Raw genomic sequence first — 115,343 nt, 5'->3', positions numbered from 1 at the left:
GTTCCCATGCTTCTATTAAAGTAGAGGGTAATAATGTTGCTATTTGTCCAGTTTTGATTCCTCTGCCAGCACACATATCGAGAATGGAACCTTCTTTCCACAAACGGCGTACCATTTCAGCAACGAGCATAGACGATTCACTCTGCACTGTAACTGTTCCCTCGTTAAAACCTGGGATCTCCGGAGGAAAGGCAAAGGAAGCCGTTCTTACAGAATAGTCGACCAACGGAGAAGGCCAACCGTATATGCGATTTTTTTTCAGGTTCTCCAAAAGATCGGGGATATTTGTCTGAGGCAAAACCCTTAAAGAGGCATAAGGGCGTACACGAAACAGATTAATCAGTTTAGAGGCTTCACCCTGACCGAAAGCATCTTTCCATTGGTAAGCAACCCAAAGAGGGATTCCCCCAAAGAGAGCTTTATCTTGAAAAGAAGTGCTCCTGTGAATTTCTTCCATGACTATATGTCCACGCTCTTCCACTCTATGAAGAACAGCATTAACTATACGAGACTCGTTCTGTTGGCCTTTTCTTTTTACTTCGTCAACCAAGGCACTTACAAGCACCTGAGGAGAAAAATGTTTCAATTCTAAAATCCCCGCTGTACCGACAACCAGAGCGTGACGTGTCGGCCAAGAAAGAGAATCGAAAGGATGGCGTAAAAAAGTTTCACTGATTTTTCTCCAAAGTGTTTGACGTCGAAGAACTGCATAGATAAGGGTTGAAGCTAATATTCTATCGCCTTCCGTCATATGATTTGACACGCGACGAAGAGATTCGCTAGCAAATCGCCCTTTTGAAACGTCTGTTAATACATGTAAAGCTGCTTCTATTCCTCTCATGAAAAAAGAACCTCCGGTTCAAGCACTTGGGATTTTTGTCGCGTTCGAATAAAAAGCTGCGTCGGGCCATATACATACATCCCGCCCAAGCTCTTATGAGCAGATCGTACCTCTATACCCGCTATTTCAAGACTTCGAACGTTAGAATCTGTAGTAATATATCGTTGAGCAAGTGAGCTTGTCATTGGCCCCAATATATGAGCAATGAACAAAGCTATTACAACATTTAGCACACTCAAAGATCCTGTAGATAAAAGCAATAGGATGAACAACAGAGAAGAGAGTGTATTGACAACAACAACTGTCGTGCCACACCGAGGATGAATCGCCAACGACGACTCCCCACGTTTCATTCGCTCAAGAGCCTCCTGGGCAGCATAGAGAGCTACTGAGGGTTCTACCAACCCTTTCAAAGAAAAGCCATCTTCATATGACATTCCTTCAATATTGCACCGTCCCAAAGACTCTTCAAGAACATGTATTGCCCCGTGCTCTAAAGCGTGATTTTTCCGCACTTTTTTATTAAATAACACTCGAAAAAGCTGTGTAGGACCAACAATAAGCCACATAAAAGAACTCGCGGCAAAGCCTAACGGTAAAAGGATGAGGAAAAAAACAACAAAAAAGAGTAATGCAACCAACCCTGCCCACGGAGCAATAAAAAACATGAGTAGTAAAAGTAAAAAAGGCATAAAAACCATCCTCTTATTAAAATAAAAAGTGAGGCAGCATTATCGCCACCCCACCATCATATCGCACCTTTTGCAGGGACGAAAGCCACTAATCGCGATTACCAAACATTCCACGAAGAAGTAAGAGACGGGCTAATTGTGCAAAAGCCATGACGGCTGCGGCGACATATGTTAAGGCTGCGGCGTTTAAAACAGCCTTTGCTCCACCAACTTCGTCGGAACCAAGAATTCCCGTATCACCGAGAAGCTTCAGGGCTCTCGAACTTGCGTCGAATTCCACCGGAAGAGTAACGAGATGGAATATTATTACTCCCACAAAGAGGAGAATACCCACGTCCATAAGAAGCGGTCCTCTAAAAAGCAACCCCAAGAAGAAAAGTGGGAAAGCCAGTGACGAACCAATTCCAACTACTGGGACTACAGCATTACGAAACTTCAAAGGAGCATAATTTTTCTGATGCTGCACTGCATGTCCAACTTCGTGAGCGGCAACACCTATAGCAGCAATACTCGTGCTGTTATAGACTCCTTCCGATAAGTGTAATGTTTTATCTCGAGGATCGTAATGATCCGTAAGTTGTCCCGCTACCCTTTGAATGGGCACATTGTACATTCCAAACTGATCAAGGAGTGCTCGAGCCGCCTGAGCTCCCGTTACTCCCTTTCTTGAAAGAACACGGCTATATTCCGAATAGGCTGTTTTAACCTTCATCTGAGCCCAAAAGGCCAGAATTACTGCTGGAATCAGCAAAACAAAAGTAGGATCGAAAAACAACGGAAACACGCCATCACCTCCAACACTATGGCATTTTAGTTTATTTTATAGAAATATTATTTTTATACATCCGTATTTTACACGGTTGGAGGATAAAGAGCAATATTGGTCAAATTACTTAGAGTAATAATTGGCTATTGAAGAAACAATATATCTTTGCTCCTCTTCCGTCAGCTCTGGGAAAATAGGTAACGCAAGACATTCATGGCTTAACTTTTCTGCAATAGGGAAATCCCCTTCTTTATAATTCAACGAGCCGAAACACTGTTGAAGATGAAGGCAAAGCGGATAGTATACACGCGTCGTTATTCCCTTCGTTGCGAGATAAGAAGAAACGCCATCACGATCAGAAACTCTCGGAACATACTGATGATAAATATGATAATTTCCTTCTAATTCTTCTGGAGCATCTACTTTATCGAGAAGGTCATATTCAGCAAAAAGCGTCTTATACCGATCTGCAACAAGACGTCGTTCCTCGTTCCATTCATCCAAATGATGCAGTTTAACTCTTAAAACAGCTGCTTGTATAGCATCAAGACGGCTGTTAAGTCCCACCTCTTCGTGTATATATGTTGTTCCTGCCCCGTGTACTCTGAGTTTTTTCAGACGTTCAGCCAGTTCTCCATCCGAACTTACAACCATGCCACCGTCTCCATATCCTCCCAAGTTTTTAGTGGGGAAGAATGAATAACAACCTATAGTCCCCCAAGCGCCAGCTCGTCTTATTCCCCCATTGGCCTTTCTCCAAGCTCCAAAAGCTTGAGCAGCATCCTCTATTACAGCAATTCCCTTTCCTTTCAATTCTTCCTCTATCTCTTCAAGAGGAACCATTTGTCCAAAAAGATGAACCGGGATAAGGGCTTTTGTCTTAGACGTAATTTTCTCGCGAACCTGATTGAGGTCAAGATTATAGGTTCGCGGATCTATATCTACAAAAACAGGGACAGCTCCAAGTCGAGTTATACAGCTTACTGTAGCAAAAAAGGAATAAGGGGTCGTTATTACTTCATCCCCTTCTTTTATATCTAAAGCCATAAGAGCAAGATAGAGGGCATCACTTCCCGACGCACAACCAATAGCAGTTGCCCCCTCAAGATAACTGGAGACTTCATCTTCGAAATTCTTCACAGCAGGGCCAAGAATAAAGTATTGGCTCTCCAAAACTTCATTTATGGCTTCTCGCACCTCATCTTTAATACGAGCATAATTTCTAGTAAGATCAAGTGTTGGTATTTTCATTTCCATATTATATTTCCTCCTCAAATACAAACTTATAAAAGGCATTATGACAAAAAAGACCCTTCTCTGCTATATATCTTCACATGATCCCATGTATTTTTGGCAAAAAAAAGAGGCTGGATTGCTCCAGCCTTTCTCATCTTAAAAATATTGAAGTAAAGTTTTACTCTTCTCTTGCTCTTCGTAAACCTTCAATAGCATCTTGAAGATGGGCTCTTAAAAGTTTTACACATTTTTCAGAATCGTGATGACGAAGCGCCACTAAAATTTCTCTATGAGCATCAATGCTGGGCATCGTCTCAAGCTGATAAAATGGATCATAAAATACTACATAAGCATTTGTGCGAGCCAAAATATTTTCTACATATTCGGATAAAACTTTATTACCGCTTGCGTCGGCAATAGCTTTATGGAAGGCTTCATTGACCTCAAGATACTTTTCAAGGTCTTTTTCTTCTATGGCTCGACCCTCTTCTATCATCGCCTCTTCCAGGCGGCGAAGATGTCTGTCTCCAATCCTCTCAGCAGCAAGCTTGATTGCTAAAGTCTCCAACTGGTCTCGTACCAAAAAGGTATCCTCTATCTCTCGCGCTGTAGGTGCAGCAAGACGAGCTCCACTATTAGGGATAATAATAACCAGACCCTCGCTCGCTAATCTTCGTAGCGCCTCGCGGACAGGAGTACGGCTGACCCCCATCTGAACAGCAATATTCACCTCCGGAAGTCTCTGCCCTGGTTTTAACTGCTTTGTTATGATTTTGTGACGTAATTCCTGATAGGCATAGTCAGCAGAGGTTGTATATAATCTCGCTTCTCGCATTTAAAAATTCCTCCTTGATTCAAGTAAACAATTTTAATTGTATAAGAGTCTGTCTTTTGCATAAATAACTTTAACATACGTCATACGGCTCTACAAGATGTAAAAATGGTAAAATACGCTAAAAATAAAAAAATAACTGAATTGATCTCATTATACAGCATACCTAATAACGCATACAATAGGAGGTCTCCCATGAGACAATGTGTATTGTTACTCTCTTTTGCAACTATTATTTGTTATGGATATGCCCTTGCCGGGCTTGGAGGTTTTTTTCTTGGAAAAGGAAACGTCTTATACATCGGTCTCGGACTGCCAGGAGGTACAGTATGTGGCATTTTAGCCATATGGCTGTGGAAAAAGTATTTACATGCCCTTCAAGAAGAAAATGACCTCTATAAAAACGCTCACAAATAGACTGAAGGACGTAAAAAAGAACCCCATGCATCATAGAGACATTGAACAACACAGTTCATATGTTCACTCGAAACACCGCAAACAGACAAGCGGACAGCTTCGACTCGTTTCTCATCTAAAGAAAAAACATTTCCAGGAGTTACGAGAACTCCGTGGTGGCAGGCTTTTTGTGCTGCATCCCACCCATCAAGACCTGGCAAATGAAGCCAGAGATAAATTCCTCCGTCAGGTATCGTAAAAAAAGATGCCGGTAGTATCGCCGATAAAGCGGAACCTAAAGCTTTCATTCGAGATTCCATAATACCCCGAGCCGATTCGAGGGCTGATTCAAGCCCTTTATTTTCTATAAATTTCTGCACTATAAACTGATCAAGCGAGGATACAGGCCCCCATTTACTTGCTTGGAGAGAAAGAAAAACTTCCATCAATCGATCTGGAATAAGAGCATATCCCAATCTCAATCCAGGAAACAAGACCTGACTGAAAGACCCAAGATAGAGTACTCTCTCAGAATTTTCCATAGCCTTGAGAGCCGAGACACTTGCCTCACCATAACGTAATTCCCCGTAAGCATCATCTTCCAATATCCAAAATCCATTTTGGGAACTCGCCTGCAAAATCATCTGCCGAACTGCAACAGAAATGGTCTTTCCCGTAGGGTTTTGAAAACTGGGAACCAAATATAACACATCAGATCCAGACAGGCATTCATACCACGTTTCAGTTATTTCTTCAAGAGGCGGCAGCACTTCAATACATACCCCTTCAGAACGAGCAATCATTACAGCGTCAGGGTAGGTCAATTTTTCCACCCACATTTTTCGTATACCAATATTTTTTAGGGCTTCAATAGAAAGAGCCAAACCGTGGCGTCCCCCTGCAGTGACAAAAACATCTTTCCAAGATGCAGGGATTCCCCTTGATGCGCTGTGTTCAACTAAAACTTGTCTAAGAGAGTTAAGTCCAGCATGTGGTGCTTCACATAAAGCATTATGTCCCCAAAAAGCAAGAACATCCCGTGCAATACGTGATAAGTCTAAAGAAGGAATAAGATCTGCAGAAGGTCGAACTGTATCTAGATTCCAATATGTATCGGTTTCTTCTTCTATGCTCTCTTTCTCTATCACTTTTGGGGTGACATATGTTCCACTTCTCCCACGCTCTATAACATAGCCATAGTCAGATAAAAGCGAGTACGCCTCTGTGACTGTAACCCTTCCGACACCAAGATCTTTAGCTAATTTTCTAGACCCCGGCAATTTCAAACCTGCCGGTAAGGCTCCTTTTTCTATCATTTTTTTAAGATGAAAAGCTATTTGCCGATATAAAGGAGTTTCAGATTCGTGATCAAGAGGAATTTCGATCATTATATTTACCCCTTTTAAAAAATGTATTTATTTCAACAAAACATTATAGCTAATTAAAATGCGAAATTGTTACGTTGCAAAAAAAGAACATTCAACAGATACTATCAAGAGATATGATCAATTACATAAATACGGAGTGAGATAAAATGAAATATGAGAAAAATTCATATTTTTCCCATGACGTGTCAAAAGATGTTTCTTTAAAAGATACAGATTTATTGTACCGTCAACTTTTTTACAGAATTTTTGACCCGCTCGCTTTATATAAAGTTAACTACGACGCGAAAGGAAAGGCAACCAGCGTTGTTTTTCTCGATATCAACCCTGCATATGAACGTGTAATGGGGGTCAAAAGACAAAATATTATCGGGCGGTCTTTTAGCGAAGTCTGGGGGGCTTCAGAAAAGGAATGGCACGATATAGTTTTACAAGTTGCAAAAACAGGAAAATCAACTCATTACGAAGGACTTAGTCCAGCGACAGGAAAGTATCTTCATGCTTTGGCGTTCAGCCCACTGGAACGTCAAGTAGCTGTGATCTTCCTTGATCTAACAGAATGGAAACGCTCAGAAGATGCCTTGCAACGAAGTGAAGCACGACTTATAGAGTACAGGGAAGAACTTAGAAACCTGGCAGCACAACTTTCGCTAACAGAAGAAGCTACGCGCCGCAAATTTGCAACAGACCTTCATGACCGTGTGGGGTATTCTTTGGCAACTATTATGCATCGCCTTGAAAAGTTAAGCAAAGAAGCTCCCAGTGAATCTTTTAAAAAAGAGATAGAAAATACAATGGGAATGCTCAGTGATGTTATTCAGGATACTAGAGCAATGACTTTCGAGATAAGTTCCCCTATTCTCTATGAAGTAGGTCTTGAGGCCGCCCTGGAATCTCTCACCGAACAACTTCTACGTCCGCGAAACATTACTTATGATTTTAAGCAAAACGGCATTCCAAGCCATACAATAGATAAGAATATCAGTATCTTACTCTATCAAATGACTCGTGAACTTCTCATAAATGTAATCAAGCACTCAGAAGCAAGTCATGTATCAGTACGTGTCTATCGGGGACAAAAAAGAGTGCGAGTTGTTGTCGAAGATAACGGAAAAGGGTTTAAAAAACAAAACGAACCACACTGGGGGAAATGGTCTGGCTATGGCCTTTTTAGTATTCGCGAGAGGCTTCACACTATAGACGGTTCAATTCAAATCATCTCTGAACCTGAAAAAGGAACAACCATTTCTCTTGTTGCACCAACACATATGGAGATTCGTAAGGGGGCATTCGCATGAATAAGAAAATACGCATCCTTCTCGCCGACGATCATAAAATTTTTCTCGATGGACTGAAAGATTTACTCATAAAAGAAGAAAATTTCAGCGTCATTGCCATTGCTGAAAATGGCCTGGAAGTTTTGGAGCTTATCCCCCAAAGCCAACCCGATATTATCATCATGGATGTGACAATGCCAGGCCTCAACGGTATCGAAGCAACACGTATAATATCGAAAAAGTACCCTAATATAAAGATTATTGCACTATCTATGCACTCAGATAAACGAATTATTTCAGAAATTTTAAGTGCAGGTGCACGAGGCTATATCTTAAAGGAGTGCAGCATTTCAGAGTTCGTACAAGGCATTAAGACTGTTATGGAAGAAAATGTCTACCTTACTCCTAAAGTTTCAACTATACTGCTTGAAGATTATTTACGTCTTCGCAATGAAGCCTTCCACCCACAAGAAAATAAGCTTTCTCCTCGGGAAGCAGAAGTTTTGAAGCTCTTAGTAGAAGGCAAAAATACGAAAAAAATTGCTTCTGAATTATCTATTAGTAAAAACACTGTCGACACTCACAGAAGAAATATTATGGATAAACTTGGTTGTGCAAACATGGCGGAACTTACCCGATACGCTCTCCGAGAGGGACTTGTCGACTTAGACGAAGACCTATAGTGTTTTTTGTGAATAGGAAATCATACTTTTACTTATAGCGTCTAACACCTTCTTCTTTTTATACTTAGCCTGCGAAAACAAAAAAATAGTTTGTTTTCGTCTTCGCAAGTGAAAACGAAAACAAGTTCAAAGAAGGCGGAAGGAGGTGTAACTATGGCTCCATTTGAAGGCAAAAAGTTTGTACTTCTTGGTGAAAGAGACGGTATAGCCGGTCCTGTTATGGAAACAATTCTCAAATCCATAGGATGTGAGGTTGTTTTTTCTGTAACTGAATGCTTCGTTTGAACCGCAGCAGGTGCAATGGATTTGCAAAATCAACAGCGAGTTAAAGATGCCGCAGATAAATTTGGTCCAGAAAACGTAGTCGTTGTTCTTGGAAGTTCCGATGCAGAAGGCGCTGAAATTTACGCTGAAACTGTTACCGCTGGAGATCCTACATTTGCAGGTCCATTAGCAGGAGTCCCGTTGGGACTCGCAGTTTTTCACATTTTTGATCCCCTATTTAAAGACAAAATTGATCAGGCTGTATGGGAAGAACAGCTTGGCATGATGGAAATGGTACTGGACGTCGATGCTCTCGTCGAAGCTGTTAAAGGCATGCGAGAAGAACATAGCCAGTATCCTTTATAGGTCTGTTGTGTTCCGGCAACAGATCTTTTGTTGCTGGAACTTTACGGCTCGATAAGAGCTACTCCCAAAAGTGAAAGGAAGCGTGACTCGATGAAACTCGAGATCGGAAAGTTTTTTGTGAAAGATATCGTTTTCGGAGACGAAACAACTTACAACAACGGTATTCTCACTATAAATAAAGAAGAAGCGTTGCAAGTCGTTATGGAAGACAGCCACATGACCGAAGCCGATCTTCATATCGTCCGTCCAGGAGATGAAGTTCGTCTTGTACCTGTAAAAGATGCCTTTGAGATGCGTTGCAAAGTCTCTGGAAGTGAAGGAGTTTACCCTGGTTGCACATCTCCTGTTGCTCCAGTAGGTTTTGGTCGCACGCATGCCTTGGCTGGTTGTTCTCTCCTTGTTGTAGGAAAGCACTGGGGCTCATTCCAGGATGGCCTTATCGATATGAGCGGTCCCGCACAGAGAAATACCATTTACGGTTTGATGCCTAACCTCGTTCTCGTTGGTGACACAGATGAAGAGTTCGAGCGTCGCGAGCAGCAGAAGAAAAACAAAGCTCTTCGCTGGGCTGGTATGAGACTCTCTGCGTATGTCGGCCGCTGTGTAAAAGATATGACACCTGAAAGCATTGAAACATGGGATCTTGAACCAGTTAACAGAAGAACTTCCGAAGTACAGCAATTACCTTCAGTTGTGTACGTAGCTCAGCCTCAAACGCAGATGGAAGCCATGGGATACAACACTCTTGTTTACGGTTGGGATGGAAACCATATGCTCCCCACCTTTATGCATCCCAATGAAATTTTAGACGGAGCTGTCGTCTCTGGAAGTTTCATGCCTGTATCATCAAAAATCTCTACCTATGAATGGGTTAACAATCCAACAGTTAAGCGTCTTATGAAGGAACATGGAAAAACTATCAACTTCCTAGGCGTCATTATGTCAAACCTTAATGTTGTTATGGAAGAAAAAATTCGTTCAGCCAATATGGTAGCACGTATGGCATTAAACCTTGGTGCTGATGGGGCAATCGTAGCTGAAGAAGGATATGGAAACCCCGACGTAGACTATATTCAGACAATAGTTGAGCTTGAAAACGTCGGGATAAAAACAGTCGGACTCTCCAACGAGTGTACAGGTCGAGATGGAGCCTCTCAGCCCCTCGTTGCCCTTGATGAAAAGGCTACAGCCCTCGTATCATCAGGAAACGTTTCTCAGATTCATGAACTTCCTCCGATGAAAACAGTTCTCGGAGAACTTGAATCTCTTGCACGTGACGGACTTTCTGGTGGATGGGAAGGATGCGTTCGAGAAGACGGGTCCATAATCATGGAGAATAACGCTATGTTCTGCGCTGATCATATCAGTGGATTCTCCGTAAAAACCTGTGCAGACTTCTAGGAGAGGTGAATTCCTGATGAAAAAAGCTATCCATTATATAAATCAGTTTTTTGGACAAATAGGCGGCGAAGACAAGGCTGATTTTGAACCTGTTATTCATGAAGGAACAGTAGGTCCCAGCCTGTTATTAGATCAGAGCATGAAAGAAGTTTCAGTAACTCATACAGTGATCTGCGGAGATAACTTCATGGCATCTCACCCAGAAGAAGCTGTTTCCAGAATTCTCAGCATGCTTGAAGGCCTTGAATTTGACATGTTTATAGCTGGTCCAGCATTCCTTGCTGGTCGTTATGGAACAGCCTGCGGAACAATATGCAAAGCTGTACAGGAAAAATTCAACGTGCCCGTATTCAGTTCCATGAATGTTGAGAACCCTGGAGTAGAAATGTTTAAAGGACATCTTTATATCTTTGAAGGTGGACGAAGAGCGACCTACATGAAACAGGATATAGAAAAGCTTGCCTCTTTTGCAGATAAAATTGCAAAGGGTGAAAAGATTCTTCCTGCTTCTATAGAGGGCTATTTCCCCCGTGGAATACGTCACGAAGTCTTCCTTGAAGATTTAGGCCTTGAGCCTAAGATGGCAGCGGATAGAGCTGTCGACATGCTCGTCAAAAAACTTACAGGGCAAGAGTTTATAACAGAACTTCCTATTCCAAAGCAGGATCGAGTAGACATTGCTCCTGCCGTAGCAGATCTTCGAAAGGTTAAAATTGCTCTCGTTACTTCTGGCGGTATCGTTCCTCGAGAGAACCCTGATCATATTCAGTCTTGCTCTGCAACAAAATGGGGCGAATATGATGTTTCCAAGCTTGATAGACTACCTGCCCCAGAATATAAAACCATACATGCCGGGTATGACCCTGAGCAGGCAGATAAAAATCCTAACGTAGTTGTTCCCCTTGATGCTATTCGCGCATATCAAAAAGAAGGTCGTATAGGTGAAGTCGATGATTACTTCTATACAACTGTAGGGACAGGAACAACACAGGGTGAAGCTGCACGTATGGGTAAAGAAATAGCAGAAAAGCTCAAAGAAAGAGGCGTAAGTGCTGTTATTCTGACATCCACCTGAGGAACCTGTACTCGTTGCGGGTCAACGATGGCAAAAGAAATTGAAAGAGCAGGTCTTCCAGTCGTAGTTATGTGTAACCTCGTAAATATTGCTAAAACTGTTGGAGTCAACCGTATCGTTCCTACAGTTTCGGTTCCTTATCCTCTCGGCAATCCAGCTCTTCTTCCTGAAGATGAGTGGAAGCTACGATATCATCGAGTAGGAGTGGCACTGGGCGCTCTCGAAACTGATATTTCTGATCAGACTGTATTTCCAGTTAAAATCTAGCTTCTAATAACAATGAGGAGGGCAATAAACTCGCCCCCCTCATTGTATATAAAATGGCAGAGAGGTGTCGTGAAATGAATAACGAATCAAAAAACAATTCTGTCTACATTATTTCTATGATATTTACTTTAATCATTGTTGCCTGGGGACTTTTTTCTCCGTCAACTTTTGATTCTGCAGCTAAAGGACTTTTCAACTTCCTCATTCAAGATTTTGGATGGGGATACATGTTGGCTATGAGCATTTTCGTAGTTTTCCCCATCTGCCTTGCTTGCAGCCGTTTTGGAAAATTAAAATTAGGACCAGATGATTCTAAACCTGAATTCAGTACAATTTCGTGGTTCGCTATGCTTTTTTCCGCAGGAATGGGTATTGGCCTTGTATTTTATGGTGTAGGTGAACCTGTCTTTCACTTTCTCAATCCTCCTTTCGGAGCAGAACCAGGCTCAGTAAAAGCAGCAACTGATGCCATGAGGATTTCTTTTTTCCACTGGGGTCTTCACCCATGGGCCAACTATAGCGTTATCGCTCTTCCTCTGGCCTATTTCCAATTTAGAAAGAATGCACCAGGACTCATCAGCAGTCTCTTCCTTCCCGTTTTGGGAGAAGAGGGTGTTCGGGGCCCTATTGGTAAAGCCATAGATATTCTCGCAATTTTCGCTACAGTAGCAGGTATTGCCACATCGTTAGGTCTTGGCGTACTCCAAATTAATAGTGGTTTAAAATATCTCTTCGGCATTCCCCAAACGATTATGGTTCAGTTTATCATTATTCTCGTTTTAGGAATTTTATACACGGGTTCCGCCATATCTGGACTGGAAAAGGGTATTAAGCTTATATCTAATCTCAATCTTTTCATTGCCTGTTTGCTTGCGGTAAGCCTCTTCTTGCTCGGACCAACTATTGCCATTATAGAATCTCTCTTAACTGGTATAGGCGAATATCTCGCTAATGTTATTCCAGAAAGCTTTGTTATGGCACCATATGGTGGCGGCTATAAAGAGTGGATGGGTGGTTGGACACTCTTCTACTGGGCATGGTGGATAGCCTGGGCTCCTTTTGTAGGCTCCTTCATAGCTCGCATATCAAAAGGAAGAACGATCCGTGAATTTGTAACAGGTGTTCTCATAGTGCCAGCTCTCGGAAGTTTTACATGGTTTGCCATTTTTGGCACGTCCGGACTTCACTTGGAATTAAGTGGAATAGCTCAAATTGCATCAAAGGTCAGTGCGGATATTTCCACTGGAGTTTTTGAAATGTACAGCCATTACCCTCTTGGAATGGTTATGTCGATTATTATGGTCGTCCTCATTTCTACTTTCTTTATTACATCTGCAAACTCAGCAACATTTGTACTTTCAATGTACTCTACCCGAGGAAACCTCAATCCTCCCAAATCGAAAATGGGAATTTGGGGAGTTCTTCAGGCAGCTCTTGCCTTTGTTCTTCTTATGACTGGAGGTTTGAAAGCGCTACAAATAGCGTCTATAGCTGCAGCCGCTCCTTTTGCCATCATCATGGTTCTTGCCTGTTACTCTCTTGTTAAGGCATTAAAGAAGGATGAAGAAGAAAAAAAAATAGTGCAGATTTAAAGTTTGATTCCCCCCCGAAAAAGAAACGGGTCCTTTCAAAGGGCCCGTTTCTTTATATACTCTTCTCTTTCTAGATACTTCGTATAACTGAATGTGCAACGTGAGGAAAAAGGTCATAAACCATTTCATATTTTTCATGTACATTCCTCAATGCTTCAAGGCTTAAAATCCATACGTCAAGTGGACGAGCCGGACCGATAAGGCTTTCTCCCATAGGATCAAGAATTTTATGCAAGGATAAGGCTTCCTCTTCAGTATCAACTATCCAAATAATCCAATTCAGAGAATCCTGGTCAGCAGAATCCAGATCTACATATCCGGGGATGTACATGCGACGTTGATTAAGAAGAAAAAGGTGAACCTTTCCTATTGTTTCAATATAAGAATCGACATGTTCAAAAGGTTTCGGTGCCTGGAAGCAAAAAAATTTATCTGCATTGACAAGGCCTAACACGTCATTCGGATGTTTAGGATAGTGCATATAATAAGCAAAATCGTAACGCCCCAATAGAAGAAGATCGACATAGAAAAAACTGCTCGGCACATTATTAAGTTTATGCCATTCTTTAATTTCTTCTAGTGTGCGAGGAGTCTTTTCTCTCGCCTTGACACCAGAGAGAGAAAAGTCTTCCTTCATCTTTTTAACAAGAGGGTGAGAATCGTATGTCCAGACAATATGTGATGATTCGTTCACGAAAAAATCCTTACCTGAAAGAGCTGGGGAATATTCAAGGTGAAGGCCCAAATGATAATCTTTCGCCCCCCACCGCGCAACAAAACTACGATCAAGCAAGCTCTGAAATGTTGTACGCCATAAAAAATACTTTTGTGCGGCTTCATCTAAAGATTCCTCTACCGGCACAGTTTCGCAAAACCATTGAGAGGAAAGAGTTTTAAAAACATCAATTCCTTTTGCAGATAAAAAATAACGATCAGTATTTTTATCCAAAAGCCCCTCTACATGGAGGCGACCAAGGCTTTCAGGGTCTTCTCCTGCTAAAAAAACGCTCTCTTCATTCCAACAAGGATGAAGATGATCAAAAAGTAACAGGACCATTTCGTCACTCATACCCTATCAACTCCTTCTTCTCTCTTTTTCCAAAATGCCTTTCCTCATGTATTATTATGCAAGAAAACGATTGTTTATTAAAGGAGATTAGGATATGAACTTTTCAATTGGGCAAAAAGCAGATCTTCTTATTTTCGATGTAGATGGAGTTCTCATCGATACATCTCTTTCATACCCATTTGTCGCTCAAGATAGCGTACATTGGGTCTGGAAAAATATTCTTAATCATTCCATTGACAGTAACGGTTTCACAATGGATCACTTTTACGCAGCAAAACAACACCCTTCTTTTAATGACGATTACGACATTGCATGGGTTTTTTTATGTATAACGCTGACAAAAGAAAGAGAGAATCTTGCCGATTCCGCCCCTACTCTTTTAGAGTGGAAACAACTTTTGAAAACATGCAAAGGAAGTAACGTTAAGGAATGGGTTGAAAAAAGTTTCGGAGAAAGAGTTTCTCGTCTCATGGTTCGCAGGATCTGTGAAGAATTCTATTATGGGAAAGAAGAGATGCAGACAATTACGGGAGAAAAATGCCTCTTTGTAACTTCATCTCAAGGGTACTGGAAGAGAGAAACACCAATGCTCAACTATCATTGGAAAGAATTACCCCTGCCATCTGCTATTTATACAGGCAGGCCGGAAGGCGAAATGAAGTTGGCCCTTTCATTATTAGGATGGGAGGATTTTCCCAAAGACCGCATTATAACGCCAGAATCTGGCATCACAAAACCTTCCCCCAAAGGGTTAGAAAAGCTCTGCTCCCTTTTTAAAGCTTCGTATCCTCTTTATTTTGGTGATGCAGAAAGTGACAGAAGAAGTTTTCAAGCTTTTGGAAAGGGAGCGTTTATAGCTATTGGTAATACTCTTTCTGATCATGATTTGAGATTTGAAACTACATCTCAAGCACTTGCTTCTCTCTTTGATTCGTCAAAACAGTTTTGAGACGAGAAGCCATAGCTGCCATATCTTCAGAGTAACATCCTGTCAGAACTTCTTGAAGACTGACAATGGATGTTCCGCGTTTTTGAACAGCCATACCGGCTGCCATATTCGCAAAAAGGCATGCTTCTTCTATGGGGAATTGTCCGCCAATAGTAAGGGAAAGCGCAGCTGCTACAGTATCACCAGCGCCAGATACATCGTAGACTTCCATTGAAAGAGCAGGTAAATGAAAGGTTTTATCCACACCAGCATAGGTCATTCCGTCACTTCCCTGAGTAATAAGGATACCTTCAAGAGATAAAGCCTGTCTCAGTTCCTGAGCTCCCTGCTCTACATCTTCCTGATGTAAAAGGTCCCGACCTACGAGTCGGCCTGCCTCAGAAAGATTGGGAGTCATGAGTGACGCTCCCATAAAACGATGGATATGAGGAGGTTTGGGATCAACTATAACCGGTATATGGCGGGATTGCCCCCACGATATAAGTTTTCTCGCCAAGGTGGACGTTATTGCCCCTTTTGCATAGTCTGAAAGAACAAGTACTGTAGGTAACGGGGATATGTTATCAAGGGAGGTCAAAATGCCTTCTTCTTCTTTTCGTGTCAACGAAACCTTACGTTCCCGATCAATCCGAACAACTTGCTGATTAAGAGCTAATACTCGCGTCTTTACTATTGTCGGAACTTCTGTTCTTTTCAAAGAGCACTCTACGTTAACACCCTTTTCCTTCACAACATCTAAAAGGATACTTCCCGCATGGTCAGCTCCGACAGGACAAACTAGTGTTGCCTTCCCTCCAAGTGCAACTATATTCGAAGCTACATTCGCAGCTCCTCCTGCTCTGTACTCGTCATTTCCCACTACAACGACAGGAACAGGAGCTTCTGGGGAGAGACGAGAAGCCCCTCCCCAAATATAATGATCAAGCATAGCATCGCCAATAACAACTACATGTACATTCCGCAAAAGTTCTGATAAAAAATCAAATGACTCCATTTATTATCCTTCTCTCAGTTTTCTCCTCAAAACTTTTCCTAAACTGTTACGAGGAAAATCTTCTACAAACTCATAAAGACGAGGAACCTTGTAATGGGCAAGCTGTTTTCTGCAATATGCCATCAACTCTTTTGTCGTAACAGCAGGATCGTCTCGTATAATAAACGCCTTAACAATCTGACCGCTTATAGAGTGAGGAATACCTACTACAGCCGACTCCTTTATGCCGGGATAGTTATTCAGAATTTCTTCAACTTCCTGAGGGTAAACATTGAATCCTCCTACGATGATAATATCGCTTACTCTATCAATAATAGTTATATACCCTTCATCATCAATACGGACTAAATCTCCTGTATTAAACCAACCCTCGTGAAATTTCTGAGACGTATTTTCAGGATCTCTGAAATATTCTCTAACTACTGAATTCCCCTTCAACCAGAGAATGCCCTCTTTTCCTTCTGAGATAACATTGTTATTTTCATCCCGCAATTCATATTCAAAACCTGGCAATAGTGTTCCTACCGTACCTATTTTTCGCCTCGTAACATCGGGATTTACAGCAACCACAGGAGAACATTCCGTTAATCCGTAGCCCTCCATAACATTAACCCCGAAATATTCTTTAACGCGAGCATCAAGAGCCACTGGGAAACGGTCCCCACCACTCACTATCGTAGAAACATGTTTAGGCACGTTACCATTCGTTCGTACTGCTGCAGCTACTAATAAAGCAATCATAGCCGGTACAGCAACTATGAAATTAACTTTCGCAGCAGAAATAGCCTTTAATGTTCTATCTGGAGGCATAAAAGATGGAACAATCGCTTGACGTGCACCTTTTAAAAGAGGCAAAAGTCCGCTTGTTGAATATCCTAGAGTGTGGAAATTAGGTAAAGCATTGAGCAGTACGCATTCGTCAGCTTCAAAAGCAGAAAAATGAAGAGCTGCCGCTTCCACATTGCTGTAAATATTCTCGTGACTCAAAGGAACCGCTTTGGGTAAACCTGTTGTACCTGAAGTATAAAATAAGACAGCTACATCATCATTGGAGGGAGTCTGACACACTCCCTTAAAAGAAGGCATTTGTCCATCTATATTTGCAGGAATCACTGGAATTTGCGTCTTTTGCAAGGTTTCCATATCCAAAGGAATAGAATCTGGTACAACAATAACGAAGGGTTCTGCATGCTTTATGCTCCGTTTAAGAGATTGCGGCCCTGCTAACATATTCAGGGGAACAATTGCTCCCCCCAGATGCCAGCATGCGACGGAAAGAGCCAAGAGAAGGGGACAATTAGGAAGCAATGTTACAATTCTCTGGCCAGAACTAAAACCTGATTCTGTGAGAATTTTTTCAACAGATGACGTAATATCATAAAAACGTTTTCTACTCCACCATTCGTCTTTCCACCATATATAATCTCTGACCGGAGCTTCGAGGCAAAGATTACCAACAACATCACTCAAATTTTTCCCCATTTAATAAAGCCTCCCCCTATACCCGGTTGTATGTGTGTTTAACGTTTTCTTAATGTAAGCCAGTGAACAACAGCTTCTATGCAACTCCAAAGCTCAAGTACAACGTGGGAGACAGCCCCATACCCTATTTCCCACCCTGTTTGAGACGTCTCTTTTAATGATTCTGCATCAATACAACTCCATAACCCCTTCTCCAAGGAATCTTGGGATGATATAGATAGATAAGGAACAGAATATCCCCTTGCTTTTCCTCCTCTATCAAAGAAAATTCCTCGAGTAAAGGCATTGATATGATATTTTAAAGACTCTCTCTGGGACATATTAAAATTATACTTGCTTTCAAAATCGAAAAGTGAGAGACCTTCATAAGAACGATCTTGAGAAAGAGCAAAGCGACTGCCAAAAAGAGGAGCCGCTCCACCATTGACAAATATTGGTTTTCGGGAAAGGAAAAGATTTTTTAGCACATTCGATTTTTCTTTAGAACCTATTAACATCTCGGCAGCAAGAAACCCCATACCATGCGGGATGTAAAGAGCATCTGCATTATGAAGCTTCTTTTCGTCTAGCTCTGAAAATTTCTCCACGGAGCATCCCAAATACGAAAAAAGCTGAGTTGCGTTATCGCCATTGAGGCAAAAAGCCGGGTGATCATAAATACCCACTGTTAAAGAAGGCAACTGTCGTCGATTTGAATCACTCACTGCCTCAAACTTCTCATCAATTCTCGACAATGTTGCAAAAGTAGCCCATTCCACTTGGTCAACAAGAGCTATAAGTTGGGCTGCTGCTGTCTTTAAAGACAATGCAACCTGTCTTCCCCTGTCTTCAAGCAAAAGGTGTAACAAAGAAACACTCTCTCGCTCCAGATATTTAGGAATATAGCCAAGGCCAATTAAAGGCGTTTTTCTTCCCTGTTCAATCTCTAAAAGCTGATACTCTCTGGGATTAAAGACAGACATATATAAAATAGCCAAGATAGAAGCACCGCCACCTGCTATGCCATTGCATTGAGAGACAATGTGTTCAACTGATCGGGCAGTAAGAGTCGCAGATGTATCTCCGTAAAGGACAGGAACAATTCCACATCCTAAAGCTCTTGCAATTTCAAGAGTATCAGACGATACTGTCAACGTATCTTCACGTTGACGTTCTCCGAGTGGCGCAACAATGAAATTGATTGCATCTTTTTGAGCAGCATGTTGAAAAAGGATTTTTAACGTTTTTTGGCTACCACAAAGAAAGGGATCAATAACTGTAACAGGTTGTGAGCATACAAGTTGTAAAATCTGGATGAGTTCTTCGTCTGGCTCGGAAACGAAGATACGAACAGGATATCCCATTTGCTGCATTGCACTGATTATTAAAACTGCAGGAGGGATAAAACCCGTTCTTCTTTCATCCGCAATTATAAGTCGGGGAATATCCAAAGAAAACGCTCCTTTTTACAGATATGTGACTTAGTGTATCATATAAGTCACTCGTAATATACATGACAAGACGGAGGTTGGTCTAGATGTCCGAATCATGGATTTATATCAAAGATCTGGTCAAACATGAAGGCCAAAAGGTTACCGTAAAGGGATGGATGTACAACAAACGAAGTTCTGGGAAAATACACTTCCTTCAACTTCGAGATGGTACAGGAACAGTTCAAGGCGTTATGGTAAAAAAAGAAGTATCAGAAGAAGCTTTCGAAGATGCCAAACGGCTCTGGCTTGAAGCATCTGTGGAAGTCGAAGGCATTGTTCGGCTTGATGAACGGGCGCCATCCGGGGTGGAATTGACTGTCACAGCTTTACATGTTATTCAAAACCCCACTGAAGAATACCCGTTAGGGAAAAAGGATCATGGCATCGATTTTCTTCTCGATCACCGACATCTCTGGTTACGCAGCAGCCGCCAGCAAGCTATTATGAAAATACGGGAACGAGTTATTTGGGCAGCAAGAGAATACTTGCACAATGAGGGTTTTATGCTCATAGACAGCCCTATTTTAACCGGTTCTATAGGAGAAGGTGCATCAGGGCTTTTCGAGCTTGATTATTTCGAGGATACAAAAGCCTATCTTGCACAAACTGGACAGCTTTATGCAGAAGCAGCAGCTGCTGCTTTTGGAAAAGTCTATTGTTTTGGCCCTACATTCAGAGCTGAAAAATCCAAAACCAGACGGCATCTAACAGAGTTCTGGATGCTCGAACCAGAAGTTGCCTACTATGATCACGAAAAGAACATAGAACTTCAAGAGAATTTAGTCTCTTACATCGTGGAACAAGTGCTTCTCCATTGCAGGAAAGAACTTGAATCTATTGACCGCGATATAACGAAACTGGAAAAGGTAAAAGCTCCTTTTTATAGGATAACCTATGACAAAGCCATGGAAATGCTTCACGAACTCGGAAGTTCTACTCCCTATGGAGATGACTTTGGAAATGAAGATGAGACAATTCTTACTCAACAATTTGATAAACCTATCTTCGTAGAATGCTATCCCAAAAAAGTCAAAGCATTTTACATGAAAGAGCATCCTGAAAATCCAGATTTAGTATTGTGTGACGACTTGCTTGCACCTGAAGGATACGGAGAAATCATCGGAGGTTCTCAGCGAGAAGATGATCTAGAACGGCTTCTCGCCAGAATTCATGAAGAAGGTTTACAAGAAGAATCTTATGACTGGTATCTTGACCTGCGAAAATATGGAACCTTCGTCCATAGCGGCTTTGGAATGGGTATAGAGCGCGTTATAGCCTGGATTTGCGGTCTTGACCATATTCGGGAAGCTATTCCCTGGCCCAGAACTATTTATAGGATAAAACCATAATAATGTAATTATTATTTTATTATCAACGTAGAAAGGAGGCAGGAGGGCAATGTCATATCAAGAATTTGATCCCATTCCTGTTTATAGGCATTATAAAAGACTTATAGGCACAGGTAAGGTGGGAGGTAAGGCCAAAGGGTTAGCCTTTGCTCATACCATCATAACAGGCAGCACCTTCGAATCCTTTGTGGATCTGCCTCCTATAAACTACGTGATAACAACAGACATTTTTCAAGAATTTGTCGAGGATAATTTGATTAAAAAAATTCTTGCTGACGCAATTGATGCCGCTCCTGAAAGTAGTGAGGAAGACGGTGCTGAATATATCTTTGCCGTTGTTTCAGAAGCTTTTCGAAACGGAAAGGTCAGAGAGTCTTTCAAAAAAAACCTAATTAGTGTAATAGAAGAGATTGGAGACATTCCTCTGGCTATTCGTTCAAGCTCTCTTCTCGAAGACTCAAAAAAACTCTCTTTTGCAGGTAAGTACGGAACTCGTTTTTCTGCCAATACAGGGTCTATAGAAGAACGTTACGAAAAAATTGAGCTGGCTATACGGGAAGTTTGGGCGTCTCTTTACAATCCCGCTGCACGGGCATACAGGAAAAAACATGGTTTCTGCGACGAAAATGAAGCAATGGCCGTGATTATTCAACCCGTGATGGGAAAGCCTCACGGGAACATGTTTTATCCCGAAATAGCAGGAACTGTCTTTTCTAAAGTGTATAGAAGACCATCTACTCGCATAAAAAAAGATGATGGTATTATGCGCTATTGTTTCGGTATGGGAACTCGAACAGTAGACAGGGCAAAAGCATGTCAGGTTTTCTTGTCTCACCCCTCTCTGCGCCCTCAGGGGAACCAACCAGAAGATATTGCACAAACGAGCCAGATTGAATTTGACTTTGTTGACCGTAACAGAGGTGAATTTACAACAGCAAACGTAGGAGATCATCTTTCTTTTATTTTAAAAGAACATCCTATGGCTTCATCCTTTATAGAAATTTACTGTGATAATCTTCTATATTGGGCAGGATCAAGTCTTGGAAGAAAAGATGGATTACCTCTTTTTACATTTTCATCCTTTCCTCAAAGACATCCTAAATTTTTCTCTCGCATGAAGGATCTCGCTCACTTTTTGGAAGAATCTATGGGAATGCCTGTCGATTTCGAGTTTACCTACGACACAGCAAGTGAGCAATTGTTCATTGTACAGTTGCGTCCTTTAGCAGCCTATGAAGAAATGGCAAAAGTACGCATTCCAGAGGTCAGAGAAGATCAGATCATACTTAGAGGGAACAGAATGGTCAGCAATGGCCGTCTTGAACATATAAAACATATTGTATATGTAGACCCATATTTATATGGCAAAGATGACACTTTTTATCAAGTTGCCCGGGAAATAGGGCGAATTAATGAAAAACTCGCCGGAACTAACTATATTTTGGTGGGTCCTGGTCGATGGGGAAGTTCAAACCCCAAATTGGGAACACCAGTACGTTACAACGAAATCTGTAATTGCGGCTGTCTCATAGAAGTCGGAATCACAGAAAAAAACTATACACCTGAACTCTCTTATGGAACTCATTTCTTTTTAGATCTCGATAACGATGGAATTCTTTATTTACCTGTTTTTTCCGGTTTCAAAGACAACATCTTTAATCATGAATGGTTTAACACTGCTCCATACGAACAAAAGAGACACCCTGCTGTTCGATTTTACACTGGAGATTTTTCTGTTTTTTTGGATGGTGACAAGGAAAAGGGCGTTATCATAGTAAATGAATAAACCATAAAAAAAGGAGCGGCTAAAAACCGCTCCTTTCTCTGTACATAATTAAAACCTAAAGGAAAATACCTCTCATACGAACAGCATCTGCAACTCTCTGAATCGCTGCCATAAAGGCTGCGCGACGCATTCTTACGTTCTTCTCCTGAGAATAGTCCCAGACTTTCGCAAAGTTGCCCTTCATAATGCTGATCAGACGCTCGTTGTACTCTTCGATGCTCCAGAAATATCCACCAAGATCCTGAGCCCACTCAAAGTAAGATCCGATAACGCCACCGGAGTTGGCAAGGAAGTCAGGAACAATCATTACGCCTTTTTCATCAAGAATTGCGTCTCCTCCTGGAGTGAGAGGGCCGTTAGCTGCTTCAACAATATATTTTGCCTTTACTTTATCTGCGTTCTTTTCATTGATAACGCCCTCAAGAGCGGCTGGGATAAAGAGATCGACATCAAGGAAAAGAATATCGGTAAGACCCATCTTCTCAAGGCCAGGCTGCTCGTAACCTTCAAGAAGTCTCTTTGGATGAACGTTCTGTACATAGTTCATAGCCTTATCGATATCAATACCATCTTTACAATAGTATGTTCCTGTAATATCGCTGATACCAACTACTTTTCCGCCGGCATCCTGCAAGGTCTTGGCTGCGTAGGTTCCAACATTACCAAAGCCCTGAATTGCAAAAGTAGCGCCTTTTACGTCTTTTTTCAAAGCCTTGAAAAGCTCAAGAGCACATGTAGCAACACCGTAACCTGTTGCTGCTGTACGGCCCTTTGAACCCCACATGCCTATGGGTTTACCTGTAAAAATCGCAGGCTCAAGACGGCCTCTCATTTTGCTGATGGTATCCATGAACCATACCATCTCGGGACCACCTGTGTTCACGTCTGGAGCAGGAACGTCTGTCCATGCACCAACCATGGGCTCTATACGAGCAGCATATGTTCTTGCCACACGCTCTTTCTCTCGTTTTGACATTTCGAGAGGATCGCAGCAAACTCCCCCCTTGCCGCCGCCGTAAGGAATACCAGCCAAGGAACATTTCCAGGTCATCATCATTCCAAGAGCTTCACATTCATCAAGGCAAACTTCCGGATGGAAACGGACTCCGCCCTTGGATGGCCCTATAGCCGAGGAGTGCTGTACACGATAGCCTTCAAAAACTTTGACTGTACCGTCATCCATCTCCACTGGAATAGAAACCGCTAATTTCCTTTCGGAATGACTTAAAATTTCGATAAGTCCATCTTCAAGACCCATCTCTTCAGCTGCTGCATAAAAGTTGTTCAGAGCTGTGTCAAGGAGCACATTAGAGGACGTACGCTTAACCACGGACATCTAACAAACACCTCCTGATATGCTGACGGCTCACGCCGCTAGTCGTGTTCCATTGAATGGAGCACTTTGTTGATAATGATATCACGAATTTTACATACCAACCAATAAAATACGCACTTTTCCTGCAAATAATCCTTAATACCTAAAAAAGGACTTCCAATCTGAAAAAAGTATAAATTATACTGTATTCTTTATTCAATCCTTTACATCAAAGAAGGGACTGTCCTTTTGAACAGTCCCTTCTTAATAGTTTATATTGTATCTCTTTTTAATGGCAGCTGCAACTACCACATCCCGAGCCTCGACTTGAGAGGGCAGAAACAACAACTAAATTTGCTGCCCACAAAAAGCCCTTCAAATCTATTACTACCTCGTCATTCTGAAAAGACATGAAATCAGGAATCCAAAGAGTTACACCATCTACATTGTATGAAGAATATCCTTCTTTTGCAGGTGGTTGTCCATTCTCAACGAGAACGGCTCGAACAGCGGCTCATCCTCCGCCTATATTTCTCTCAATAAGAAATCCTTCTCCCATTTTTGACAGTCGTTCAAAAGCCTTGTCAGAAACCGATATTTTTAAATCTCTCATTCGCTACACACCTCCATACCCCTTGTCTGTATGTATTATACCCCCTTGCAGTATTTCTGCCAACCCTTAATTTGCAAAAACTTATAAAAAAGGTTGTCAGGCTCCGCAGGAAATACTCTTCCCTCTAAATACTCAAGAGGTGCTTTCATATTATGAAAGGAAATGGACCAAGCATGAAGAAGAGGGTGACTCAGGTGGATTCGCCTATACCATTCTTTATTGACAGCAGACGCTCCATATTTGACATCGCCAACGACAGGGTAATTCAAAGAGGCCAAATGCACTCGTATTTGGTGAGAACGTCCCGTCAATAAATGCACCTTTAGAAGAGAATATTTGTCATCTCCTGCTATCTTCTCAAAATGGGTGTGAGCCACCTGCCCCGAAGGATCAACTTTTACAATATTTTTATCCCTATCTTTAAGCAAGGGCAATGTAATATCTCCTTCCTGAGGCGTTTTTCCATATACTGCAACTAAATATGTTTTTCGTACATCATCATCCCTAAAAGCTCTTTGAAGCTCCCTCACTGCCTGCCCATGAAGAGCCACTACAACAAGACCAGTTGTATTCCGATCAAGACGATGTACGGCACAGGCACGAAAATCTTCTTCGGGAGGCACTTCTGCCCAAACCTGCTCAATAAGACTCTCTTCTCCACTTTCGTCAGGTTGAACAAGAAGGCCAGCTCTTTTGTTAAGAACCATAAGAAATTGATCTTTATAAACAACAGCAAGGGGAATTCTTCTCTCTGTTGTCTTTTTCTTTTCATTTTTTTGCATTGCGAAACTATGATTATGTTCTTCTGGCCTCTCCCAAGGGACATAAACAGATTGTCCCTCCTCCAAACGGACAGAGCACGCAACCTTTTTCCCATCTACTCGAACAAGCCCTTTTCTAATTCCCTTCATCATTGCTCCAAGGGGAAGAGTTGGCCACAATGTTCGAATGACTTTATCCAACCTTCTTCCGTCATGATGCTCGGAAACAGTAAAGGTATAAGACATTTAATTTTGCTCCCATTTCCAGAAACGCCGCTGAGCAGAGTAGTTCCATTCAGATATCTCTTTGCCATCGTCAATCTGATCAACAGCATCACGCCAACAATAGAGCTTAAAGTCAAGTTCATCTGCGGCTGACACAATCATCGCCTCTGGAGTGGCAGGAACGACTGGAGATCCGAATTCTTTGCTTCCATGGTGACTTACGATGATATGACCTAAAGCTGATGCATATTTATCTTCGAGGCCAAACTCTTCTACGAGGCGAGAAAGACGATGATACCCCAAAACAATGTGATCTATAACTGTTCCCTCTACCGTCATTTCTGGAGCAGGAGAGAGTTTATACGAATCGACTTTACCAATATCGTGAAGGAGAGCTCCTGCTACAACAAGATCTCGATTCGCCCCGTACCCTGATTTGCTACTGGCATCAGCCATGGAACAAGCCAACCGCGCAACACCAAGTGTATGCTCTAGCAATCCGGAAACATAGGCGTGGTGGTGAGAAACAGCCGCTGGCCAATCCTTAAACTGTTCCCAGAAAATACCGCTAAAAACAAATTTTAAGAAGTCGTGAACTGGAGATGCACAACTATCAATAAGAGACCCAAATTCAGCTTCCATCTCATCTAAAGGGAACGGTGACCTTTGCACAAAAGAATGAGGCGGATATTGATTTTGATCTACATAATAAATAGCATTGAAGTTGTATTGTAGCTGCCCCCGGAATTCGGAAACTTGCCCCAGCACTCCAATAGTCTGACCTGAGAGATCAGATACTTCTTCCCATTCCAGGGGATCTATTGTTTTCTGAGGATCCGTTCTCCGATCCCACCACTGAGCATTGCCCCATATTTTCCCTTCGATAACTCCGTCGCTATCCATAAGAGAAAGTTCCCAATATGTTTTGTTATTTTTGTCCTTTTTAGAAATCAGTTTGCTAACAACACCGAGACAATAAAATTTATTGTCTTTTTGTAGTTTTTTAATCAAACTAGTACTCAAATATCCTGATTCAGCCACGATAACACTTCCAATCTTCTATGCACCATATTTATTAAGCTTCAAACCGTGAGCCATCATAAGGCCAATAAGTTTATCTCCCTGCATACGTCCCAACGTCCCTGCTGAGCAGGCTTTCTCTCCAAATTCTACAGCATTGCAACGTCGTGCAAAGGGGCTCCACAACAAAAGAGGAACTTCATGCCAAGAGTGACCAGAAAGAAGGGAAGGCGTGCTGTGATCGCCAGTAATAGCTAACACATCTGGTTTCAAATCAAGAATTTTGGGCAAGAGACGGTCCACTTCTTCTATAATTTTTACCTTTTCAGCAAAGTTACCATCTTCTCCACGGCTGTCTGTATATTTTACATGAACATAAAAATACGAGTAATCTTTCCAGTAGTTCCCAACAGCGTCAAATAACTGTTCCAGCGTCTCTCCGGCATTTCCGATTTCCATGCCAACCAAGCGTGCAAGCCCTCTATACATAGGATATGTTGCCAACGCCATAGGTTTTATTTTATAAAGCTCCTTCAATGACGGAATGTGAGGGGCAGAAGAAAATCCTCTCAACAAACAACCATTGGCAGGATTCTCATCCTTCAAAACTTCCCATACTTTTCTAATAAAAGCATTTATAATTTTTTCCGTACGAAGAGCTTTTTCATTACGTGCTTCTGCCCAGCGCATAGGGAGCCCTTCTTTTTGTGGATCAGCGTCATTTACTTCCTCAGAAAGGTTTTCTCCTGAAAAGACAACGACGAAACGGTGCTCTCTACCTGGATAAAATGTTACTTTCACATTTTCTATACTCTTTATTTCCTTCTGAAGCTTTTCAACAACTCGGGCACTCTCCTCTGAAGGAATCCTCCCCGCCCGTCTATCAAGAATAACGCCATCAGCATCGACCGTGCAGAAATTTCCCCGAGCGCAAATGTCCCCAGCCCCAACATGGGCTCCTACTCCAAGAGCTTCGAGAATTCCTCTGCCAATAGACCATGTCAATGGGTCATATCCAAAAAGAGAAAGATGCCCCGGCCCGCTTCCTGGAGTAATGCCTACATCAACCATAGAAAGAAGCCCTAGCTCGGATTCCGCGGCAAGACGATCCATCAAAGGAGTTTTTGCTTTTTCAAGCTCCGTCAAACCATCTTCCCCAGGAAGTCCGCCAAGACCGTCCATAACAAGTAAAACCATCTTTTTTTCGTTCTCAATCGCTAATGATTGCAATAAATCCATACGGGAAATCATGCCTACACCTCCAAAACATTGCATTATATATCCTTCGGCTCTATTTTTCTTTACTGTATTCTATGCTTTGAGAATGAGTTAACGTTTTCACTCTCTTATGCTATCATTCAAAAGAGGTTCTGCTTCAAATTATACGTATAAGGGGGACGTTGTTACATGAGGTTTTCTAACAGAATCACCGCTATGCAGTCTTCTCCTATCAGAAGGCTCATTCCATACGCAGATGAGGCAAAAGCAAAAGGGAAAAAAGTGTACCATTTGAATATCGGACAGCCGGATATCAAGACTCCTCCCTCTTTCCTCCAGGCTATTAAAGATTTTGCACAGGATGTTATCGCCTACTCCACTTCTCAGGGCAGCAATGAACTTCGAGATGCCATGAGAAAATATTACGAAAGCTATGACATCCACTTCGAAAGAGATCACATTCTCGTAACAAACGGCGGAAGCGAAGCCATTATGTTTTCTATTATGGCTACATGCGACCCTGGTGATGAAATTCTTATTCCCGAACCTTTCTACGCTAATTACAACGCCTTTTCAAGATGCGTTAACGTCAATATTGTCCCAATCACTACAAAAGCTGAAGAAGGATTCCACCTTCCTCCGCAGGAAAAAATCGAAGCGGTCATTACTCCCAAGACACGATGCATTCTCATTTCCAACCCCGGTAACCCCACAGGTGCCATCTACACAATAGAAGAAATGAAGATGCTAGCCGACATTGCCAAGAAACACGACCTGTATATCATAGCTGACGAAGTCTATAGAGAGTTCGTCTATGACGGACTTAAATATACAAGTTTTGGCAATCTTCCTGACATGGAAGATAGAGTTATTATCGTTGATTCCGTGTCAAAACGCTATAGTGCATGTGGAGCTCGCATCGGTTGTATAGCTTCGAAAAACGAAGCTCTTATGAAAGAAATTCTCAAGCTTTGCCAGGGTCGTCTTTGTGTTCCTACAATTGAGCAGGTAGGAGCTACTGCCCTGTATAGCACCCCCGTTTCATATCTTGAAGATGTAAATAAAGAGTATCAGTCACGCAGAGACACTCTTTACAATGCACTGAAAGAAATACCCGGTGTCATTTGCGAACAGCCTAAAGGCGCTTTCTACGTTGTAGTCAAAATGCCCGTTGACGATGCCGAAAAGTTTGTCATCTGGATGCTTCAGAATTATGACATCAACGGAGAGACAATGATGGCTGCTCCAGCTGAAGGCTTCTACGGCACTCCAGGCCTGGGCAAAAACGAAGCTCGCCTTGCCTACGTACTCAACAATGAAGATCTTGTAAAAGCCATGAAAATTCTTAAAGGTGCTCTTGAAGCCTACCCAGGACGTGTAGAGCCTGTATCAGCTCAGTAAAAATCGGTAATTAAAAGACTAATAGAAACTTCTTTAAGGCCCTTTCCGGAAGATTCACCGGGAAGGGCCTTTGTGGTAGCATATACTCTGGTTGATTTTTTAGAAGGGAGCGCTTTTGAATGCCACTACGAGTCAAAGAAGCTCTATCGAAAGATGTGGGAAGGTGTATTGCACGAATAGACCCAGAAGATATTAAAAGATATGGACTGTCTGAAGGTCAAATCATAGAAATTGCAGGCAAAAGAAAGACTCCAGCCAGAGTATTGGCTTGCGATTCTGGCGATATGGGACAAAAAACGATACAAATCGATGGAATAACCCGAGAAAACGCTCGCGTAGGTCTCGACGAAAAGATTTCTATACGGAAGACTGACCATCACTTTGCGGGCAGCATTACTCTCCGCCCTCTGACGTCTACCCCTCTTCTCGAAAAAGAACGGGATTCCGTCTATCTTAGTTCTCTTCTTGAAGGTCTGCCTGTTGTAGAAGGAGATCGCATACGAACCAACCTTTACGGTACGAGGACATGTGATTTTCTTGTTGTTGACACTACGCCTAAGAATATTGTTCTTATCAGCAGTGCTACCTATATAAACGTTGAAAAACAAATGACAAAAGAACAAAAAGCTACACGTATCTCTTATGAAGACATCGGCGGTCTTGGGCCTCAAATACAGCGCGTTCGAGAAATGATTGAGCTTCCCCTGCGTTTTCCTCAAGTTTTTGACAGACTCGGCGTTCAACCACCCAAAGGAGTACTTTTATATGGCCCGCCAGGAACAGGTAAAACTGTTATTGCCAGAGCTGTAGCAAACGAAACAGATGTATATTTCACTCATATTTCAGGGCCTGAAATTATAGGAAAATTTTATGGAGAAAGCGAAGAGCGCCTTCGTAATGTCTTTGATGAAGCACAGGCACATGCTCCAGCTATTATTTTTATAGATGAAATAGATGCAATTGCTCCCAAACGAGAAGAAATGGGCGGGGAAAAGCAGGTGGAACGACGTGTCGTTGCGCAACTTCTCGCTCTGATGGACGGACTTGAATCTAGAGGACAAGTTATCGTTATAGGTGCCACCAATATTCCCAACACTTTAGATCCAGCACTTCGTCGTCCCGGACGATTCGACAGGGAAATTTCTGTTCCTATTCCCGACCGCAATGGACGTTTTGAAATTTTACAAATTCATACACGGGGAATGCCGTTGGCAGAAGACGTTGATTTAATGCGTCTCGCCGAAATTACCCACGGTTTCGTAGGTGCAGATATTGAAGCATTGGCCAAAGAAGCAGCCATGTCTTCCCTTAGACGTATTCTTCCCAGTATCGATTATGAAAAAGCCGATATTCCTTACGATGAACTCCTTTCAATGAATGTCTCTATGGGGAATTTTCTTGACGCATTGAAAGAGGTCGAACCATCTGCAATACGCGAAGTATTTGTTGAGGTACCTGACGTAACATGGAATGATATTGGAGGACTTGAATCAATAAAGCAAGAGCTTATAGAAGCTGTTCAATGGCCTCTTGAACACAGTAATGTTTATGAAAAATTTGGAATAACTCCACCACAAGGTATCTTGTTATACGGACCTTCCGGAACAGGAAAGACGTTGCTTGTTCGCGCATTGGCACACGAAAGCGGCGTTAACTTCATTCCTGTAAAAGGTCCTGCCCTTATGTCTAAATATGTTGGAGAAAGTGAAAGAGCCATTCGTGAAGTCTTCAAAAAAGCTAAGCAAGCTTCTCCTTCTATTCTTTATTTCGACGAAATAGAATCCCTCGTTCCTATTCGTGGACGAGATAGTGGATCTGGGGCCAGCTTCACAGAGCGTGTCATAAGTCAGTTTCTCGCAGAAATGAGTGGAATTGAAGAGCTTAAGGGAGTGACAGTCCTGGCAACAACCAACAGAATAGATCTTATTGATCCCGCTCTTCTGAGCAGCGGTCGATTTGATGTTGTTCTTGAACTTCCCATGCCTGATGCAAAAGCTCGACTTGAGATTTTCCAGATACATTTGCAGAAAAAGCCTCTAGCGGAAGACATTCATATCGAAGATCTGGTCTCTGTCACAGAAGGTCGAAGCGGTGGCGATATAGATTTTATATGTCGAAAAGCATCAGCTCTCGCTATTCGAGACTATCTTAAAAATGGGAAAAGCGATATTCCTCGTATTGAGAAAGAACATTTTGAAACAGCCTTATCCTTTTTAAAAAGCAATCTTCAAAAAGGATAAAAATCCATACTATACTAAAAAAGTAAGAGGGATCTTTCGTTAACGAAAGATCCCTCTTACTTTTTAAAAACACAGTTAAGCATATATGATCCGAAAGCCCTAATAAAGCATGCGATAAATAAAGAGATTTCCCATTACCTTCCGCACATAATTCCTCGTTTCATTATAGGGAATATCTTCCATCCATTCATCGAAAGGACGTTCCTCACCCTCTTTAATCCAACGTCCTACTGCACCACTTCCAGCATTATAGGCCGCAACAGCCCACTCCAAGCGACGGAAACGCTTCTGAAGTCTTGCCAAATGAGAGGCACCGAGCAGAATATTTGTATTTGGATTCCATAAATCAGCGTTTTCCATACCAATAAGACGAGCTTCTTCCTTCCCTGTCGCAGGCATAAGTTGCATCAGACCTATGGCGCCAACCCAACTATTTACTTCTGCATCAAAAGCACTCTCCTGGCGCATTACAGACCAAATGAGGTTTGCTTCAACACCAAATCGGGTTGTAGCCTGCTGCACAAACCCCCCAAAGGGACGTGGGTATAAAAAGCGAATCCCCTCTTTGGGCAAGGGCTGAAATTTTAAAAACAAAGACATTAAGGAAGAAGCCGCACTATAGGCCCCTGGTTCATCTTCGAGCCATTTGGAAAGCACTGCGGCTCGATAAAGTGCCGCTGGACTTCCTTCCCGTAGGAGTCTTAATCTCGCATAAAAAATGAATCCCCAATCTTCGAGAATATCCGGTCTTTTTTGCAGCTCCTCGGGTGTGTCTGAAGTAAAAGATGGCCCTCCTGGCGAAGCTAAAAAGCTATAGATCGAAAGAGGATATTCTGAGAGTAGTGTATGAAATACCTCTTCTGCTTTTTCTTTTCTTTCCAATTTTTCATACCCTCTGGCCGTCCAATATAAGAGACGTTCTCTCCAAATTCCGCTACTCTGTGAAAGAAGTTTTTCCCATATGCCGAGAGCCTCGCTTATCTGTCCTTTTTTCCAGGCACGCCAGGCATCATCCCAAAGGATAGATTGAGCGCCTTCCGAAGTAGAATACTTCTCTATAAGTTCTCGCTTAAAGAGTTCCTTTTTCTCTTCCTCCACAAGCGTATAAAGAGAATATAGAGCCCTGGCTCGAACAGTCTCATTTCCCTCTCTGACTATATGTTCCAAAGCAGAAAGAGATTTCTCTTTTTCGTTTCGACCGGCAAGTATTCCAATACGACGCACAGAAGACTCTGCATAGCCTTTACCATGTAACGCCAGCCACTCCCAAAGATCTAGCGCCTCTTCATACTGTTCAAGTCGATAAAGAGAAACAGCCCTGTAATAACGAGATTTAAGTCCTTCCTTTGAATTCAGCGGAACAGCCAAAAAGAGAGGAATAGCCTGAGAGTAGTTTCCATTAAGATAGGCACCATATCCCAACGCGTTGGAAATCGGGGCACTAAATGGTTTTTTACTCTTTTGCAAAACAGCTAAAGCCCGTTTATTCATCGGCTCGAATTGCAACAATTGCAGCGCATACGCCATATTATCTCCAGAAGTTTCAAGCAGTTCGCCTAACGTTTGTGTAGTTTGAGATCGATTGGAAGCTTTTTGAAGCATTATTTCTAGCCAATGCCGGTGAAGAGCCGGGTCCGAAGAGAGTCGAGCAAGAGCATAAGCCACATAATAACTTAACTCTTCAGGGGCCTTGGGTAAAAGAATTTCTGCCGCTTCATATGCCTTTTGTTTCTCGCCGGTTCTTTCATATGCAAGAAGAGTCATCATATCTCTATAAGGAGAGATCAAAGATGGAAGTTGTTCATCATCCATAGATTCCATAAGGGAAAGAGCCTCTCCCCAGCGACCTTGTAGCCAGAGAGCATTTGCAGCCAAAGACTGCTCTTTTGAAGAGAGAGAAGAACCTTCTTTTAGAAGAAGCATGTCTACTGTCTCCCAATCTCTGTTCAAAAAAGCCTCTTCCATAGAGAGCGCATTTGGCAAAGCTGAACTATGAGCTACTCCTTCTCCTATGAAGACAAAAAGAAACACTATCACCAGAACATGAAGTTTTTTTATCATCCATATCACTCCTTCTTCCGCTCTGGGTCGTGGTTTCCCATTATAGATGATGAACGAACTTCTATCGAAGTAATTTTACTTATTTCATACCTTTACTTTTTCCTGGCAATAGCCGCCGAAGCAACAGCAGCTGCTGTTTCAAGGGAATGGAGACACACTATAGATCCGTCGAGCGCTGCTTTACGAATTTTTGCACCATCCGTCAAAGGCTCTATGAATAAGCCAGGAATATTGACAATCAACTGCCACCGACCGTTCCGCACTCCTTCAAAAAGGGAATCATCTTTTTTAATGGGGTTCACTGGCAAGCCCCATCGTTTCAAAAGTGTAGCTGTTCCAGGAGTAGCATCTATATCCCATCCTAACGCTGATAACATGGAAGCTACAGGATAGACTCTGTCTTTAACATCATCACGAACGGAGAAAAGGACTCGACCCTTTTCTGGTATGGAAAGATCAGCACCTTGTAATGCATCGAAAAGAGCATCTGAAACCGTATCGGCTACGCCTAAAGATTCTCCTGTGGATTGCATCTGTGGGCCAAGTCGTGAATCTATTCCCGGAAGTTTTTCGGTGGAAAAGACTGGGGCTTTAACACCAAAAGGCCCTGTATAAAGATATAGGCCTGTCCCCCATGAAGAGTTTACAAGTCGTTCTCCCAAAGCAACTCCCACGGATAAGTCAACCAAAGGAATACCTGTTAATTTGCTGCCAATAGGTACAGTTCTGCTGGCACGCGGATTTGCTTCAATAACGTAAAGAGTTCCTGAGGAAAGCACAAATTGGATATTGAGCAAGCCATGTACGTCAAGGGCTTCTGAAAGTTTTCTGGTTATATCAACTATTTCTTGTCGCTGTCGCTGATTCAAAGAGATATCGGGAAAGATGCTGATTGAATCTCCCGAGTGTATTCCGGCAGGATCAAGATGTTCAAAGATACCAGGAATCAAAATGTCTTTCCCGTCGCAAACGGCATCAACCTCAAATTCTTTGCCCGGAAGGAATCTATCGATCATGACAGACTGATCGGGTTCCGCTGAAAAGGCCATCTCCAAAATTTTTACACAATCTTCAAATCGTGTTGCTACATGCATGGCAACGCCACCTATAACAAAGCTTGGCCGCACCATAAGAGGAAAACCAAGTTTTTCTATTAAAGCAATTCCTTCTTCCAAAGATGTAACAGCATCGCCTTCAGGATAGTGAATTTTAAGCTGGCGAAGGAGTTTGGCAAAGGCTCCCCTATCTTCGGCCATATTAATTGAATTGAAAGACGTACCAATAATAGGAGCTCCCTGAGAAGCTAAAATTTGTCCTAAACGCAGAGACGTCTGACCACCATAAGAAGCCAGAATTCCTTCCGCTCCCTCTTGGGATAAGATATGATCCACATCTTCTTCGGTAAGGGGTTCAAGATAGAGAGCATCGGAGATATCGTAATCGGTACTCACTGTTTCAGGATTATTGTTGATCATAACGGCTCGAATTCCTCGACGGCGAAGTGCTTCTACAGCTTTCACGCAGCAATAGTCAAACTCCACTCCCTGAGCTATACGGATAGCACCTGAACCAAGAACGGCAATTGTTCGTTCTGACGCCTCTTTGTGCTGAACCTCTGCCTGATCGTAATATCCAAAGTAGTATCCAGATTCTGCCGGCTCATCTGTGGCACAACCATCTATTTCCCTATAAATCATATTTATTTTCTGACGGTTTTCTTCTTCTCTTATTTCTTTTATCGAGTGCTTCGTTAAAGCGGCAATAACGCGGTCAGAAAAGCCTAGCTTTTTGGCTTCTGCCAAAATGGAAAGACCTTCGTCTCTCAACTTTTTCTCCATTGCTACAATATGACTCATAATTTCTATAAAATAAGGAACAAAAGCGCTTCGCTGTGCAATCTCAGAAACAGAAAAACCTTTTCGCAATAAGTCGAACATGGCAGGGATTCTCTGAGATGTTGGAGTTGTAACGTGGTCCCAGAGATCTTCATTCGCCAATTCTTTCAGATCATCACCAAAAAGCTGGTCTCGACCATCAATAGAACGGAAGGCCTTGAGAAGAGCCTGAGGAAGGGTTTTCCCTACAGCGACTACCTCTCCTGTAGCTTTCATTTTCGTTCCAAGTTCCATATTGGCTGTTGGGAAGGCATCAAATGGCCAACGAGGTAACTTGAGAACTATATAGTCAAGGTCAGGTTCAACCATGGCATTTCCATTGCCCGTCATTGGGTTGGGAATTTCTGGCAAGGTCTTCCCTAATGCTATTTTCGCCGCAATACGAGCAATGGGGTATCCTGTAGCCTTACTTGCCAGAGCACTGGAACGGCTGGCACGAGGATTGACTTCTATTACGGCATATTCTTCACCATCGGGGGAGAGAGCAAACTGAACGTTACAAGCCCCTTCAACTTCAAGGCTTTCCACTATATCAAGAGCAGCTTTTTTTAATCTTAGCCACTGATCGTCCGTCAATGTTAAAACGGGAGAAACAACAACTGAATCACCGGTATGAACTCCCATGGGGTCAATATTTTCCATACCGCAAACACAAATTTTATTACCAGCTTCATCTCTGATAACTTCCGCTTCTATTTCATGCCATCCCTCTAAATATCTTTCGAGGAGTACCCTATGAACAGGGGATGCACGTAATCCTTCTTCAAGGCGCTCACTTAGTTCCTTCATGGTGTAAGCAACACCACCGCCCGTTCCACCCAATGTATAATCTGGACGAATAATCAAAGGGAATGACGTCTCTTCGGCAAAAACTACTCCCTCATCAATAGAAGAAACGTAAACGCTCTCGATGATGGGCTGCTCTGTTTTTATCATGAGCTCTCTAAAAGCCTGTCGCCCTTCTGCCTCACGTATTGACGTAACGGAGGTTCCCAAAACTTTGGTACCATATTTTTGCCAAATTCCACGTTCTTCACATTCTACACATAGATTCAAACCAGTTTGCCCTCCCAGAGTTGCTATAACTCCATCGGGAGAATGAACCTGAAGAATCTGTTCTACTGTTTCCACTGTAAGAGGTTTGATGTACACATAATCTGCAAGTTCAACATCTGTCTGTATTGTTGCAGGGTTACTATTGAGCAATATAACTTCGCATCCCTCTTCTTTTAATGCTCTACATGCCTGGCTTCCAGAATAATCAAACTCTGCTGCTTGTCCAATACGAATGGGGCCCGAACCTAAAATAAGAACCTTCTTATACATAATAAAAGCCTCACTTTCAATGAATATAAAAAAAAGGCCTCAAAGCCTAACGCTTTGAAGCCTTATTTCCAAAAAAGAAAACACCAATTCCTTCTCCCATTATATTTTCTTTATTTGTCGAAAGAAGAACATCAGGTTTTTTGTATACAAACATTTTATCATCCTCGGAATATAAAGTAAAGGTCAATAGAATCTGATCCGAAGAGGTTTTATACCACGTAACGTTATTTTCGTCAATTCCTTAATATAAAAAATCTACAATTTTACCTATTGGAGAGCAGAACTATTCTATGATAGCATTGAAAAATAGAGAAAGAAGGTGAGAATATGAAAAAACACCTTACAGTAACCACTGTGTTGATAACCGTTGTGCTTTGCCTGTTTGCAGAAGCTGCCCAGGCTGCGCTCTCCCCGCAACAGCTTGAGCGAGCATGGAAACGAATTTCAGAGGCTGCTGGCATAGAGACAACGTCGATAACAATAGAAGATAAAAAGGAGCCTAATGCATGGGTTCGCTTTTCAGGAAGCGATCACGCTGTTTATGTCACGACTGGCTTATTAAAAATTCTCAATAAGGAAGACGAAATAGCCGGTATACTTGGTCATGAAACAGGACATATACAGCTTAACCACTATGGAAGCACTATAGGTAGAAATTTGCTATGGGCTCTCCTCTTTAAAAATGTTAAGGGAGATCGCAACTCTGAGCTTTTGGCAAGTCTCGGAGTCGGCCTAGCAGAATCTGGTTTCAGCAGGGAACAGGAAGTTGAAGCCGACGATTACGGAATTAAACTTTCCGTAAAGGCTGGCTATAGCGCTTGGGGGCTCGTCAATGCTCTTGAAAAAATGAGAGATGCCGGATATGAAACATCTCCAAGCGGCTTCAACTCACACCCACCAACAGAACGTCGCTTACAACATATACGTGCTACGGCACGAACATATAGTCAGCAATAGGCTCTCTCTGTATACTTTATCCTTTCTTCTAAAAGCATTTATTTTCTTTTTTCAATGCTATAATTGTCGTGTACTGTCTTGTTTTTTCTTATTTATATCAATGTAGTCTACAATTTACTGCCTTTTACTTCATCGTTTTCAGAATTGATGTATTTTATTAAAAGCTGATGGGGAGGCGATATGCGTGAGTAAGGTTTGGGAAGGGAATTTTAGCTACAATGCTAAGAATGTCAGGCCTTCACCAATAAGAGAAATGCTGGCTGTTATTAAACAACCGGGAATGATTTCTTTTGCCGGTGGCATGCCTGCACCAGAAGTATTTCCTGTGGATGAATTTTACGAAGGGGTACATATTCTTAAAGAGGATGGGAAAAATATTCTTCAGTATGGAACAACAGAAGGATACCCTCCTTTAAAAGAATTCCTTGCCGAGTGGACAGCCCCTCGTATGGGGAAAGTTGCAACCCTAGAAGAAATGTTGATCACTACAGGATCACAGCAAGCTTTAGACCTTTTCTCGTGGGCAATGATCGATAGAGGTGATTATGTCATCACCGAAGATCCCACGTATCTTGCAGCTCTCACCACTTTTTATAACCATGGAGCTAAGTTTTTAGGAGTCCCTATGGACAAAGATGGTATGCAGGTTGATCTTCTTCCTGAAATCATCGAAAAAGCTCGTAAAGAGGGTAAAAACGTAAAGTTTATCTATACCATCGTCAACTTCCAAAACCCAGGCGGCGCTACAATGACCTTAGAACGGCGCAAAAAACTTGTTGAGATTTCACACAAATATTCTATTCCAATTTTTGAAGACGACCCTTATGGCTATGTTCGCTATGATGGAGAACATTTGCCGTCTATCTTCTCTCTTGACGATAATGATGGCGTTATTTACGCTGGTTCATTTTCGAAGATTCTTTCTCCTGGAAGCCGCATAGGATGGGTTACCGGATCTAAAGAAATCATCAGAAAGATGACTGTGTTCAAACAGGCTACTGACTTGTGCACCAGTACCATCACACAAGCTCTTGTCGCTGAATATTGCCGTAACGGATATCTTGATAAACATCTTCCTGTCATAATTGATAACTACCGCGTAAAACGTGACGCTATGCAAGAAAGCTTTAAACGCCATCTGGAACCACTTGGCGTAACATGGGTTAAACCTGAAGGCGGGTTCTTCTACTGGCTGCACTTCCCTGAGGTCAATACCAAGGATCTTTTCAATAAAGCTATTGAAAAGAAAGTTGCATTTGTCATTGGTGAACCCTTCTGTACTAATCCTGGTAGCGGAGCTCACAATGCTCGACTTTGCTACACTTTCCCGACGCCGGAAGTCACAGAGGAAGGGGTCAAACGTTTGGCAGAAGCCATACAAGAACTTGCACAAACCGTTACCGCATAGATATTCCAGGGGCCTTTTCAAAAGGCCCCTTATTCTATAAGGGAGGGAAATCAGAACTAGTGAATACCTATTGGGATGCTTTGTATAGTCATTCAGCATTACAAATCAAACCTTCTCCCATTAGAGATATTTTCCACGTTATACGCAAACCAGGCATGATTTCTTTTGCAGGAGGTATGCCTGATCCTGACATCTTTCCTATTGAGCAATTCTACGAAGCAACCTCAATCATCAAAAGAGAAGGACGAGATATTCTTCAATATGGCATTACGGAGGGGTACCCTCCACTTAAAGAATTTCTAATAGAATGGCTGAAACCACGACTTGGGCACAAGGTAGAGATGGATGAGATGCTTATAACCTCAGGGTCTATTCAGGCAGCAGATCTTCTTACCCTCTCTACAATAGACAAGGACGATTATGTTATTACTGAGGAACCTACATTCTTGGGCACAACCATTGATATGTATAACCACGGAGCGCGTTTTATCTGCGTTCCATGTGACTCCGAAGGCATGCAAGTAGAGCAACTTCCAGAGCTTATAGAAAAAGCTCGTTCTGAAGGCAAAAAAATAAAGTATATCTACACTATCCCTAACTTCAACAATCCCTCTGGCGCCACTATGAGCCTTCTGAGGAGAAAAAAACTTATTTCTATAGCCAATCAGTACGGCATTGCTATTTTGGAAGATGACCCTTATGGATATATTCGATTTGAAGGAGAGCATTTACCTTCACTCTTCTCTCTTGATACATCAGGACTCGTTATTTATGCAGGATCTTTTTCCAAAATTTTAGCGCCTGGAACCAGAGTAGCCTGGTGTTGTGGAAATAAAGATATTATAAGAAAAATGGCTGTTTTCAAGCAGGGAGTCGATACGTGTACAAGTGTTGTAGCCCAGGCCTTAGTTTACGAATATTGTCGCCTAGGTCACCTTGATAACTTTCTACCACGCATAGTCGAGCATTACCGTCAAAAACGAAATCATATGAAAGATGCTCTTCAATTTCATATTCCCCAAAAAACTGCTTCTTACAACATTCCATCAGGTGGTTTTTTCTTTTGGGTAAAAACTCCTGACATTTTGGCAGAGGATCTTTTTGAAAAAGCTCTCGAAAAAAATGTAGCCTTTGTTAAAGGAGCGCCCTTTTTCCCCAATGGAGGTGGAGAACATCATTTTAGGCTTTGTTATACTTTTGCATCGCCTGAAATGATTGATGAAGGAATTCGACGACTAGCAGAATCGATGGAAGAGCTTCTTTAAATTTGTTTTATTCAATTCAAGGGCCGCTTTCCAGAAGCGGTCCTTTTTGTTATAAGATACTGGCATGGAGAAACAAATATAAACCCGAAGATGGGGAGGAGACATTCATGTCAGAAGAAACAATAGCTGCTATATCTACAGCCTGGGGAGAAGCAGGAATTGCAATTATAAGACTTTCAGGACCAGCTTCCCGGCAATTGGCTGACGAAGTGGTTCAAGGAGTCCGCCCATTAGCAGAAACCTCTCCTCGTTTTTTGCGAAATGGTTTTTTGCTTGATGAAAATAAAGAACCAATTGATCAGGTTCTTTTTTCATGGTTTAAAGCTCCTAAAAGCTACACCGGTGAAGATATGGTCGAGATATCCACCCATGGAGGAACATTAGTCGCTCAAAAATGTCTTGAACGACTTATCAGCAAGGGAGCCGTTTTGGCAGAACCAGGGGAATTTACAAAACGAGCCTTCCTAAACGGGAAAATTGACCTTTCTCAGGCAGAGGCAGTATTAGGAATAATACGATCAAAAAGTGAAGAAGCCCTTCGCGCCGCCACTCGTACGTTACGGGGAGAACTTTCCAGCTTTGCTCGTGATATTTACAACGAAATTATGGAAATTTCTGCATCTATAGAAGTCGGCCTTGATTTTCCTGAAGAAGATATTCCCTATATGGATAGCAGTGACGTTGAAGCATCTTTATCCACTCTCAAACAAAGTCTTGAAGATTTGCTTGATCGTTGCAATACGGGATTCCTTCTTCGTGAAGGTATCAGAGTAGCTCTTGTTGGCCGCCCAAATGTGGGGAAATCATCTCTGCTTAACGCATTACTTAAAGAATCACGGGCTATCGTTACTTCTGTACCAGGAACAACGCGAGATGTAATAGAAGAAGTGCTTACATATCGCGGAATACCTATTCGTCTTATTGACACTGCCGGAATTGATGCCCCTTCTGATGAAATTGAAGCTATAGGCATTGCCCGAGCTGAAAAAGCTATGGCAGAAGCTGATATTCGTGTCTGGGTAATAGATGGGAGTGAACCCTTCACACCTGCAGATCTAGCTTTCATTCCTAAACTATCATCAACAAACCATATAGTTGCAATCAATAAGTCAGATCTTCCACTCGTCATAAGTGAGGAAATGGTGAGCGGCCTTTTACCCCAAAGCCTGATTTGCAATATTTCAGCAGAAAAAAGAGAAGGCATAGAGACATTAAAAGATACCATTGTGGCAAATATTGCTGGTGGAGGAACGCTAACTTCCGGTTTAAATGCTTCATCTCGACAAGTTGAGGAAATTAGACGAGCTATTCAATCATTAGCTCAAGGCGTAACAGCTCTTGAACAAGGTCTTGGGCAAGATATTGTAGCAACCTGTTTATACGACGCGCGAGGATGTATGGAGCGTCTTCTAGGGCTTTCCATTGATGATGCTTTGCTTGATACAATTTTCAGCCAATTTTGCGTAGGCAAATAACAAGAATATGAGGAGGCCTAAAAATGGAAAAAAGCGCAGATAGTGCATATCCTATTCACGAACTCATCCGAAACAGATGGAGTCCGCGATCCTTCACAGACATGATGCCAAGTCAAAGCCAACTTCTTTCCCTTTTTGAAGCAGCACGTTGGGCTCCTTCATGTTATAACGATCAACCGTGGTTTTTTATTGTCGCCACAAAAGAAAACCCAAAGGAATACGAAAAAATGCTATCCTGTCTTGTTGAGCAAAACAGGATATGGGCTCGACAAGCACCTGTACTCGTTATATCTGTGGCAAGAATAACATTCTCTCTTAACGGCAAACCCAACGCTCATGCATTTCATGACCTTGGAATGTCCATACAAAACATTGCCCTTCAGGCAACAGGAATGGGATTGGCGATACATCCGATGGCCGGTTTTTCAAAAAAGTGTACTCGGGAAACGTATAACATTCCCGAGGGATACGATCCTGTAACAGCTCTTGCCATAGGATTTCCAGGAGATCCGAACACTCTTCCCGCTGCTCTTAGAGAAAAGGAAATGGAGCCACGACAAAGAAAAAGTCTAAAAGATTTTATTTTCGCTTGCACATGGGGCGAAAACTTTATATCAGAATAGAGCATAAAAAAAGGGGGAGCAAAGTTATTTAGCTCCTCCTTTTTTATAACTATATAACAGTCTTTTTAAACGCTACTATCTTTTCTGAATCCACTGCGAAACATCTGATCCGAGGGCAGGGATACTAAGAAGATCCCCCGACTGTCGTGTCAGCTTGAATTTCTTTTCGATCTTCTTGATAACGTTTTTTTGTTCATCCATGATTTCTACATGAATCTGATGAGATTTTCCGATGACAAAAACAACGTCTCGTCCGCCAGCTTTCAATAGAACTGGCTTTTTAGATGTGCTCACATCCACATTGACCCAAGCATAGGGCTGTAGTTCCTGCCCATCAATCGTAATAGCCTTATTATCTACAAGTAAGTTATATCCTTTTCCTGCGTTATAAAGAAATACGGAAATAATCACAAAAAATATGATTATCCCCACATTAACCGCTGATCGTCTCATATCTTATGCCTCCTGTCTATGCCTTGTCAGGCATTCCCACGTAAGGCTCGCCGCGCTCTATCTTTATCTTGCTGACGACGCCACGCATGCAAAACAAGAGCTATGGCTATAATTCCATACGAGACAAAGACTCTGAAGTATTCTCCTAATTGCGCCTGTCCAATGAGATATTTCCCTGCCATAGGAGAAACAACAAACATAAGGTGGAAAAGGATAACACCTATAAACACATTGGGAATAGTCGCTTTAGTAACACTGGCGCCACCAACGAGAAGAGCAGCTATAGCAAACATCCCTGCCTGCTCGTGACTATTATATGTATTCATAGTACCAATGTTCTGCAAGAAAATAATCTGGCCGTAGCATGCGAGTACCGTTGAAATTACGATAGAAATAATACGAGTTCTTTCTACCGGAATACCTGCTGCTTCGGCTACATCCATATCTTGTCCCACAGCTCGCATATCTTGCCCTAACTTTGTCTTGCGGAACCATACGACAAAGACGCAAAAAGCAGCGATAACAAGAAATGTCGCAATAGGAATAGCTACGCCACCAATTGAAAGAGGAATAAGGTTATCGAGACATTTTCTGATATTCTCAAGGTTCGTTACATTTCGAATACCAAAACCTCTCGATAAAACAAGATCTGGACTCTTTATCGGAAATACACTTCCAAAACCATAAAGAACGATAAGCTGATATACACCATTCATAAAGAAGCCCAATATAAAGGATGTAACCATCTCCCGCCCTTTGGCTCTGTTCAAGATAACTCCGCACATCCAGCCTAACAAGACAGCAAGAGGAGTAGAGATGATCATTGCCAGAACCATTCCAGGAATACCAACAATGTTCCAGTCAGTAATGAGAATAAGCCCGATCTCTCCTGCCATTGCTCCCAGCACCATTCCAAAATTAAGGCCCATTCCTGCCATGATAGGGATAAGCAGGGAAAGGACAAGGAAAGAGTCTCGCGCCAGACGAACAAGCATTTCCTGTACTAGATACTGAGTCGAAAAGCGAGAAATAGGGATAGCCACTGCGCTTAGCGCCAAAAAGATAATTGGCACCGCGTTACTAACAAAGAAATGGGATAAATTATCCTGAAAAGACGATTTTTTAGTCATCATGATTTCACTTTCACCACCCTCGTGAGAGCATACAGAATCATACCGTTAGAAACGATGATTCGTATAACTTCTGACATGTCAGTCTCAATGAGACTATTGATAACGGATGGAGTCATTGTCAGGATTCCCTGAAAGAGAATCGTACCAATAACAACATTGAGTATAGACGCTTTATTTACTGATGCGCCCCCGATGAGGATAGCTGCTACTGCAGGGAAAGCCATATAAAAAGGCCCCATATACAGCTGTATGAATCCGAAACTCTGCTCGTACATTATGATACCTATAGCACCAAGAACTGTTGACAAAACAACGGAGAGAGTTCTCATTCTATCGACATTTACTCCTGCTGCTTTTGCATATTCAGGATTCGACCCCACTGTCGTCATAGCCGTGCCTATTTTTGTCTTCATAAACATCCACATTGCAAAGCAAAGAAAAGCGAAGAAGAGCATCATCCCTGTGGGACAATAAAAGAAATCGCCTATATTAAAGGCCAAAATGTCACTAATAGCCCTACTCCAGTACCCATCTACCGAAATAGTCGTACGTAAGCCTGCTCCGGCATATCCCCAAACCATATTAGGACTTTTGTACGGAAGAACCAGCCACATAATGCACATAAAAGCAACAGAGGAAAAGCCTACATAGGTAGCAATCATCATTTCGCCACCTTTTACTCTGTTTAGAAGCTGGCCGTACAACCATCCTAGAACAATCGCTATGGGAGTAGCGATGAGCATGGCTGTAAAAATCCCGGGAAGACCTGTTACTCCTAATTCAATACTAGTTACCGCGCCAAGCAAGCCGGCGATAATACCCAAAGGCAAACCGAAGTTAAGACCACATCCTGCCTGTATCATAGGTACCATAGCAAGGACCATGACTCCGTTCATGCCAAAACGAACGAGAGTATCGCTAATTGAAGTGTCTACCCGAACCCTAACAAAGGGGGCCATGACAAAAAGTCCGAGAAGAAAAAGGGCTATAATAACCCTTGGCCAGCCGGCTTTTTCAATAAAACTGCGTATGTTGTTCATCATACACCCACCTTCTCCACACCATTTTTAATTTCACCAAGCATAAGAAGTCCAAACTCAGTTGATGGGCATGTAGCAGGACGTGTGCCACCGATTCTGCCTTCATTGACAATAGCTATCTGGTCACAAATAGACCGTAATTCTTCAAGTTCTGAAGAGATCATGACGATTGTTGTGCCTCTCTTCTGGTTGTATTCTCTCAATGTATCGAGTACAACTCTCTTTGCTCCCACGTCAATACCTCGTGTAGGTTCTGAAACAAAGAGTAATTTAGGGTGAAGCGCAAAGGCTTTCGCCAGACAAACCTTCTGCTGGTTACCACCTGAGAGCTCCTGCACGCGCTGATGCTCACCTGTGCACTTGATTTCAAGAGCCTCGATATACTTTTGTGTAGCTTCTCTTATGGCTTCTTCATCACGAATTTTAAACAAACCGCCAAAAACTGGTTTCAAAAATCTACTTTGCATCTGAAGGGTTGTAAAAATAATGTTCCATGAAATGGGCTCTTCTAGTAGTAAACCAACACCACGACGATCCTCGGAAACAGACGCAATTCCCATAGAGAGAGGGGAACGAGGATCATTTAAAACAACTTCTTTTCCATCAAAAACAACACTGCCGCCTGAAGGGTACATTCCCATTATGCCATTAGCAATTCCAAGTTTACCTTGACCCGCCAATCCCCCGATACCAAATATTTCTCCCTCTTTTACTGAAAAAGAAACATCTCGCACCGTTTCACCTGGCATATCTACCCAAAGGTGCTCTACTTTGAGAATGTCTTTAGCAAATGATCTTACTGTTTCTTCCCTAGCAAAAGCAGACTCAATATTCCGTCCCACCATATGAGTGGCTATTTCCATTACGTTTGTTTGTGCCGGAGTCGTTTCATGAACAACTTGTCCATCACGTAAAACAACAATCTTATCGCACACATCAATGATTTCATGTAATCGGTGAGATATAAAGATGATGGCAATTCCCATAGCTGCTAATTTTCGCATGGAAGCCAAAAGTATCTCTGCTTCTGATTCTGTCAACACCGCCGTAGGCTCATCAAGGACAAGAAGTTGGGTCTTTTCTTTATCAATTTCCCTTGCTATCTCGGTAAATTGTTTGTGTCCTACAGGCATTTCTGAAACGAGAGTATCAGAGTCAATAACAACGTTAAGTTTCTCTATTGCAGTTTTTCCACGAAGTTCCATTTCATCTGTGTTAAGAGTGCGAAGACGATCGCCAAAAGATTCTACGAGGACGTTATATTGTGTAGGCTCTCTGTTCAATACAATATTTTCTGCAGCGGTAAAACCAGGGATCAAAGAGAACTCCTGGTGCACCATTCCGATACCAGCATCCAGAGCATCAAGAGGATTCTTAAACTGAGCTTCCTCCCCATTAATGAAGAATTTACCTTCATACCCTCCAGTTTCCTGGATTACAGACATTCCGAAAAGGATATTCATTAATGTAGATTTCCCCGCACCATTTTCTCCAACAAGCCCGAGAATCTGGCCTTTCTCGAGGGTAAAGCTCACATCCTTCAAGACTCTGTTGCCAAAATACGCCTTGCCTATCTTTTCCATCTTTAATAAGGGCTCAGATAAAGCCATTGTTGTCACCTCTCCACTTCCAAGCCTTGGAAAAATTCTCCTGGAAAATTAGGAGCAGAAATAAAGGGGAGGAAAGGATTTTCCTCCCCTAAGAAAAGGCTCGTTTTTAGGTCGCTATTTCTATGGGGCCTATTTGACTATTTAATAGAGAAATACTTTTCAGGAACCGTAACATCGGTCATGCCAAGGTAGCCAAGGCCAAATATATAGGTATCCTGATAAACGAGAACGTGATTCTTCTTGACAACGCCAGTAGCGATATCTGTGTAGAGACTTCCGTTCCATTTTGCGCCAGGCGTATATTTTCCGTAGCATTCAAAGAGAGCATCAGAATCTTCGAGTTCAACAGACCCTTCAACAACCCGTTTGGCAAATTCGCCAAGAGCTGCTGTTGTGGTGTAACCATAAGAGTAGGCCCATGTTCCCATTCTCTTGGATCCGCCCTTAGCAGCAACTGCTTCTTCTACTCTCTTAAGTATTGCAGGCCAATCGCCTTTAACGTCAGAGAGTTCTATCCCCAAAGCTCCGGGATATCCCATAAGAGGAGAAGGAAGGTCTGCTTCTACAAAATATCCACCCTCTTCAGCAATACGCTTCAGCAATGGCTCTGTATGAGCGTCATTCGTACAGAAGAATGCTGTGTCTTTACCATACTTTTCAAGCCAGGCAGGAACTTTCTCAAGAATAAACTGCTGAGCTCCGGCAACTCCCACGTCACTTGTTGGGTCTGGAGCTGTTTCAAAATGGAATCCCATACCCAGATCCTGACATGCAACTTCCATAATGTTTCTACGGCGAGAAAGAAGTTCGTAGCTCATATGTCTCGGGAAGGAAATGTGAACAAATTCCTTGGCACCCATTTTCTGGGCAGCCGCTACGATCAGATAACCACGGGCGATATTATCGCAGTTAATTACAAGATCAGCAGCAGACTCGATAACACCTGGGTCCTCATGAGCTTCTCCGGCAAAGAGAAGGATGTCAGGGCGTTTTTCCCGAACTCTTCTGAAAGCCTCGGTTGTTCCCGGAATAGCCTGGTTAACGATAATGGCTTTCATCATGGGATCATCGGCCAAACCAGCTATCTGAGCAATAGTGGTTTCCATTTCAACCATGAAATTATCCGGATAAGTAATATGCTGAATCATTCCGCCGTCACTTACACTGCCGTACTCTTCAATAAGCCGTTCTGCACCACGAAGGTCATCTTCAGATTGAGAAACGGTACCGGTGCAAATACCAATATGGAAAGCCGCTTTTTCCACTGAAGTTTCAGCCGGCTTCTCCGCCGGGGCTTCAGCTGTTTTCTCAGCTGGCTGCTCAGCCTGCTGTTGAGGAGCTGGAGCCTGTTCCTGGGGTTTGTTCCCCACCATCATCCAACCACCAAGTGCTACTAAAATAACGATAACTAAAATGACAAGTTTCTGTTTCTTCATTACCCTACCCCCCACCTATAGTATAGATCTATACACATGATTGAAGAGTCTACTATAGTATTTTATTGTCAAAGCATAGAAAAGACAAGAGAATTGTTATTTTAACTATTTATTTCTTTACCAAAGTAAACAAATTTAAGAAAAAATAAACGGGAGGACACTTTTGTCCTCCCGTGGGAAAGGGGAATATATTTTTAATGGCACGGCCAGGCCATTCATAAAGAACCAATCCTCTACCTTATAGTTATATAACCTCTGCTAAACCTGCCATAAATACGACGCACAGAAAGGCTATTCCGGCACAGGCTGACAGAACAAATCTGTCATTCATGGTTATTGCCTCCTTAGTAACAAGTTGTCTTTTTTATTGCTTAGTTATATTATACACAAGAAAGACACGAAGACATGAGACAAATGAACAGTTATTATGTATTATAAACATATATATTTGTGCTTTTGAACAATATTTTTCCACAACAAACTAAAAGGAGCAGCTACCAATGCTTGATAAAATTGCGCAAAAAATAGCATCTTCTACAGCAGAACTCATTAACATCGACATTATCATTACAAACGAAAAAGGAATTATTATTGGAGCCAGCGATCCTAGCCGAAAAGGAAGTCTTCACAAACCCTCTCTTGATGTTATAAGAACGGGAATAAATTCAATACAGGAAGAAAATGAAACGTTACTTCTAGACGGAATAAGACCAGGAGTCACTTTACCTATAGAATTCGCAGGAAAAAGAATTGGAACAATAGCTCTTGCTGGGATGCCCTCAAAAGTTACCCAATTTGGTTTGCTTGTAAAAAAACACACAGAACTTATTTTGAGTGAAAAAATGTTTTCTGAAGCTTTTTTTCTTCGAAGTCGGGCTATACAAACTCTTATGGAACAAATTGCCGCTTTCGACCCTGAAAAAGATGATGAAACATCACTTTTTGTTTCCGCTCGCGGATTAGGTTTTGAACTTCAAATTCCTCGGATTGCTATTGCGGCAGAACTGCTCTATTCTCGAGCGACCGACGACGAAATTGGCGTTGGTTCTACTCCATATACACAAATGGATGTTCTGATGGCTATACGAACAGCTTTTAACAGACCACAGGATATTTCAACAATGATTGATCCCGACCGTTACGAAATACTTCGAGCGGCAAATGCTTTGCTCAACGAGAAACAAGTGGTGGAAAGAACGCGAAAGGAATGTGAAACGTTACAAAATCTTTTAAACGAAAAAGGATTGGAAATTGTTATCGGCATAGGAACTCTTGCTCACGATACATCAAGACTTCCTGCTTCACATCGAGATGCATGGAAAGCTGTCACTATTGGCAAAAATATTTATCAAAAACCAGGAATCTACTCTATTAACGAAATGATGTTGGAAGATCTTCTGACAACTGCCAGCCGAGATGTTGCTGAACGTTTTAGGGCATCTCATCTGACCCCTCTGAAAAAAGCCTCTGATGGTGAAGAACTTATACACACCTTCAGAGTTTGGTGTGAGCATCGTTTCAGCCCCAGTGCTGCGGCCCGCACGCTCAATATTCATAAAAATACCCTAAACTATCGAATCAATAAAATCGAATCCATATGTGGACTTGACTCTCAAAATTTCAAAGAGATACTTTCTCTCTATACAGCCATTCTCATCAATGAACTTTTCAATAGGAGTGACCATCAATTTTTCTTGTGATAATTGACAATTCCTACACCCACTAAAACTAGCAATCCTCCCAAAAGACTGGAAAAAAGAAGGGGTTCTCCAAGAAATAACCATGCAACTGATACTGCAACTATAGGATTGAGATAAAGAAAAACGCCGACTTCTGACGCGGGAAGAGCCTTGAGGGCATCGTACCAAAATACATAAGCGACAGCAGAACAAAGAACGCCCAAAAAGGCCACACTTCCCCATCCTGCAACATCAAGATAGGAAATATCGTGTAAACCATGAACAAATAAAGGTATAGAACAAAAAATCCACCCAGAGGCAATAACAAAAAACATGGACAAAGCAGGTGGAAGAGTTTGCACAGTTTTTCTCGATAGAACTGAAAAAAGCGCCCATGTAAAAGCTGAGCAAACAACAAGTAATTCTCCGAAATTATAGTTAGCCTTCGTAAAAAAGTGTATATTCCCCTTCGAAAGAATCACCAAAACCCCAAAAGCAGCTAAGATAATTCCATAAGATTGTCTCTTTGTAATTCTTTCCTTAAGAAAAAAACTACCAAGTAAAGCAATAAGAATGGGAGTCCCGGCAATAATCAATCCAGAAATCCCTGCAGCAGCCGTTCGAAGTCCAGCAGACTGTATATAGCTATGTAAAAAGACTCCCAAAAAACCTAAGCCACACAGTTCAACAAGCTGACGTGTCGGAAGATGTATAAATGATTTTTTAATGTAAAGGATGCCACCTAAGACAAAAGTCCCGATTCCGAAACGAAGCCACAACAAGGTTGTTGGCGATATTTGTGATACCGCAACTTTGATGGCAGTAAAGGAACCGCCCCAAAAAAGTACAGCCAGAAGGGCTTCTATTCGAGCTCGTACATTAGGATTACATGTCACCATAGGCACCTTCGATAAGCAAGTTTATTTTTTGAGCGAAACGATTATCCAATTCCTGACGGTAAGAAAAAATTCCTCTCACGTACCTTTCACTCTTCCCACCATAGTACCTTGATAAAGCACGGATAATATCACCTTCTGAAGAGTTTAAATAACACGAAAAAATATATGTTCCTACCATAATGTTATTTTTGGGTTTCATCATATCTGAAAGAGTTTTTATATGGGAGAAGGCTTTCGCTATATTTTGTTTATGAACACGCCAGTTGATCTGCATCAAACCATAAGCGACTCTAGAACGAGCGCTGTGTCGGGCTTTTGACTCTTTTATAATAATGGCAGCGATAATAAAGGGATCGACACCAAATTGACTTCCTGCTTCTAATACATAGTGTGCATAATTTTCTGCACGATCTACTTCGAGATTTTTATTTTTTTCTCTAAAAAATTCGGCAATGGCTTCTTTTCGTACTTGAGTCTCCATCTCTTTTTGTTGCCGCTTCTCTTCTATTTCTTTTTCTTTGCTGAGTTCTTTATCTCTCTCTTGTTGTGCGTACATCTCCGAGGGAAGAGTTAAACACTGCCCCTCTGCCCAAACTGGAGAAGACAAGAAAAATCCTACGAAAAGAAGTGAAATGATAAGTGAAATGTTCTTGACATTTATTTTTGAAGTCAAACTACTCATTACCTGAGCCCCTTCCCTTTAGCATACATTTTATTAAAAAGATCGTCTGGCAAAAAAAGCCCTCCTGTAAGCCAGGCTATGTGCGTTCCTTCTGCTGGAATTTCTGGTGTAACCAACGGCCCTTTTATACTCGCAGCTCCAGAAGGTTCTATTCTTTTCTCTTCCGTATCATAAAGAAGGGCGAGAAGACGATAAAGTTCTTTATCTTCTATTGTATAGATTCCTTCTATCAAATTTCTTTCAAGCTTCATTACTAGTTTAGAGGGAGAACCAACAGCCAGACCATCAGCTTCAGTTACTCCATCAATACCACAATCTGAAACTCGAATAGAATCATCATTCTTAAGCATTCCAAGAAGCATACAGGGAGCATGAGTCGGCTCCACAAAATAGCAACGTACAGCATCGCCAAAAAGATGCTTCAACCCAAAAGCTATTCCACCTGGCGCGCCCCCAACACCACACGGTAAATAAACCTGAAGAGGGTGAAGATCGTCTACGACAATTCCATATTTCTTAAGCTGTTTTTCAAGTCGAAAAGCCGCTACAGCATATCCTAAGAAGAGATCCACCGAGTTTTCATCATCTACAAAGTAAGCTCTAGGATCTTTTGCGCACTCTTTTCTCCCTTCTTCCACGGCTTTCGAGTAATCGTCATCATATTCCTTGACTATAACTCCATGATTCCTCAAAAAGGACTTCTTCCATTCTTTCGCATCTCGAGACATATGCACTGTTACCTGAAAGCCAAGGGTGGCCGAAATAATTCCAATGCTCATTCCAAGATTCCCTGTCGAACCAACCGCCACTTTATATTGAGAAAAAAAGTGACGGAATCGTGGTTCATAAAAAACAGAATAATCGTCATCAGGAGAAAGTAATTTTTCTTCCAGAGCTAACTCTTCCGCATGTTTCAACACTTCATAAATGCCGCCCCGTGCCTTTATTGAACCAGCAACTTGAAGTTCACTATCGCACTTAACAAAAAATCGGCCATTTATTTTATGCTTGTAAAGAGTCTCCATCGCTTCTTTAAGATTGGGGGTTTCACACAGGGGAGATTCGATTATGCCATCTTCCGTTTCTGGAAAGGCTTTTTTTAAGAATGGAGCAAACCGTTGTAAACGATCGCCTGCATCCTTTATTTGCATAAATGAAATGGGAAGCGTTTCAAGAAGTTTTACTGCGTCCTCTTTTTGATTGTTAACCCATGATACAGGCTCCATTTTCAAGACACGCTGAAGCACAGTATTCGTCTTCTCCATAAAATCAACACCTCTTTTTCTTTGGAAAGAGTGTCGCCATAAAGTTTAATTAACAATAGGAGGTATTCTAATAGAATATTGAATCTTCATCAACCGCTATTATACCGAAGTCCTTCTATGAAGAATGGTGTAAATAGGTGGAATAGCAAAAAGTGCTAGTGTCCCCCCCGCTATAAGACCTCCTATAACCACTATGGCCATGGGAGCTCGATACGGTCCGCCTGCACCTAGCCCGAGCGCTAATGGAATCATGGCAATAATGGATGTTAAATCAGCCATAATAATAGGACGTAATCTGACAAGACAGGCCTGACGGATAGCCTCGCGGGGTGCAAGACCTCCTTTTCTGCTTTTTTCTGCATAGTCAATAATAACGATTGCATTATTAACAACAAGTCCCACAAGCATAACGACACCAAGCAAGCCGTAAAGGGAGACAGCCGTTCTTGTAAAATATAAGAAGGGTATAACTCCAATAGCTGAGAGAGGAAGAGTAATCATAATAACGAAGGCATAGAGATATGATTCAAGAATAGCAGCAATCATTAAAAATGTGAGAATTATAGCCATGCCAAAAGCAACGTATAGATAATAAAAGTTTTCTTGAATATCCTCCACTTCTCCTGCAAAAGAAAAGCGATAGCCAGTGGGCAAAGAAATTTCGTGGATTTTATCTTGTATTTCTTCAAAAGCACTTCCAACGCTACGTCCATTTACATCAGCTTCAATAGTTATGGCACGTATCCGATCAGATCGAAGAATACTCGTCGGACCAACACCATAGGTAAATTCAGCTAAAGAAGAAAGGGGGACAAAACCTGAAGGTGTAGCAATAGGGAATTCTTCAATTTTATTAAGAGAAGATCTACGCTGGAAATCAAGAAGTGAGACAATATCATACTCTTTCCCTTCAACTCTGAACACACCTGCTTTTTTCCCGGTAATATAGTTTCGAACCGTCTCTGTAACATCCCGAACAGAAATTCCTAAAAGCCCGAGCTTCCATGGTATCGGAAGAATTTGAAATTCAGGACGCCCCAACCGCCAATTCGTATCGACATCCACAACGCCTTGAGTCTGGCGCATCTTTTCCATAACTTGACCGGCAATTTTATTCAATTCACCTATATTTTCGCCTGAAATGAGAATCTGTATAGGTTTACCAGGTGATCCCCCTCCACTTACGGAGGCACTTATGCTTGCTGTAACATCTGGTATAACTGCAAAATATTCACGAAGACGTTCTGCTAATTCAAAGGAAGAAGGTCGCTTCGGATCGTCGGTCAAAACCACTTTGAGCCTGCTTCTATTCACGCCAACTTCTGAACGACTGCCGCCAACGGCAATTTCTATAGCCTTCACTCCCGACAAAGAACGAACGTATTTTTCAACTTTTTCTGTAACTTCCTCTGTATAGGCAAGGGATGAAGCAGATGGAAGTTCAAGAGATATTTCCATCAAACCTCTATCCACTCGCGGAATAAATTCAACACCTAAAAAAGGAACTAAAAAAAGCGAAGCCAAAAATGCAAGTGCAAAAAGGCCAAGAGTCAGATAGTTATGGTCAAGAGCTTTATCAACAAGAACATCGTGAGCTTTATCAAATTTAGAATAAAGCCAAGACCACCATGCTGTCGCCTTTCGACTGAAGTCAGATGGTTCAGTACCATAGGGCACTCTGGCAGCAACCATGGGTGTCAATGTCATAGCAACCCATAGAGAAAAAATAGTAGCAAAAACAATAGTGAGGGCAAAATCCTGTAAAAATTGTCCAGCTATCCCTTTCATAAAAGCTACTGGGATAAATACCCCTAAATTTGTAGCCGTAGTGGAAAAAACAGAAAGAGCAATATCTGCCGTTCCTTTCTCTGATGCTACAAATGCTTCCTCTCCCAAGTCTCTGAATCTGTAAATATTTTCAAGAACCAAAATAGAATTATTAACGAGAATTCCAACGGAAATAGCTAAACCAAGAGTACTCATCATATTCATAGTTATATCTGAAATATACATAGGAATAAATGTTGAGATAACAGCTGTAGGCATGGCAGCCGCCACAACGAAAGTCAGGGAAAAACGCTGCAAAAATAGAAAAAGGACGAGGCCTGTCAAAAGAATTCCAATTAGCATATCTCGGAAAACATTGCGTATCGCCTCTCGTATAAAGGTGGAGATATCATCAGTAATGGTAACTTCAAATCCTGTCGGCAAAAAGGGGATAATATCTTCCAATTCTGATCTGATCCTATCGCTAACCTCAACAACGTTACTCCCGGGAGTAGCTATGCAATCGATAAGTATGGCTTCTTTTCCCTCATATTTGGCATATCCTCGTGGTTCTTCTGTCGTATCAACAATCTGTCCTACGTCTCCAAGACGAATAGAGGTGGTTCCTTCAAGAGAGATTCTGATATCTTCGAGTTCATCCGGATCCTTCACTTCTCCTAACACACGAACGGAACGTTCTTTTCTACCCTGAATAATATGTCCAGAGGGATCGTTAACGTTATTCGCATTCAGAACCTGAATAATTTTCTCTGGGGATATTTTATATTGATAGAGTTTTACAGGATCTAGGTACACGTGAATTTCGCGCTGTAATCCACCAAGAATTTCAGCACTGGCAACTCCCTGTATCTGTGTCAATCTGCGCTGAACCTTATCTTCTACAATGTCATAAGCATATTCAGGAGGAAGATTTGACGAAATGGCAATGGTCATGAAGGGAAAGGCATTGATATCGAATTTTTCAGTAACAGGATCTTCCGAATCATCTGGCAGTGTGGCGCTTATAGCTTTGACACGGTTAGAAATATCCATAGTTGCTTCTGAAATATTCACGTTATACTCAAATTCAACAACAACAAAAGAAACACCTTCCAAGGAATAACTACGAATACGCTTCACTCCTTCGACCTTGGAAACCGCATCTTCAATAGGCTTACTCACCAAAAGTTCAATTTCAGAAGGGCCTGCTCCACTATAAGCCGTCATAACAGAGACAACGGGGATATCCACATCGGGAACGAGGGCTACACCAATATTAAAATAGCTATAGAGACCAAGAACAACTGCCAGTAAGACTGTTACGCTAGTAAAAACGGGACGTTCTATAAAGACTCTCAAGAATTTCATGGAGACACCTCTTCAAGAATGGGAGCCCCATCATAAACTTGATCTACACCTCGCCTGACTAAAATTTCTCCTTCTTCAAGCTCGCTTCTTACTTCTAAAAGACCATCTTGTGCACGACCTGGAACAATCTTCCTCTTAAATGCCTGATTCTCCTTAATTATAAAAACATAGACCTCATTACGTTCTCTCCTCAATAAATCATCTGGGATAACTATTGTATTCTTCCTCGAATCTAAACGTATCTGGATTTCCACAAACGTTCCGGGATAAAGATTAACCGGCCGCTCAAGAGAGATTACGGTTTTATACATACCTGTTTCAGACTGCGCTTCAGGATCAATTCTCTTAACAAATCCACGAGTTATGGTATTTCTGCATAAAATACGGCAGGGACTACCTACATCAAGAGTAACTGCATCGGAAGAAGCCAACATAACCTCTACTTCAAGCTTGTTTAAATCTGCTAAGCGAAAAAGTTCTATTCCCGGCTCTGCGACCTCTCCGACATCTATATCTTTAGAAATAACGACCCCTTCCATTGAAGACCGTATAGCTGTTCTGTGCATTGTTGTCTGAGCTTCCTGTAATCGAGCCCTCCTTTCATTAAGAAGAGCCAAAGCTTGCTCAACTTCCTTTTTTGAAATTCCACCAGCATCATAAAGACGCTTTTTTCGCTCTAAATCACGTTTTGCATTTTGAAAGTCTGTTAATTGAGATGCCAGTTCCGTCGTTTGAGTAATCTTTTCAAGCTCGCAAAGCACTTGACCAGCAGAAACTTTATCCCCCACATCTACATAGACCGCAGATACAAATTCTCGAACATAGGCAGTTATTGATTGCTCTGATACAGATCGAATTTTTCCGTAATATGTTTTCCAATAATCCCAATAGGAACGCTCAACAACATACGATGTAACTGGAATAGCCTGTATGCCAGCTACCGTTTTAATCTCTTCAGAATCTAGCTTTTTATTGTTTTTTTTATACGTGATCATAATCAATACAGAGAAAATTAATATGATAAGAAACAACATAAAACGTTTATTTGTCTTCATCATAGACACCTTTTCTAACTTTCTTTGTCTGGTCCGCTTTCAGGATGACTATACCCTCCAGCAACTCTTTTTAATTCCGCTAAGGATTTATACACATCCCGAATGGCTGCCAAATATTCCGTCTGGACTCTCTGGTTCTCTACTTGAGCACGTAAAAGATCAAGTTGATTGCCCATTCCCTCTTGGTACATCAACCTTGTAATAGCCAACTCTCGGGTACTCTGATCCAATTGCTGTTTTCTGCTTTTTTCCAAAGCTAGCGATTTTTCCCAATCATTTTGAGCTTCTACCACTTCTTGATATATAGAGGTTTCTTTAGCTTGTATATTGTAATGAGTCGATTGTATTAACTCTTCATATTGCTTCTGTTGCAATTTCGATTTTTGTCCATCAATAATAGGCACTGTCATTACTAACGAGAGACGGATATCACCTTCCAAAGACTCTTTTTGCTCGCTATCGGTAAGGGCTACATATCCTAAACTAGCTTCAAGCATTGGAGAAAGTCCTTTGGCTGCAAGAATGCGCGAGAGTTCCAGTTGTCTTAACGTCAAATTGAGTATGTTCAAATCATCTCTGTTGGCTAAAATTAGTTCAATAGTTGATGAATTTACAGATAGAACAGACGAGGTTGATATGCTCAACGAAGAAAGGGCTGTTTCTGGAATCATATTCAAATGTTGATTTGTCGCAAGAACATTCATGGAGGTCAAAGCATTTTGGAAAAAAGCTTCAGCTTCAGTCAAAAAGCTCCGGCTTTCTTCTACTTGTGTAGATGCTCTAATAACATCAAGTTCTGGAACCATTCCCTGCTTATATTTTTCTTGAGCTACTTTTAATAGTTCAAGTCTCTCATAAAGAATATTTTTTTGTAACTCTACATTTTCTTTAGCCCACGCAGCTTCCCAAAAGGCCTTTTCGGCCTGCGCAAGAATTTTATTTTTTTCATCTTTATATTGGAAAATAGATTTCTCATATTCAATAAGATAGTATTCTTCTTCAGGAAGATATTTTCCAGCAATATCTATTTTTTGAAGTACGTTTAAAGATAATGTCTGTTCATTTTTATTGCTTCCAGTAAAAACGATATTCTCTGTTTGAAGATTTATGGCAAGCCTCTGATGGGCAACTAAGGACTGAACTTCTGAGAATTTAGCTTTTGCTTGTTTCACAAGAGCTAAAAGAGTAGGATTCTGAGTATCCACTATTCTGAGATACTCCTCTCTATTTATGAGAGTAGAAGATAGAACAGGATTCGGCTGTAAAAAAAGACATAGGCATAAAAACGACAAAAGAAATATACATTTCCATCCTTTATTTTTCACTTTCATCTCCTCTTTATAAAACTCTAATTTTAAAAGTATAATATTCTAACAATTTCATTACTGTCAAGTCGCAGAGAGGTCTGGAAAGTAAACAAACTATAATAAGACTATTTTTGAATTTAGTTGACAAAGTTCAAAACTTCTGCATAATAGGAGAACACAAGAACGGGTATTTTAGATAGTGGCCCCCTCTTGAGGGTGGCCACTTTTTTATGCCCAATGAGAAACAGGAGGCATTTTTGTATTCATGAAACAAAACAACTTTGAGCAATACGAACTTCGGCCAGAACTTCTTAAAGCCCTTTCAGAGAGAGGTTTTTCTTCTCCAACCCCAGTGCAGGACCGAGTTCTTTCTGAAAATATCTGGGAGAAAGATGTTCTTGTCAGAGCAGAAACAGGTTCTGGTAAAACATTGGCGTTTCTTCTCCCTTTACTACAGAGAGTTACCCCTGGTGATAGAAAATCAAAAACGTTAATACTCTCACCTACCCGAGAGCTCTCTCAACAAATATGGAAAGAAGCCGATTGGCTCGGGAGATATCTTAATATCTCTACAGCATCTCTCGTCGGTGGAATGGACATGTCAAGGCAAATTCGTTCTCTGCGAGATGGTTCTTGCGTAGTAACGGGAACGCCTGGACGAGTTTTAGACCATATCAGAAGAGGAACTCTCGACACGTCAGGAATAGAGACTGTTGTTCTTGATGAAGGAGACCATATGCTTGATCTCGGCTTCAAAGAGGAACTAGAAGCCATTCTTGATAGTTTTCCAGATCGAAAGCAAATATGGCTTTTTTCTGCAACTATGCCTGCAGAAATCAAGAACCTTACAAAAAGATACCTTACAACTCCTCTCTTTATCGCTTTGAATAAAGAGGGCGAGGCCAATGAGGACATTGTTCATGAAGTATACCTGGTGCCATCTCGCCACAAAGAAGAAGGGCTTGTCAATACCCTTTTGTGGGAAAAACCAACGAGGGGAATTCTTTTCTGCCATACACGTGCGGAAACAGTAGAACTGGCACGAAAACTTCATGATGAGAATTTTCAGGCTGTCTGCCTTCATGGTGAAATGAGCCAGAGGGAAAGAAATATGGCTCTTTCTCAATTTAGAAGTGGACGTGTTCCTCTTCTTGTTGCTACAAACGTAGCTGCTCGAGGGCTGGATATTCAGGGAGTTTCTCACGTTATTCAGATGGGCTTGCCCGATAACAGAGAAACATTTGTACATAGAAGCGGAAGAACAGGACGAGCTGGTCATGAAGGACGAGATCTACTTGTACTTTCTCCCAAAGAAGCCGCAGCCTTCAAGAGTATGGTACGAACTTCGAATATCTCCATAACATGGAAAAATGTTCCCGACCCCAAGGATATCCGTAAGAAACAACGTATTCTTTATGAAGAAAAAATTTTTGCTGCTGAACATTATGAAACACAGGAGAATCTCGAGTGGGCAGACTCTCTTCTCGAGTGTCACGAAAGTCGTGCTCTAGCTTCGCGGCTACTTGGCCTTCTTTTTTCTCGTAAAAATGCTGGCTATGAACTCTCAGCAGACCTTGATCAAGAAATGAAACAAGGACGGACATCTAGAAGAAACAGGAAAAAAGAAAGCTTTGGCTCTGGTCACTCTCATAAAACCGTCATACGAATAGAGAGAGGCACTGATCACGGTTGGGATGTAGGGAAAATATTAAGAGTCATATGCTCAACTTTGAACATTAATAAGTCCGGAGTTGGCGCTATTCGCCTTAAAAATGATCATGCCCATGTAGAACTGTTACCAGCAGCAGAAAAAGACTTTGAACGATTGGGAAATCGCCTTATCGAGCGAGGTTTACTTGCCGAAGAAAAGAAACCACAACGTAAATCCAGTGAGAAATGGGGACATAAGGCCCCAAGACAACGTAAAAAACGATAGGAACATTAAATATAAAAGAGAGGAGCCTAGGCTCCTCTCTTTATTTTGACTAATGTCTATTTCAACGAATGTAAAGTATGATCGTAATTACATTTTCTGAACGTTAGCAGCCTGGGGCCCCTTATCCCCCTGAGTAACGTCAAAAGACACTCTCTGATTTTCACTTAGGGTCTTGAATCCGTCACCCATAATTGCACTATAATGCACGAAAACATCTTTACCCTCATCTGTTGTTATAAAACCGTAACCCTTGCTATCGTTAAACCATTTCACTGTGCCCTGAGCCATAAAAATGAATCCTCCTAATGCAGAATATAGAGCCGTTTATACACATTAATACGGCCATTAAACGATACCTGATCGAGTAAATACTGTCAAGCAATATTTAAGGTTTTATCATCCTGCACAATTCTTTTCATAAATATTTATACATTTTGTCTCGGGAATAAAAAATATACAAATAAAACTTAAGACTACCGCAACAAAACATGGAAGCAATGCCCGTTGGAAAAGGGGAATACTATCAAGAATACCAGCGTAACGATCAAGAATTTTCCCAATGAGTGTCGTAAAAAGCCCTATAGATAAAAAACAACCTGTATTCATTAAGGATATGGCAATACCTGTAAAGCGTGAGGGAGCCAACTCACGCGCAAGAGCCCATGACATTACATACGCAGTAGTTGACACCCCCATCACGAAATAGAGGGGTTTTAACAACCAAATCGGCGGATGTCCTCCATTATAGAAAACTAAAATACCCCATGTTGCAATGTTTAAAGAAACGAGCAAAAACATAGGCCATCTTCTTCGCCCCACTTTATCTGAAAACCAACCTGAAAAGAGGCTGCCAAGCATTAATCCCACCAATATAATTGCTATATACGAAGAAGCCACAGATGTAGGAAGAGCATAGACAGATTCCATAAAGGCAACGCCCCAAGCGCTGGTAAAAGAGAGACTTGCTCCCTGATTTAATGCGAAGAAGAGGATCACAGGCCATAAACGCCGAACTCGAAGAACCTGTTTAAACCCTTCTTTTAGGCTCTCTTTCTTCTCTATCTCTTTTTTTAGAACATCACTATTTGATATATCAACTTCGTTAATGGGAGGGAATCCCAAATCTTGAGGAGTATTACGAATTAAGAGATAGCATGCAACAGCTAAAAAGATGGAAAATATGCCTATTGCCAAAAAGGTGTTTCTCCATGTAAGAAGAGCAACAGCCCAGGCAAGAGGTGTTTGAGCCAAGAGGCCCCCTCCATTACCAATAAGAGACGTCATGCCAGAAACCGTAGCAAATTCACGTTCCCTAAACCATTTTGATTGTACCTTCAGTATAGATACAAAAACTGTGGCTACGCCTATTCCGACAAAAAAACGGCCTGAAAAAAGAACAAAAGTGGTAGGGGCAGACCCAAAAAGAAGAGCTCCTATTCCAGCTATAAAAATACCAACAGAAACTGTGATCCTTGCTCCCAGAGAATCAACTAAAAGACCAACAGGAATTTGCATAATCATATATGCATAAAAATAGAGAGAAGCTAATGTACCAAAAGCTGCGCCGCTCAAACCAAAGGAATCTACAAGATCACTGCGAACAACTCCTGCTGCAAGACGATGGAAAAAAACAACCATGTAGGCTAGAACCATAATTCCCCAAACAACCCAGCGATAATGTAATCCTTTGCTCATTCCACCCTTACTTTGCATTACAAATCCCTCCGATAAACGGTCAACTCTCTACAATCATCAGAAAATAGTATCATAGCATACACAAGAGGACTCTTCTTCTTTTATGTTTACATGGTATAATTCCTGCCGCAGAATAGGGATAAAAGGTGAGAAGAATGATTCAATTAATAAATATTACGCATTTCTTTGGGGAACAACAACTCTATAGCAATCTTAACTGGGCCATCAATATGGGCAGTAAAGTTGGGCTCGTAGGAAATAACGGAAGTGGGAAAACAACCCTTCTTAAAATCTTAATGGGGCTGATTGAGCCCAAAGAAGGAAATATAACCTTTCCCAGAAATTCGCGTATCGGATATCTTCCGCAAGATCTGGTAGAGATAGAAAATATCCCCCTTCTCAACTATCTGAAAAAACAGGCTGGAATAGATTCTTTGGAAAAAGAGCTCCGAATCATTGAAGAAAACGTTGCTCAAACAGCTCAAAACCAAGGGGAAGGATACAAAACTCTTTTAAAAAGACACGATCTTCTCGTTCACCAATATGAGCAACTGGGTGGATATGAATTTACGGCAATGGCACAAAAAGTACTGAAGGGGCTTGGTTTCGCAGAAGAAGATGGACAACGATATACAGGGGAGTTTTCTGGAGGATGGAAAATGCGAATCTCTCTGGCTGCCATTCTGCTCTCTTCCCCTAACGTTCTTCTTCTTGATGAACCTACGAACCATCTTGACACTGAAAGTATGGAATGGCTTGAAGACTGGCTCTCTCATTTTAGCGGAACGCTTATAACGATCTCACATGATAGACATTTTCTTGATAAAATCTGTTCTTCAATCGCAGAACTCTCTCATGAAAACATTACTGTATATAAAGGGAATTTTACATGGTATCTGGAAGAAAAAGCACGACGAGAAGAGGAGCTAGAACGAATAGCTCGCAAACAACGCTCTGAAATAGAGAAAGAAATGGCTTTTATAGAACGTTTTCGCTATAAAGCCACAAAGGCAACTCAAGTCCAAAGCAGAATAAAGAGACTTGAAAAGATGAATATTGTTGAAATCGATGACTCTCAAAAAGTTATTGGCATTCATTTTCCTCAATCTCCCCGTAGCGGGCATGAAGTTCTATCTGTAAAAGACGTGCAAAAGGATTACGGGAATCACACCGTTTTTCAACACATCTCCTTTACTGTTCATCGCGGGGAAAAAATTGCCCTTGTTGGTGTCAATGGCGCGGGGAAATCCACTCTATCTCGCCTTATTAGCTTGTCGGAACAACCTACATACGGAGAAGTATCTCTTGGTTACAATGTAAAAATGGGGTTCTTTTCTCAGGAAAGTGCTAAAAACCTAACCTATTCCCGTACAATCTGGGAAGAAATTTCACATACAGGATATCTTGGAACAGATATGGAAAAAAGAAGCCTTCTCGGGGCCTTCCTTTTTTCTGGGGATGATATATATAAATCTATCTCCGTTCTTTCCGGTGGCGAGAAATCGCGAGTAGCTCTGTTGAAACTTCTTTTAGAAGAAACCAATCTTCTTATCCTAGACGAACCTACAAACCATCTCGATATGCAAACTCGTGATGTTTTTCAACAAGCACTAACTGAATATGGAGGGACTGTCATTATCGTCTCTCACGACAGGTATTTTCTTGATAATCTTGTAACGAGAGTTATAGAAATTCGAGATGGGGAAATATTTGATTACCCCGGAAATTATTCATATTTCATAGAAAAAAGAGCTGAACGGCTTAACCAGCAAAAAGATATAGAAGCTAGCAAAGAAAAAGAAAACGTATCAAGCAAAAATGACGAAAAAGAAAGAAAACGCAAAGAAGCAGAACAAAGAAATCTGCTTTACAGGGAGAAGCAAAAAATCATGAAACATCTTTCTCCTCTTGAAGAAAAAATTGAGAAGACAGAAGAAGAAAAACAAGAGATTGAATCAATGCTCTGCGACCCCACTTTCTTGGAAAATTCTCAGGAAGTGCAAAAAATCATGGTTCGATATAACGAAATTAATGCTTTGTTGAGTCAATATATGAAAGAATGGGAAAGTCTTATGGAACAGATAGACTTCGTTGAAAAAGAAGTGATGCAAGAGACTTCATCATGAAAAAAGTTCAGGATCCTTTCAAAAGATTTGCTCATTTTTACGATTTTTTCATGATCGTCACAGGCCTTTATAAAACTAAACATATTTTAAAATTAGCCCCACTCAAGGCTAATCAACGCATTCTTGACATAGGAGGAGGAACCGGTTATCTGGCTCGCAAGCTCCTTGGAGAACAGCGAGAAATACATGTTATAGACACGAGTCCAGATATGATCCGTTATTTAGACGATTCCCCTGTAATAACTACTATTGGTGACGGCAAATCTACTCCATATAAAGATAACTATTTTCATGGAATAATCCTCTCTGACGCATATCATCATATAGAACAACAAGACGCTCTTCTTGAAGAAATTGACCGTATTCTCTCTCCTGATGGATTTTTACTCATTTACGAATTTAACAAAAGCTCTCTTCTTGCCACAATGATAGGCTGGCTTGAAGAAAAATTCATCTCTCCTGTTTTTTACGTTACTCCCCAAAAACTAAAAGAAAAAGTCTCTCAACGAAATTATATTTTGCAAAAAGAAATTAACAAAGGATATTGGTTTATCCATCTCTATCAAAAAAAGAATCTATTAATGATAAAATGACTTTAGGTCTATTTTATTTAATTCCTTAGGAGGGTATACAATGAGGCGAAACTCTCTTCTGTGCTTGCTTTCCATTATCCTCATATTTCATTCCGCTCCTCTTTGGGGGCAAGAAATATCAGCGCTGACTACAGGTCAACGTCTTCAACATCATTTCATTAAAGAACTTGATCCCGAAAAGATGACTATTGTTTTTGATGAAGAACCCAACGAAAATGGGTATATTCGTGATATGTACATGGATATACAGGGGGCTATTATTGGTGGAGTTCGTATCAAAAGTCTTTCGCTTAGAGCCATGGGAGTACAACTCTCCCCCATAACTACATGGGGCGAAGAAGGCCCTCAAGTTAACTATATTATGAATATCCATGCTAAAGGTGTCATCTGTGAAGATGACATAAACAGAAACTTACTCCAAAAAGAATTTGGAGATGATGATCATTGGCATAATATACAATTAGATATTAGTCCCGATGGAATTTATGCTAAGGGATATTACCTTGTTCGTCTGCTTCTGAAACTCGACATCCTTATAGAAATTGAAAGCCGCCTAAAAATAGTAAACCAACAACAAATCTGGCTTGACGATTATAAAGTTCGGGTCAATCGAGTCGATGTTCCTGATTTTGTTACAGAAAAAGCTGTATCACAAATTCAACCTCTTCTAGATTTAAGCAAATTTGTTTTTCCGTTAAAGCTTACTTCTATAGCGTATGATGACACGTCTATTACGCTTTCCAGTGCAAAAGAACCTGAACCTTTTGACGGCATTATTTACCGTTATGAAAAAGAATCATTAAAACCAATTATGTGTTCAGCACCAGAGAGACACTGAAGAAAATAATAGATAGCGCCCCACAAGCCATTGGCCTCATTTCTGAGAAGATACACAGGGATCTGACCCAAAAGCTGGCTGTGTGAAAAGGAAAAATTAAACTCTTTTCTAAACATATTGTTATCTATGATCCACGGGTTGGAAATGGCTATGCCTCCTGTAATGAAAAGTCCTCTTGTGGGCAAAGTGTAGAGACATAAATCTCTGCATGCCCGCGCATAAAACGAAGAGAAAAGCATTGTAGTAAGTGAAGAACCGACAGTATTCGAAACAACTTCTGGCGGAGAAAGGTAGCGCCCCGTTAAAAATTCATGTAAAAGAGAAAGTCCCTTTCCAGAAACAACAATCTCTTTCGTTATATATGAAAGAGAAAGTCTTTTTTTTAAAAAAGACTCATATGAATGTTCTTCTTGAAGAAAAGAAAACGTCGAATGTCCTCCTTCTGATGGAAGGGGAATATATTTTTGAGAAGGTAAAGGAATTGCTGCACCATGCCCTAATCCAGTTCCTGCGCCAATGGCCGCAAGAACTCCGCCAGGATCAGGTTTCCCTTTCTGAATAATAATGCAATCCTCCTCTTTAAGAGCAAGACAACCGTATACTTGAGCAATAAAATCGTTAACGACATAAAAAGAAGTTTTGTTATATTGCTGCCGAAGGGCCCGTATAGGAACGGACCATGAAACATTTGTTAAAACAACGTCATTTTTACTGTTTACCGGACCAGGCAGCGCAAGAACACCACTCGATACACTGTCAAAAGAAAAGCTGGAATCTTCACTAGCAATCTCTTCCAAAATCTCAAAAAAAGATGCATACTCCTTTGTCTTTTTTTGTATTATTTTTTCGAGAGAAAGTTTCCCTTTCAATATGGAAAAAAGGGCAAAACGACTTGATGTTCCTCCAATATCAGCTGCTAATATCAGCATTATTTGCCTCCTCAGTTCGAAAAAAGACGAGCCAAGAAAATCTGAAGCCACGCAATACACGCTATAAAAAGGAGAATGAAACAAAGTCGCATTATTTTTTCTTTCATTCAAAATCTCCTTATTCTTTTTTTGAGGCAATTTCTTCTACAAAACCTTTGAGACTATTCAAAGTAAAGTATCGTTCTCGTGCCTGCTCTCCTGCTGTCAAAGATGAAAAAGATTTTAAGTTGCTATCTTTTTCTAATATTATATCCATTAATTCTTCGAGTGTTCCAGACTCTTTTTCAAGTATGCTTTTCCACAACCTCAACTGCGCTAACGCTCTAGAAAGAAACACTTCTGAATGCCGAACATATCCATAGTGTGCATAACATAAAAGAGACGATGCTCTTTCCATCAATTTCATAACAGAGCCTTCAGCTTTATCAAAGAAAAATCGAGGGGGCGTTGCAGGTCTCAAGTAGAAGTTTACTCCCTCTGCATCACCAATATATGTGCCCGCTGCCTCTCCAACAAAAAGCAAAGGAGCTTCCTCTTCAATATCATAAAAAATTGACTGGTGGTGAGGTGCATGGCCAGGCGTCATCATAAATGATATACCTTCTATCTGTTCCGGATCTATAAAAGCATCTGCAGGAACAGGCCTCATCCGTCCATAGGTCTCAGCCATTTCTCGCAATGTCTCTCTACTTGCTCTTTCAAGCCTGGAAGGATCTATAAGGTGCTTAATCCCATTGGAAGGAGCAACAATCTTTGCATCTGGGAAGGTTGCTAAGAAATCTCCCATTCCTCCTGCGTGATCCATATGAATATGAGTAAGTAATACATAATCTATGGTAGAAATACCGAGTTTTTCAAGTGAATCATAAAGCTGAGGCAAAGTTGACGTAGGACCTGGATCTACTAAAAGGATTCTCTTTCTTTTAGTGTCTCTGATTAGCCAGGTCGAAAGGAAATTTTCAAAGCCAGGGCGTGGCAAAGGCAAGTCGATAAGATGTAAAGAGCCACTAGAAAAGGTGGCTACGAGATGGAATAACGATTTTTTACAAAGTGTATGAACGTTCAACATTATTTTTCCCTCCATGGTCTATCTTTTTAAAGAAAAATCATGTATCTTCTTATACTTGATGTTTTAGGTTACTAGTGTAAGAAGAGTCTGACGAAGCTGTCAAGAATAACACTTTCTTTTCTTGTACAAAAAGCATCAAACCGTTACCATAAGTACAGATAAACTAAAATATTTATTGGAGGTGCTGCAGTGGAAACATCCCATCACTACGAATTTGATCTCTCACGATTTATGACGAGAGAACGATTCGAACGTATTAAGGAATTTGCGGCTGATAAAGAAACGCCGTGCCTTGTCGTTGACCTTGATGTCATCGAAAATCAATACGATTCTCTACAAAAAGGCATGCCTTTTGCAAAAATTTATTATGCCGTCAAAGCCAATCCGCTCGATGACGTGGTGAAACTGCTCGTAAAAAAGGGCAGCTGTTTTGATATCGCATCAGTCTATGAACTCAATCAAGTTCTAGCTCTGGGAGCTACACCAGATCGTGTAAGCTACGGCAACACGATAAAAAAAGCTAAAGATATTGCTTATGCCTATGAAAAGGGCGTTCGACTTTTCGCAACAGATTCGGAAAACGATCTTTACAAACTTTCGAAATATGCCCCTGGCTCGAAAGTTTTCTTCCGAATTCTTACTGATGGAAGTGGGGCAGACTGGCCACTTTCCAGAAAATTTGGGGCTCATCCCGACACAATTTACAAACTTATACTTATGGCCAAAGACCTCGGGCTTGATCCGTACGGAGTCTCTTTTCACGTAGGCTCTCAACAACGCGATATAGGACAATGGGATCACGCTATTTCTACATGCAAGTATCTTTTTGACTCGGCAGCAGAAAAAGGTATCCATCTCCAGATGATAAATCTCGGAGGAGGATTTCCTTCCCGTTATATTGACCCTACAGTGGGGCCGGATGTATATGGAACTGAAATCACACGATTCCTGAAAGAAGACTTTGGAGAAAATCTTCCTGACATTATTCTTGAGCCTGGACGTTATATGGCAGGTGACGCTGGTGTTTTAATCTCTGAAGTTGTTCTTATTTCAAGGAAATCAGAATTTAACCAGTACCGATGGGTCTATCTCGATGCAGGAAAATTTGGGGGACTTATCGAAACACTTGATGAATCAATAAAATACCCCATTTATGTTGAAAAGAAGGGGCTTGCACAAGACGTTATCATTGCAGGTCCTACATGTGACAGTATGGACATTCTCTATGAACAGTACAAGTACGAATTGCCATTAACTCTTGAGGAAGGGGACCGAATATACGTATTATCTACTGGAGCTTACACACAAAGTTATTCTTCTGTGTATTTTAATGGATTCCCCCCTCTATCGGCATATATTTTGCCACGAGAAAAATAAGTCAAAGGAGATGAGAAATATTGGAACGTCGAGCTAAAAGATTCAACGAGCTCTGGGTTACAGAGGAACAAACCCCCAATATGAAGCTCAGTCTTCGTATTAATCAAGTTCTTGTCAATAAGAAATCTGAGTATCAGGATATTACTCTCGTTGAGACTATGGAATACGGCCGCATGCTTATTCTTGATGGTGCAATACAAATTGCCGAACGAGATGAGTTTTGTTACTCGGAAATGATGGCACACACTGTTCTCTGCGCTCATCCAGACCCCAAACGAGTACTTATTGTTGGTGGAGGTGATGGCGGAGTTCTGCGAGAGGTATTACGTCATAAAAATGTCGAAAAAGCAACAATGATCGACATTGATAAAGACGTCATTGATGCAGCGAAAAAATATCTCCCGACACTGAGTTGTGCTATGGACGACCCAAGGGCAGATGTTCGAAGCATGGATGCTTTGGCCTATATTCGTTCAGTTTCTAACGAATTTGACGTAGCCATAGTTGATAGTACGGACCCAGTTGAATTCGCCGCAGGACTCTTTGAAGCTAATTTCTATGAAGATGTAAAGAATGCTCTGAAAGAAGACGGCATGATGTTAGCTCAGACCGAATCTCCTTTTTCCGATGCTAATGTTATGACAGGAGCTTACACGGAGATGAAAAAAGTCTACCCAGTCGTTTCTGTTTGTTGGGGAGCTATGCCCACTTACCCCACTGGGATGTGGACATATACTATAGGTTCTAAAAAACTAGATCCGTCTGTTCCCCGAAGCGCTATTCCAGAAGGAACGAAATATTATACAGAAGATATACATAGGTCCGCTTTTACATTGCCACCCTTCTTGAAAAATCTTCTCGATAACGCGTAAATAATGAATAAAGAAGCCCTCACTTTTGACAATGAAAAGTGAGGGCTTTTCCATTTCTGCTTCGTTATAAACTAAAAAGCAATGACACCGATCGTGTTCAAGAAAATGATGATAAGAAGTGCAGGTGAAACATAACGAACAACGAAAGAGAAAAAGGAAATATATGACTCGTTACATAATGTTCCATGATTGGATAATTCGTACTGAATATCGTCTTTCTTTATAAAGTAACCAACAAAAACAGCTATTAAAAAACCTCCGAGCGGCATAATTATATTAGCGGAAAGGTGATCATAAAAATCAAAGAACCCATCTCCAAAGAATTTAATGCCACCTAAAAGGCTGGAACTATCAACAGACAGAGTTGCTGTGATTCCAACAAGACCGATAAAAAGGCAATTGAGAAATGTTGCTTTCTTCCTTGACACATTAAACTCTTCAGACCAAAAAGCAACGGGGACTTCCATCAAAGAAAGCAACGCTGTCGTTGCTGCAAAAGATGTGAGCAAAAAGAAAGCCGCAAGAAGCAGTGTTCCCAAAGGCATTTTGGAAAAGACCAAAGGAATGGTCATGAAAAGCAAACCAGGCCCCGCTGTGGGCTCCATGCCAAAAGAAAAGACTGTTGGGAATATGGCCAATCCGGCTAACATCGAAACAAGAGTATCAGAAAGAGCAACTTTCCCGGCCGTTTTAAACATGTGAACATCTTCTGTGAAGTATGAACCATACGTAATCATAATTCCCATAGCAAGAGATAGTTTGAAGAAAGCAAGTCCTAAAGCACTTAACATAACTGCTGGTGTAATTTTCGAAAAGTCTACATGGAATAAGAAATGAATACCCTGGCCTGCTCCAGGTAATGTAAGAGCTCTAATATCACAAATAATGATGAGGATGAAGAGTAGAGGCATGAGTGTTTTGGTAATTCGTTCAATTCCAGCTCGAACACCCATGGAAATACCTGTGCCCACAACACAAAGGACTATAACCTGCCAAAAAATCGGCGAAAGCACTTCTTTGGAGAAGAAAGACTGACCTGCTGTCCCAACTCCAATAACCTGACCGAAAAGCTCCTCTGCACTACTTGCTGTTACTGCAGCAAAAGCCCCCGTAAATGCCTTAAAGCAGTAAAAGTAAACCCACCCCGCAACACATGTATAGTAAAACATAATAAGATATGCGGATAAGACCCCCATAAAACCGATACCCTTCCATGGAGTTCCAGGTTTTAACGTCTCAAAAGCACCAATAGCATTTCGACGAGTACGACGACCTATATACCATTCACAGAGTAAAACAGGTATCCCTACAAACAAAATACATATAAAATAAACGAATAAAAAAGCCCCTCCACCATTTGAACCAGTCAAATATGGAAATTTCCAGATATTACCTAACCCTACAGCAGAACCTAAAGCTGCAAAAAAAACAGCTAACCCAGACGAAAAACCTTCTCTGGGTTTTGACGAACTTTCCACTATGAACCACTCCCTTTATATGATAATGTCTGACAAAACGCTAATAGCAATGTCTCCAAGAGTTAAAGTCATGTATACTGCGTACTCGGGAGAGAATTAAATTGTATTGAATTTTAAGATAGTTGGACTTTGGAGTCAACCGCTGAATTGTTTTGCTTTTGACAATACCTAAGATATTCATCATACTTTTATGATAACTTTATATTTTAGAGGTGACGTAGTATGGAAATAATGAGAGCCGGCGGCCCAATTATGTGGATTATATTTTTCCTCTCTATTATTGCTCTTGCTGTTTTTGTAGAACGACTTTTCTTTTTCCGGCGATCATCGACTGATCCCGAAAAACTTGAACTTTCTCTTTGTAAGGCTCTCTATGAAAATAATGCAGAACAGGCCACTAAAATTGTGCGCTCAGGAGATTCGTCTCTTCATCGTCTCTTTATAGCAGCCGTAACACACTGGCAAGTAGATACGGAAGCTTTTAAACTTTTGCTCGAACAGCAAATAAGAAGAGAACTCTTTCGATGGCTTAAAGGTCTCTCTCTTCTGGCAACGATTTCACGAGTAGCACCACTACTGGGATTACTGGGGACTGTTCTTGGCATGGTTCAAATCTTTCGAGACTTGCCCCAAGCAAATCAGGCTCCCATGATCGCTCTTTCAGGAGGAATTTGGCAAGCACTTTTAACGACTGTTGCGGGATTAAGTATCGCTGTACCTACTGTGTTAGCCTACACCTACCTTTCTGCAAAAATTGACGACCAGGAAGAGACCCTTTATCGCGGCGCTGACTTTTTGATTCGCGAAAAGCTAATGGGAACAACTGATCCGTCTTTATATAAACAAGGTGAGTAATCATGGCATTACGCCCAACAAGAAAACATTTGCCAGAAATAGACATTACACCACTAATTGATATCTTATTTATCTTGATCATTTTTTTTGTTTTGACCACCTCTTTTGGTCAAAGTCAGCTGCAAGTGCAACTTCCAGAAGGGAAAGCCGATGCCTTGCGATCAGAAGAAGCTATATATGTTACTCTTCAAATAGATGGATCTCTCCTTTGGGATAAGATTCCAGTATCAGAAGAAGAGCTTGCAATCAAAATAATGGAAGCGGAAAAAAGTAACACGCTTGTACTGCTTGCTGCAGACCGAAACGTTCCTTATGGAAAAGTTGCCACTCTCTTAAGCCGCCTTCACGAAAAGGGACTTGGGCAAATATCTCTTGCTCTTCAGGAGGAATAAGACATGAAACACTTTAGGCGTCCTTTTCTTTTAAGCCTTATCTTTCATGTCTTTATATTGCTATGTCTTTCTACACTACCCCACGAAGCAAAAACTAAGATCGCTGCTCCCAAAGTAATGACTCTTCGTCTTGTCTCTCTTTCCTCTGAGGGAAAAGGCGCATCAGCTTCATCTCCTGTTCCACAAAAAGAAAAGGGTGAAAACGCACAAACAGAAAAGAAAAAAGAGGTTCCAGTCACAAAGAAAAAAGATACCACACCGAAAAAAAAAGAGGCACCTGAACCTAAAACTTTCTCTAAAACCCGCAAAAATAACAACGTATTGACCGAAGACAAGCAAAGTACGCAAGAAGGGAACATGCAGAGTGCCAATATATCAACAAAATCTTCAACAACTTCTTTTAGTGAGCTATCCGGCGGAAACTCTGGACATGCTAGAAAACAAGCAAATACACTTTTCGATGTTTCTTCCCTTGTGGTGAAAAGGAAGGTTCACCCCCAATATCCTCTTTTAAGCCGTCGCAAAGGAGAAGAGGGGAAAATTATCTGCATAGCAGACGTTGAGAATGGGAAAGTTGTAGCGGTAAACACTGAACAAAGCAGCGGTTTTAATCGGTTGGACCGTGCCGCCACTCAGGCCCTTAAAGCATGGCTTTTTGAAGAGAGTTTTACAGGAAAAGTTAGAGTACCTATATCATTTTCTCTTAAGGAATAATGATTAAAAAGAACGAGATAAAGCAAAAAGCACGTCTTCAATAGAAGGAGCTATGATCTTCTCCCCTGAAGGGAAAGTAATCGACCAATGAATAGAATTTGATGAAACTTCAATTTCTATTAAGGTACAGCTCCCTTGACTTACAGAAACGAGAGTATATCCCTTCCTCTGCAAAGCTCTGCTTGTCCAAAAACTAGGAATGGTATCTCCTTCAACACAGACCCTAGCCCCCAAGTTCTCTTTGAGTTTCCACTCTCCTGTATCTTCTGAAAAATGGATTGTATCGGTAGAAAAAACCTCTCCGATCACACCAGAAAGAGCCAAATCTTCCGGCGTTCCTACAACAAAGGAGCCACTCGGATTCATTACCCACAGGCGATCTGCAAAACGCAAGGCCAAATCTATATCATGCAACGACATGAGAACCCCCTTACGTTTTTCCCAAGCGTATTGACGTAAGAGAGAGAGAAGCTCTACTTTCCGAGGTAAATCGAGAAAAGCCGTCGGTTCATCAAGCAGTAAAATTGGTGTGTCCTGGGCAAGGGCTCGGGCAATGAGCACCCGCTGACTTTCACCATCACTCAGCTCGGAAAAATCTCGTTCCATCAGATGTTGAACCTTAACATCTGAAAGTGCCTGAAGAACAGTTTTCTTGTCACTCTCTTGAAGCTCTCCTCTCCAATTTGTATAGGGGTAACGCCCTAAAGATGCAAGCTCAAAAACGGTAAAGCCCTGTACAAAAGGTCGGCCAGACAAAACAAAACTTAATGTTTGTGCTCGCTTGATAGGAGTAAGAGTCGAAATCTCAGTTTCCATCGCTTTACTCTTTCCTGCAAGAGGTTTTTGAGTTCCAGCAAGAGTTTTTAGGAGTGTTGTTTTACCAGCTCCATTTGGACCGACAAGACAGACAAGCTCTCCTTCATAAAGAGTCGCAGAAAGGTTCTGGGCTACAATTCGCCTTTTTCCACCTTTTCCATATCCTATAGAAAGATTCTCTGCAGAAAGAAGAAACGATTTTTGCTTCATGATACATTTCCTCCACGGCGACTTCGAAGCACTATCCATATCACTACGGGAGCCCCTACAAGAGACGTAACTGCATTAAGAGGCAAGACCATCGCGCTTCCTGGCATATGAGCTACAAAATCAGCTGTAAGGGCGAGAACGCCACCTGATAAAGCACATGCTGGAATTAAAATACGGTGGTCTCCTGTCTTCAAAGCTTGGCGACATAAATGAGGAACAGCAACCCCGAGGAAAGCGACAGGACCGCAAAAAGCAGTAACACTTCCAGCCAAAAGAGACGTTATTACAATTAAAGCCAGGCGTACTCTATATACAGAAACTCCCATAGTAGAGGCATACGCTTCCCCTAAAAGGAGGGCATTAAGCTGTTTGGCAAAGAAAAGCATGGCACAAAATCCGACACATGCTGCCGGGACAAGAAATAAAAGCTGACGCCAACTTACAGAAGAGAAGCTGCCAAAACTCCAAACTATAAATTGTTGAATTCGTTCTGGAGAACTAAAGTGAATTAAAACGTTCACAAAAGCGCTCACTCCATACCCAATCATAAGTCCCAGTATCAAAAGGGTTGTATTGTTTTTTACTTTGCCCGCCACTCCCATCATCACAATAAGAACGACAGTGCTTCCCAGCCACGAGGAAGTTGCGAGTCCTAAACTTGCCAAACTTCCCGCTAAAAGCGTTGCCAAGGCAACGCCTAGACTGGCACCTGCGTTAATGCCCAAAACAAAAGGCCCTGCGAGAGGATTTTGAAAAAGAGTCTGCATTCCAAGACCGGCAACAGAAAGAGCTCCTCCAGCTACTAATGATGTGCAAATTCGGGGCAGACGCAACTCAAAAAGAATTATTTTCCACCCATTTTCCACTCCTCCACCCCCCAAAAGTACGCGAATGACATCTCGTAGGGGGATGGATACAGATCCTAAGGAAAGAGAGAGAATAGCAACAATACAACCTGTAAAGAAGACACTTAAAAAAAAGATAGAAACAAAAGACGAACGCTTCATGGGAAAGAACGCTCCTCTAAATGGCGATAAAAATAGAGGCTATGAGTTGGTAAAAGATCTGGATGGAAAATAGAAATTAGATCTTTTAGAATTAAATCGGGGCGCATTATACCTTGTTGGTAGTAGTCATTTGCTCCTTCAGATGTAACTCGTGCATTATTGTTATATACCCTTTCTTCTTTAAAAGGGCGAAATATCGTATAACGAGAATCTTCATTCTCGCCTTCGGCAAGACTTTGCCATGTAGAAGTATTTATCCAGAAATTGCTATTCAGAGCACTCTCCACCACCTTTTCAAAATCGATAGGAACACTTCCTCTCTTCTCGACTTCAGACCAAAGATAGCATGCTCCAGCATCTCGAATAAGATGAGCCGGCCAGCTTTGACCTCCAGAAACATACCACGTTCCACCTATGGCTGCATTAACCATGACAGTCGGCCTATCAGAACTCTGGTTTGCAAGGGATTTTAACGATATATAACTCTCGGCAATTTCTGAGAAGAAAGATTGAGCTTCTTTTTCTTTTCCCAGAAAAAGAGAGACAAATTTAATCCACTCTGCCACCCCAAGAGGTGTTTCTTCCAAATAATCAGAAGCAATAACAATCGGTATTCCTAATTTTCTCAAGCGATCAACCGATTCTTTTTCTGCTGCTGTATATGTATAGATAAAAACAACGTCAGGCTGAAGAGCTAAAAGTTTTTCTATATCAAGACGCAAACCAGATCCTGCATCTGACGCCACATCAGGAAGATCCATATTTCGTATTTTCTCTGAATAAACATAACGTTTACCACCGACAGCAACAAGAGCTTCTTGAGGGGCAAGCTTTTCTATAAAGGGGAGCATCGTCATTGATGCAGTAACAATTCGCTCTACTGGAATTTTTATAACGTGTAGATTCTTATACTCTAAGGGAATCGGCTTATCGCGATCTATCAATAGATACGATTCAGGTTCAACAGAATCTCCCCAGGGACGATATACAGTAACAACATAATAACCATTACCTTCTTCTACATTAAAACCACGTGCATAATCTAATTCAACTTGAGAAAACTCTGCACACGACACAGTAGCGCAAGAAAATAAAAGCAATACCACTATGAACAACAATTGTTTTATAGTTTTTATCATATTTTTTTCACCATATACCCCTTTAAAGAGAGAAAGAAAAGCAATTTTTAGAATTTAGTGAGGCTCAAAACTCTTGACTGAACATCAATTATCGCTATGATAACTCATAAAATCAAATAATAAAGATCGTTTTTTGATGTTGGGAATCTGGTGAAAGACCAGAACGGCCCCGCCACTGTAACAGGGACAATCTCGCTATAGCCACTGGGAAGACTGGGAAGGCGCGAGAAAGGATGAACTGGAGTCAGGAGACCGATTAAAAAACGATACATATCATTATCATGCGAGGGCGTGATGTGGTAACTGTCTTTGTCGCCCTATTTGTAGTGGCGAGGAGTGGTTATCGTATCGATCGTGCTCCTCGCCACTTATTTTTTATCTTTATTAGGGGGGACTACAGTGATTCACAATAGGAAACTCATAGTATGGTGCATGGTTATGTTGCTTGTCTCTTTCGCAACAGCAGCAGGAGCGGAACAAGTCTATACTGTTCCCGAAGAGACAGTTACTGGAAGTCGTTTGGCAACGAGTCTGGAAGAGGTTCCAGCTCCGACATATGTTATTACCCAAGAGCAAATTGAAAGAAGCGGATCTAGAGATTTAGCAACCATTCTTGAACAAAACGTTCCTGGGATGTATGTAAAACAAAAATCAGGTTTTTCCAATTCCTCACAAGTTACTATTAGAGGTTATGTAACAGAAATTCTAGTGCTCGTAGATGGTGTTCCATATTACAGATCTTCTCACGCAGCTGGAGCTGCCTCAGTAGATTTCCGAAACTTTCCCATTACAAACATAGAGAGAATAGAAGTTGTAAAGGGTGCTGGTTCTGCCATCTATGGTTCTATGGCTGCAGGTGGCGTTATTAATATTATTACTAAAAAAGCCACTCAGGGTGGAACAATAGAGGGGGAAATCGGCTCCAATGACTGGAGAAGATATTATGTTCGTGGAGAAGGTAGTGGAGAAGGTCTTAACGCCGGCATCTGGTACTCTCATAAAGAGGAAGGAGCACATCGCCTTCTAAAAGATACTTTCTCTAACAAAGATTTTAACGCTCTCAAATATAAAGAAGATGCCTACGGTCTCAATCTTTCTGGAAAAAACTGGTTCTTTAAAAGTGAAATAGGCGAATATAAAAATGACTATGAAACACCAGGTTGGCTAACCCCAATCGAAATGAACAAAGAAAAAGGAGAGTACCAACGACACACATTTCGTTTCAACGGAGACAGTTACTATATTTTAATGGGCTATGATGATCAAAAATATTTTATACTGCAAAATGATGACAATTATTACAAAGATCGTGCCTTTACAACTGAATTTGCAAAACGAAGCCAATGGGGATCAACCTTAGCTTCTTGGGGGCTTTATTTCAGACGAGAGGAATCAACCTTCCGTTCTTCCTCTTTTGATCCAGAAGTTGATCAAAAGCGAACAAACTATGCTCCTTTCGTAGAACTCTCCCGTCCGATAGGGGATATTATCGGAACACTTGGTCTCCGCTATGAAATCTGGAGACAAGATGATGCCGAAAATTATAATGAATTTATGCCCAAGCTAACCTTTCAATATCCTCTTGACAACGGAAGTATGTGGTATATAGCTGCAGGACGTTTCTTCGCCATGCCAAGTATCTACGAGCTGCATGCTCAGGGGCCATGGGGAACAGTTGGCAACCCCAATCTCAAACCAGAAAAAGGATGGAATTATGATTTAGGAATAAAGGGATCAGACGCAACGGGAAACTGGAATGTTGGTCTATTTTATTCAGACATGGAAGATAAAATCATCTGGCGTAATAATACCTATGAAAATGTCGACCAATTTAAGTCATATGGTTTGGAAATCATGAGACAATGGAACATCGCCCGTAATTGGACTTGGGGCCTTAGCGGGACATGGATGAAAGCACAAGAAAAGAAAAGTAATGAATGGGTCAACAGTTATGGCTTCCCTGAATGGCTCTTTAAAACTTCCATTGAACATCATTCTGGTTCCTGGACATCTGGACTCGCTCTTTCTTATTTGGCAAATAGAAATGGTTATTCTTCTAGTGACGATTATTTCCAGACAGATATTTTTACGGAATGGAAATCTGGAGATCATACAGTTCGCTTAAGCTGCTATAACTTGTTTGATAAAGAATTTATCTATAGCTCTAGCACCTGGGACTACTACGGACCCGAACGAAGCATCTACCTTACATGGAGATATAGTTTTTAGGTCGGCTATAATAAGTAATTTGAAGGAAGCAAAAGGGACGGTTTGAAAACCGTCCCTTTTTTCCTACATATCTTCACTAGTGAAAAATTTATGCCCGTTCGATAAAGATAGGGTCTCCATTCTTCACCTTTTTTAATTCCTGAATATCTCCTTTGACCTTTCCTATAACCGTTACTGCACTAGCAGGTCGAATCTCATCTCCCTGACTTGCAGGTGTAGGCCCCAGAAAGATGCAAAAAGCGCTTCCTGTAGGCCAAAAAGCAAGATCTCCCGCTTCAACTACTTCTTTTCCGTCCTCTAAATCTGCAATAAGGGGAATTGTAAAATAAATTTCTTCTCCCCATGTATTAGCTCTACTTTTTATTGGCAATATTTTTGAGATACGAGAAGCAGTCTTTGTGTTATTGAGTGTTGCATCGATTTCAATTTCTCCTGAGCGTATTCTTATGTCCATTACTCATCGGCTCCTTCCATCTTCCATTTCTTCTTTACTCGTTCCTTCTATTAGAGGTACGAATCGGCAATAATCATACCGAGTATCAATCCAACCTTCTTTTGCTTTCAACAAAACGACTAAACGTTGAATACCAACGTCAACACTTAATGGAACAACAATACGTCCTCCAGATGAAAGTTGCTCTCTCCAAGTTTCTTCAATTACATCTGCAGCTGCAGTAACAATAATGCCATCGTAAGGAGCCTCTTTCTCGTAGCCTTCCCTACCATCAGCAGTAATAACATTAATATCGTAGCCAGAATTACATAACACATTTCTTGCCTTTTGCGCAAGAGAGGAAATGCGTTCTATAGAAAAAACTATGGCTCCCATCTCTGCTAGTACGGCAGCTTGATACCCCGAGCCTGTTCCTATCTCCAAAATTTTCATTCCAGGTTCAACACAAAGGAGCTCCGTCATCCTCGCTACCATATATGGCTGCGAGATTGTTTGATTTTCTCCAATAGGGAGAGGTGCGTCAATATATGCCAAAGCTTGATTTTCAAAAGAAACAAACAGATGTCGTGGAACATTTGCCATCGCTTTCAAAACCCGAACATCTCGTATTCCTCTGCTCTCGATTTGCGTCTTTACCATTAACGAAGCAAACTGTTTCCAACTATCGGATTCCATCGCTATAACACCTCCTCCATCTCTGCAAAAGCCTTATAATAAACAATGCAAAATGTTACACTTTCAGCCAGGAGGATAATTACCATGTATGAAGAATCATTACATATACGTTTTTTCGAAGTAGACGGCCATAGTATGCTTAAAATAGGGCCTATCTTTAACTACCTTCAGGATATGGCAGATAAAGATGCCTCTCGAATGGAGATGTCGATTCCTCAGCTCATGGAAAAAGGGTATACATGGGTTCTTCATCGTTATCATCTCTCTATGATCCGATATCCCAAACTTGATGAAGCTCTCTCAATCAGGACATGGCATTCCCCATACAAAAATCTTTATTCCCTTCGAGCCTTTGAAATGACAACTTCTTTCGGCGAGGTTTTAGCAAAAGCAACAACCTCTTGGATAATTATAAATTATTCTACAAAACGTCCTATGCGGCTAGACCGTCATGTAACATCCCAATATTATAAAGAAATTATTCCTTTTGAATTTGATTTTTCTTCCTTGTCTCCTTTAGAAAGAATAGACCTTGAAGATATTTACCCCGTTCGAATTAGAGACTTGGACATTAATAATCATGTGAATAACGCCGTTTATGTCGAATGGGCAGCAGAAACCGTTCCAACAAATATATTACAATCAATGCGTCCTTCTGAAATTGATGTCATTTTTAAGGAACAGCTTACATACGGCGAAAAGGCTGTTGTTCAGACACAAAAGGAAAAAACCGCATCTAACGTTTTCGATCACGTAATTTTAAGGGAGTCTGATGCCCGCGAAATAACGCGGATTCGTACGTCATGGAAAAATATGCCACTATAAAAAAAGAACTACTCTTTTGGTTTCAGTATAATAAACGAGATTTGCCTTGGCGTAAAACATATGCTCCTTACGACGTCTGGATTTCTGAGATAATGTTGCAACAAACTCAAATGGATCGCGTTGTTCCCTTTTTCAACCGCTGGATAGAATATTTTCCTAATCTCGAAGCTCTTTCAAAAGCAACAGAAGAAGAAGTTCTAAAATGCTGGGAAGGGCTTGGTTATTATTCTCGTGCTCGAAATATATTGAAAGCGGCCAAAGAACTACGAACTATGGGCTTTGAAACAGTACCACCCTATGAAGAGATACTGAAAAAGCTTCCTGGTATCGGGCCATACACTTCTGGAGCTATTTTAAGTATCGCCTATAATTTGCCATATACTGCTGTCGATGGGAATGTACGTAGAGTTTTTTCTCGACTATTCAATATAGAGAGCGCTATCTCAAAAAACAGCAGCCTTCAAAAAATTGAAAATTTTGCAAAAGACATGCTTGCCAAAGACACACCTCGTGATTTTAATCAAGCCCTTATGGAATTGGGAGCACTTATCTGCATACCCAAATTTCCACGTTGCAATGAATGTCCTCTTCAAAAAGTATGTAAAGCTTTTCAAGAAGGGGTACAGCATGAACGTCCCGTACAAAAAAAACGAGTTCGTATTGAAAAAAAGCAAGCGACTGCTGAAGTTCTTTATTATAACGGCAGTATATTAATTCGACAAAGAGACGCAAATGGACCGTGGGCAAGCTTGTGGGAACTGCCATGGAGTTTTAACTCCGAAAACACATCAAAAGATGAACTTTTGATAACTGAAATAAATAACATTATCAATCATAAACTCTTAAAATTTAAGGAGATTGGTTCCGTAAATCATACAATAATGAATACACGTATTGACTTGTGCGGATACTTCGTTATTCTGCCCCACTATATTCATCTCGATTATCCTTACTTATGGGTTTCTTTACAAAATCTTCAAAAATACACCTTTCAAGCTGGAAGCCGAAAACTCTTGAACTTATTTTTATCAGAAAAAGATATCATCCCCCGAATCGAGGGATGATATCTTTCGAAAAAATTTTTAATCTTTGGCTAAATATCTATTGAAAAATTTTTTTGATCAAAAAAGATCTTCTCTCCATTTTCAAAACGAACTTTAGGCCCCTTTAAATGCTCCCCCTTAGCTCCAACTTGCTTCCTTATCTGCTCATTCTGCCAAGACGGTCTGAAGAAAGCACGCAATATCCCTGCCCAAGATACATTTTTCTCTCCTTTTGGCAGGCGTATCTGGACAAAAAAATGATGCTTATTAACATGTACTTTTATATCTTTTTTATTCCCTGGTTTACCATCAAATCCCGGGAAATGAAGCGCTAAATGTAACATGGCTCCTTCTGGAAGATCAACATCTCCTCGAATATGGAGTTTATGACCTTTGATCGCTATTTCTCGAATTTCAAAAATCGAAAAATCTGCTGCATTTCCTACCGTCGCTATACCTAAAACAAACACGGCTAACAATGCAAGGCATGTTATGATTTTCTTTTTCATGGCACTCTCCTCCTCTTACTCTACGCTCCTACTTGATTACGCCCCCTCTTTTTTGCTTTATAGAGAGCCGTATCGGAAGCAAATATAATCTCATCCACTCCTGATATTTTATCGTACTCTGCCACGCCTAAACTAGCAGAAAGCAAAATTTCCTTCTCTCCGAAGGTGGTTTTTACAATATTTTTTCGAACTCGCTCTGCAATTTTCAAAGCTTCTCCAAGTGCTACGCCTGGAAGAACTATTAAAAATTCTTCTCCTCCATAACGGCCAACTACATCATACTTACGCAGCTGGTCTTGTATCCGCAACGCCGTTTCTCTAAGTACATCATCCCCCGCGAGATGACCATATGTATCATTAACTTGCTTAAAGTGATCGACATCTAATATTGCCACACTCAAAGCACGGTTTTCACGCCTTGAACGAGCCATTTCATGATCAAGACGTTCAAATATTGCACGTCGATTTAAAAGCCCAGTAAGTGGATCGTGATCTGCGTAAAAACGAAGAGCCTCCTGTAAATCGACAATTCTCTTTCCTACACCAACACGCAAACGAAGTTCTTGGGCATCAAATGGCTTTGTAATATAGTCATCAGCTCCTGCCTCAAGCCCCGCCAAGATGTTCTCTTTCTCATCTCGAACAGTAAGCATTATGACATATGTATACGTAGAGTGCTTTTTCTCCTCTTCAAGCACCCTTAGCTTTTTACAAATATCCGGCCCTTCTAAGCCTGACATCATCCAATCTACAACAGCAAGTTTAGGAGCGTTTTCCTCGCGTAAAATATGCCAAGCTTCTTCGCCATTAGAAGCTGTTATAACATCGTACCCCCACTTCTCTAAAAGAGATTTGAGCATAAATCGTGATGTTACATCATCTTCCGCCACTAAAACTTTCATAGCTCCTCCTCATTTGAGTAAATAATCAGGCTCCTCTGTACCTTTCATAAAAATAAGTATCGCCTGATCCACTTCTAACCAGTTTTTTTTCACATCTTCCATAGAAAGGGATAACGCCTCATTTTTTTCTAATCTTTCAGCTTCATATGCAATTTCATCTGCACCTACATTAAGAGCGGCACCTCGCAACGTGTGAGCAACTCGAGAAATTTGCTGGCAATCTTCCTTATCTATAGCTTCTTTCAAAGACTTTTGAAGAGATGGAAGGTCTCTTCTGAACGACTTTATTATTTCAACTAACAAATTCTGGTCATTTGCTAGCCGTTCAAGTAACCTTTCTTTATGAAAAACAATCTTATCCTTTTGTCTCAAGTTTTTTCTCAAAACAGAGGATAACTCATGAAGCATTACTGGTTTAGTAAGATACCCGTCCATAAGCCCATCACGTAGGCAACGCTCTCTTTCACTTGCCTGCGCATTAGCAGTCATCGCTATTATAGGAATTTTTCTATATGTCCCATCATCAAACCCCATTCGTATTCTCTGAGTTGTCTCTATGCCATCCATTTCTGGCATTTGAATATCCATAAGTATTAAATCGTACGTTTTTTGGGAAAGAGCCTCAAGTGCTTCTTTTCCACTTTCTACTGCATCTGCATCACAGCCGATTTTATTTAAAAAACCAACTGCAACTCTTCTGTTTGTTTCTGAATCCTCTACGACTAGAATTTTAAACCGCTTGTCTAGCGGTTGCATCGGTAATACTTCGTCCGTAAAATGCTCCTCTTCTGTTACAAATTCGACACTTCCATCTTCGACCTGCTCAAAAGGTATAGTAAACCAAAATACAGAGCCTTTTCCCACCCGGCTCTCTACTCCGATCTCTCCTCCCATAAGCTCAATTAACTCTTTAGCAATTGCAAGCCCCAATCCCGTTCCTCCATATTTTCTGCTTGTAGAAGCATCAATCTGAGTAAAGGAATGGAATAGCTTGGAAAATTGATTCTCTGGGATGCCAACGCCGGTATCTTCTATTCTGAAAGCAAGCTTATTTGTAAATCCATTGTCTTCTGGCAAAGAAATACTAAGGGCAATATATCCTTTATGGGTAAATTTCAAAGCGTTACTGAGTAAGTTTGAAAGAACTTGACGAATACGACTCGGATCTCCTACACATATAGGAGGCACATCCTTATCTATAGACAAACGAAGATCGATACATTTTTGTTCCATAAGAGGCTGAATTCCCTTTAAGCTCTCTTTTACAAGTCTATTAACGCTGAAAGGAACTCGCTCCATCTCTATTTTTCCAGCCTCTATTTTCGAAAAATCAAGAATATCATTTATAAGATGAAGTAAACTCTCTGCTTCCTTAAAGATAATACGTGTCATTTCTTGAGGCTCTTCAGCAAGATTTGAATCAAGTAAAAGACGTGCCATGCCAAGAATCGCATTCATTGGGGTTCGAATTTCGTGACTTACATTTGCTAAAAAACGGTCTTTAGCGTGAACTGCCAATTCCAATTGCTGTTCAGACTGTTCCAGCTTAGCAACTTTTTGTTTAAGTTCTTCATTTAAATTTTGAATCAACCGATAATACTCAGCATCACGCAAGATACTTGCAGTGGAATTCAACGCTACCGTTAAGAACGCATATGATATATCTAAAATTTGAGATGGATCCTCATCAAGAATTCCAATCAATAAGCCTAAAGAACGCCCTTGGCTCATGATCGTATGAAGCAATATATGTTCTTCATTTTGAGATGACGAAAGTATTATGGGCCTGTTTCTGTCAATAGTCCATGCTATTGTATGATCTTCTATCAAAACCTCTTTTTCTCGCTCTATAAAGGGTAAAAATCTATCTGGATCACAATAATAACAAGGAAAATCGAGACCATCTTCTGAAAAAAGATAAAAAGCCACTCCCTTAATTCGAATAAAAGAACGAACTCGAGCTGCAGTCTGTTCAAGAATAGTTTTAATATCAATAGAACGACTTAATCCCGATGTAAAACCAGCAGAACTAACAGCAGCCTCAAGCACCTGCTGAACAGTGTTTCTTTCACTGGTAAGATCATTTATCTTCTTCTCTAAAGCTTTTATTTTGTCGTAGGGTGTCATTATTATTCCTTTCGTTTCCTTTACGCCACCAAAAATATTTTCATAATTTCTGCTATTTGTCTCTCTCCTTGTACGAGAATGCTTTCAAGAGATCCTTGCGAAAGTTCTAGTTGCTCCCACACGTCATGAGAAGGCGCAGGAACAACAAAGTTACCGCTTGTCCCAAGGCGAACTGCATTAGCCAAAACATCCGCAACACAAATGATAGAAGCCTCCTCTATATTCTCTGCTTCAAGAGGACGGTGATGACTTCCTACCAGTACACGTATAGGTTCTGGGATATTCCATTGTTGAAGCAACATTCGCCCTAAATCGGCATGGTCAAAGCCAAGATATTTCCTCTCTGTTTCCAGAAGAGGTATTTTTTTCGCCCTGGCCTCCCTTATGGCAAATGTCATATGTTGCGGCAGTTTTGTATACAAAACAACGCGTCCTATATCATGCAATAATCCTGCTAGAAAAAAACGCTCTTCAGATGGCACACGCTTCATATAAGCCAATAATCTAGAGAAAATTCCACACATTATAGAGTGCTTCCAAAAAGACTTCATATCAACAAGATCAGCTGGAATATGTTTAAAAACACTCATGGTAGAGATAGCAAGAGCAAGAGTGGTAAGTTCATTGGTTCCTACAATGGCAACAGCCCGAGAAACAGATTGAATCGGAGAAGGGAAACCATAAAAAGAGCTGTTCACCAGCCGTAAAAGTCGAACTGTCAGACTGGGATCTGTACCAACAACTTTAGCTATATGAATTGCCGAACTTACAGGAGAGTTAAGAACATCTCTAATTTTAAAATAGATATCGGGAAGAGAAAAAAGCCGAACCTGGCTTGTTAGTAATTCTTGTAGAGAAGGGCGAGACAAACTTAAATTATCGAAATCAAGGATAACTACTTCTGTCTTTTTTCCATATTCTTTTTCATACTCAGATGGGAAATCAAGTAAAGTAGATTCTCTGGACACACGTAAGTCAAAAAGCTCTCTCATCTCTGGTGTCCATAAATCTTCTTCAGGAAAATATGAACGGACTTCAAGCTCTGCCCTCTGTTGTTTTTCTTCTTCTACAACTCGCTTCAGAATAATTTCCTGATCGTCTACCCCATTGATATCTGCTTCGTTAACACCCCATATTTTAAACATCTTAATGTATTTAGCTCGGAGAACCGTCCCTTGACCAAGAATAAAACGACCGTTAGGAGCATATACATCATCTTTGAGAACCATTCCCTCTTCGAGATTACCAATACTCACGATCCCCATAAAAAAACGCTCCTTTTCTCATTCTCTTCAATTAATATTATACAACACGTCGATTAGAACGTTGAATTTTCCTCCATTGTCTAACATTATCGACTGTAAACATCACTAAAGCAATCCATACACAGATAAAAGTAATGAACTGAGGCATAGTAAAAGGTTCTTTGTAAATGAAATACCCCAACAAAAACGATAGTGTGGGAGGTAAATATTGCATAATCCCCAAGAAGCTCAAAGGCAAACGACGCGCACCATAGGCAAAGCCAATAAGAGGTAAAGACGTTATAACGCCAGTCCCTATAAGCCATATATTCTGCATTGAAGTTTGACCTGCAAGAAAGGGAACATCAGAAAGATACACAAAAAGATAAAATGAAGCTGGCAGAATTAAAAACAAGGTTTCTATAAAAAGCCCTACCAAAGATTCCACTTCTGCTATTTTGCGTATTAAGCCATAAAAACCGAAGGTAAAGGCAAGACTCAAAGCAGCAAGAGGAACTACACCGATATGAATAATTTGATAGAGAATGGCAGCTGTTGCAAGAAAAATTGCCATCCATTGAAGACTCCCCAGTTTTTCTTTAAGGAAAATTACTCCTAGAAATACGCTCACAAGAGGATTAACGTAATACCCCAAACTTGCTTCAATCACTCTATCAGAATTAACGGCCCAAATATAAACAAACCAATTTGCTCCAATCGTGAGTCCGCTTATCATAAGTAGCAAAATAAGTTTGGGAGATTTAAAGGTCTTGCGAACAGCCCCCCATTTCTTCTGCATTGTGATTATAAGCATAACAAAAAGAAGAGACCAGATAATACGATGACACAAAATCTGCAGGGGTGCCAAACCTTCCAACTGTTTCCAATAAATAGGGAGCAATCCCCAAGATACAAGGGCTGCAAGTGCAGCTAAAAATCCCCGTTCAAAATCTATACGTCCCATTCTATATTCACTCCCTGAACAGATATTATCTCTCATCACTTAGTTTTATCTGCTATACTCTCTTTGCAATGGAAGACTATAGCAGACTTTTACATAATCTTCACGACAAAACTATTTTAGGAATTAATCCTCCAGTATTCGACTTTGCTTATTTCGATTTTTGGGCAAAGCCGCTGGGGCTTTTGTATATTTTGGAAACCCTCCGCAGACAAGATAATTCAGTCTACCTCATTGACTGTATTTACGAAGGCCGTCAAACACCTAAAACATACGGCAGATACAAACCTCTGCGAAAACAGGTAAAGAAACCACTTCCTTATGCTCATATACCGAGAAAATACTACCATTTTGGCATGACAAAAGAAGCTTTTATTCAGAGATTATCTCAAATCCCCACCCCTGATTTTATCTTTCTCACATCAGGAATGACATATTGGTATCCAGGAATTCAATGGTGCTTGAAACACATAAAAGAGATATTTCCACATTCCCCTGTAATACTTGGAGGTATATACGCCCAGCTTTGTTCTGAACACGCGCACTCTCTTGGAGCAGATGGAGTTCAAACAAAACCACTCCATATTGAATGTTCTTATCCAGCCCTCGACCTATATGACAAGCCTGAATACGGAGTCCTTATGACATCGTGGGGCTGCCCATTACAGTGTAAATATTGCGCATCGAAAATACTCTGGCCCAAGTACTATCAACGACCGGCAGAAGAGATTATACAGGAGATTTCTTATCAGGAAAGAATTCCTTCTGTTCATGATATGGCTTTTTACGACGATGCTCTTCTCATTAACAAAGAAGCTCATTTTTATCCGTTATGCAATGCCTTACAACATCATTTTCCTAACCTCCGTTTTCACACACCCAATGGGCTACACGTAAGAGAAATTGACGAAAAATGCGCAAAAATATTATTTGATACGGGATTTAAAACTATACGCTTAAGTCTAGAAAGCACTGACCCTGTTATACAAAAAGCTAGTTCAGGGAAAGTTTCAGAGCATCAATACGTCAAAGCTGTAGAAAACCTACTCAGGGCAGGATATACTCATGAAGATATTGAAACATATATTCTCATAGGTTTACCTGGACAACATTTTGAAAGTGTTAAAAAAGCCATAGATTTTGTACATTCCTTTGGGGCTGTTGCTAAAACGGCGGAATTCTCTCCTATTCCTGGAACAGCAATGTTCGAGATCAGCGCCAAAGAGCATCCTGAATTACAAGACGAACCTCTTTATCAAAATAATACAGCCTACTGCGGATACATTTCTAAGGATATAACTCCAGAGGAGCTTCAAATATTAAAGGACATGGCCCATCGAACACCTCTAGAGAAAAAATAAGAAAGAAGGTGAAATTATGGGAAAAGTTATTGCAGAACTGGTAGTCGTTCCCTTGGGAACAGGAACCCCCAGCGTAAGTCATTATGTTGCTGATGTGGAAAAGGTTCTTGCTACATTTAACTTAAAACGCCTTTTGACGCCGATGGGAACTATTCTTGAAGGAGACCTTGATGAGGTACTCAAAGCCGTACGAGCTGTACATGAAATTCCTTTCAAAAATGGGGCATTACGAGTCTCTACATCATTAAAAATAGATGAACGTCGGGACAAAGAACTCACTATGGAAGGTAAAATACAATCAGTAGAAGAAAAGTTAAAATAATCTCCCAAAAGGCAGAGGGAACATGGCTATACCCCCTGCTTTTTGCAGAAAGAGAGGAGAACACATTGTTCAAATTCGTCAAGAAAAAAGAACCCTTGCAGCACATACGTTATGGCCCATACGTAGGAATGTGCATTTACTGCTTCCTGTTCATTGCTTTTGCTTTTATCACAACTTCCCCCAGCGACATATTCAAAGGCTTGCTTGCTATCATTCAAGATCCAGACTACCTCATAAGTGACTACATCGGTGTAGGGGGAATAGGCGCTGCCTTTTTTAACAGCGGTCTATTGACTTTATTCATGGTCGTTCTTCTTTTCTTGTCAGGCACCCAAATAACCGGAATTTCTATTGCTGCACTACTTACTGTATCAGGTTTTGCCCTATTCGGGAAAAACATACTGAATGTATGGCCAATATTGGCAGGGGTGTACCTTTTCTCAAAACATCAAAAGGAACCCTTCTCCAGATATATTTACATAGCGCTTTTTGGAACAGCCTTGGCTCCCCTCGTGAGCCTTCTCTTATTTGGAGACTTGTTCTCAGCATTACCTATTCGTCTTATTGCAAGTATCTTAATAGGACTCTCCATAGGCATTATTCTCCCTCCTCTTTCCACAGCCTTTCTACGTTTTCACCAGGGGTACAACCTCTATAACGTAGGTTTTGTGGCAGGTGCTCTCGGAACAGTATATGTTTCTATTTTGCGCTCATATGGTCTTTTAGTTGAATCCCGAATTATATGGACTACTGGCAACAATCTTCTTTTTGGCAGCTTTCTCATCATACTTTTTTCAACGCTTATTATCTTTTCTTTCTTCTTACCCCGATGGAACAGAATAAAGTGGATTATGGGGTATAGTGGAAGAGCAGTTTCAGATTTTGTAATCCTAGAAGGATGGGGCTCCGCTCTTTTTAATATGGGCCTTATGGGGATAATAACAACTTTCTACATTATTGCTATCAGGGGAAATCTTAACGGCCCCACTATTGGGGGGATTCTTACAGTTGTAGGTTTTAGCGCTTTTGGGAAACACCCACGAAATACAATTCCCGTGCTTGCCGGAATTATTTTGGGTGCAGCAACGAAACATTGGAGCCTTGCTGAACCAGCTATACAACTTGCAGCTCTCTTTGGCACTACTCTTGCACCTATAAGCGGTGAATTCGGATGGAAATACGGACTTCTTGCCGGTTTTGTTCATTCATCTGTCGTTTTAAATGTCGGTATACTCCATTCTGGATTTAACCTTTACAATAATGGCTTTTCAGGTGGACTAGTTGCCGCTGTGCTACTTCCATTAATCGAAACCTTTGCCGGAGGTGAAAATAAAAATGAAACATGAACGGATACGAGTGACGAAGATGGCAGGGGAACTGATTAACGATTTTCTTACCTTCCTAAAATGTGAAAAGATTCAACTGGATATTCAAGAAGATCCGGATGCTTTCAGAATTCACATTACAGGAACATATCGTTACCTGCCAGATGAACGACTTGAGCGAGTAAAAAACTTGCTTTGCCAACCTCGGAACTACGAACTTGAGGAAATGTACTGGAGTCTATCAGGAGAGAGCGATACAGATGCTGAACTTCATCTTGTAGGAATTATGACAGATGAGGTAACAATTGAAAGAGACGTAGAAAACAGGCTTTTATCAATAAACTTGGTAAGAAAGAAATAGAGCGGTAAAAACCGCTCTATTTCCATACTGTGAAGGTTGGTTTGGGCAAGAAATCATATGACTCTGATAGCTTATACCCAACCATTCCCATGGTTCTCACTATTTCTTCAAGCGGCGTAACGTGTTCAAACAAGTTTACAAAACCCAATTCTTTTGATGAAACATGATCAATAATAACAACCACTCCATATGGTGATATCTGGTAAGTCAAATCCATGATTTCCTCCTAAAACAGTTACCACATTACTCAACGCTCTCTTCCTTGCTTGCCTTTCTACAAAATTTAAATATTTTCTATTCGTATCAACTGCATACACTCTGCCATCTTCACCAACATTTGACTAGATTTGTATACTTGACTCTATTATCGATAATCTATAATATGATTAAATCAGAATATTTAAACAGGAGGTGTCTCTATGAGCAACGTATGGAATTCACAAGTAAGGTTTCGGCTAGTTCAATTCTATCTATTGGTATTGTTTGCTCTTCCTCTCTTATTCTGCAGTAAAACGGCTTATGCCACCTACCCAACGACAGAAAATCCAACACCTAATCTCAATCGAATAATAAAATCTGGCGTTCTTAAAGTAGGTACAATTCCAGACTACATCCCTTTTCAAATGGTACACAAAGATGGAGAGCTTTTTGGTTACAATATTGAACTCATGAAAAACATTGCTCAAGAACTAGGCGTAAAGTTAGAAATAAAGCAACCTGCATTCAACATGCTTATTCCCTCACTGCAAAATGGTGATATTGATATGCTTATTATGGGAATGGCGATTACCCCCAAAAGAGCCCTGGCCGTAGACTTTACTATTCCTTATTTCCATACCGGATACTGTTTATTGGCAAATATGAAACATAAAAACGAACTTCAATCTATAGCTGATTTCAATCAAAAGGACATCATTCTTGGCGCTATGATGGGAACTCCTACCGTCGAAAAAGCTCAGAAAGCGTGTCCCAACGCAATAGTAAAAGAGTTTAATCATCTAGGGACAGCTTTCATGGCTCTTTTAGCAGAGCAAATAGATGGCGTATTTGCCGACGAAGCCCTAGCAATGTATTTTTCTCTACTCCAGCCAGAAAAAACCTATCCCATCTACGAAAAACTTACAAATAACGGACATGGAATCGCCATTAAACAGGGACAACCAGACTTGCTTTTATGGCTGAACACATACTTACGTAATTATATGGATTCACCTGAATATAAAGAAAACTACGATAAATGGTTTACCAACCATTGGTGGTGGGAAGAATTATCCCCGTCCCTTAAAGGGCAATAATCGCAGGCCTCTTTCATGGTAAAACACTCTCTTTTAAGAGTAGAAAATATCTATAAATCCTTTGGGAAAGAAAGAGTTCTCAATGGAGTATCCTTCTCTCTTCAACAAGGAGAAATACTCTGCCTTGTCGGCCCCAGTGGCTGTGGAAAAAGCACTCTTCTGCGATGTATCAACGGCCTTGAAAAATGTGATACTGGGCAAATATATCTCTCTGGAGCTCCTCTCTGTGGAGTAAGCAGTGAAAAAACACGACATATTCGCGAAAAAATTGGCGTCGTGTTTCAGCATTTTAACCTCTTTTCCCATCTCAATATTATTGACAATATCGCTCTAGGACCTCTCAAGGTAAAGAAAGAATCGGAAAAAGAAGCATATACTCGTGCCAAAAAACTGCTTCAGTCTGTAGGGTTGGGTGAAAAGACAGAAGCGTATCCTTCAGAACTCTCTGGAGGGCAACAGCAACGTGTTGCTATAGCGAGAGCTCTTGCCATGGAGCCACAACTGCTTCTCTTCGATGAACCTACCTCAGCTCTTGATCCGGAAATGATCTGCGATGTGCTTGACGTTATCAAAAATATCGCAAAAAAGGGAGCAACGATGATCATTGTGACGCACGAAATGGCCTTTGCCAGACAAATCGCCCATCGAATGATCTTCCTCGAAAATGGAAAAATTTTAGCGGATTCCTCCCCTGCTCATTTCTTTGGAAATAACAGCCACACCAGAATCCAATGTTTTTTAAAAAGATTGCCAGACCATCACGATTTTTTTATTAATCATTATGAAAAAAAAGAAGGGAGTGAGAAGGATGACATTTAATTTCACCGCCGTGCTGGCATATAGAGAACTCTTTTTTCTTGGATTGAAAAATACAATCCTTATTTCTTTAACGGCAATGATTTTCGCTCTTATTATAGGAACAATAGCTGCATTTTGCAGAATAAGCCATCTTCGTATTCCTCGATATCTGGCTATCTTCTATATCGAAATCATAAGGAATACACCAATCCTTATTCAAGTTTATTTTATGTACTTCGGAATAGGACAGCTTATTCGATATAAAACCATATTTTGGCCATCTGTAGCTATTCTTGCTTTTTTTTCAGGTTCATTTGTCGCCGAAATAATACGATCTGGAATTAATGCAATTCCAAACGGACAAAAAGACGCGGCATTCTCCATTGGCATGAGTTCTATACAGGTAGCAAGATATGTAGTTTTTCCCCAGGCCTTAAGACGTGTTTTACCTGCCTTGGCTGGGCAATTGATCACCTTAATCAAAACATCATCTCTCGTATCTCTTCTTGCTTTGGAAGATCTCACATACGTTGCTCAACGGGTAAGTATGATGACATTTAGGGTATTGGAATCGTACATCATTGTAGCGGTGTTTTATTTCATCATAACTTCCACCCTTTCTCAGGGAATAGGCTTGCTTGAAAGGAAACTAGCGAGAAGTTCTAAATTGTGAGCATTTTCAAAAAGTATGAGCAAGGAGGAAACTACGATGCCAGCAAAGCCTGTTACGTATAAAGATTACGTAAAAGAGTTTCTAATGGGGAAAATATATGAAGGCAAATATAAACCTGGAGAGAAGATTACTGTCGTAGGGATTGCACAAGAACTTGACGTCAGCCAATCTGTTGTACGCGAAGCTTTGGCCGAATTAAAAGTGAAAAAAGTAATCGAATCCATACCATATAAAGAAACATATATTCGCAACCTATCTAAAGAGGAAGTACGAGACGCTATTCAAGTTCGCACAGAAATGGAAGAACTCGCTTTCAAATGGATTTTAGAGAACCAAACAAATCTCTCTCTACTTGTTAAAGATCTAGAAGAAATTTTAAAAGAAATGAGGAAATCATCATCAGATACAAATAGCAATACATACCGTGAAAACGACATCTCCTTTCATAGAAGAATATTTATAGAAGCACAAAGCCCAACAATGCTCTTCATATGGGATTTACTAGGTGACATTGGGTGGATATATTTGGGCCTTTATACATCTCAGACATTTCGACAAAAAATGGGGGAAAAGGAATTTAGCGTGATATGTGATATATACCACGATATTATCGAATCTATCGAGAAGAGAGATCTTCCTAGATTCTCTTCTCTGCTAAGAAACACAAAACTGCGCGTTTAAAAGGAGAAAGCAAATGACAAAGTCTCAAGCCAAGTCACGAGAATATATTGACTGCCACATGCATCTATGGAGTCCATATCTTGAGTCGTGTTATCCCCAAAATGTCAAAAGCGCATTAGAGAAACTTATGAGGGAAAAGATAACACCACAAATAGAACTAGTTCCAGACAACAAACAAGAGAAGCAAGAATATGAGAAGCCAAAAGATGGAAACGCCAAAACACTTGTACACGCTCTGGATCAGGCAAAATTTGCCAAAGGGGTTGCATTCTCAGGAGCATATTTTTGGGGTAGTCCGCTGCTTCCGCGAACAAACTTAGTGCATCGCGTGCAAGAAGAAAACAACTATGCTGCTTCTCAAGGAATCTTAGCCAAAGGTAGACTAATAGTTGTAGCGAGTATAAACCCGCTACTTGACTTTGCTCTTCAAGAGGTGGATCGATGCGCCTTAGAGCTACATATGAAAGGCTTAAAAGTACACTTCAATGTGGCACAAATCGAGGTAAAAAACGCAAAACATCGCCAAAGGCTAAAAGACCTCTTTCAAAAAGCTGCCACGCATAATATGCCTGTCGCTATTCACTACCATGCTTTAAACAAATCATACGACATAGAGAGCTTTTCCCTCTTTATGGACGATGTTATACTCCCCATCAGCAATCTGAAAGTCCAATTTGCTCACGTTCTTGGAACAGGCGGTTTCCCAAAAATGACACAGCGTATTATGCAAAAGCTTAAAGAGTACTGTGATCGAAATGCTGAACTTAAGCACAGAATATGGGTTGATATTTCAGGATCCATTATCGATGAGCCGACAGCTAAAGAATATGAAGGTTTTTTTACACGATCCACAAAGGAAGAGATACAAAACTTAGCCAAAACTCTTCGGGCTTTCGGCCTAAAAAACGTCTTGTTTGGAAGTGATTATGGCGGATCTGCCACTCTTCAACCTAAACCACACAGTGAACTTATGTGTAAAGAACTCGGTTTCAACAATGAAGAACTAGAAGAAATATTTTCTAATGAGGGACCTTGGTAAAACCTGTTGACTCCTTGCTTAAAACACCTATACTGGCGGAATGTTTTGCTTTAACATAAGCAAAATCGCAGGAGGAAAAACGTACATGAATCGTCTTATAAAAGACTACGGAGCATATCTACCCATGTTAAGTGCTACATTGCTATGGGCTGGAGCATATATCTGCGGTAAATTAGGTGTTGATGAATTCATACCTTTACATCTGCTTTTTTTCCGCTTTCTTATAGCTTCTATTTTTATTTTTATCGTCATTGCTTTGCGAAAAAAACAAGAATGGAAAATATCAGTACACGACATCCCCGTATTATTTATACTTGGTTTTACAGGCGTTTTTGCAAATAACCTTTTCTTTTTTCTTGCGTTACTCTACACATCAGTAACAAATGCTGCGATTATTTTTGCCACAACGCCGTTCATGACAGCTATTCTGGCTTTTATCTTTCTTAAAGAACCTTTAGGACTTAAAAATATATGTGCTCTGATAATAGCTCTTTCGGGGGTCATCTTTCTTATTACAAACGGAGACATACACGCTCTGCTTCATATGAACTTCAACATTGGAGATCTTTATGAGGTTGGAGCTTCTTTTGCCCTGGCCGTTTTTACAATCATAAGTAGGAAGGTCGCCAATAATTATGCTCCAATAACTATGGTGGGCTACGAAAATCTCTTTTCTCTCATTATCACCATTCCGCTTTTGTTAATAACTGGTGCTCTTGACCTTCAAGTTACCCCCACATATAAGGGATGGCTCTCCATTCTGTATCTTGGAGTATTCGCATCTGCTCTAGGTTATATTTTCCAGCAAATCTCCATAAAAAGCATAGGGGCAAGTAAATCTGCTGCTTTCTTAAATCTAACTCCTTTTCTTTCTGTTCTACTTGGAATGATCTTCTTGGGAGAAAGTCTCTCCACTGTGAAAATTATCAGCGGGATGTTGATTTTAGCTGGAATATATCTCAACTCTTATTCAAATCGTCAGGCTGTTCCTTGCGTCGAAAAGTGTCATAATAACTAGATGCATAGAGAAATAAGCAACAGGAGGAATTTTAAATGTCAGGAAATATACGAAAAGATATAACTCCGGGCCTTCGAGTTAAAATCGTTCAAAAGCCTCATCAAAGAACGGGGCAGTTAACTGAAGGTATTGTTAAAGATATACTTACAAAAAGCCCGACGCATCCCCACGGGATAAAGGTTCGCCTAGAAAGTGGCATTGTAGGAAGAGTTCAAGAGATATTGGGATAGCTATCCTCATATTTTAAGCATTTCTTAAGTTCTACTCGCTATTCTACTTTTACGAACAAAAACGTAAAAGTAATGGAGAGATTTTCATTATGATAAAAGAAGAAATGCCTAATGCTCGCTTCGAAAAAATATTGTTACTTCTTATTTTACTCACCGCTCTTGTTTATTTATTTACTCTCGGAGGCTACAGTCTCATCGATCCAGACGAAGGAAGATACGCAGAAGTAGCGAGAGAAATGGTAGAAACAGGGGACTATATAACTCCACATTTAAATTATGTGAAGTTTTTTGATAAGCCAGCTTTACCATATTGGCTTACATCTATTTCGTTTCATCTCTTTGGAATAAACGAATTTGCCACTCGTTTAAGCCCTGCGCTTCTAGCCTTATTAGGCATGTTTTACCTCTATAAGCTTGCTTCAATCATTTATAACAAACGTGCAGGACTAATAACATCTTTAATTATAGGAACTTCTTTATTGTATTTCCTTATCTCTCATATAACCATCACAGATATGCCCCTTGCTTTTTTTATCACTCTTTCTCTTTCAGGGTTTTATATTGGATATATTGAAAGAAGCAGAGACTATTTACTGTTTTATTGTGGAATGGCACTTGCTCTACTCTCAAAAGGTCTTATAGGAATAATTTTCCCCTGCGGAATTATTTTTTGGTGGAGTATTTTTACAAAAAAATGGGAAATATATAAAGAAGTAATTACATTAAAAGGTATCATGCTATTTTTTGCCATCGCTTTGCCATGGTTTATCATAGTATGCTACAAAAATCCTGATTTTTTTCACTACTTTTTTGTTCGTCAGCATTTTATTCGTTATCTTACAACTGCTGATAACCGATATGAGCCATTTTGGTTCTTTATTCCTATTATCATTTTGGGGTTTCTTCCATGGGCAGGTTTTATTTGGACCTCATTCAAAGAAAGTTTCCTTTTGTTATGGACACCACCTTCTAAACAAAAAGACAGCGAGCTTTTTCTTCTTATATGGTTTATGTTTATTTTCCTTTTCTTTTCTGCTTCTAAGTCAAAACTTGTCCCTTACATAATCCCAGTTTTTTCTCCTCTTGCAGTCCTCGTCGGAGGCAAAATAGACTCTATACTTAGTAAGAAAGAAACTTTAAAATTTAAAACAGCCCTTATTTGGAATTCATTATTTCTTTTCACCTTTAGTACCCTTCTTTTATCATTGTCATTTATTCAAAGAGATTATTTATTAGGAGAAATCTTACCAATCAGTCTTTCTCTGTTCTTAGCCATTGGAATTGGGGTGTTCTCTCTCTTTATTTTTTATAAAAAAGGAAAGTTGAAAGAAGTTATTATTATCTTAACTATATTAGGCATTACAAACTGCATCGCAAGCCATTTTTTCCTCAATATTTATGCGGAAAAACATACATCTAAATATGTAGCTACATTTATTAACTATCAAAAGAAACCAGGAGATTTAATAGTTCAGCTTAAAGGATTTGACCAAGGATTGCCATTCTATTTACAAGAAAGAGTGATTCTTCTAAGTCACTCTAATGATATGTCATTTGGCAATGAGCATGAAACCAATAGATTTTATTTTATAAACACAGAAAACTTAAAAAAACTTTGGAATAGTAACAAACGTATTTTTATTGTGGCGTATGTAAGCCAAAAAGAAGAAATTAAGTCTATAAGTGGCAGAAAGGTAGAACCTCTTATCGTTATTGGTAATAAATGTATTTATTCAAATAAGCCCTTTTCAATGAAGGGGGTAACTCAAGGTGTTTAGAAAATTTTCAGCATGGATTATCGTCCCTTGTTACAATGAAGAAAAAAGGCTTAGTATAAAATTATTTACAGAATTTCTTGCTTCCCATCAAGACATCGGCATATGTTTTGTTAATGATGGAAGCCATGATAGAACAATTAGAGTGCTAGAAAATATCCAAAAAGAATTCCCAACACAAGTAGCACTTCTGAACAGTAGAAAAAATAGAGGAAAGGCAGAAGCTGTTAGGTCGGGCTTTTTTTATGTATCGCAATTATCTTATTCTCAATACATAGGATTCTGGGATGCAGATCTTGCTACTCCTCTTTCAGAAATCGAAGATTTTATTCAAATACTCAATTCTAATAAAAATATTATTATTGCCAGTGGTTCAAGAATTTCTCGTATGGGAGCTCTTATTGAAAGAACTTTTTTACGAAATTTAGAAGGGAAAATTTTTGCAATCCTTTCTTCGTTTGTACTTGGGTTAAAATTTAGAGATACACAATGTGGAGCTAAAGTAATTGAACGGGAAACAGCCCTCAAAATTTTTACGGCTCCATTTATAAGCAGATGGTGTTTTGATGTTGAAATTTTCGCCAGACTCCGAAATTTACTTGGGCAAACACGGGTAAAAGAAACCATTTATGAAGTCCCCTTACAACAATGGAAGGAAATCCCTGAATCTAAAATTCGCTTTAAAGATAGTATGAAAATGATTCTTGATCTTGGGAGAATTTTCATTCACTATAGAGGGAGATCTCGTCATGAAACCTTTTACCTTTAAAAACATCTCCCCTCATCCTTTTCTATTTGACTTTACCTTTGTAAAATATTGCATTATCGGAGTCATAAACACTATTTTCTGTTTCTCCACAATCTTCGTGCTCATGTACTTTTTAAAAATAAACTACTTAATGAGCAATATAGTAGGTTACGCGGTGGGATTAATAATTTCTTTTTCTCTTAATAAATATAAGAACTTCAAAAGTAGAGGTTCTTTAAAAAAAGAATTCCCTCTTTTTTTAGCAGCGTTCGGATGTGCTTATTCTACTAATATTATTATTCTTTGGATTGCAGCAGAGTTTTTTCATGTCAACAAGATCTTTAGTCAGATAATAGCTGGCATCGCATACACTATAGTATTCTATTTTTTTATTAAATTAATAGTATTTATTAAACAATAAGATATAAAGTCTTTTATATTACGTATCAAAGGGGATGTGAAAATTATTCGTCTTTTACTCGTTGAAGATGATCAGATGATTGGAGAAGAAATCCAAACCGGCCTTTCTTATAGAGGTTTTACTGTCGAGTGGGTAAGAACAAAAAGTTCAGGAGAGGAAGCTTTAAAAATTGATGATTTTGACCTTCTAATCCTTGATCTCGGCCTTCCTGACGGATCTGGGCTAGAACTGTTACAAACACTAAGAAGAAACAAAAATGGAATACCAACAATTATTCTTACAGCACTTGATGCCATATCAGACAGAATTAGTGGTCTAGATGCAGGCTCTGATGACTATATGGTAAAGCCCTTTGATCTTGATGAGTTAGCCGCTCGAATCAGGGCTCTTTTAAGAAGATATGCTGGAAGAGTTCGTTCAACAATAGAATATAACCATATTTCAGTCGATCCATCTTCTATGGAGGTAACCTCAAATGGGAAAGTAGTACACCTTTCTAGAAATGAATATATCCTTCTCGTCACTTTTCTAGAAAACCCTGATAGGATTTTTTCTAGAACAGAATTGGAAAAAATTCTTTATGGATGGGAACAAGAGGTAGAAAGCAACACAATCCAAGTATATATCCATAGTCTAAGAAAAAAATTTAGCGATAAGAAGTTTATCCATAATGTTCATGGGGTAGGATATATCTTAAAAAAGAGGGGCTCATGATGTCTATTAAGAAAAGACTCTTCTTAGGCCTTCTTATAGGGGCTACTTTCAGCATATCCTTAATAACGCTCATCCTTTTTTTTGAGATAAAAGACGAGGTCTATGAAATTATGGATTACCAAATGGAACAATTAGCTTTTATGCATAGGCTTCAAAACTACCCCCGACAGATAAATACAAAAAGTGGATTTGAAGAAGACAAAATAGACTCTCTCGTTCAAATCTGGGATAAATCAACTACACTCATTTATAGTTCCGATAGTTCTTTATCCTTTCCTATAACAACTCAAAGCGGTTTTTCCATAATAACTTGGAAAGGAGAAAAATGGAGAATTCTTTTAGAAAAAGGGCAAGAAACAATACAGATAGTCCAAGCAATGAAGTTAAGAGAAAAAGTCATTTTTTCTATTACTACCAAATTTATTTTTATAATGCTTATTTTCTTATTCTTTTTAGGAGGCTGGGTTTTACTCGTTATTAAAATTAGCTTTAATCCATTGAATAACGTTCGCAAACAAATAGGTGAAAGAAAAGCCTCTTTACTTACACCTATCTATGATAAGAACGTTCCAGAAGAAATACGTCCCCTTATAAAAGAATTAAACTCTCTTCTTTCTCGTCTTGATAAGGCTTTAAAAAATCAAAAACGATTCCTAGCTGACGCAGCTCACGAATTAAGAACCCCTATTACAGCACTAGATCTTCAAATTCAAAATGCACGTTACGCCACTTCAGAAGAAGAAAGAACCTTAGTTATTCAAAAATTAAAACGAGGAATTAATCGGGCTAGTGCTGTAATTAATCAATTACTCGCTATATCCCGGATGGAATCTGATTTCTTAGAAAATGAGGTCATGAGTATTGATATAGAGGAATTAATTTCAAGAGTATTATTAGATTATTCTATGATAGCTGCAGAACAAAACATAACGATAACATTCCAACCTCAAAGAGGGGCTACTCTTTTACAAGGAAATGCAAAAAGTTTAGAAGTAATGCTTTCATCACTTCTTGATAACGCTATTAAATACTCCCCTTCAAAAGCGAACATTTGGATATATACGTTAAGAAATACTAATGGAGTTACCATTTCTATAATAGATCAGGGCCCTGGCATTCCAACAGAAGAAAGAAAAAAAGTCTTTGAAAGGTTTTATCGATACAAAGGAGAAAGTGTACAGGGAAGTGGCTTAGGATTGTCGATAGTAAAAGATATCGCTGATTTTCATGATGCAACTATCTCTCTTGAAGATGGATTCGACGGGAAAGGATTAAAAGTCAGTGTATTTTTCCCTTTTAGAGCTAACTGAAGATTGTCAATTATTTTAGCTTCAGCAAAAATTTTTTCTTAGCAAAATTAAGTTAATAACAAATTACAAAATAAATTGTTTAAAAATTCATTAATATTTTACAAGCAGCATCTACAACACTTTGATCTCCACCAGCAAATCTGCTACAAACAAAAGGAGGAGTATCATGAAAAGAATGGAGTTAGCAAGGATTCTGCGAAAACCCGGAGAAAGCATACCTATAAAATTTGGTGATCCTCATCATGACCAATGGATTTTTGACATGTATGGTGGCGAACAAATCGTTAAAGAAAAATTGCCTGTTCTCTATAATGCTTTACGAACAACGGCATTGATTTCCCAAGGGGAAGTTAAGGAGAAAGAGACAGAAGGATTCGAAGATGGAGCTGAAATAGGAATCATCAAATGGGATAAGGAAAGCCACTCTCTCGTAATCAAAGCATCAACATCTCTCGTTTCAAAAGCTCTTTATATAGACGAAAAAATCGAAGTACGCACGTCAAAAGATGAACATGTAGCTACCTTTGCCCAAACGACTAAGGAGACAGATCACACGAAACTGGTACTCTGTTCTGATTTCGATCCTGCGGACTATGCCTCAAACGTACTGGAAATAGACTATACTTCCCATTGGGCAGAAGCGACAAATGGACAACTTAAAGGATTTCTGAGCAGCCGCAATATAGAGTCGCAAATATATCTATCTGGCGAAGTAAAAGAAGTACACTTACTAAAACCCGTCAAAAAGGATTCCACCCAAGAGAGCCCCATCAATATTTGCTACAACCGCAGACCTGTTGCCGAAGAGGAAATTGATTACATCTATGAGGAAAGCTTCGATCCTGCTGCTGGAAAACAACGTCTCTTCGCGCCTCTCTCCGCATGGGTGGAGTTCGAAGATGACAGTGATCCTTTTAGATGTATTGATCTTAGTACCTTTGATCTGAAACTAGACTGCCAAAATGGTATTGCACGCTACACGAAGACAGACAGAGAAATTCCGCTGCAAGACAGGTTCGTTAAAGGTCAGGATGCACCGGCAAAGTACACAAATGGTTTTTTCTTCGACCTTGATCCAGACTGGAAGACAAATGTTCCTTCTAACCGATTACCTCAAAAAGACAAAGTCGACATCTACTTCACTGTTCAATATGTAAGAGAGAGCGGTGATAGAGGCAGCATACAGATCAGTAGCACGCTGGCCCCCCCTATACCTTCTAATGCCGCCCTTTCCAGATGCCTGCATATTCTGTGGGGATGCTTGTCTAAGGGAACTAAAATTCTCATGGCTGACGGATGTGAACGCCCTATCGAAACTATAAAGATCGGTGACTTAGTACAGATGAACACCAACGGTTATACTGCTGTAGTAACACAATGTATTAGGGGTAATGAAAAAGATGACATGATCCACTTCCACACACTAAACGGTCTTGACCTTGTCTGCACTAAAGACCATCCGATTGTTACTGACAAGGGAGCTATGAGAGCATCAGAAGTAACTGGCAACTGCCACTTTATACATCAAACTGGAGAAATCCTTAAACTTACAGGCATATGGGAAGTGCCCGGCGACGAGGTTTATAACTTGGAACTATGCCCCCAAGAAAATGATCCTTCCTCAAAAGAAGGCTGTACTTTTTTCGCTGAAGGTATCCTTGTAGGAGACAACAATATGCAAGCACTAGTAAAAGCACCTACGAATGAGATATTCGACAATCCCCACAGAGATAGCGCCGCAGTCAAGCAAACTCTGTGGGAGGCAATGAAATGAGCCATCAGAGAAGAAGTTTTTTCTCTCTGAAATGCAACCCTCCCGACTGTGCCATCATAAATGATCCCCCACTCATATCCCTATGCGGCAGTACTCCTTTCACCCTTAGCGCAAGATTCTATATCTCTAGCCGGGAATCAAATGCCACGATAATCACCCAAGAAGGCGTTTTTTCCTTAGAAATAGTAAAGGGTGCTCTTCGTTTTTTCTCAAAGGGACTAGGAACCTTCACTCTTGACATCGCTAAAGACCCTCTTGCAGAAAGGGACTGGAACAAAGTTGACATCGTCTACGACAAAACCAACGTCATAATATATTTACAAGGTTTTCCCGCACTGTCAGCCAAAACATCTTCCTCTCAATCTTCTTTCATCGACAAGAATACTCCATGGAAAATGGGCCTTATGGAGGGCTATTTACAAGATGTGGAGTTCTACTCCCAAGCTCTAGATAAAGATGAAGTACAAAAACTCTTCTTCTCCAATCATCATATTTCCCGAGATAAGATTGAATTATGGGCCGATTTTGGGGAGTACGAACCGCTTGACCGCAGTTCCCGTAAACATAAGCTACAGCTGACGGGAGGTTGCGACATAGTGAATCTGGTATATGGTATTACGCCGGGGAAAGAAGGTTGTATTGTTCCTATAGGAACCGCTCCCGTCAACCCAGGAAGTAAAGAGTGTTCAACGTTCACATTATTAGCTAAAGTGTATCTTGGCATTACGACAGAGGATAATGACACATATATCTTTTGTAACGGCACACCTGAAAAACCAGGATCCGTATGTTTGGGTTTATCCGATAAACAGACTCGCCCATTTTTTTCATTGGGAGAGAAACGTTTTACCTTCGACAGAGAGATCAAAGCTCAGAGATGGATAGACCTAACCGCGACTGTCTCTAGTACCTCAGTAAGCCTTTACATAGATGGATCCCCCGCTGGGAGCCATACCATCTCAACGTCCCCAGCAAGAACAGAAGGAGCCGAAATATACTTGGGCAACTGTCAGAAGGGAAGAACTTTCAACAACGGCCTCCAAGGACATCTGGATAGTATCTGTATCTTTTCCTCTGCCTTGACAGCAGAGAAGCTAACGGAATACGCTGATGTAGCACCTTACTACTTCGCCCCCGATCTAAAGGCTCTATGGATATTTTCTCAAGAAGGCAACGGCGCAGAGATCCTCCATGGTGGGAACCTCGCATATTCGAAAACAGAAGTAACCCTTATTGAAAATACTGTCTTAGACAGAGAACTACCTCCGTTCGAATTCGCCATGCCCGATAATGAAACAGGATTTAGCAACATGGAAGAATGGCAAAATCGTTTCGCCGCTGAAGTCTTCCTGCAAATATTGCATTCCGTAACAGGTCTTGAAGCTACGAGGGGATTTAAAGACGAGGAGAAACAGAAACTCAACGGTTCAATGTCGCTACTACTGAGGAATTGCTTAACTTCTGATCCTTCACTATCGAATCTAATGATAGAAGACGAGCCAGATTCTAAAGATATTCTCGAGTTTATTCTTGCCATATACGGGTGCTTTGAACTGAGCGTTATACTATACTCGTTTTATTGTGCTTGGATCACACATAACCCCTTTGGGACAAGACCCTTCATGGTACGATTCCTCTATTGTGTAAGCAAATGCATAAAAAGTCCGGAATATCTTGCAGCAAATGGAGCCTTTATCCTGGCTGTCAATAGAGGAATAAAGGGATACAGGGAAATACACCATTTTCCCAACACCGATCCATCTCAACCTACTGGTAGCGAAGAGTGCACCCTTTTAGTTAAATCCATCGCCTTCTACGATGAAACACTTATCGATGCAGGAGCGCTGTTAGGGAGACCTGATTTCGACCATGATCCTGTGCTTCCTGAATGGAATTCTTCGGAACTTAAGAACGCATCGATTCTCTATCATAATCAGGGAGAAAAGACAGAAAACATATTCGTCAAGGCAACCCTCAACTGCAACAATTTCACCAATGAGAAAATTGTTGTCACTATAGGTGCCAGGACACCTGAGAAATCCCTTTTAGGAAGAATCCCAGAGATAAACTTTACAGTTACGAAAAGCGGAAACTATACTGTTAAACTTCCTTTGAAGGATAATACTCTTTCTGGAGCACATTCCCAATGTTACACTCAACAATGGGAATGGTATTTCAAGGTAAAAGGAAAAGTCGAACCGCTGGGAACCACAGAACATAAAATCTACGTCATCTTAGGAAAGCCCTTATCTCCATGGACAACAGAGAAAGATACTGCCAACTTGCCTGTCTACCCCATGATAGACTTATGCAACGAAGTGACCAAACAGGAGTGTACGGAGACTGCAAAAGATAGAAAATTTGCGTCTCAGTTCGTAAAATGGTTCAGAAGCTGCGGGAAATTTGCTTCCAGAGAAAGGCTAGATAGCCCACAGAATGCAAGATGGACCAATTTCCACCGCATCCTTACCATAGACGGCAAGGCTATCTTGACATCTATTCAAAACTTCGAAAAAACCCAAAAAACCGAGAACAAGGCCGCTTTCAACGATTTGGAAACAGCTTGTTTCCACTGCCTACTTGCCCGATTGGAAGGAGTGGAAGGCATAAAGATTCTGGAACTTTCTCCAGGACATAATGTATCAGGATTCTTGCTTAGAGGCGGTAAAGGACCTGACGGCATCGTTATGGAAAAAGGAATAAGGGGAACCTATTCCGTCTGCGGAATCTATCCTGGAAGTGGCAAAATTCCACAAATTTGGGATGCTTTCCTGCAGTTGAAGGGCTCCGACAACAAATGGATAACCGCAACCGGTATAGCCTTTGGAGCTGGTGATAGGAAAAGTGATTTAGTAGGAACAAAAGATGATAAACAATATCGCTCTCTTTTATGTATGCCGTTCAACACTTGCCAAGTGGGATTAAAAATAAATGTTCTTAAAATGAACACACTCCCTCTCACAAAGATAACGTCAGGGAATCCAGTTTTGGATATAACTCCGGGCAGACTAGATTTTGACAAATCGGTACAAGAGGGAATAAAACTCAACCCATTTCAAGTTAGATGCCATGCAATAAGTTACGAGTCAATAGAGAAAGCTATCGTTCTCTGCATCAACACAGCAAACGAGAATGCCTCACACATTGCCAAAGAAGATTATGTTAATCTACTTGAAAATTTATGCAGAGCGGTGACGCTTACCCCTGAAGGAGAGGTCCCCCTCTCAACAACAATGGAAGGCTCGACATTTCTTGAACTTGCATTTCTGGAAGAAGATTTTAACTTTCCTCTTGACGATGAGGGCAAGAAAGACATTGTGGAATATTGTAATCAACTTCTCTATTCATTGAATAGCTGTCTACCTAATCTTCGAACAGGGATGTCCGACTGGAACTCTTCAATTGGAGCTAATCTAGACTTGGAAGAATGGATCCATGTAACTGGAGATGGAGAACAGTGTTATGTAGACTGTGCCTGGGATAATCCGGATATCTTTGAAATTCTGGAAAATACTATTTTGTCAGGGCTGCCTGTTCCTCCAAACGTAGGTTTTTATATCAGAAACACAAAGGATTGCCACCGTCTCTTCCATTTGAGGGAATTCCTTCTCGGTATTCGCAATAAAGGTGCTTCTCCATTAAAACAAAATCCATTCATATTACGTATGGCCCATGTAGATCTATATAACGAACTTCTTCAAGATAAAATCAGTGACCCAAGAAAAAGGATACTCTCTTCTTCCAACAACAATTGGCGTTTAAACGATTATATTCGGCATAACATGTCATCATCTTATCCGCAAGAAGAGCCTATTTACTTCTTGGCTAAAGATAGTAATGGTAATCTATTTTGGCTACAATGGCCTAACGCACAATACATGTATAATATTCCATTACCTGCTAATAATTAACATACATTTTCGTACGTTAATACTCAGAAGCACCAAAAGGACAAAAAAGAATCCCTTGCGATTGCAAGGGATTCTTATATGCAAAAACATCTTGAATTCTAAAATTTGGCTCCTCGGGCAGGACTCGAACCTGCAACCTAGTGGTTAACAGCCACCCGCTCTGCCGATTGAGCTACCGAGGAATATCAAAACTCGTTTATTAAACACCTAATATACTCTTTTGGCAAGTCCCTTTAAGGAAGAAACTGTAGATGGGCCAGAGTTTCGTTCCGTTTACTTAGGTAAAGTGAAAGAGATAATGAAAAAGGCGGGCACCTCTCCTTTATACTGGTGTTGCTCAAACAACCAAAATAAAGGATATAGGAGGTAAACCCGCCATGACATCATTATACCAACGTTTACAGCAATCTGGGAACCCTATAGCAGCACTGGAAGTCGTAACAGATCTCATGGAACAAGGAAAGACAATCAGGGAGATTGCTCACATCATGGGGATTTCTGAACGATGGGCCAGAACACTGACAAAAAGAAAAAAAGATGGCCTCCCTGTGGAAAAGTTACTAGAAAAAAGGGGCCCCCGTTCCCCCCATCCTAAAAGGACGAAACCCCATATAGAAGCTATCGTTCTTGAAACCCAGAAGAAAACGAATATGGGAGCTCGGCGACTTGCCAGGGAATTGGCTCGCATCTTTAGTCTAACCCTCTCTCCTTACACGATCAGAAACATCTTGCGAAGAAACAACAGGAAGAGCAAAAAAGTACGTTCTAAAAACGGGAACAGGCGGTATTATGCCAATCTTAAGCATTGGGAAGCTCTGCAATACATTCAGATTGATGCCAAACATATCGCGGACGCCAAAGCCCTCCCTGAAAAAGCGTACGCCGCGGTCTTCAAGTACAAGCTTCCCAAGTATCAGTTTACGGCTATCGATATACGGACAAGAACACGGTTCCTAAGCTTTGCCGATGAACTTTCCTTTGCCAACGGATTCTCTTTCATGATATATGTGGGGTTCATGCTTCGCGCTTTGGGCATTCGGCACAAAATCTTTTTCCAGACGGACAATGGAACTGAGTTTGGAGGCGGAGGGGGAAGCAGGAAGAGGGCCATCATGGAAGAAAACTTCATGGCCCCTCTCGACATAACGCTTCTCTCCATCCCTAAGGGGCAGAAAGAAGCCCAGGGCTTTGTGGAACGGAGCCATCGTACTGACGATGAGGAATTCTATATCCCTACGCTTCCATATATTACATCTCGTAAAACCTTTATGATTTCTGCTACAAACTGGGTAAAATATTACAATCAGAAGCGGTCACACGGAGGAAGAGAAATGGACGGAAAAACACCAAAAGAATAAATATACGAGCTCTCTTTAGCCAGTTCAAAAGCCGCAACTTCCATTCCGCCACTACTATTGGACAGAGTGAGCCCATTTATCTTTGAATTGGCGGGAGCCAATCATACGGACTGGGATTCCCGCCATTCACTTTATCACGTTATCAGGAAGCAAACTATGGCCCCTTACAAATTTAACGAGTCTTTTTCTTAAATAAAATTCATCCATCAATTTACCTCAATCTTGTTTCTTGATACAGATACTGTTCTAAAAAGATTGATTATCTTACTCTGTTGAGAAGTTACTAGTAAGCTGTCTAGAATAATGTTTATCAAACTCTTTGCATATATTTGGATTATAAAATTTTTTAACTGTTCCATTAGTATTACCAGGATCAAGATATCTTGCTTTGCAATATCTATCATCATCTTCTAATTCCTTTTTGATCTGATAAAATCTAGCATTCTGTTTAAAATTTGAATAGCGTTGTCGAAGTCTGTGGATTAACATTTTATAATCCCAAGGATATTTTTCTCTTATATCCTCTTCTGATAAAGAAATGAGAACAGCATCTGGAGAGGTTGGGTCAACTACCACTGGAGTAGCTTCTTGTGTTCTGACCTTTTTAAATTTCACTTCTATATCCAAAGATAGATTGAAATCATTAGATATATTATCTTCAATACCTGCTTCTAACTGATCCATATATTTCAGTAAGTTTTGTTCAGCCTTTCCCAATTGTAGTCCCTCAATACTTGACACATCGTCTAAAAATGCTATGGGCATAAGAAAAAGGTTATACTGACTAAAATCTGAACCGAACCATCTTTTGATAAGGGTGAAATAATTTTTCAAATTGGCCGTACCCATTTCGTGAACTTTCTTTTTAATTTGAAAACCTTTATTCATAAAATGTATAGCATTATCCCTGATTTCAACAAGAGCTTCCAAATTCTTCCTTACTGTTGGATTGATAGAATCACCATGAATATTTACAAGATTATCATAAGCGACAAAGAGCCCTATAGAAAGATGGTTACCAGACCTATTTTTCTTTCTGAACCATTTTTCAGTTAAAGAACCATCCGCCTTCTTCCTTCGCTCATACTGAATAATTGAACTTAAGTGGTTTTTATTAATCTCCAAGGTCCTTGATTTCAGCAATAATTCCCAAGCATTAATACATAAAATTGCAAAGGCTTCTTCTCTATACCTAAATGATGGTTTGTTATAAATTTCTATAGCTGCGAGCATTGCATGGATTGATTTATCCAACATTGAACGGGCTCTTGATTTCAAAGGATATCCCCTCCTAATCTATCTAATCCATAAATTCTATTTTCTCGATCAATAGTTAAGATCCTAATGCCAAGTTGACTGATTAATGGCGCTTGTCTACATCCTACAGCTAATTTATTGGATTTATTTGAATGGGGTATAGCTATTGCAAAAGCATCTTCAGCAGAGACATATTCCACTATCATGAGTTGACTAATTGCTTCTCGCATTAACTTATATTCAGAACTAGATTTCTTTTTAGCAATGGCTCTTTTGAGATTAAACATATAAACGTTTATTTCTATTAAGAGAAACTACAATATCACCTCAACCTGGAACAGAATCAATTTAAATTTAATATTGGAAGTCTCCTAAAGAATATTGACCTTGAAAATAAGTTGAATCTTTTTCTTTATGGAAACCTAGACTTCTAAGAAATGCAATTACATCAAAGATATTATTATGTTGAACTCAGACATTTGCTCCGCCTAAACTAACCGAAATATGTGAATTGATGATTCCAAGTTTCAGAAATCCGATTGCAAGTCTTAAGGACATTTCAGCTTCTGGCATGTCAGTCTCCAAGGACACTTAAAAGGACTCTATTACACTCTGAATAACAATTTTAATTATTTCACTAATACACTATAAAGACAAGTTAATGGATACCTTATCTCAATCAGAAGGAGTATCGTGAAATCAAATTTTATTTTTCAGGAGAATAACTTGGATTTACCTAAACTCAAAACAATAATAAGTACCTGGGCTAAAGTAAAAGATCTTATTCAATCTGTATATCTCTACGGGAGTCGTATCAGAGGTAATTATCAACCGGATAGTGATCTTGATATAACTATTAAGGTAATACCATCAACTAAAACAAGTTCACCCCTTATACTGAATAAATTTCAAATAGGACTTGACCCATAATACTTTTTAAAAACGAGGTGTATATATTTATGTCCGTCCAATTCCCACCAAGGTTTGATGACTTCCCTTATATAATTTTTTTCTGAAAGATAAACAGATTTCAACCCTAACTCAACTATCTGAATTCTTTTTGCAAAATGCTCCTTTGGAGATAACTTATATTTAAAAGGAATAGTACTTGAAAACATGCATTTAATGTCCCTTTATTACAATCTTGTAAATATGTATTTATCAAAGATTGCATTTTCCTAGGTGGTTTTGGCATTGAACCCAAAGTCGCAAATGGAAAAAAGAAAAGAACATCAAGATCCTTCAAGATATCAGACTATTGAGTTTATGCAAAACAACACCAATATGGATAAGACTTATCGCTATTATTGAGGGTAGTATAGGTATTTTTCTTGGAGCAGAATTTACCGTTTCATTTTCTAGAAAGCTCACTGGGAAATAATTAAGGTTTAGGAATAAGGGATTCGGGGAAATATCATCCATTCAACAATGAACAGAATGAATCAATTTTCTCTTGTGTCAATCCATAAAAAAACGACCAGATAAAATCTGACCACATAAACAAAAAAGCCGTTTCGGATTTTTCGAAACGGCTTGAATTATCTGGCTCCTCGGGCAGGACTCGAACCTGCAACCTAGTGGTTAACAGCCACCCGCTCTGCCGATTGAGCTACCGAGGAATGTCATTATATTCTTTTGAAAATGGAGGCGGCACCCGGATTCGAACCGGGGATAAAGGATTTGCAGTCCTCTGCCTTACCACTTGGCTATGCCGCCGCCACAGAAAATTCCATGGAGCGGAAGACGGGATTTGAACCCGCGACCCCAACCTTGGCAAGGTTGTGCTCTACCCCTGAGCTACTTCCGCATTTTCTCTCGTAAATTGTGAATGGTGGCGGGACCCAGAATTGAACTGGGGACACGCGGATTTTCAGTCCGCTGCTCTACCGACTGAGCTATCCCGCCTTGTCCCTTATATTTAAATGGCGGGGCCGACGAGACTCGAACTCGCGACCTTCGGCGTGACAGGCCGACGCTCTAACCGACTGAGCTACGACCCCACCATGAGACTGTCAAAATTCACAAAAAGGCAATTGGTGGGCGGAACAGGGTTCGAACCTGTGACCCCTTGCGTGTAAGGCAAGTGTTCTTCCGCTGAACTATCCGCCCTATTCGCCACTCGACCAACGCAAGGGATAGTATATAGGCTGAATCTGCACCCGTCAACCCCCACAAAGTATTGAATAAAAAAGAACAAATATTCACACTTTTTATCTTTTCACTTTTTCTACTTCTCTACCAATAGCCTTCATCACTGGTTTTTCTTCACTATGACAAAAAAGTCAACGCTCCGACACCAGAAACTTTTCTACATTTTCCACAAACAGCTTCTTTATATCTCTATTTTTCTCAAAAAGGCCATTTATAGCCTCTTTATACCTTTCAAAAGAGAGGATAGGGAAGTCAGATCCATAAAAAAATTTTCCCATTATTCCGGCGTTATTTACGGCTTCTAAAATTTTCGATTTATATAACCATGGCAAAGCAGCTATATCATAACGAGCATTTTTAAGATATCTTTTCATTTCCGGCATAAGTTCATATAGCCATAACCCTCCACCAAAATGAGCAAAGATAACTTTGGCTTCAGGATGATTTATACAAAATTGAGCGGCTTCACGAGGCCCAACATTTCCTTTTCCGGGATAATCATGCCCAACAGGTTCTGCTGTGTGAAAGAGAAGCACCATGTTTGCCTCTTGGGTAACAGCTACTAAACGCCACGTCTGACGAACGTCATCTATATCAAACCCCTGCCCTCCAGGGAAGAGTTCACCTACGCCGATAAGACCTCTTTCTGCGCACCTAACTACTTCTTCTTCTGCTTTGGGATCTAGAGGAGGAACAACAGCCAATCCCTTTAAACGGTCAGGATATTTTTTTATGGATTCAATAACATAGTCATTGCAATGTTTGCACAACCCTAAATCTCTGAAGGCAAAACCGAATATCCACGATTGTTGAATGCCATCTTCATCCATTTGTCTGATAACGTCTTCCACAGTAGCCCATTTATGTACTTTACCGTGAGAGAGCAAACTGAAATAATCTTCACGCTCCGATATTTTTTCAAAATCCCTAATAACATCTGGGGGGTAAACATGAACATGAGTATCGATCATAAAACTTCACCGCCCTTTTCAATAAACTTACGACGCACCTCTGTTACATAATTATGAGCCGCCCGTGTTGGCTCAGGTAATCTGTAACGTATACATGCCTCTAAAACAAGACGCATTGCTTTTTCGATTGATATTTTATGTCCCGGACTTATAAATAAAGGTTTTACTGCTGTTCTAGAACGTAAAACAACTCCTACGCGTTCTTCATTGAACACTAGAGAGGAAAAAGACCCTTTTTCTTCTCTAGGTTCACAATACTCCCCAATGAGCCGACTTTTAGCAACACCAATAGTAACAGAATTCGTTATAACTCCAAAGTGAGAGGCTAAGCCTATTTTACGGGGATGGGCTATTCCAGCGCCATCAACCATCCAGAAATTAGGTTTACTTTTCAACTTCTTATAAGCTTCTAAAAGGGCAGGGAGCTCGCGATAGGAAAGAAGCCCTGTCAAATAAGGAAAGGAAACGGGATATACGGCATGAACATGCTCAATAGGGCGAAATGATCCCCATTCCATAACGACAATCCCTGCGATAGCCCAGGCATTTTTTCCCTTTTTACTATACGCAACATCTGTTCCAGCAACAATTTTAAGAGGAAAATCTTCATCATTTACATAAACGTTCGAAGCTATGTTTCGCTGTTCTGCAATAGCCTCTTTATAGGACGGTGGTATTTTGAATTCCAAAAGGACCCCTCCTATTGCAAAAAAGGGCTGTCCTTAAATGGACAGCCCTCTCATATGCTACGTTATGATTGAAACTACTTAACTTCGACTTCAGCTCCGGCTTCTTCGAACTTCTTTTTAAGCTCTTCTGCTTCATCCTTGCTAACAGCCTCTTTAACAGGTTTGGGAGCATTGTCAACAAGCTCTTTAGCTTCTTTCAAGCCAAGGCCTGTTACTTCGCGAACAACTTTGATTGTCGCGATTTTGTTGGAGCCGGCGCCCTTAAGAACTACGTCGAACTCTGTTTTCTCTTCCTCTGCTGCACCAGCAGCTGCACCAGCGCCGGCCATCATCATGGGCATAGCCATGGCAGGAGCGGAAGCGGAAACTCCAAATTTGTCCTCAAGAGCCTTCACAAGTTCGGAAAGCTCAAGTACTGTCATACCTTCAATAGCCTGAATGATCTCTTCATGGGTCATTTCTATTGTTCCTCCTTAAATTAAAACTTTTCTCAAATTTTAGATTCCCCAATATGGGGTTATGCAACCTTTATGCAGCCTGCTCTTTCTTTTCTTTGATCTGAGAAAGGCATGTAGCCAAACCTCGGATAGGACCAGAAAGAACGGTAACAAGTCCAGAGAGAGGAGCAGCAATAGTGCTGACAACCTGTGCGATAAGTACTTCTCTGGATGGGAGATCGGCCAAAGCATCAACCTGAGCAGCATTAAGAACATTTTCTCCTAACACGCCACCTTTGGTGATAAATGCTTTGTTTGCCTTATCTTTAGAAAATTCCTTGAAGACTTTCGCCACAGCAACAGGATCCTCATAAGCCAAAGTATAGACATTCGGTCCTGTCATAATATCTTCTGGAATTGGCTTGTTTTCTTCTCGGAGAGCAATCTTAAAGAGTGTATTTTTGGCAACTTTCATCTCACCACCAGCTTGACGAACTCTAGAACGGAGATCTGTAAACTGGGCAACGGTAAGTCCACGATACTCTGCTATAAAAACAGCCTCGCTTTTGCTTAACATCTCTTTTAACTCATCAACTTGCTCAAATTTAACGTTTGCAGGCATGGGTTCACCTCCTCCCTAAAAAAAATCTCCCGACACCAAGGCCGGGAGATTTTTATACACGAAAAGGAACTCAGCGTTCTTTTATGTACGTATCCCCAAACCTCGGTGGGCGGTATTTACCATTAAGCGCCACGGCGCCCACTGTCTCTGGTTTGTTGAATTTCGATATTTTATTTTAAATCTAAATACCTTAACTTACAATGACTGACCTGCTACTTTTGATCTATTACTTCTTTTGCAGCAGCAGAAGGATCAATCTTAATCCCTACGCCCATAGTCGGAGCAATATAAAAGCTTTTTACATAGGTTCCCTTTACTGATGCAGGACGTGCTTTCAATATTGTCTGATAAAGGGCTTTTATGTTTTCGAAAAGTTGCTGTGTTTCAAAACTTTTCTTACCGACCATATTATGAATTATTGCTGATTTATCAACACGGAATTCCACACGACCCGCTTTGATTTCTTTAACGGCATCAGCCACATCAAATGTAACTGTTCCAGCCTTGGCACTTGGCATGAGGCCACGAGGACCTAAAACTTTACCAAGACGGCCAACATTTTTCATCATGTCGGGGGTCGCAATAACCGCGTCAAAATCAAGCCAGCCAGAGCTTATTCTCTGAATCATATCATCTCCGCCGACAAAGTCCGCGCCTGCTTCCTCTGCCTCTTTTACCTTTTCGCCCATAGCCAAAACTAAAACTCGTTTGGTTACACCAGTTCCATGGGGCAATGCAACTGTCCCACGAACCTGCTGGTCTGCATGGCGGGGATCAACGCCGAGGCGGATATGAATTTCAAGACTCTCATCAAATTTCGCGGTAGCAACTTCTTTGAATAGCTCAATAGCTTCTCGTAATCCATAAAGCTTCGAACTGTCAACTTTTTCTGCTATAGCAACATATCTTTTACTTTTCTTTGCCATAATAATTTCCTCCTTGTGGTCGTAACGGGTTTTCAGCCCTGCCACGGGTAAAAACTTAAAAAAAGCTATTAGTCAATGATTTCTATACCCATAGACCGTGCGGTACCTTCGATCATGCGCATAGCTGCTTCTACATCGTTAGCATTCAAATCATTTTTCTTAAGCTCTGCTATTTCACGAACTTTATCGCGACTAACTTTTGCGACCTTCACCTTATTCGGCTCACCTGATGCTCTCTCAAGGCCAGCAGCCTTCTTCAAGAGAACGCTTGCCGGAGGTGTTTTCAGAATGAAGGTGAAGCTTCGGTCAGCATAAACAGTTAAAACTGCAGGAATAATCATCCCTGCCTGATCAGATGTTTTGGCGTTAAACTGTTTACAGAACTCCATGATGTTTACGCCATGCTGACCAAGGGCTGGACCTACAGGAGGCGCTGGTGTAGCCTTACCGGCAGGCAGCTGCAACTTGATCTGCGCTATTACTTTCTTCG

At 40.7% G+C, this 115,343-nt stretch carries 101 protein-coding genes, 7 tRNA genes, 1 pseudogene, 1 riboswitch and 1 other annotated feature (2 of these 111 running past the window's edge); of the genes and pseudogenes, 50 read left to right on the top strand and 59 right to left on the bottom strand.

Annotated elements, in window-relative coordinates; all coding sequences use genetic code 11:
- The 5 genes from ACZ5GY_RS01350 to ACZ5GY_RS01330 form a co-directional block, all read right to left on the bottom strand.
- Positions 1–841: the 5' portion of an RsmB/NOP family class I SAM-dependent RNA methyltransferase gene (locus tag ACZ5GY_RS01350; RefSeq protein ID WP_213691801.1), read on the bottom strand. It extends 488 nt beyond the left edge of the window; only the first 841 of its 1,329 coding nucleotides appear in the window; its start codon is at positions 839–841; the stop codon falls past the left edge of the window.
- Positions 838–1,533 (bottom strand): DUF6391 domain-containing protein, encoded by a 696-nt coding sequence (locus ACZ5GY_RS01345; RefSeq protein WP_213699337.1) that lies wholly within the window; start codon positions 1,531–1,533, stop codon positions 838–840. Before ACZ5GY_RS01345 ends, ACZ5GY_RS01350 begins: the two co-directional genes overlap by 4 nt.
- Before the next feature lie 88 nt (positions 1,534–1,621).
- A complete protein-coding gene (locus tag ACZ5GY_RS01340; protein WP_213691803.1) occupies positions 1,622–2,317 on the bottom strand; it encodes a zinc metallopeptidase in 696 nt (231 codons plus the stop codon).
- Between the two features lie 105 nt (positions 2,318–2,422).
- Positions 2,423–3,556 (bottom strand): DegT/DnrJ/EryC1/StrS family aminotransferase, encoded by a 1,134-nt coding sequence (locus ACZ5GY_RS01335; RefSeq protein WP_464111923.1) that lies wholly within the window; start codon positions 3,554–3,556, stop codon positions 2,423–2,425.
- A gap of 157 nt (positions 3,557–3,713) precedes the next feature.
- Entirely contained in the window at positions 3,714–4,370 is a 657-nt protein-coding gene (locus ACZ5GY_RS01330; RefSeq protein WP_213691805.1) for a GntR family transcriptional regulator, read from the bottom strand.
- Between the two features lie 192 nt (positions 4,371–4,562).
- Here ACZ5GY_RS01330 and ACZ5GY_RS01325 point away from each other — a divergent pair, with 192 nt between their 5' ends.
- Positions 4,563–4,784, top strand: coding sequence for a hypothetical protein (locus ACZ5GY_RS01325; RefSeq protein ID WP_213691806.1), 222 nt, complete (start codon positions 4,563–4,565; stop codon positions 4,782–4,784).
- Here the strand turns inward: ACZ5GY_RS01325 and ACZ5GY_RS01320 are convergent.
- Complete coding sequence (locus ACZ5GY_RS01320; protein ID WP_213691807.1) at positions 4,775–6,151, bottom strand: aminotransferase-like domain-containing protein; 1,377 nt, start codon at positions 6,149–6,151, stop codon at positions 4,775–4,777. The genes ACZ5GY_RS01325 and ACZ5GY_RS01320 overlap by 10 nt on opposite strands.
- 146 nt (positions 6,152–6,297) lie before the next feature.
- On the opposite strand from ACZ5GY_RS01320, the gene ACZ5GY_RS01315 reads away from it, so the two are divergent.
- The 6 genes from ACZ5GY_RS01315 (at position 6,298) to ACZ5GY_RS01290 (ending at position 13,073) form a co-directional block, all read left to right on the top strand.
- A complete protein-coding gene (locus tag ACZ5GY_RS01315) occupies positions 6,298–7,446 on the top strand; it encodes a PAS domain-containing sensor histidine kinase (protein WP_213691808.1) in 1,149 nt (382 codons plus the stop codon).
- Positions 7,443–8,108, top strand: coding sequence for a response regulator (locus tag ACZ5GY_RS01310; protein WP_213691809.1), 666 nt, complete (start codon positions 7,443–7,445; stop codon positions 8,106–8,108). The genes ACZ5GY_RS01315 and ACZ5GY_RS01310 overlap by 4 nt, the downstream gene beginning before the upstream one ends.
- A gap of 153 nt (positions 8,109–8,261) precedes the next feature.
- Entirely contained in the window at positions 8,262–8,738 is a 477-nt protein-coding gene (grdA, locus tag ACZ5GY_RS01305; RefSeq protein WP_213691810.1) for a glycine/sarcosine/betaine reductase complex selenoprotein A, read from the top strand.
- Between the two features lie 90 nt (positions 8,739–8,828).
- Positions 8,829–10,139, top strand: a complete 1,311-nt coding sequence (locus ACZ5GY_RS01300; RefSeq protein WP_464111922.1) for a glycine/sarcosine/betaine reductase component B subunit — start codon at positions 8,829–8,831, stop codon at positions 10,137–10,139.
- 16 nt (positions 10,140–10,155) lie between these two features.
- A complete protein-coding gene (locus ACZ5GY_RS01295; RefSeq protein ID WP_213691812.1) occupies positions 10,156–11,481 on the top strand; it encodes a glycine/betaine/sarcosine/D-proline family reductase selenoprotein B in 1,326 nt (441 codons plus the stop codon).
- A gap of 74 nt (positions 11,482–11,555) precedes the next feature.
- Positions 11,556–13,073: a glycine betaine uptake BCCT transporter gene (locus tag ACZ5GY_RS01290; RefSeq protein ID WP_464111921.1), complete on the top strand. Its 1,518-nt coding sequence runs from the start codon at positions 11,556–11,558 to the stop codon at positions 13,071–13,073.
- A 70-nt stretch (positions 13,074–13,143) separates the two neighbouring features.
- On the opposite strand, the gene ACZ5GY_RS01285 is transcribed toward ACZ5GY_RS01290, so the two are convergent.
- Positions 13,144–14,142, bottom strand: coding sequence for a hypothetical protein (locus tag ACZ5GY_RS01285; RefSeq protein ID WP_213691814.1), 999 nt, complete (start codon positions 14,140–14,142; stop codon positions 13,144–13,146).
- 94 nt (positions 14,143–14,236) lie between these two features.
- Between ACZ5GY_RS01285 and ACZ5GY_RS01280 the strand changes: the two genes are divergently transcribed.
- Positions 14,237–15,091, top strand: coding sequence for an HAD family hydrolase (locus ACZ5GY_RS01280; protein WP_213691815.1), 855 nt, complete (start codon positions 14,237–14,239; stop codon positions 15,089–15,091).
- On the opposite strand, the gene ACZ5GY_RS01275 is transcribed toward ACZ5GY_RS01280, so the two are convergent.
- Genes ACZ5GY_RS01275 through ACZ5GY_RS01265 form a run of 3 tightly spaced genes read right to left on the bottom strand, consistent with a single transcriptional unit; the run spans position 15,042 to position 18,997 of the window.
- Complete coding sequence (locus ACZ5GY_RS01275; protein WP_213691816.1) at positions 15,042–16,085, bottom strand: bifunctional heptose 7-phosphate kinase/heptose 1-phosphate adenyltransferase; 1,044 nt, start codon at positions 16,083–16,085, stop codon at positions 15,042–15,044. The two genes, ACZ5GY_RS01280 and ACZ5GY_RS01275, sit on opposite strands and share 50 nt — an antisense overlap.
- Positions 16,086–16,088: 3 nt before the next feature.
- The gene (locus tag ACZ5GY_RS01270; RefSeq protein ID WP_213696004.1) at positions 16,089–17,567 is read right to left on the bottom strand and encodes an AMP-binding protein; all 1,479 of its coding nucleotides are present in this window, start codon (positions 17,565–17,567) and stop codon (positions 16,089–16,091) included.
- Positions 17,568–17,605: 38 nt separating this feature from the next.
- On the bottom strand, positions 17,606–18,997 hold the full coding sequence (locus tag ACZ5GY_RS01265; protein ID WP_213691818.1) for a hypothetical protein: 1,392 nt from the start codon (positions 18,995–18,997) through the stop codon (positions 17,606–17,608).
- Between the two features lie 86 nt (positions 18,998–19,083).
- Here ACZ5GY_RS01265 and asnS point away from each other — a divergent pair, with 86 nt between their 5' ends.
- Together asnS and ACZ5GY_RS01255 are read left to right on the top strand one after the other, a co-directional pair.
- Positions 19,084–20,388: an asparagine--tRNA ligase gene (gene asnS, locus ACZ5GY_RS01260; protein WP_213691819.1), complete on the top strand. Its 1,305-nt coding sequence runs from the start codon at positions 19,084–19,086 to the stop codon at positions 20,386–20,388.
- Between the two features lie 49 nt (positions 20,389–20,437).
- Positions 20,438–22,174: a PEP/pyruvate-binding domain-containing protein gene (locus ACZ5GY_RS01255; protein ID WP_213696003.1), complete on the top strand. Its 1,737-nt coding sequence runs from the start codon at positions 20,438–20,440 to the stop codon at positions 22,172–22,174.
- Positions 22,175–22,229: 55 nt separating this feature from the next.
- Here the strand turns inward: ACZ5GY_RS01255 and ACZ5GY_RS01250 are convergent, their stop codons facing one another.
- The 5 genes from ACZ5GY_RS01250 to ACZ5GY_RS01230 all read right to left on the bottom strand — a co-directional run bounded on the left by ACZ5GY_RS01250 (position 22,230) and on the right by ACZ5GY_RS01230 (position 27,359).
- On the bottom strand, positions 22,230–23,510 hold the full coding sequence (locus ACZ5GY_RS01250; RefSeq protein WP_213691821.1) for a Glu/Leu/Phe/Val family dehydrogenase: 1,281 nt from the start codon (positions 23,508–23,510) through the stop codon (positions 22,230–22,232).
- A 268-nt stretch (positions 23,511–23,778) separates the two neighbouring features.
- Complete coding sequence (locus ACZ5GY_RS01245; RefSeq protein ID WP_307879550.1) at positions 23,779–23,901, bottom strand: hypothetical protein; 123 nt, start codon at positions 23,899–23,901, stop codon at positions 23,779–23,781.
- A gap of 236 nt (positions 23,902–24,137) precedes the next feature.
- On the bottom strand, positions 24,138–25,109 hold the full coding sequence (locus tag ACZ5GY_RS01240; RefSeq protein ID WP_213691822.1) for an RluA family pseudouridine synthase: 972 nt from the start codon (positions 25,107–25,109) through the stop codon (positions 24,138–24,140).
- A complete protein-coding gene (locus ACZ5GY_RS01235; RefSeq protein WP_213696000.1) occupies positions 25,110–26,129 on the bottom strand; it encodes a 3'-5' exoribonuclease YhaM family protein in 1,020 nt (339 codons plus the stop codon).
- An 18-nt stretch (positions 26,130–26,147) separates the two neighbouring features.
- The gene (locus ACZ5GY_RS01230) at positions 26,148–27,359 is read right to left on the bottom strand and encodes a 2,3-bisphosphoglycerate-independent phosphoglycerate mutase (protein ID WP_213690976.1); all 1,212 of its coding nucleotides are present in this window, start codon (positions 27,357–27,359) and stop codon (positions 26,148–26,150) included.
- 156 nt (positions 27,360–27,515) lie between these two features.
- On the opposite strand from ACZ5GY_RS01230, the gene ACZ5GY_RS01225 reads away from it, so the two are divergent.
- Positions 27,516–28,727, top strand: coding sequence for a pyridoxal phosphate-dependent aminotransferase (locus ACZ5GY_RS01225; protein WP_213699342.1), 1,212 nt, complete (start codon positions 27,516–27,518; stop codon positions 28,725–28,727).
- A gap of 119 nt (positions 28,728–28,846) precedes the next feature.
- Positions 28,847–30,967, top strand: a complete 2,121-nt coding sequence (locus tag ACZ5GY_RS01220) for a CDC48 family AAA ATPase (RefSeq protein ID WP_213690974.1) — start codon at positions 28,847–28,849, stop codon at positions 30,965–30,967.
- A gap of 99 nt (positions 30,968–31,066) precedes the next feature.
- Here ACZ5GY_RS01220 and ACZ5GY_RS01215 read toward each other — a convergent pair whose 3' ends face one another.
- Positions 31,067–33,028, bottom strand: coding sequence for a lytic transglycosylase domain-containing protein (locus tag ACZ5GY_RS01215; protein ID WP_213690973.1), 1,962 nt, complete (start codon positions 33,026–33,028; stop codon positions 31,067–31,069).
- A 92-nt stretch (positions 33,029–33,120) separates the two neighbouring features.
- A complete protein-coding gene (gene carB / locus ACZ5GY_RS01210) occupies positions 33,121–36,249 on the bottom strand; it encodes a carbamoyl-phosphate synthase large subunit (protein WP_213690972.1) in 3,129 nt (1,042 codons plus the stop codon).
- A 327-nt stretch (positions 36,250–36,576) separates the two neighbouring features.
- Between carB and ACZ5GY_RS01205 the strand changes: the two genes are divergently transcribed.
- From ACZ5GY_RS01205 to ACZ5GY_RS01185, 5 genes are all read left to right on the top strand, one after another.
- A complete protein-coding gene (locus tag ACZ5GY_RS01205) occupies positions 36,577–37,206 on the top strand; it encodes a M48 family metallopeptidase (RefSeq protein ID WP_213690971.1) in 630 nt (209 codons plus the stop codon).
- A 184-nt stretch (positions 37,207–37,390) separates the two neighbouring features.
- Positions 37,391–38,614 (top strand): aminotransferase-like domain-containing protein, encoded by a 1,224-nt coding sequence (locus tag ACZ5GY_RS01200; RefSeq protein ID WP_213690970.1) that lies wholly within the window; start codon positions 37,391–37,393, stop codon positions 38,612–38,614.
- Positions 38,615–38,673: 59 nt separating this feature from the next.
- Positions 38,674–39,879 (top strand): aminotransferase-like domain-containing protein, encoded by a 1,206-nt coding sequence (locus ACZ5GY_RS01195; protein ID WP_213690969.1) that lies wholly within the window; start codon positions 38,674–38,676, stop codon positions 39,877–39,879.
- Positions 39,880–39,986: 107 nt separating this feature from the next.
- Positions 39,987–41,354, top strand: a complete 1,368-nt coding sequence (mnmE, locus tag ACZ5GY_RS01190; RefSeq protein ID WP_213690968.1) for a tRNA uridine-5-carboxymethylaminomethyl(34) synthesis GTPase MnmE — start codon at positions 39,987–39,989, stop codon at positions 41,352–41,354.
- 23 nt (positions 41,355–41,377) lie between these two features.
- Positions 41,378–41,977 carry a nitroreductase family protein gene (locus ACZ5GY_RS01185; RefSeq protein WP_213690967.1) on the top strand — a complete coding sequence of 200 codons (600 nt, stop codon included), beginning with the start codon at positions 41,378–41,380 and terminating at the stop codon, positions 41,975–41,977.
- A 75-nt stretch (positions 41,978–42,052) separates the two neighbouring features.
- Here ACZ5GY_RS01185 and ACZ5GY_RS01180 read toward each other — a convergent pair whose 3' ends face one another.
- The 5 genes from ACZ5GY_RS01180 to ACZ5GY_RS01160 form a co-directional block, all read right to left on the bottom strand.
- A complete protein-coding gene (locus ACZ5GY_RS01180) occupies positions 42,053–42,430 on the bottom strand; it encodes a DUF6672 family protein (protein WP_213695778.1) in 378 nt (125 codons plus the stop codon).
- 26 nt (positions 42,431–42,456) lie between these two features.
- Positions 42,457–43,563, bottom strand: coding sequence for an ABC transporter permease (locus ACZ5GY_RS01175; RefSeq protein ID WP_374047584.1), 1,107 nt, complete (start codon positions 43,561–43,563; stop codon positions 42,457–42,459).
- On the bottom strand, positions 43,560–44,603 hold the full coding sequence (locus ACZ5GY_RS01170) for an ABC transporter permease subunit (RefSeq protein WP_374047607.1): 1,044 nt from the start codon (positions 44,601–44,603) through the stop codon (positions 43,560–43,562). The genes ACZ5GY_RS01175 and ACZ5GY_RS01170 overlap by 4 nt, the downstream gene beginning before the upstream one ends.
- Entirely contained in the window at positions 44,603–46,213 is a 1,611-nt protein-coding gene (locus ACZ5GY_RS01165; protein WP_213690964.1) for a sugar ABC transporter ATP-binding protein, read from the bottom strand. Before ACZ5GY_RS01165 ends, ACZ5GY_RS01170 begins: the two co-directional genes overlap by 1 nt.
- A gap of 137 nt (positions 46,214–46,350) precedes the next feature.
- Positions 46,351–47,649, bottom strand: coding sequence for a DUF3798 domain-containing protein (locus ACZ5GY_RS01160; RefSeq protein ID WP_213690963.1), 1,299 nt, complete (start codon positions 47,647–47,649; stop codon positions 46,351–46,353).
- 500 nt (positions 47,650–48,149) lie between these two features.
- On the opposite strand from ACZ5GY_RS01160, the gene ACZ5GY_RS01155 reads away from it, so the two are divergent.
- Complete coding sequence (locus ACZ5GY_RS01155; RefSeq protein ID WP_213690962.1) at positions 48,150–49,349, top strand: CdaR family transcriptional regulator; 1,200 nt, start codon at positions 48,150–48,152, stop codon at positions 49,347–49,349.
- Here ACZ5GY_RS01155 and ACZ5GY_RS01150 read toward each other — a convergent pair.
- The 6 genes from ACZ5GY_RS01150 to ACZ5GY_RS01125 form a co-directional block, all read right to left on the bottom strand.
- Positions 49,334–50,227, bottom strand: coding sequence for a DMT family transporter (locus ACZ5GY_RS01150; RefSeq protein WP_213690961.1), 894 nt, complete (start codon positions 50,225–50,227; stop codon positions 49,334–49,336). The two genes, ACZ5GY_RS01155 and ACZ5GY_RS01150, sit on opposite strands and share 16 nt — an antisense overlap.
- Positions 50,214–50,909 (bottom strand): transglycosylase SLT domain-containing protein, encoded by a 696-nt coding sequence (locus ACZ5GY_RS01145; RefSeq protein ID WP_213690960.1) that lies wholly within the window; start codon positions 50,907–50,909, stop codon positions 50,214–50,216. The genes ACZ5GY_RS01150 and ACZ5GY_RS01145 overlap by 14 nt, the downstream gene beginning before the upstream one ends.
- A complete protein-coding gene (locus ACZ5GY_RS01140; protein WP_213695964.1) occupies positions 50,909–52,174 on the bottom strand; it encodes a D-serine ammonia-lyase in 1,266 nt (421 codons plus the stop codon). The genes ACZ5GY_RS01145 and ACZ5GY_RS01140 overlap by 1 nt, the downstream gene beginning before the upstream one ends.
- 99 nt (positions 52,175–52,273) lie before the next feature.
- Positions 52,274–55,309 carry an efflux RND transporter permease subunit gene (locus ACZ5GY_RS01135; RefSeq protein ID WP_213690958.1) on the bottom strand — a complete coding sequence of 1,012 codons (3,036 nt, stop codon included), beginning with the start codon at positions 55,307–55,309 and terminating at the stop codon, positions 52,274–52,276.
- The gene (locus tag ACZ5GY_RS01130; protein ID WP_213690957.1) at positions 55,306–56,367 is read right to left on the bottom strand and encodes an efflux RND transporter periplasmic adaptor subunit; all 1,062 of its coding nucleotides are present in this window, start codon (positions 56,365–56,367) and stop codon (positions 55,306–55,308) included. Before ACZ5GY_RS01130 ends, ACZ5GY_RS01135 begins: the two co-directional genes overlap by 4 nt.
- An 11-nt stretch (positions 56,368–56,378) precedes the next feature.
- Positions 56,379–57,569 (bottom strand): TolC family protein, encoded by a 1,191-nt coding sequence (locus ACZ5GY_RS01125; RefSeq protein WP_213690956.1) that lies wholly within the window; start codon positions 57,567–57,569, stop codon positions 56,379–56,381.
- A 367-nt stretch (positions 57,570–57,936) separates the two neighbouring features.
- Here ACZ5GY_RS01125 and ACZ5GY_RS01120 point away from each other — a divergent pair, with 367 nt between their 5' ends.
- Complete coding sequence (locus tag ACZ5GY_RS01120) at positions 57,937–59,607, top strand: DEAD/DEAH box helicase (RefSeq protein WP_213696038.1); 1,671 nt, start codon at positions 57,937–57,939, stop codon at positions 59,605–59,607.
- An 87-nt stretch (positions 59,608–59,694) separates the two neighbouring features.
- Here ACZ5GY_RS01120 and ACZ5GY_RS01115 read toward each other — a convergent pair whose 3' ends face one another.
- Positions 59,695–59,895, bottom strand: coding sequence for a cold-shock protein (locus ACZ5GY_RS01115; RefSeq protein WP_213690954.1), 201 nt, complete (start codon positions 59,893–59,895; stop codon positions 59,695–59,697).
- A gap of 108 nt (positions 59,896–60,003) precedes the next feature.
- Positions 60,004–61,320 (bottom strand): MFS transporter, encoded by a 1,317-nt coding sequence (locus ACZ5GY_RS01110; RefSeq protein ID WP_213690953.1) that lies wholly within the window; start codon positions 61,318–61,320, stop codon positions 60,004–60,006.
- 137 nt (positions 61,321–61,457) lie between these two features.
- Between ACZ5GY_RS01110 and ACZ5GY_RS01105 the strand changes: the two genes are divergently transcribed.
- From ACZ5GY_RS01105 to ACZ5GY_RS01095, 3 genes are read left to right on the top strand one after another with little or no spacing between them, the layout of a single operon-like run.
- Positions 61,458–63,428 (top strand): ABC transporter ATP-binding protein, encoded by a 1,971-nt coding sequence (locus tag ACZ5GY_RS01105; protein ID WP_213690952.1) that lies wholly within the window; start codon positions 61,458–61,460, stop codon positions 63,426–63,428.
- Positions 63,425–64,021, top strand: a complete 597-nt coding sequence (locus tag ACZ5GY_RS01100; protein WP_213690951.1) for a class I SAM-dependent methyltransferase — start codon at positions 63,425–63,427, stop codon at positions 64,019–64,021. The genes ACZ5GY_RS01105 and ACZ5GY_RS01100 overlap by 4 nt, the downstream gene beginning before the upstream one ends.
- Before the next feature lie 40 nt (positions 64,022–64,061).
- Positions 64,062–64,859: an LmeA family phospholipid-binding protein gene (locus tag ACZ5GY_RS01095; protein WP_213690950.1), complete on the top strand. Its 798-nt coding sequence runs from the start codon at positions 64,062–64,064 to the stop codon at positions 64,857–64,859.
- Here ACZ5GY_RS01095 and ACZ5GY_RS01090 read toward each other — a convergent pair.
- On the bottom strand, positions 64,805–65,788 hold the full coding sequence (locus ACZ5GY_RS01090) for a glucokinase (RefSeq protein ID WP_213690949.1): 984 nt from the start codon (positions 65,786–65,788) through the stop codon (positions 64,805–64,807). The genes ACZ5GY_RS01095 and ACZ5GY_RS01090 overlap by 55 nt on opposite strands.
- A gap of 118 nt (positions 65,789–65,906) precedes the next feature.
- A complete protein-coding gene (locus ACZ5GY_RS01085; protein ID WP_213690948.1) occupies positions 65,907–66,857 on the bottom strand; it encodes an MBL fold metallo-hydrolase in 951 nt (316 codons plus the stop codon).
- A 189-nt stretch (positions 66,858–67,046) separates the two neighbouring features.
- Here ACZ5GY_RS01085 and ACZ5GY_RS01080 point away from each other — a divergent pair, with 189 nt between their 5' ends.
- Positions 67,047–68,234: a type III PLP-dependent enzyme gene (locus tag ACZ5GY_RS01080; RefSeq protein WP_307879556.1), complete on the top strand. Its 1,188-nt coding sequence runs from the start codon at positions 67,047–67,049 to the stop codon at positions 68,232–68,234.
- A 20-nt stretch (positions 68,235–68,254) separates the two neighbouring features.
- A complete protein-coding gene (speE, locus tag ACZ5GY_RS01075; RefSeq protein ID WP_213690947.1) occupies positions 68,255–69,106 on the top strand; it encodes a polyamine aminopropyltransferase in 852 nt (283 codons plus the stop codon).
- Positions 69,107–69,177: 71 nt separating this feature from the next.
- Here speE and ACZ5GY_RS01070 read toward each other — a convergent pair whose 3' ends face one another.
- Positions 69,178–70,584 carry a sodium-dependent transporter gene (locus ACZ5GY_RS01070; protein WP_213690946.1) on the bottom strand — a complete coding sequence of 469 codons (1,407 nt, stop codon included), beginning with the start codon at positions 70,582–70,584 and terminating at the stop codon, positions 69,178–69,180.
- A gap of 222 nt (positions 70,585–70,806) precedes the next feature.
- Between ACZ5GY_RS01070 and ACZ5GY_RS01065 the strand changes: the two genes are divergently transcribed.
- Genes ACZ5GY_RS01065 through ACZ5GY_RS01055 form a run of 3 tightly spaced genes read left to right on the top strand, consistent with a single transcriptional unit; the run spans position 70,807 to position 72,545 of the window.
- Positions 70,807–71,439 (top strand): MotA/TolQ/ExbB proton channel family protein, encoded by a 633-nt coding sequence (locus ACZ5GY_RS01065; RefSeq protein WP_213690945.1) that lies wholly within the window; start codon positions 70,807–70,809, stop codon positions 71,437–71,439.
- A gap of 2 nt (positions 71,440–71,441) precedes the next feature.
- Positions 71,442–71,831, top strand: coding sequence for an ExbD/TolR family protein (locus ACZ5GY_RS01060; protein ID WP_213690944.1), 390 nt, complete (start codon positions 71,442–71,444; stop codon positions 71,829–71,831).
- Positions 71,832–71,834: 3 nt separating this feature from the next.
- The gene (locus ACZ5GY_RS01055) at positions 71,835–72,545 is read left to right on the top strand and encodes an energy transducer TonB (RefSeq protein ID WP_464111920.1); all 711 of its coding nucleotides are present in this window, start codon (positions 71,835–71,837) and stop codon (positions 72,543–72,545) included.
- Between the two features lie 3 nt (positions 72,546–72,548).
- Here ACZ5GY_RS01055 and ACZ5GY_RS01050 read toward each other — a convergent pair whose 3' ends face one another.
- From ACZ5GY_RS01050 to ACZ5GY_RS01040, 3 genes are read right to left on the bottom strand one after another with little or no spacing between them, the layout of a single operon-like run.
- Positions 72,549–73,571, bottom strand: coding sequence for an ABC transporter ATP-binding protein (locus ACZ5GY_RS01050; protein ID WP_213696034.1), 1,023 nt, complete (start codon positions 73,569–73,571; stop codon positions 72,549–72,551).
- The gene (locus ACZ5GY_RS01045) at positions 73,568–74,578 is read right to left on the bottom strand and encodes an iron chelate uptake ABC transporter family permease subunit (RefSeq protein WP_213696033.1); all 1,011 of its coding nucleotides are present in this window, start codon (positions 74,576–74,578) and stop codon (positions 73,568–73,570) included. Before ACZ5GY_RS01045 ends, ACZ5GY_RS01050 begins: the two co-directional genes overlap by 4 nt.
- Positions 74,575–75,717: an ABC transporter substrate-binding protein gene (locus tag ACZ5GY_RS01040; protein WP_213696032.1), complete on the bottom strand. Its 1,143-nt coding sequence runs from the start codon at positions 75,715–75,717 to the stop codon at positions 74,575–74,577. The genes ACZ5GY_RS01045 and ACZ5GY_RS01040 overlap by 4 nt, the downstream gene beginning before the upstream one ends.
- Positions 75,718–75,834: 117 nt before the next feature.
- A riboswitch (cobalamin riboswitch) is annotated at positions 75,835–75,992 on the top strand.
- Between the two features lie 124 nt (positions 75,993–76,116).
- On the opposite strand from ACZ5GY_RS01040, the gene ACZ5GY_RS01035 reads away from it, so the two are divergent.
- Positions 76,117–77,946 carry a TonB-dependent receptor plug domain-containing protein gene (locus tag ACZ5GY_RS01035; RefSeq protein ID WP_213691385.1) on the top strand — a complete coding sequence of 610 codons (1,830 nt, stop codon included), beginning with the start codon at positions 76,117–76,119 and terminating at the stop codon, positions 77,944–77,946.
- 88 nt (positions 77,947–78,034) lie between these two features.
- On the opposite strand, the gene ACZ5GY_RS01030 is transcribed toward ACZ5GY_RS01035, so the two are convergent.
- Together ACZ5GY_RS01030 and ACZ5GY_RS01025 are read right to left on the bottom strand one after the other, a co-directional pair.
- Entirely contained in the window at positions 78,035–78,400 is a 366-nt protein-coding gene (locus ACZ5GY_RS01030; protein ID WP_213691384.1) for a cyclophilin-like fold protein, read from the bottom strand.
- Positions 78,401–78,403: 3 nt separating this feature from the next.
- Positions 78,404–79,075 (bottom strand): protein-L-isoaspartate(D-aspartate) O-methyltransferase, encoded by a 672-nt coding sequence (locus ACZ5GY_RS01025; protein ID WP_213691383.1) that lies wholly within the window; start codon positions 79,073–79,075, stop codon positions 78,404–78,406.
- A gap of 84 nt (positions 79,076–79,159) precedes the next feature.
- Between ACZ5GY_RS01025 and ACZ5GY_RS01020 the strand changes: the two genes are divergently transcribed.
- Positions 79,160–79,900 carry an acyl-[acyl-carrier-protein] thioesterase gene (locus tag ACZ5GY_RS01020; RefSeq protein WP_213691382.1) on the top strand — a complete coding sequence of 247 codons (741 nt, stop codon included), beginning with the start codon at positions 79,160–79,162 and terminating at the stop codon, positions 79,898–79,900.
- The gene (mutY, locus tag ACZ5GY_RS01015; protein ID WP_213696031.1) at positions 79,879–80,964 is read left to right on the top strand and encodes an A/G-specific adenine glycosylase; all 1,086 of its coding nucleotides are present in this window, start codon (positions 79,879–79,881) and stop codon (positions 80,962–80,964) included. Before ACZ5GY_RS01020 ends, mutY begins: the two co-directional genes overlap by 22 nt.
- A 29-nt stretch (positions 80,965–80,993) precedes the next feature.
- Here the strand turns inward: mutY and ACZ5GY_RS01010 are convergent, their stop codons facing one another.
- The 5 genes from ACZ5GY_RS01010 to rarD are packed head-to-tail and all read right to left on the bottom strand — an operon-like array spanning position 80,994 to position 86,689.
- Positions 80,994–81,452 carry a hypothetical protein gene (locus tag ACZ5GY_RS01010; RefSeq protein WP_213696030.1) on the bottom strand — a complete coding sequence of 153 codons (459 nt, stop codon included), beginning with the start codon at positions 81,450–81,452 and terminating at the stop codon, positions 80,994–80,996.
- A gap of 20 nt (positions 81,453–81,472) precedes the next feature.
- A complete protein-coding gene (locus ACZ5GY_RS01005; RefSeq protein ID WP_213696029.1) occupies positions 81,473–82,354 on the bottom strand; it encodes a GGDEF domain-containing response regulator in 882 nt (293 codons plus the stop codon).
- A 9-nt stretch (positions 82,355–82,363) separates the two neighbouring features.
- Positions 82,364–84,481: an ATP-binding protein gene (locus ACZ5GY_RS01000; RefSeq protein ID WP_213691292.1), complete on the bottom strand. Its 2,118-nt coding sequence runs from the start codon at positions 84,479–84,481 to the stop codon at positions 82,364–82,366.
- A 20-nt stretch (positions 84,482–84,501) separates the two neighbouring features.
- A complete protein-coding gene (locus ACZ5GY_RS00995; RefSeq protein WP_213691291.1) occupies positions 84,502–85,746 on the bottom strand; it encodes an HDOD domain-containing protein in 1,245 nt (414 codons plus the stop codon).
- Positions 85,747–85,783: 37 nt separating this feature from the next.
- A complete protein-coding gene (rarD, locus tag ACZ5GY_RS00990) occupies positions 85,784–86,689 on the bottom strand; it encodes an EamA family transporter RarD (protein ID WP_213696027.1) in 906 nt (301 codons plus the stop codon).
- Between the two features lie 68 nt (positions 86,690–86,757).
- Between rarD and ACZ5GY_RS00985 the strand changes: the two genes are divergently transcribed.
- The 4 genes from ACZ5GY_RS00985 (at position 86,758) to ACZ5GY_RS00970 (ending at position 90,055) form a co-directional block, all read left to right on the top strand.
- Entirely contained in the window at positions 86,758–88,047 is a 1,290-nt protein-coding gene (locus ACZ5GY_RS00985) for a B12-binding domain-containing radical SAM protein (protein WP_213699361.1), read from the top strand.
- A gap of 16 nt (positions 88,048–88,063) precedes the next feature.
- Positions 88,064–88,369, top strand: coding sequence for an MTH1187 family thiamine-binding protein (locus tag ACZ5GY_RS00980; RefSeq protein ID WP_213691289.1), 306 nt, complete (start codon positions 88,064–88,066; stop codon positions 88,367–88,369).
- A gap of 65 nt (positions 88,370–88,434) precedes the next feature.
- Positions 88,435–89,715: a DUF1576 domain-containing protein gene (locus tag ACZ5GY_RS00975; RefSeq protein ID WP_213691288.1), complete on the top strand. Its 1,281-nt coding sequence runs from the start codon at positions 88,435–88,437 to the stop codon at positions 89,713–89,715.
- Positions 89,705–90,055, top strand: a complete 351-nt coding sequence (locus ACZ5GY_RS00970; protein WP_213699352.1) for a hypothetical protein — start codon at positions 89,705–89,707, stop codon at positions 90,053–90,055. Before ACZ5GY_RS00975 ends, ACZ5GY_RS00970 begins: the two co-directional genes overlap by 11 nt.
- A 16-nt stretch (positions 90,056–90,071) precedes the next feature.
- On the opposite strand, the gene ACZ5GY_RS00965 is transcribed toward ACZ5GY_RS00970, so the two are convergent.
- The gene (locus ACZ5GY_RS00965; RefSeq protein WP_213699353.1) at positions 90,072–90,272 is read right to left on the bottom strand and encodes a hypothetical protein; all 201 of its coding nucleotides are present in this window, start codon (positions 90,270–90,272) and stop codon (positions 90,072–90,074) included.
- A gap of 202 nt (positions 90,273–90,474) precedes the next feature.
- On the opposite strand from ACZ5GY_RS00965, the gene ACZ5GY_RS00960 reads away from it, so the two are divergent.
- The 14 genes from ACZ5GY_RS00960 to ACZ5GY_RS00895 all read left to right on the top strand — a co-directional run bounded on the left by ACZ5GY_RS00960 (position 90,475) and on the right by ACZ5GY_RS00895 (position 106,442).
- Complete coding sequence (locus ACZ5GY_RS00960; protein WP_213691281.1) at positions 90,475–91,350, top strand: ABC transporter substrate-binding protein; 876 nt, start codon at positions 90,475–90,477, stop codon at positions 91,348–91,350.
- A 15-nt stretch (positions 91,351–91,365) separates the two neighbouring features.
- Positions 91,366–92,169: an amino acid ABC transporter ATP-binding protein gene (locus tag ACZ5GY_RS00955; protein ID WP_213695379.1), complete on the top strand. Its 804-nt coding sequence runs from the start codon at positions 91,366–91,368 to the stop codon at positions 92,167–92,169.
- A complete protein-coding gene (locus ACZ5GY_RS00950; protein ID WP_213695380.1) occupies positions 92,159–92,821 on the top strand; it encodes an amino acid ABC transporter permease in 663 nt (220 codons plus the stop codon). Before ACZ5GY_RS00955 ends, ACZ5GY_RS00950 begins: the two co-directional genes overlap by 11 nt.
- A 36-nt stretch (positions 92,822–92,857) precedes the next feature.
- The gene (locus ACZ5GY_RS00945; protein ID WP_213691278.1) at positions 92,858–93,502 is read left to right on the top strand and encodes a GntR family transcriptional regulator; all 645 of its coding nucleotides are present in this window, start codon (positions 92,858–92,860) and stop codon (positions 93,500–93,502) included.
- Between the two features lie 13 nt (positions 93,503–93,515).
- Complete coding sequence (locus ACZ5GY_RS00940) at positions 93,516–94,541, top strand: amidohydrolase family protein (RefSeq protein ID WP_464111919.1); 1,026 nt, start codon at positions 93,516–93,518, stop codon at positions 94,539–94,541.
- An 85-nt stretch (positions 94,542–94,626) separates the two neighbouring features.
- The gene (locus ACZ5GY_RS00935; RefSeq protein WP_213691276.1) at positions 94,627–95,559 is read left to right on the top strand and encodes a DMT family transporter; all 933 of its coding nucleotides are present in this window, start codon (positions 94,627–94,629) and stop codon (positions 95,557–95,559) included.
- A gap of 35 nt (positions 95,560–95,594) precedes the next feature.
- Positions 95,595–95,789 (top strand): YwbE family protein, encoded by a 195-nt coding sequence (locus tag ACZ5GY_RS00930; protein ID WP_213691275.1) that lies wholly within the window; start codon positions 95,595–95,597, stop codon positions 95,787–95,789.
- Between the two features lie 89 nt (positions 95,790–95,878).
- Complete coding sequence (locus ACZ5GY_RS00925) at positions 95,879–97,567, top strand: glycosyltransferase family 39 protein (RefSeq protein WP_213691272.1); 1,689 nt, start codon at positions 95,879–95,881, stop codon at positions 97,565–97,567.
- On the top strand, positions 97,560–98,333 hold the full coding sequence (locus ACZ5GY_RS00920) for a dolichyl-phosphate beta-glucosyltransferase (protein ID WP_213691271.1): 774 nt from the start codon (positions 97,560–97,562) through the stop codon (positions 98,331–98,333). The genes ACZ5GY_RS00925 and ACZ5GY_RS00920 overlap by 8 nt, the downstream gene beginning before the upstream one ends.
- Positions 98,314–98,733 (top strand): GtrA family protein, encoded by a 420-nt coding sequence (locus tag ACZ5GY_RS00915; protein WP_213695383.1) that lies wholly within the window; start codon positions 98,314–98,316, stop codon positions 98,731–98,733. Before ACZ5GY_RS00920 ends, ACZ5GY_RS00915 begins: the two co-directional genes overlap by 20 nt.
- 36 nt (positions 98,734–98,769) lie before the next feature.
- A complete protein-coding gene (locus tag ACZ5GY_RS00910) occupies positions 98,770–99,447 on the top strand; it encodes a response regulator transcription factor (RefSeq protein WP_307879563.1) in 678 nt (225 codons plus the stop codon).
- Between the two features lie 110 nt (positions 99,448–99,557).
- Entirely contained in the window at positions 99,558–100,757 is a 1,200-nt protein-coding gene (locus tag ACZ5GY_RS00905; protein ID WP_213691269.1) for a sensor histidine kinase, read from the top strand.
- A gap of 166 nt (positions 100,758–100,923) precedes the next feature.
- A complete protein-coding gene (locus tag ACZ5GY_RS00900; RefSeq protein WP_464111918.1) occupies positions 100,924–102,531 on the top strand; it encodes a Hint domain-containing homing endonuclease in 1,608 nt (535 codons plus the stop codon).
- Positions 102,528–106,442, top strand: coding sequence for a LamG-like jellyroll fold domain-containing protein (locus ACZ5GY_RS00895; RefSeq protein WP_464111917.1), 3,915 nt, complete (start codon positions 102,528–102,530; stop codon positions 106,440–106,442). Before ACZ5GY_RS00900 ends, ACZ5GY_RS00895 begins: the two co-directional genes overlap by 4 nt.
- 106 nt (positions 106,443–106,548) lie before the next feature.
- Here ACZ5GY_RS00895 and ACZ5GY_RS00890 read toward each other — a convergent pair.
- Positions 106,549–106,624: transfer RNA gene (locus tag ACZ5GY_RS00890), tRNA-Asn, on the bottom strand.
- 195 nt (positions 106,625–106,819) lie between these two features.
- Between ACZ5GY_RS00890 and ACZ5GY_RS00885 the strand changes: the two are divergent.
- A pseudogene (locus tag ACZ5GY_RS00885) lies at positions 106,820–107,992 on the top strand (transposase family protein).
- A gap of 72 nt (positions 107,993–108,064) precedes the next feature.
- Here the strand turns inward: ACZ5GY_RS00885 and ACZ5GY_RS00880 are convergent.
- Both ACZ5GY_RS00880 and ACZ5GY_RS00875 read right to left on the bottom strand, forming a co-directional pair.
- Entirely contained in the window at positions 108,065–109,078 is a 1,014-nt protein-coding gene (locus ACZ5GY_RS00880; RefSeq protein WP_213691266.1) for a DUF3644 domain-containing protein, read from the bottom strand.
- Positions 109,075–109,344, bottom strand: coding sequence for a hypothetical protein (locus ACZ5GY_RS00875; protein ID WP_213691265.1), 270 nt, complete (start codon positions 109,342–109,344; stop codon positions 109,075–109,077). Before ACZ5GY_RS00875 ends, ACZ5GY_RS00880 begins: the two co-directional genes overlap by 4 nt.
- A gap of 406 nt (positions 109,345–109,750) precedes the next feature.
- On the opposite strand from ACZ5GY_RS00875, the gene ACZ5GY_RS00870 reads away from it, so the two are divergent.
- The gene (locus ACZ5GY_RS00870; RefSeq protein WP_213691264.1) at positions 109,751–109,987 is read left to right on the top strand and encodes a nucleotidyltransferase domain-containing protein; all 237 of its coding nucleotides are present in this window, start codon (positions 109,751–109,753) and stop codon (positions 109,985–109,987) included.
- Positions 109,988–110,600: 613 nt separating this feature from the next.
- Here ACZ5GY_RS00870 and ACZ5GY_RS00865 read toward each other — a convergent pair.
- The 12 genes from ACZ5GY_RS00865 to rplK form a co-directional block, all read right to left on the bottom strand.
- Positions 110,601–110,676 (bottom strand) — tRNA-Asn (locus tag ACZ5GY_RS00865).
- Between the two features lie 23 nt (positions 110,677–110,699).
- Positions 110,700–110,773 (bottom strand) — tRNA-Cys (locus ACZ5GY_RS00860).
- A gap of 16 nt (positions 110,774–110,789) precedes the next feature.
- Positions 110,790–110,864: transfer RNA gene (locus ACZ5GY_RS00855), tRNA-Gly, on the bottom strand.
- A 22-nt stretch (positions 110,865–110,886) separates the two neighbouring features.
- Positions 110,887–110,962 (bottom strand) — tRNA-Phe (locus tag ACZ5GY_RS00850).
- Between the two features lie 18 nt (positions 110,963–110,980).
- Positions 110,981–111,057, bottom strand: a tRNA-Asp gene (locus tag ACZ5GY_RS00845).
- A gap of 34 nt (positions 111,058–111,091) precedes the next feature.
- Positions 111,092–111,166 (bottom strand) — tRNA-Val (locus ACZ5GY_RS00840).
- Positions 111,167–111,339: 173 nt separating this feature from the next.
- Positions 111,340–112,179 carry an amidohydrolase family protein gene (locus ACZ5GY_RS00835; protein WP_464111916.1) on the bottom strand — a complete coding sequence of 280 codons (840 nt, stop codon included), beginning with the start codon at positions 112,177–112,179 and terminating at the stop codon, positions 111,340–111,342.
- Complete coding sequence (gene nfi / locus ACZ5GY_RS00830) at positions 112,176–112,868, bottom strand: deoxyribonuclease V (protein WP_307879569.1); 693 nt, start codon at positions 112,866–112,868, stop codon at positions 112,176–112,178. Before nfi ends, ACZ5GY_RS00835 begins: the two co-directional genes overlap by 4 nt.
- 74 nt (positions 112,869–112,942) lie before the next feature.
- Positions 112,943–113,326: a 50S ribosomal protein L7/L12 gene (rplL, locus tag ACZ5GY_RS00825; RefSeq protein WP_213691341.1), complete on the bottom strand. Its 384-nt coding sequence runs from the start codon at positions 113,324–113,326 to the stop codon at positions 112,943–112,945.
- A gap of 70 nt (positions 113,327–113,396) precedes the next feature.
- Positions 113,397–113,927, bottom strand: a complete 531-nt coding sequence (gene rplJ, locus ACZ5GY_RS00820; protein ID WP_213691342.1) for a 50S ribosomal protein L10 — start codon at positions 113,925–113,927, stop codon at positions 113,397–113,399.
- Positions 113,928–113,936: 9 nt separating this feature from the next.
- Positions 113,937–114,096 (bottom strand) — a sequence feature (ribosomal protein L10 leader region).
- A gap of 43 nt (positions 114,097–114,139) precedes the next feature.
- Positions 114,140–114,853, bottom strand: a complete 714-nt coding sequence (gene rplA, locus ACZ5GY_RS00815; protein WP_213699467.1) for a 50S ribosomal protein L1 — start codon at positions 114,851–114,853, stop codon at positions 114,140–114,142.
- Between the two features lie 68 nt (positions 114,854–114,921).
- A protein-coding gene (gene rplK, locus ACZ5GY_RS00810; RefSeq protein WP_213691344.1) for a 50S ribosomal protein L11 crosses the window boundary here: on the bottom strand, positions 114,922–115,343 show its 3' portion. The gene runs 4 nt beyond the window's last position; only the last 422 of its 426 coding nucleotides appear in the window; the start codon falls outside the window, past its right edge — the gene reads right to left on this strand; its stop codon occupies positions 114,922–114,924.

The organism is Aminobacterium thunnarium, from assembly GCF_055390565.1.
Note: the sequence above shows the minus strand (reverse complement) of the source record. Positions and strands in the feature narration are given on the sequence as shown.

Excerpts from the sequence above, each read along its gene's own strand:
- ACZ5GY_RS01060 (WP_213690944.1), top strand. The coding sequence starts at position 71,442 with ATGGCATTACGCCCAACAAGAAAACATTTGCCAGAAATAGACATTACA.
- rplL (WP_213691341.1), bottom strand. The coding sequence starts at position 113,326 with ATGACCCATGAAGAGATCATTCAGGCTATTGAAGGTATGACAGTACTT.
- ACZ5GY_RS00970 (WP_213699352.1), top strand. The coding sequence starts at position 89,705 with ATGAAACATGAACGGATACGAGTGACGAAGATGGCAGGGGAACTGATT.
- ACZ5GY_RS00905 (WP_213691269.1), top strand. The coding sequence starts at position 99,558 with ATGGATTACCAAATGGAACAATTAGCTTTTATGCATAGGCTTCAAAAC.
- ACZ5GY_RS01025 (WP_213691383.1), bottom strand. The coding sequence starts at position 79,075 with ATGGAATCCGATAGTTGGAAACAGTTTGCTTCGTTAATGGTAAAGACG.
- ACZ5GY_RS01160 (WP_213690963.1), bottom strand. The coding sequence starts at position 47,649 with ATGAAGAAACAGAAACTTGTCATTTTAGTTATCGTTATTTTAGTAGCA.
- ACZ5GY_RS01130 (WP_213690957.1), bottom strand. The coding sequence starts at position 56,367 with ATGATGAAGACAAATAAACGTTTTATGTTGTTTCTTATCATATTAATT.
- ACZ5GY_RS01170 (WP_374047607.1), bottom strand. The coding sequence starts at position 44,603 with ATGAACAACATACGCAGTTTTATTGAAAAAGCCGGCTGGCCAAGGGTT.
- ACZ5GY_RS01345 (WP_213699337.1), bottom strand. The coding sequence starts at position 1,533 with ATGCCTTTTTTACTTTTACTACTCATGTTTTTTATTGCTCCGTGGGCA.
- mutY (WP_213696031.1), top strand. The coding sequence starts at position 79,879 with ATGGAAAAATATGCCACTATAAAAAAAGAACTACTCTTTTGGTTTCAG.
- ACZ5GY_RS00985 (WP_213699361.1), top strand. The coding sequence starts at position 86,758 with ATGGAAGACTATAGCAGACTTTTACATAATCTTCACGACAAAACTATT.
- ACZ5GY_RS01315 (WP_213691808.1), top strand. The coding sequence starts at position 6,298 with ATGAAATATGAGAAAAATTCATATTTTTCCCATGACGTGTCAAAAGAT.
- ACZ5GY_RS01155 (WP_213690962.1), top strand. The coding sequence starts at position 48,150 with ATGCTTGATAAAATTGCGCAAAAAATAGCATCTTCTACAGCAGAACTC.
- ACZ5GY_RS00960 (WP_213691281.1), top strand. The coding sequence starts at position 90,475 with ATGAGCAACGTATGGAATTCACAAGTAAGGTTTCGGCTAGTTCAATTC.
- ACZ5GY_RS00945 (WP_213691278.1), top strand. The coding sequence starts at position 92,858 with ATGCCAGCAAAGCCTGTTACGTATAAAGATTACGTAAAAGAGTTTCTA.
- ACZ5GY_RS01180 (WP_213695778.1), bottom strand. The coding sequence starts at position 42,430 with ATGAGACGATCAGCGGTTAATGTGGGGATAATCATATTTTTTGTGATT.
- ACZ5GY_RS01030 (WP_213691384.1), bottom strand. The coding sequence starts at position 78,400 with ATGGACATAAGAATACGCTCAGGAGAAATTGAAATCGATGCAACACTC.
- ACZ5GY_RS01085 (WP_213690948.1), bottom strand. The coding sequence starts at position 66,857 with ATGTTGAACGTTCATACACTTTGTAAAAAATCGTTATTCCATCTCGTA.
- ACZ5GY_RS01275 (WP_213691816.1), bottom strand. The coding sequence starts at position 16,085 with ATGGAGTCATTTGATTTTTTATCAGAACTTTTGCGGAATGTACATGTA.
- ACZ5GY_RS01285 (WP_213691814.1), bottom strand. The coding sequence starts at position 14,142 with ATGAGTGACGAAATGGTCCTGTTACTTTTTGATCATCTTCATCCTTGT.
- ACZ5GY_RS01270 (WP_213696004.1), bottom strand. The coding sequence starts at position 17,567 with ATGGGGAAAAATTTGAGTGATGTTGTTGGTAATCTTTGCCTCGAAGCT.
- ACZ5GY_RS01220 (WP_213690974.1), top strand. The coding sequence starts at position 28,847 with ATGCCACTACGAGTCAAAGAAGCTCTATCGAAAGATGTGGGAAGGTGT.
- ACZ5GY_RS00900 (WP_464111918.1), top strand. The coding sequence starts at position 100,924 with ATGAAAAGAATGGAGTTAGCAAGGATTCTGCGAAAACCCGGAGAAAGC.
- ACZ5GY_RS01310 (WP_213691809.1), top strand. The coding sequence starts at position 7,443 with ATGAATAAGAAAATACGCATCCTTCTCGCCGACGATCATAAAATTTTT.
- ACZ5GY_RS01245 (WP_307879550.1), bottom strand. The coding sequence starts at position 23,901 with ATGTCTTTTCAGAATGACGAGGTAGTAATAGATTTGAAGGGCTTTTTG.
- ACZ5GY_RS01250 (WP_213691821.1), bottom strand. The coding sequence starts at position 23,510 with ATGTCCGTGGTTAAGCGTACGTCCTCTAATGTGCTCCTTGACACAGCT.
- ACZ5GY_RS01185 (WP_213690967.1), top strand. The coding sequence starts at position 41,378 with ATGGAAAAAAGCGCAGATAGTGCATATCCTATTCACGAACTCATCCGA.
- ACZ5GY_RS00980 (WP_213691289.1), top strand. The coding sequence starts at position 88,064 with ATGGGAAAAGTTATTGCAGAACTGGTAGTCGTTCCCTTGGGAACAGGA.
- ACZ5GY_RS01100 (WP_213690951.1), top strand. The coding sequence starts at position 63,425 with ATGAAAAAAGTTCAGGATCCTTTCAAAAGATTTGCTCATTTTTACGAT.
- ACZ5GY_RS01225 (WP_213699342.1), top strand. The coding sequence starts at position 27,516 with ATGAGGTTTTCTAACAGAATCACCGCTATGCAGTCTTCTCCTATCAGA.
- ACZ5GY_RS01320 (WP_213691807.1), bottom strand. The coding sequence starts at position 6,151 with ATGATCGAAATTCCTCTTGATCACGAATCTGAAACTCCTTTATATCGG.
- ACZ5GY_RS01090 (WP_213690949.1), bottom strand. The coding sequence starts at position 65,788 with ATGCTGATATTAGCAGCTGATATTGGAGGAACATCAAGTCGTTTTGCC.
- ACZ5GY_RS01335 (WP_464111923.1), bottom strand. The coding sequence starts at position 3,556 with ATGGAAATGAAAATACCAACACTTGATCTTACTAGAAATTATGCTCGT.
- ACZ5GY_RS00930 (WP_213691275.1), top strand. The coding sequence starts at position 95,595 with ATGTCAGGAAATATACGAAAAGATATAACTCCGGGCCTTCGAGTTAAA.
- ACZ5GY_RS01165 (WP_213690964.1), bottom strand. The coding sequence starts at position 46,213 with ATGGCTTTATCTGAGCCCTTATTAAAGATGGAAAAGATAGGCAAGGCG.
- rarD (WP_213696027.1), bottom strand. The coding sequence starts at position 86,689 with ATGGGACGTATAGATTTTGAACGGGGATTTTTAGCTGCACTTGCAGCC.
- ACZ5GY_RS01175 (WP_374047584.1), bottom strand. The coding sequence starts at position 43,563 with ATGATGACTAAAAAATCGTCTTTTCAGGATAATTTATCCCATTTCTTT.
- ACZ5GY_RS01145 (WP_213690960.1), bottom strand. The coding sequence starts at position 50,909 with ATGAGTAGTTTGACTTCAAAAATAAATGTCAAGAACATTTCACTTATC.
- mnmE (WP_213690968.1), top strand. The coding sequence starts at position 39,987 with ATGTCAGAAGAAACAATAGCTGCTATATCTACAGCCTGGGGAGAAGCA.
- ACZ5GY_RS01280 (WP_213691815.1), top strand. The coding sequence starts at position 14,237 with ATGAACTTTTCAATTGGGCAAAAAGCAGATCTTCTTATTTTCGATGTA.
- ACZ5GY_RS01010 (WP_213696030.1), bottom strand. The coding sequence starts at position 81,452 with ATGAAAAAGAAAATCATAACATGCCTTGCATTGTTAGCCGTGTTTGTT.
- ACZ5GY_RS01095 (WP_213690950.1), top strand. The coding sequence starts at position 64,062 with ATGAGGCGAAACTCTCTTCTGTGCTTGCTTTCCATTATCCTCATATTT.
- ACZ5GY_RS01330 (WP_213691805.1), bottom strand. The coding sequence starts at position 4,370 with ATGCGAGAAGCGAGATTATATACAACCTCTGCTGACTATGCCTATCAG.
- ACZ5GY_RS00995 (WP_213691291.1), bottom strand. The coding sequence starts at position 85,746 with ATGGGGATCGTGAGTATTGGTAATCTCGAAGAGGGAATGGTTCTCAAA.
- ACZ5GY_RS01050 (WP_213696034.1), bottom strand. The coding sequence starts at position 73,571 with ATGAAGCAAAAATCGTTTCTTCTTTCTGCAGAGAATCTTTCTATAGGA.
- ACZ5GY_RS01325 (WP_213691806.1), top strand. The coding sequence starts at position 4,563 with ATGAGACAATGTGTATTGTTACTCTCTTTTGCAACTATTATTTGTTAT.
- ACZ5GY_RS00950 (WP_213695380.1), top strand. The coding sequence starts at position 92,159 with ATGACATTTAATTTCACCGCCGTGCTGGCATATAGAGAACTCTTTTTT.
- ACZ5GY_RS00915 (WP_213695383.1), top strand. The coding sequence starts at position 98,314 with ATGAAACCTTTTACCTTTAAAAACATCTCCCCTCATCCTTTTCTATTT.
- ACZ5GY_RS01290 (WP_464111921.1), top strand. The coding sequence starts at position 11,556 with ATGAATAACGAATCAAAAAACAATTCTGTCTACATTATTTCTATGATA.
- ACZ5GY_RS01215 (WP_213690973.1), bottom strand. The coding sequence starts at position 33,028 with ATGATAAAAAAACTTCATGTTCTGGTGATAGTGTTTCTTTTTGTCTTC.
- ACZ5GY_RS01115 (WP_213690954.1), bottom strand. The coding sequence starts at position 59,895 with ATGGCTCAGGGCACAGTGAAATGGTTTAACGATAGCAAGGGTTACGGT.
- ACZ5GY_RS01110 (WP_213690953.1), bottom strand. The coding sequence starts at position 61,320 with ATGCAAAGTAAGGGTGGAATGAGCAAAGGATTACATTATCGCTGGGTT.
- ACZ5GY_RS00955 (WP_213695379.1), top strand. The coding sequence starts at position 91,366 with ATGGTAAAACACTCTCTTTTAAGAGTAGAAAATATCTATAAATCCTTT.
- ACZ5GY_RS01140 (WP_213695964.1), bottom strand. The coding sequence starts at position 52,174 with ATGGAGAAGACGAATACTGTGCTTCAGCGTGTCTTGAAAATGGAGCCT.
- carB (WP_213690972.1), bottom strand. The coding sequence starts at position 36,249 with ATGTATAAGAAGGTTCTTATTTTAGGTTCGGGCCCCATTCGTATTGGA.
- ACZ5GY_RS00925 (WP_213691272.1), top strand. The coding sequence starts at position 95,879 with ATGATAAAAGAAGAAATGCCTAATGCTCGCTTCGAAAAAATATTGTTA.
- ACZ5GY_RS01065 (WP_213690945.1), top strand. The coding sequence starts at position 70,807 with ATGGAAATAATGAGAGCCGGCGGCCCAATTATGTGGATTATATTTTTC.
- ACZ5GY_RS01255 (WP_213696003.1), top strand. The coding sequence starts at position 20,438 with ATGTCATATCAAGAATTTGATCCCATTCCTGTTTATAGGCATTATAAA.
- ACZ5GY_RS01135 (WP_213690958.1), bottom strand. The coding sequence starts at position 55,309 with ATGAAATTCTTGAGAGTCTTTATAGAACGTCCCGTTTTTACTAGCGTA.
- ACZ5GY_RS00965 (WP_213699353.1), bottom strand. The coding sequence starts at position 90,272 with ATGGATTTGACTTACCAGATATCACCATATGGAGTGGTTGTTATTATT.
- ACZ5GY_RS00835 (WP_464111916.1), bottom strand. The coding sequence starts at position 112,179 with ATGATCGATACTCATGTTCATGTTTACCCCCCAGATGTTATTAGGGAT.
- rplJ (WP_213691342.1), bottom strand. The coding sequence starts at position 113,927 with ATGCCTGCAAACGTTAAATTTGAGCAAGTTGATGAGTTAAAAGAGATG.
- ACZ5GY_RS01105 (WP_213690952.1), top strand. The coding sequence starts at position 61,458 with ATGATTCAATTAATAAATATTACGCATTTCTTTGGGGAACAACAACTC.
- ACZ5GY_RS01005 (WP_213696029.1), bottom strand. The coding sequence starts at position 82,354 with ATGAAAGTTTTAGTGGCGGAAGATGATGTAACATCACGATTTATGCTC.
- ACZ5GY_RS01040 (WP_213696032.1), bottom strand. The coding sequence starts at position 75,717 with ATGATAAAAACTATAAAACAATTGTTGTTCATAGTGGTATTGCTTTTA.
- ACZ5GY_RS01205 (WP_213690971.1), top strand. The coding sequence starts at position 36,577 with ATGAAAAAACACCTTACAGTAACCACTGTGTTGATAACCGTTGTGCTT.
- ACZ5GY_RS01300 (WP_464111922.1), top strand. The coding sequence starts at position 8,829 with ATGAAACTCGAGATCGGAAAGTTTTTTGTGAAAGATATCGTTTTCGGA.
- ACZ5GY_RS01240 (WP_213691822.1), bottom strand. The coding sequence starts at position 25,109 with ATGTCTTATACCTTTACTGTTTCCGAGCATCATGACGGAAGAAGGTTG.
- ACZ5GY_RS01120 (WP_213696038.1), top strand. The coding sequence starts at position 57,937 with ATGAAACAAAACAACTTTGAGCAATACGAACTTCGGCCAGAACTTCTT.
- ACZ5GY_RS00935 (WP_213691276.1), top strand. The coding sequence starts at position 94,627 with ATGAATCGTCTTATAAAAGACTACGGAGCATATCTACCCATGTTAAGT.
- ACZ5GY_RS01020 (WP_213691382.1), top strand. The coding sequence starts at position 79,160 with ATGTATGAAGAATCATTACATATACGTTTTTTCGAAGTAGACGGCCAT.
- ACZ5GY_RS01055 (WP_464111920.1), top strand. The coding sequence starts at position 71,835 with ATGAAACACTTTAGGCGTCCTTTTCTTTTAAGCCTTATCTTTCATGTC.
- asnS (WP_213691819.1), top strand. The coding sequence starts at position 19,084 with ATGTCCGAATCATGGATTTATATCAAAGATCTGGTCAAACATGAAGGC.
- ACZ5GY_RS00895 (WP_464111917.1), top strand. The coding sequence starts at position 102,528 with ATGAGCCATCAGAGAAGAAGTTTTTTCTCTCTGAAATGCAACCCTCCC.
- ACZ5GY_RS01230 (WP_213690976.1), bottom strand. The coding sequence starts at position 27,359 with ATGATTTCCCGTATGGATTTATTGCAATCATTAGCGATTGAGAACGAA.
- ACZ5GY_RS00940 (WP_464111919.1), top strand. The coding sequence starts at position 93,516 with ATGACAAAGTCTCAAGCCAAGTCACGAGAATATATTGACTGCCACATG.
- ACZ5GY_RS01000 (WP_213691292.1), bottom strand. The coding sequence starts at position 84,481 with ATGACACCCTACGACAAAATAAAAGCTTTAGAGAAGAAGATAAATGAT.
- rplA (WP_213699467.1), bottom strand. The coding sequence starts at position 114,853 with ATGGCAAAGAAAAGTAAAAGATATGTTGCTATAGCAGAAAAAGTTGAC.
- ACZ5GY_RS01150 (WP_213690961.1), bottom strand. The coding sequence starts at position 50,227 with ATGGTGACATGTAATCCTAATGTACGAGCTCGAATAGAAGCCCTTCTG.
- ACZ5GY_RS01045 (WP_213696033.1), bottom strand. The coding sequence starts at position 74,578 with ATGAAGCGTTCGTCTTTTGTTTCTATCTTTTTTTTAAGTGTCTTCTTT.
- ACZ5GY_RS00875 (WP_213691265.1), bottom strand. The coding sequence starts at position 109,344 with ATGTTTAATCTCAAAAGAGCCATTGCTAAAAAGAAATCTAGTTCTGAA.